At 50.4% G+C, this 115,343-nt stretch carries 112 protein-coding genes (2 of these 112 cut by a window edge); 82 read left to right on the forward strand and 30 right to left on the reverse strand.

The window, feature by feature from the left end; translation table 11 throughout:
* Positions 1 to 71: the final stretch of a FadR/GntR family transcriptional regulator gene (locus WH37_RS10990; protein ID WP_046230604.1), read on the forward strand. Its footprint begins 637 nt before the window's first position; the window shows 71 of its 708 coding nt (coding positions 638–708); the start codon falls outside the window, past its left edge; the stop codon is at positions 69 to 71.
* Positions 72 to 153: 82 nt separating this feature from the next.
* Here WH37_RS10990 and WH37_RS10995 read toward each other — a convergent pair whose 3' ends face one another.
* Positions 154 to 624 (reverse strand): GNAT family N-acetyltransferase, encoded by a 471-nt coding sequence (locus WH37_RS10995; RefSeq protein WP_046230605.1) that lies wholly within the window; start codon positions 622 to 624, stop codon positions 154 to 156.
* 385 nt (positions 625 to 1,009) lie between these two features.
* Between WH37_RS10995 and WH37_RS11000 the strand changes: the two genes are divergently transcribed.
* Positions 1,010 to 2,023: a peptidoglycan-binding domain-containing protein gene (locus tag WH37_RS11000; protein ID WP_231594191.1), complete on the forward strand. Its 1,014-nt coding sequence runs from the start codon at positions 1,010 to 1,012 to the stop codon at positions 2,021 to 2,023.
* 114 nt (positions 2,024 to 2,137) lie between these two features.
* Here the strand turns inward: WH37_RS11000 and WH37_RS11005 are convergent, their stop codons facing one another.
* Positions 2,138 to 3,043 carry a hypothetical protein gene (locus WH37_RS11005; RefSeq protein WP_046230607.1) on the reverse strand — a complete coding sequence of 302 codons (906 nt, stop codon included), beginning with the start codon at positions 3,041 to 3,043 and terminating at the stop codon, positions 2,138 to 2,140.
* Positions 3,044 to 3,382: 339 nt separating this feature from the next.
* Between WH37_RS11005 and coaBC the strand changes: the two genes are divergently transcribed.
* The 12 genes from coaBC to spoVM all read left to right on the forward strand — a co-directional run bounded on the left by coaBC (position 3,383) and on the right by spoVM (position 16,572).
* Positions 3,383 to 4,606, forward strand: a complete 1,224-nt coding sequence (gene coaBC, locus WH37_RS11010) for a bifunctional phosphopantothenoylcysteine decarboxylase/phosphopantothenate--cysteine ligase CoaBC (protein WP_046230608.1) — start codon at positions 3,383 to 3,385, stop codon at positions 4,604 to 4,606.
* Entirely contained in the window at positions 4,603 to 7,098 is a 2,496-nt protein-coding gene (priA, locus tag WH37_RS11015; RefSeq protein WP_046230609.1) for a primosomal protein N', read from the forward strand. The genes coaBC and priA overlap by 4 nt, the downstream gene beginning before the upstream one ends.
* 27 nt (positions 7,099 to 7,125) lie before the next feature.
* Complete coding sequence (gene def, locus WH37_RS11020; protein ID WP_046230610.1) at positions 7,126 to 7,611, forward strand: peptide deformylase; 486 nt, start codon at positions 7,126 to 7,128, stop codon at positions 7,609 to 7,611.
* 4 nt (positions 7,612 to 7,615) lie between these two features.
* Positions 7,616 to 8,593 (forward strand): methionyl-tRNA formyltransferase, encoded by a 978-nt coding sequence (fmt, locus tag WH37_RS11025; protein ID WP_046230611.1) that lies wholly within the window; start codon positions 7,616 to 7,618, stop codon positions 8,591 to 8,593.
* Positions 8,590 to 10,197, forward strand: coding sequence for a 16S rRNA (cytosine(967)-C(5))-methyltransferase RsmB (gene rsmB, locus WH37_RS11030; protein WP_082110750.1), 1,608 nt, complete (start codon positions 8,590 to 8,592; stop codon positions 10,195 to 10,197). Before fmt ends, rsmB begins: the two co-directional genes overlap by 4 nt.
* Positions 10,198 to 10,301: 104 nt before the next feature.
* Positions 10,302 to 11,348, forward strand: a complete 1,047-nt coding sequence (gene rlmN, locus WH37_RS11035) for a dual-specificity RNA methyltransferase RlmN (RefSeq protein WP_046230612.1) — start codon at positions 10,302 to 10,304, stop codon at positions 11,346 to 11,348.
* Between the two features lie 6 nt (positions 11,349 to 11,354).
* On the forward strand, positions 11,355 to 12,137 hold the full coding sequence (locus tag WH37_RS11040; protein WP_046230613.1) for a Stp1/IreP family PP2C-type Ser/Thr phosphatase: 783 nt from the start codon (positions 11,355 to 11,357) through the stop codon (positions 12,135 to 12,137).
* Positions 12,124 to 14,322, forward strand: a complete 2,199-nt coding sequence (gene pknB, locus WH37_RS11045; protein WP_046230614.1) for a Stk1 family PASTA domain-containing Ser/Thr kinase — start codon at positions 12,124 to 12,126, stop codon at positions 14,320 to 14,322. Before WH37_RS11040 ends, pknB begins: the two co-directional genes overlap by 14 nt.
* Positions 14,306 to 15,247 (forward strand): ribosome small subunit-dependent GTPase A, encoded by a 942-nt coding sequence (rsgA, locus tag WH37_RS11050; RefSeq protein ID WP_046230831.1) that lies wholly within the window; start codon positions 14,306 to 14,308, stop codon positions 15,245 to 15,247. The genes pknB and rsgA overlap by 17 nt, the downstream gene beginning before the upstream one ends.
* 7 nt (positions 15,248 to 15,254) lie before the next feature.
* Complete coding sequence (gene rpe, locus WH37_RS11055; protein WP_046230615.1) at positions 15,255 to 15,899, forward strand: ribulose-phosphate 3-epimerase; 645 nt, start codon at positions 15,255 to 15,257, stop codon at positions 15,897 to 15,899.
* Between the two features lie 127 nt (positions 15,900 to 16,026).
* Positions 16,027 to 16,308, forward strand: a complete 282-nt coding sequence (locus tag WH37_RS11060) for a hypothetical protein (protein WP_046230616.1) — start codon at positions 16,027 to 16,029, stop codon at positions 16,306 to 16,308.
* 183 nt (positions 16,309 to 16,491) lie between these two features.
* Entirely contained in the window at positions 16,492 to 16,572 is an 81-nt protein-coding gene (spoVM, locus tag WH37_RS11065; protein WP_040711006.1) for a stage V sporulation protein SpoVM, read from the forward strand.
* 107 nt (positions 16,573 to 16,679) lie between these two features.
* On the opposite strand, the gene rpmB is transcribed toward spoVM, so the two are convergent.
* On the reverse strand, positions 16,680 to 16,868 hold the full coding sequence (gene rpmB / locus WH37_RS11070) for a 50S ribosomal protein L28 (protein WP_046230617.1): 189 nt from the start codon (positions 16,866 to 16,868) through the stop codon (positions 16,680 to 16,682).
* Between the two features lie 457 nt (positions 16,869 to 17,325).
* Between rpmB and WH37_RS11075 the strand changes: the two genes are divergently transcribed.
* The 15 genes from WH37_RS11075 (at position 17,326) to WH37_RS11145 (ending at position 35,161) form a co-directional block, all read left to right on the forward strand.
* A complete protein-coding gene (locus WH37_RS11075) occupies positions 17,326 to 17,685 on the forward strand; it encodes an Asp23/Gls24 family envelope stress response protein (protein ID WP_046230618.1) in 360 nt (119 codons plus the stop codon).
* 18 nt (positions 17,686 to 17,703) lie between these two features.
* Positions 17,704 to 19,503 carry a DAK2 domain-containing protein gene (locus WH37_RS11080; RefSeq protein WP_046230619.1) on the forward strand — a complete coding sequence of 600 codons (1,800 nt, stop codon included), beginning with the start codon at positions 17,704 to 17,706 and terminating at the stop codon, positions 19,501 to 19,503.
* Between the two features lie 56 nt (positions 19,504 to 19,559).
* Positions 19,560 to 20,414: a DegV family protein gene (locus WH37_RS11085; RefSeq protein WP_046230620.1), complete on the forward strand. Its 855-nt coding sequence runs from the start codon at positions 19,560 to 19,562 to the stop codon at positions 20,412 to 20,414.
* Between the two features lie 12 nt (positions 20,415 to 20,426).
* Positions 20,427 to 22,478, forward strand: coding sequence for an ATP-dependent DNA helicase RecG (gene recG / locus WH37_RS11090; RefSeq protein WP_046230832.1), 2,052 nt, complete (start codon positions 20,427 to 20,429; stop codon positions 22,476 to 22,478).
* Between the two features lie 70 nt (positions 22,479 to 22,548).
* Positions 22,549 to 22,836, forward strand: a complete 288-nt coding sequence (locus WH37_RS11095; protein WP_046230621.1) for a stage VI sporulation protein F — start codon at positions 22,549 to 22,551, stop codon at positions 22,834 to 22,836.
* Positions 22,837 to 22,965: 129 nt separating this feature from the next.
* Positions 22,966 to 24,288, forward strand: a complete 1,323-nt coding sequence (locus WH37_RS11100) for a DUF2515 domain-containing protein (RefSeq protein ID WP_231594193.1) — start codon at positions 22,966 to 22,968, stop codon at positions 24,286 to 24,288.
* Between the two features lie 274 nt (positions 24,289 to 24,562).
* A complete protein-coding gene (locus WH37_RS11105) occupies positions 24,563 to 26,836 on the forward strand; it encodes a helix-turn-helix domain-containing protein (protein WP_046230623.1) in 2,274 nt (757 codons plus the stop codon).
* 350 nt (positions 26,837 to 27,186) lie between these two features.
* Positions 27,187 to 28,809 carry an extracellular solute-binding protein gene (locus tag WH37_RS11110; protein ID WP_046230624.1) on the forward strand — a complete coding sequence of 541 codons (1,623 nt, stop codon included), beginning with the start codon at positions 27,187 to 27,189 and terminating at the stop codon, positions 28,807 to 28,809.
* A gap of 31 nt (positions 28,810 to 28,840) precedes the next feature.
* The gene (locus WH37_RS11115; RefSeq protein WP_046230625.1) at positions 28,841 to 29,752 is read left to right on the forward strand and encodes an ABC transporter permease; all 912 of its coding nucleotides are present in this window, start codon (positions 28,841 to 28,843) and stop codon (positions 29,750 to 29,752) included.
* Positions 29,753 to 29,776: 24 nt separating this feature from the next.
* Positions 29,777 to 30,676, forward strand: a complete 900-nt coding sequence (locus tag WH37_RS11120) for a carbohydrate ABC transporter permease (protein ID WP_046230626.1) — start codon at positions 29,777 to 29,779, stop codon at positions 30,674 to 30,676.
* 246 nt (positions 30,677 to 30,922) lie between these two features.
* The gene (locus WH37_RS11125) at positions 30,923 to 31,636 is read left to right on the forward strand and encodes a response regulator transcription factor (RefSeq protein ID WP_046230627.1); all 714 of its coding nucleotides are present in this window, start codon (positions 30,923 to 30,925) and stop codon (positions 31,634 to 31,636) included.
* Entirely contained in the window at positions 31,626 to 32,651 is a 1,026-nt protein-coding gene (locus WH37_RS11130; protein ID WP_046230628.1) for a sensor histidine kinase, read from the forward strand. Before WH37_RS11125 ends, WH37_RS11130 begins: the two co-directional genes overlap by 11 nt.
* A 59-nt stretch (positions 32,652 to 32,710) precedes the next feature.
* Positions 32,711 to 33,631 carry an ABC transporter ATP-binding protein gene (locus WH37_RS11135; protein WP_046230629.1) on the forward strand — a complete coding sequence of 307 codons (921 nt, stop codon included), beginning with the start codon at positions 32,711 to 32,713 and terminating at the stop codon, positions 33,629 to 33,631.
* Positions 33,624 to 34,361 (forward strand): ABC transporter permease, encoded by a 738-nt coding sequence (locus WH37_RS11140; RefSeq protein ID WP_046230630.1) that lies wholly within the window; start codon positions 33,624 to 33,626, stop codon positions 34,359 to 34,361. Before WH37_RS11135 ends, WH37_RS11140 begins: the two co-directional genes overlap by 8 nt.
* Entirely contained in the window at positions 34,361 to 35,161 is an 801-nt protein-coding gene (locus WH37_RS11145) for an undecaprenyl-diphosphate phosphatase (protein WP_046230631.1), read from the forward strand. The genes WH37_RS11140 and WH37_RS11145 overlap by 1 nt, the downstream gene beginning before the upstream one ends.
* Positions 35,162 to 35,316: 155 nt before the next feature.
* Here the strand turns inward: WH37_RS11145 and WH37_RS11150 are convergent, their stop codons facing one another.
* Together WH37_RS11150 and WH37_RS11155 are read right to left on the reverse strand one after the other, a co-directional pair.
* On the reverse strand, positions 35,317 to 36,090 hold the full coding sequence (locus tag WH37_RS11150) for an alpha/beta fold hydrolase (protein WP_046230833.1): 774 nt from the start codon (positions 36,088 to 36,090) through the stop codon (positions 35,317 to 35,319).
* A 19-nt stretch (positions 36,091 to 36,109) separates the two neighbouring features.
* Positions 36,110 to 36,709 (reverse strand): class I SAM-dependent methyltransferase, encoded by a 600-nt coding sequence (locus tag WH37_RS11155; protein ID WP_331458047.1) that lies wholly within the window; start codon positions 36,707 to 36,709, stop codon positions 36,110 to 36,112.
* A gap of 238 nt (positions 36,710 to 36,947) precedes the next feature.
* Here WH37_RS11155 and WH37_RS11160 point away from each other — a divergent pair, with 238 nt between their 5' ends.
* On the forward strand, positions 36,948 to 38,537 hold the full coding sequence (locus tag WH37_RS11160) for an alkaline phosphatase family protein (RefSeq protein ID WP_046230633.1): 1,590 nt from the start codon (positions 36,948 to 36,950) through the stop codon (positions 38,535 to 38,537).
* 8 nt (positions 38,538 to 38,545) lie between these two features.
* On the opposite strand, the gene WH37_RS11165 is transcribed toward WH37_RS11160, so the two are convergent.
* Genes WH37_RS11165 through WH37_RS11175 form a run of 3 tightly spaced genes read right to left on the reverse strand, consistent with a single transcriptional unit; the run spans position 38,546 to position 40,514 of the window.
* The gene (locus tag WH37_RS11165) at positions 38,546 to 38,881 is read right to left on the reverse strand and encodes a YolD-like family protein (RefSeq protein WP_046230634.1); all 336 of its coding nucleotides are present in this window, start codon (positions 38,879 to 38,881) and stop codon (positions 38,546 to 38,548) included.
* Positions 38,878 to 40,146 (reverse strand): DNA polymerase IV, encoded by a 1,269-nt coding sequence (locus WH37_RS11170; protein WP_046230635.1) that lies wholly within the window; start codon positions 40,144 to 40,146, stop codon positions 38,878 to 38,880. The genes WH37_RS11165 and WH37_RS11170 overlap by 4 nt, the downstream gene beginning before the upstream one ends.
* Entirely contained in the window at positions 40,143 to 40,514 is a 372-nt protein-coding gene (locus WH37_RS11175; protein WP_046230636.1) for a YhjD family protein, read from the reverse strand. The genes WH37_RS11170 and WH37_RS11175 overlap by 4 nt, the downstream gene beginning before the upstream one ends.
* A 230-nt stretch (positions 40,515 to 40,744) precedes the next feature.
* Between WH37_RS11175 and WH37_RS11180 the strand changes: the two genes are divergently transcribed.
* Positions 40,745 to 41,959 carry an MFS transporter gene (locus tag WH37_RS11180; RefSeq protein ID WP_046230637.1) on the forward strand — a complete coding sequence of 405 codons (1,215 nt, stop codon included), beginning with the start codon at positions 40,745 to 40,747 and terminating at the stop codon, positions 41,957 to 41,959.
* A gap of 189 nt (positions 41,960 to 42,148) precedes the next feature.
* Here the strand turns inward: WH37_RS11180 and WH37_RS11185 are convergent, their stop codons facing one another.
* Both WH37_RS11185 and WH37_RS11190 read right to left on the reverse strand, forming a co-directional pair.
* On the reverse strand, positions 42,149 to 43,123 hold the full coding sequence (locus WH37_RS11185) for an aldo/keto reductase family protein (protein WP_046230638.1): 975 nt from the start codon (positions 43,121 to 43,123) through the stop codon (positions 42,149 to 42,151).
* Positions 43,124 to 43,179: 56 nt separating this feature from the next.
* Positions 43,180 to 43,734 (reverse strand): helix-turn-helix domain-containing protein, encoded by a 555-nt coding sequence (locus WH37_RS11190; RefSeq protein ID WP_046230639.1) that lies wholly within the window; start codon positions 43,732 to 43,734, stop codon positions 43,180 to 43,182.
* Between the two features lie 208 nt (positions 43,735 to 43,942).
* Here WH37_RS11190 and WH37_RS11195 point away from each other — a divergent pair, with 208 nt between their 5' ends.
* The 3 genes from WH37_RS11195 (at position 43,943) to WH37_RS11205 (ending at position 46,175) form a co-directional block, all read left to right on the forward strand.
* On the forward strand, positions 43,943 to 44,299 hold the full coding sequence (locus tag WH37_RS11195; protein ID WP_046230640.1) for a cupin domain-containing protein: 357 nt from the start codon (positions 43,943 to 43,945) through the stop codon (positions 44,297 to 44,299).
* Positions 44,300 to 44,391: 92 nt separating this feature from the next.
* Positions 44,392 to 45,162 (forward strand): sugar phosphate isomerase/epimerase family protein, encoded by a 771-nt coding sequence (locus WH37_RS11200; RefSeq protein WP_046230641.1) that lies wholly within the window; start codon positions 44,392 to 44,394, stop codon positions 45,160 to 45,162.
* Positions 45,159 to 46,175, forward strand: coding sequence for a Gfo/Idh/MocA family protein (locus WH37_RS11205; protein WP_046230642.1), 1,017 nt, complete (start codon positions 45,159 to 45,161; stop codon positions 46,173 to 46,175). Before WH37_RS11200 ends, WH37_RS11205 begins: the two co-directional genes overlap by 4 nt.
* A gap of 430 nt (positions 46,176 to 46,605) precedes the next feature.
* On the opposite strand, the gene WH37_RS11210 is transcribed toward WH37_RS11205, so the two are convergent.
* Positions 46,606 to 47,511, reverse strand: coding sequence for a helix-turn-helix domain-containing protein (locus tag WH37_RS11210; RefSeq protein ID WP_046230643.1), 906 nt, complete (start codon positions 47,509 to 47,511; stop codon positions 46,606 to 46,608).
* Positions 47,512 to 47,642: 131 nt separating this feature from the next.
* Between WH37_RS11210 and WH37_RS11215 the strand changes: the two genes are divergently transcribed.
* The 8 genes from WH37_RS11215 to gmd all read left to right on the forward strand — a co-directional run bounded on the left by WH37_RS11215 (position 47,643) and on the right by gmd (position 58,631).
* A complete protein-coding gene (locus tag WH37_RS11215) occupies positions 47,643 to 48,983 on the forward strand; it encodes a glycoside hydrolase family 30 protein (RefSeq protein WP_046230644.1) in 1,341 nt (446 codons plus the stop codon).
* Between the two features lie 195 nt (positions 48,984 to 49,178).
* Positions 49,179 to 50,999 (forward strand): sensor histidine kinase, encoded by a 1,821-nt coding sequence (locus tag WH37_RS11220; RefSeq protein WP_046230645.1) that lies wholly within the window; start codon positions 49,179 to 49,181, stop codon positions 50,997 to 50,999.
* On the forward strand, positions 50,992 to 52,053 hold the full coding sequence (locus WH37_RS11225; RefSeq protein WP_046230646.1) for a response regulator transcription factor: 1,062 nt from the start codon (positions 50,992 to 50,994) through the stop codon (positions 52,051 to 52,053). The genes WH37_RS11220 and WH37_RS11225 overlap by 8 nt, the downstream gene beginning before the upstream one ends.
* Positions 52,054 to 52,205: 152 nt before the next feature.
* Positions 52,206 to 53,504: an ABC transporter substrate-binding protein gene (locus WH37_RS11230; protein ID WP_046230647.1), complete on the forward strand. Its 1,299-nt coding sequence runs from the start codon at positions 52,206 to 52,208 to the stop codon at positions 53,502 to 53,504.
* A gap of 96 nt (positions 53,505 to 53,600) precedes the next feature.
* A complete protein-coding gene (locus WH37_RS11235; RefSeq protein ID WP_414811830.1) occupies positions 53,601 to 54,482 on the forward strand; it encodes a carbohydrate ABC transporter permease in 882 nt (293 codons plus the stop codon).
* A complete protein-coding gene (locus WH37_RS11240) occupies positions 54,479 to 55,306 on the forward strand; it encodes a carbohydrate ABC transporter permease (protein ID WP_046230649.1) in 828 nt (275 codons plus the stop codon). The genes WH37_RS11235 and WH37_RS11240 overlap by 4 nt, the downstream gene beginning before the upstream one ends.
* A complete protein-coding gene (locus WH37_RS11245; protein WP_046230650.1) occupies positions 55,306 to 57,306 on the forward strand; it encodes a beta-galactosidase in 2,001 nt (666 codons plus the stop codon). Before WH37_RS11240 ends, WH37_RS11245 begins: the two co-directional genes overlap by 1 nt.
* Before the next feature lie 209 nt (positions 57,307 to 57,515).
* The gene (gene gmd, locus WH37_RS11250) at positions 57,516 to 58,631 is read left to right on the forward strand and encodes a GDP-mannose 4,6-dehydratase (RefSeq protein ID WP_046230651.1); all 1,116 of its coding nucleotides are present in this window, start codon (positions 57,516 to 57,518) and stop codon (positions 58,629 to 58,631) included.
* Between the two features lie 160 nt (positions 58,632 to 58,791).
* Here the strand turns inward: gmd and WH37_RS11255 are convergent, their stop codons facing one another.
* The 4 genes from WH37_RS11255 to WH37_RS11270 all read right to left on the reverse strand — a co-directional run bounded on the left by WH37_RS11255 (position 58,792) and on the right by WH37_RS11270 (position 62,952).
* Positions 58,792 to 60,204 carry a hypothetical protein gene (locus WH37_RS11255; protein ID WP_046230652.1) on the reverse strand — a complete coding sequence of 471 codons (1,413 nt, stop codon included), beginning with the start codon at positions 60,202 to 60,204 and terminating at the stop codon, positions 58,792 to 58,794.
* Positions 60,205 to 60,317: 113 nt separating this feature from the next.
* Entirely contained in the window at positions 60,318 to 60,845 is a 528-nt protein-coding gene (locus WH37_RS11260) for a histidine phosphatase family protein (protein ID WP_046230653.1), read from the reverse strand.
* A gap of 313 nt (positions 60,846 to 61,158) precedes the next feature.
* Positions 61,159 to 62,274 carry a DegT/DnrJ/EryC1/StrS family aminotransferase gene (locus tag WH37_RS11265; protein ID WP_046230654.1) on the reverse strand — a complete coding sequence of 372 codons (1,116 nt, stop codon included), beginning with the start codon at positions 62,272 to 62,274 and terminating at the stop codon, positions 61,159 to 61,161.
* A 21-nt stretch (positions 62,275 to 62,295) separates the two neighbouring features.
* Positions 62,296 to 62,952 (reverse strand): acetyltransferase, encoded by a 657-nt coding sequence (locus WH37_RS11270; RefSeq protein ID WP_046230655.1) that lies wholly within the window; start codon positions 62,950 to 62,952, stop codon positions 62,296 to 62,298.
* A 209-nt stretch (positions 62,953 to 63,161) separates the two neighbouring features.
* Between WH37_RS11270 and WH37_RS11275 the strand changes: the two genes are divergently transcribed.
* Positions 63,162 to 65,096: a DUF4214 domain-containing protein gene (locus tag WH37_RS11275; RefSeq protein ID WP_052736924.1), complete on the forward strand. Its 1,935-nt coding sequence runs from the start codon at positions 63,162 to 63,164 to the stop codon at positions 65,094 to 65,096.
* Here the strand turns inward: WH37_RS11275 and WH37_RS11280 are convergent.
* The 3 genes from WH37_RS11280 to WH37_RS11290 form a co-directional block, all read right to left on the reverse strand.
* Positions 65,093 to 66,265 (reverse strand): glycosyltransferase family 4 protein, encoded by a 1,173-nt coding sequence (locus WH37_RS11280; RefSeq protein ID WP_046230656.1) that lies wholly within the window; start codon positions 66,263 to 66,265, stop codon positions 65,093 to 65,095. The two genes, WH37_RS11275 and WH37_RS11280, sit on opposite strands and share 4 nt — an antisense overlap.
* Before the next feature lie 220 nt (positions 66,266 to 66,485).
* Positions 66,486 to 67,541 carry a glycosyltransferase family 61 protein gene (locus WH37_RS11285; protein ID WP_331458045.1) on the reverse strand — a complete coding sequence of 352 codons (1,056 nt, stop codon included), beginning with the start codon at positions 67,539 to 67,541 and terminating at the stop codon, positions 66,486 to 66,488.
* 112 nt (positions 67,542 to 67,653) lie between these two features.
* Positions 67,654 to 68,337, reverse strand: a complete 684-nt coding sequence (locus tag WH37_RS11290; RefSeq protein WP_046230658.1) for a class I SAM-dependent methyltransferase — start codon at positions 68,335 to 68,337, stop codon at positions 67,654 to 67,656.
* Between the two features lie 201 nt (positions 68,338 to 68,538).
* Here WH37_RS11290 and WH37_RS11295 point away from each other — a divergent pair, with 201 nt between their 5' ends.
* From WH37_RS11295 to WH37_RS11305, 3 genes are read left to right on the forward strand one after another with little or no spacing between them, the layout of a single operon-like run.
* Entirely contained in the window at positions 68,539 to 69,675 is a 1,137-nt protein-coding gene (locus WH37_RS11295) for a glycosyltransferase family 2 protein (protein WP_052736925.1), read from the forward strand.
* The gene (locus WH37_RS11300) at positions 69,676 to 70,398 is read left to right on the forward strand and encodes a glycosyltransferase family 2 protein (RefSeq protein WP_046230659.1); all 723 of its coding nucleotides are present in this window, start codon (positions 69,676 to 69,678) and stop codon (positions 70,396 to 70,398) included.
* A 47-nt stretch (positions 70,399 to 70,445) separates the two neighbouring features.
* Complete coding sequence (locus tag WH37_RS11305; RefSeq protein WP_046230660.1) at positions 70,446 to 71,510, forward strand: GT-D fold domain-containing protein; 1,065 nt, start codon at positions 70,446 to 70,448, stop codon at positions 71,508 to 71,510.
* Positions 71,511 to 71,582: 72 nt separating this feature from the next.
* On the opposite strand, the gene WH37_RS35975 is transcribed toward WH37_RS11305, so the two are convergent.
* Complete coding sequence (locus WH37_RS35975) at positions 71,583 to 72,146, reverse strand: hypothetical protein (protein WP_046230661.1); 564 nt, start codon at positions 72,144 to 72,146, stop codon at positions 71,583 to 71,585.
* Positions 72,147 to 72,489: 343 nt separating this feature from the next.
* On the opposite strand from WH37_RS35975, the gene WH37_RS11315 reads away from it, so the two are divergent.
* Together WH37_RS11315 and WH37_RS11320 are read left to right on the forward strand one after the other, a co-directional pair.
* Complete coding sequence (locus tag WH37_RS11315; RefSeq protein WP_046230662.1) at positions 72,490 to 73,536, forward strand: mannose-1-phosphate guanylyltransferase; 1,047 nt, start codon at positions 72,490 to 72,492, stop codon at positions 73,534 to 73,536.
* Positions 73,533 to 74,486 carry a GDP-mannose 4,6-dehydratase gene (locus tag WH37_RS11320; protein ID WP_046230663.1) on the forward strand — a complete coding sequence of 318 codons (954 nt, stop codon included), beginning with the start codon at positions 73,533 to 73,535 and terminating at the stop codon, positions 74,484 to 74,486. Before WH37_RS11315 ends, WH37_RS11320 begins: the two co-directional genes overlap by 4 nt.
* Positions 74,487 to 74,646: 160 nt before the next feature.
* Here WH37_RS11320 and WH37_RS11325 read toward each other — a convergent pair whose 3' ends face one another.
* Positions 74,647 to 76,023, reverse strand: a complete 1,377-nt coding sequence (locus WH37_RS11325) for a glycosyltransferase family 4 protein (protein ID WP_231594195.1) — start codon at positions 76,021 to 76,023, stop codon at positions 74,647 to 74,649.
* Positions 76,024 to 76,333: 310 nt separating this feature from the next.
* On the opposite strand from WH37_RS11325, the gene WH37_RS33510 reads away from it, so the two are divergent.
* Positions 76,334 to 77,104, forward strand: coding sequence for a glucosaminidase domain-containing protein (locus WH37_RS33510; protein WP_052736926.1), 771 nt, complete (start codon positions 76,334 to 76,336; stop codon positions 77,102 to 77,104).
* A gap of 12 nt (positions 77,105 to 77,116) precedes the next feature.
* Here the strand turns inward: WH37_RS33510 and WH37_RS35980 are convergent, their stop codons facing one another.
* Complete coding sequence (locus WH37_RS35980; protein WP_177217875.1) at positions 77,117 to 77,275, reverse strand: hypothetical protein; 159 nt, start codon at positions 77,273 to 77,275, stop codon at positions 77,117 to 77,119.
* A 99-nt stretch (positions 77,276 to 77,374) separates the two neighbouring features.
* Positions 77,375 to 77,941, reverse strand: coding sequence for a nitroreductase family protein (locus WH37_RS11335; RefSeq protein ID WP_046230665.1), 567 nt, complete (start codon positions 77,939 to 77,941; stop codon positions 77,375 to 77,377).
* Between the two features lie 190 nt (positions 77,942 to 78,131).
* Between WH37_RS11335 and WH37_RS11340 the strand changes: the two genes are divergently transcribed.
* On the forward strand, positions 78,132 to 78,701 hold the full coding sequence (locus WH37_RS11340; RefSeq protein WP_046230666.1) for a pyridoxamine 5'-phosphate oxidase family protein: 570 nt from the start codon (positions 78,132 to 78,134) through the stop codon (positions 78,699 to 78,701).
* 42 nt (positions 78,702 to 78,743) lie between these two features.
* On the opposite strand, the gene WH37_RS11345 is transcribed toward WH37_RS11340, so the two are convergent.
* Complete coding sequence (locus tag WH37_RS11345; RefSeq protein WP_046230667.1) at positions 78,744 to 79,829, reverse strand: helix-turn-helix transcriptional regulator; 1,086 nt, start codon at positions 79,827 to 79,829, stop codon at positions 78,744 to 78,746.
* A gap of 147 nt (positions 79,830 to 79,976) precedes the next feature.
* On the opposite strand from WH37_RS11345, the gene WH37_RS11350 reads away from it, so the two are divergent.
* Positions 79,977 to 80,732 carry a class I SAM-dependent methyltransferase gene (locus WH37_RS11350; RefSeq protein ID WP_046230668.1) on the forward strand — a complete coding sequence of 252 codons (756 nt, stop codon included), beginning with the start codon at positions 79,977 to 79,979 and terminating at the stop codon, positions 80,730 to 80,732.
* On the forward strand, positions 80,729 to 81,841 hold the full coding sequence (locus WH37_RS11355) for a saccharopine dehydrogenase family protein (protein WP_046230669.1): 1,113 nt from the start codon (positions 80,729 to 80,731) through the stop codon (positions 81,839 to 81,841). The genes WH37_RS11350 and WH37_RS11355 overlap by 4 nt, the downstream gene beginning before the upstream one ends.
* A 34-nt stretch (positions 81,842 to 81,875) precedes the next feature.
* Here WH37_RS11355 and WH37_RS34180 read toward each other — a convergent pair whose 3' ends face one another.
* On the reverse strand, positions 81,876 to 83,120 hold the full coding sequence (locus WH37_RS34180) for a TerD family protein (protein ID WP_063838013.1): 1,245 nt from the start codon (positions 83,118 to 83,120) through the stop codon (positions 81,876 to 81,878).
* Between the two features lie 1,197 nt (positions 83,121 to 84,317).
* On the opposite strand from WH37_RS34180, the gene WH37_RS11365 reads away from it, so the two are divergent.
* The gene (locus tag WH37_RS11365) at positions 84,318 to 84,689 is read left to right on the forward strand and encodes an iron chaperone (protein ID WP_046230670.1); all 372 of its coding nucleotides are present in this window, start codon (positions 84,318 to 84,320) and stop codon (positions 84,687 to 84,689) included.
* Here the strand turns inward: WH37_RS11365 and WH37_RS35520 are convergent.
* From WH37_RS35520 to WH37_RS11375, 3 genes are read right to left on the reverse strand one after another with little or no spacing between them, the layout of a single operon-like run.
* Positions 84,643 to 84,816, reverse strand: coding sequence for a hypothetical protein (locus WH37_RS35520; protein ID WP_156182301.1), 174 nt, complete (start codon positions 84,814 to 84,816; stop codon positions 84,643 to 84,645). The two genes, WH37_RS11365 and WH37_RS35520, sit on opposite strands and share 47 nt — an antisense overlap.
* 36 nt (positions 84,817 to 84,852) lie before the next feature.
* Positions 84,853 to 85,326 (reverse strand): hypothetical protein, encoded by a 474-nt coding sequence (locus WH37_RS11370; RefSeq protein WP_046230671.1) that lies wholly within the window; start codon positions 85,324 to 85,326, stop codon positions 84,853 to 84,855.
* Positions 85,327 to 85,350: 24 nt separating this feature from the next.
* A complete protein-coding gene (locus WH37_RS11375) occupies positions 85,351 to 85,908 on the reverse strand; it encodes a hypothetical protein (RefSeq protein ID WP_046230672.1) in 558 nt (185 codons plus the stop codon).
* Between the two features lie 202 nt (positions 85,909 to 86,110).
* On the opposite strand from WH37_RS11375, the gene WH37_RS33515 reads away from it, so the two are divergent.
* The 3 genes from WH37_RS33515 (at position 86,111) to coaD (ending at position 88,351) form a co-directional block, all read left to right on the forward strand.
* Complete coding sequence (locus tag WH37_RS33515; protein WP_052736927.1) at positions 86,111 to 87,130, forward strand: fibronectin type III domain-containing protein; 1,020 nt, start codon at positions 86,111 to 86,113, stop codon at positions 87,128 to 87,130.
* A gap of 137 nt (positions 87,131 to 87,267) precedes the next feature.
* Positions 87,268 to 87,861 carry a 16S rRNA (guanine(966)-N(2))-methyltransferase RsmD gene (gene rsmD, locus WH37_RS11385; protein ID WP_046230673.1) on the forward strand — a complete coding sequence of 198 codons (594 nt, stop codon included), beginning with the start codon at positions 87,268 to 87,270 and terminating at the stop codon, positions 87,859 to 87,861.
* Positions 87,848 to 88,351 (forward strand): pantetheine-phosphate adenylyltransferase, encoded by a 504-nt coding sequence (gene coaD, locus WH37_RS11390; protein ID WP_046230674.1) that lies wholly within the window; start codon positions 87,848 to 87,850, stop codon positions 88,349 to 88,351. The genes rsmD and coaD overlap by 14 nt, the downstream gene beginning before the upstream one ends.
* Before the next feature lie 46 nt (positions 88,352 to 88,397).
* On the opposite strand, the gene WH37_RS11395 is transcribed toward coaD, so the two are convergent.
* On the reverse strand, positions 88,398 to 89,624 hold the full coding sequence (locus tag WH37_RS11395) for a nucleoside recognition domain-containing protein (RefSeq protein WP_052736928.1): 1,227 nt from the start codon (positions 89,622 to 89,624) through the stop codon (positions 88,398 to 88,400).
* Between the two features lie 297 nt (positions 89,625 to 89,921).
* On the opposite strand from WH37_RS11395, the gene WH37_RS11400 reads away from it, so the two are divergent.
* Complete coding sequence (locus WH37_RS11400; protein ID WP_046230675.1) at positions 89,922 to 91,040, forward strand: S16 family serine protease; 1,119 nt, start codon at positions 89,922 to 89,924, stop codon at positions 91,038 to 91,040.
* Positions 91,041 to 91,050: 10 nt separating this feature from the next.
* Here WH37_RS11400 and WH37_RS11405 read toward each other — a convergent pair whose 3' ends face one another.
* Positions 91,051 to 92,295, reverse strand: coding sequence for a nucleotidyltransferase (locus WH37_RS11405; RefSeq protein ID WP_046230676.1), 1,245 nt, complete (start codon positions 92,293 to 92,295; stop codon positions 91,051 to 91,053).
* Positions 92,296 to 92,677: 382 nt separating this feature from the next.
* Between WH37_RS11405 and WH37_RS11410 the strand changes: the two genes are divergently transcribed.
* The 25 genes from WH37_RS11410 to WH37_RS11530 all read left to right on the forward strand — a co-directional run bounded on the left by WH37_RS11410 (position 92,678) and on the right by WH37_RS11530 (position 115,168).
* A complete protein-coding gene (locus WH37_RS11410; protein WP_046230677.1) occupies positions 92,678 to 93,205 on the forward strand; it encodes a YceD family protein in 528 nt (175 codons plus the stop codon).
* Between the two features lie 38 nt (positions 93,206 to 93,243).
* A complete protein-coding gene (gene rpmF / locus WH37_RS11415) occupies positions 93,244 to 93,417 on the forward strand; it encodes a 50S ribosomal protein L32 (protein WP_042160385.1) in 174 nt (57 codons plus the stop codon).
* Between the two features lie 293 nt (positions 93,418 to 93,710).
* Positions 93,711 to 94,307 carry a transcription factor FapR gene (gene fapR / locus WH37_RS11420; RefSeq protein ID WP_046230840.1) on the forward strand — a complete coding sequence of 199 codons (597 nt, stop codon included), beginning with the start codon at positions 93,711 to 93,713 and terminating at the stop codon, positions 94,305 to 94,307.
* Complete coding sequence (plsX, locus tag WH37_RS11425) at positions 94,291 to 95,280, forward strand: phosphate acyltransferase PlsX (protein WP_046230678.1); 990 nt, start codon at positions 94,291 to 94,293, stop codon at positions 95,278 to 95,280. Before fapR ends, plsX begins: the two co-directional genes overlap by 17 nt.
* 10 nt (positions 95,281 to 95,290) lie before the next feature.
* Positions 95,291 to 96,277, forward strand: coding sequence for a beta-ketoacyl-ACP synthase III (locus WH37_RS11430; RefSeq protein ID WP_046230841.1), 987 nt, complete (start codon positions 95,291 to 95,293; stop codon positions 96,275 to 96,277).
* A gap of 15 nt (positions 96,278 to 96,292) precedes the next feature.
* Positions 96,293 to 97,225, forward strand: coding sequence for an ACP S-malonyltransferase (gene fabD / locus WH37_RS11435; protein ID WP_046230679.1), 933 nt, complete (start codon positions 96,293 to 96,295; stop codon positions 97,223 to 97,225).
* Between the two features lie 13 nt (positions 97,226 to 97,238).
* A complete protein-coding gene (gene fabG, locus WH37_RS11440) occupies positions 97,239 to 97,988 on the forward strand; it encodes a 3-oxoacyl-[acyl-carrier-protein] reductase (RefSeq protein WP_046230680.1) in 750 nt (249 codons plus the stop codon).
* A gap of 94 nt (positions 97,989 to 98,082) precedes the next feature.
* Positions 98,083 to 98,316 (forward strand): acyl carrier protein, encoded by a 234-nt coding sequence (gene acpP, locus WH37_RS11445; RefSeq protein ID WP_046230681.1) that lies wholly within the window; start codon positions 98,083 to 98,085, stop codon positions 98,314 to 98,316.
* A 153-nt stretch (positions 98,317 to 98,469) separates the two neighbouring features.
* The gene (gene fabF, locus WH37_RS11450; protein ID WP_046230682.1) at positions 98,470 to 99,711 is read left to right on the forward strand and encodes a beta-ketoacyl-ACP synthase II; all 1,242 of its coding nucleotides are present in this window, start codon (positions 98,470 to 98,472) and stop codon (positions 99,709 to 99,711) included.
* The gene (gene rnc, locus WH37_RS11455) at positions 99,701 to 100,402 is read left to right on the forward strand and encodes a ribonuclease III (RefSeq protein ID WP_046230683.1); all 702 of its coding nucleotides are present in this window, start codon (positions 99,701 to 99,703) and stop codon (positions 100,400 to 100,402) included. The genes fabF and rnc overlap by 11 nt, the downstream gene beginning before the upstream one ends.
* A gap of 265 nt (positions 100,403 to 100,667) precedes the next feature.
* Complete coding sequence (gene smc / locus WH37_RS11460) at positions 100,668 to 104,246, forward strand: chromosome segregation protein SMC (RefSeq protein WP_046230684.1); 3,579 nt, start codon at positions 100,668 to 100,670, stop codon at positions 104,244 to 104,246.
* 93 nt (positions 104,247 to 104,339) lie between these two features.
* Positions 104,340 to 105,353 carry a signal recognition particle-docking protein FtsY gene (gene ftsY, locus WH37_RS11465; RefSeq protein WP_046230685.1) on the forward strand — a complete coding sequence of 338 codons (1,014 nt, stop codon included), beginning with the start codon at positions 104,340 to 104,342 and terminating at the stop codon, positions 105,351 to 105,353.
* A gap of 138 nt (positions 105,354 to 105,491) precedes the next feature.
* Complete coding sequence (ylxM, locus tag WH37_RS11470; RefSeq protein WP_046230686.1) at positions 105,492 to 105,860, forward strand: YlxM family DNA-binding protein; 369 nt, start codon at positions 105,492 to 105,494, stop codon at positions 105,858 to 105,860.
* Between the two features lie 23 nt (positions 105,861 to 105,883).
* Positions 105,884 to 107,260, forward strand: coding sequence for a signal recognition particle protein (gene ffh / locus WH37_RS11475; RefSeq protein ID WP_046230687.1), 1,377 nt, complete (start codon positions 105,884 to 105,886; stop codon positions 107,258 to 107,260).
* A gap of 40 nt (positions 107,261 to 107,300) precedes the next feature.
* Positions 107,301 to 107,573 (forward strand): 30S ribosomal protein S16, encoded by a 273-nt coding sequence (rpsP, locus tag WH37_RS11480; RefSeq protein WP_046230688.1) that lies wholly within the window; start codon positions 107,301 to 107,303, stop codon positions 107,571 to 107,573.
* Between the two features lie 27 nt (positions 107,574 to 107,600).
* Complete coding sequence (locus WH37_RS11485; protein WP_046230689.1) at positions 107,601 to 107,831, forward strand: KH domain-containing protein; 231 nt, start codon at positions 107,601 to 107,603, stop codon at positions 107,829 to 107,831.
* A 278-nt stretch (positions 107,832 to 108,109) separates the two neighbouring features.
* Complete coding sequence (rimM, locus tag WH37_RS11490; protein ID WP_046230690.1) at positions 108,110 to 108,634, forward strand: ribosome maturation factor RimM; 525 nt, start codon at positions 108,110 to 108,112, stop codon at positions 108,632 to 108,634.
* A 1-nt stretch (position 108,635) separates the two neighbouring features.
* Complete coding sequence (gene trmD, locus WH37_RS11495; protein WP_046230691.1) at positions 108,636 to 109,379, forward strand: tRNA (guanosine(37)-N1)-methyltransferase TrmD; 744 nt, start codon at positions 108,636 to 108,638, stop codon at positions 109,377 to 109,379.
* A gap of 171 nt (positions 109,380 to 109,550) precedes the next feature.
* Positions 109,551 to 109,892: a 50S ribosomal protein L19 gene (gene rplS / locus WH37_RS11500; protein ID WP_046230692.1), complete on the forward strand. Its 342-nt coding sequence runs from the start codon at positions 109,551 to 109,553 to the stop codon at positions 109,890 to 109,892.
* Positions 109,893 to 109,992: 100 nt separating this feature from the next.
* The gene (gene lepB / locus WH37_RS11505; RefSeq protein WP_046230693.1) at positions 109,993 to 110,664 is read left to right on the forward strand and encodes a signal peptidase I; all 672 of its coding nucleotides are present in this window, start codon (positions 109,993 to 109,995) and stop codon (positions 110,662 to 110,664) included.
* A 24-nt stretch (positions 110,665 to 110,688) separates the two neighbouring features.
* Entirely contained in the window at positions 110,689 to 111,564 is an 876-nt protein-coding gene (gene ylqF / locus WH37_RS11510) for a ribosome biogenesis GTPase YlqF (RefSeq protein WP_046230694.1), read from the forward strand.
* A gap of 60 nt (positions 111,565 to 111,624) precedes the next feature.
* A complete protein-coding gene (locus tag WH37_RS11515) occupies positions 111,625 to 112,236 on the forward strand; it encodes a ribonuclease HII (RefSeq protein WP_046230695.1) in 612 nt (203 codons plus the stop codon).
* A 295-nt stretch (positions 112,237 to 112,531) separates the two neighbouring features.
* Complete coding sequence (locus tag WH37_RS11520; protein WP_046230696.1) at positions 112,532 to 114,463, forward strand: hypothetical protein; 1,932 nt, start codon at positions 112,532 to 112,534, stop codon at positions 114,461 to 114,463.
* Complete coding sequence (locus WH37_RS11525) at positions 114,460 to 114,765, forward strand: EscU/YscU/HrcU family type III secretion system export apparatus switch protein (protein WP_046230697.1); 306 nt, start codon at positions 114,460 to 114,462, stop codon at positions 114,763 to 114,765. The genes WH37_RS11520 and WH37_RS11525 overlap by 4 nt, the downstream gene beginning before the upstream one ends.
* Positions 114,758 to 115,168, forward strand: a complete 411-nt coding sequence (locus WH37_RS11530; RefSeq protein WP_046230698.1) for a YraN family protein — start codon at positions 114,758 to 114,760, stop codon at positions 115,166 to 115,168. The genes WH37_RS11525 and WH37_RS11530 overlap by 8 nt, the downstream gene beginning before the upstream one ends.
* Before the next feature lie 161 nt (positions 115,169 to 115,329).
* Here WH37_RS11530 and WH37_RS11535 read toward each other — a convergent pair whose 3' ends face one another.
* Positions 115,330 to 115,343: the final stretch of a YifB family Mg chelatase-like AAA ATPase gene (locus tag WH37_RS11535; RefSeq protein WP_046230699.1), read on the reverse strand. It continues 1,558 nt past the right edge of the window; 14 of the gene's 1,572 nt are visible here — the last part of the coding sequence; its start codon lies off the right edge, out of view; its stop codon occupies positions 115,330 to 115,332.

The following is a 115,343-nucleotide window of genomic DNA, read 5'->3' on the forward strand; positions in this document are numbered from 1 at the left end:
CCGAAGCGGCTTCGCTGTCGATGCGGCAGCATCTGCATCACGTCGAAAGCATTTTAATGAAATATGTTTGATCAGCAGCGGCAGTTCTGACGGGTATTAACGTCCAGAGCTGCCGTTTTTTGCTGCTTTGCTGTTAAATGACTGCTTTGCTATTTAAAGATGCTTTTCCATATGCACACACGCCACATGCTCCCCAGATGGCCTGAATCTTAATGAGATATCGAAAGGCTTATAGCCTAGCTTTTTGTAAAAAAGCAGTCCTCTCGTATTGGTGTTATGGCATAAAAGGTTCAGCTTCGTTACGTTTAATTTTTCCTTGGCGATCATTTCCATCGTTCCGATCAAAAAGCTCGCCGCTCCTTTGCCCCGATAATCAGGGGAGACAATGACATTGCCCAGCCAGCAGTCTTTGTTGTCATCCTTATAGAAGTTGGCGTAGCAGGCGACGGTCGCCCCATGCATAATGACCGTCGGCTCCAGCCGGTTAGGAAGATTTTTCAATATTTGCTCAGGCGTTAAAGGGTAGATTGCCGACGGAAACATATAAAATAATTCATCTTCGTTTTGTGGGAAAGTAGCGATCATCGGCAGATCGCTCGTTTGCAATGATTGGTATGTGTACATAGATAAATCCCCCCATTTCAAAAAAATCTATATAAGTTGAAAGATTGATTAGCGTGAGGGCGATGGTCGCCGCTGCGTGAAAAGGTGGACTTCCGGCCGCTGTTGTTTTCAGATTTCTAGATTTACTCCTCGTTAAGGTTGAAGCCGAAAACAACAGTCCATGCTTTCGAAACGGCTTTCCTACGGAAAGCTGTGGCTCTCTCCAGTTCCAACCTTTCTCTTTCGTTTCTCCCCCCCATCGCTTTCTTTCGTTCAACTTATATATTTGTTACATATGCCTCAATTATTATGTATTCCCTTTAAAAAGGCTAGATTAAATTACAATACAAAACCGATTTTTCGCAAATCACGGAATGAAATTAAAAAGTTGGGAATAGTAAGGCTTGTGGCAAAACAAAATCAAAATTTAAAGAAGGACGGTGTCTACTCCATGAAATGGGACTGGAGCATTTCCTCCCGCAGGAAATTGGGAAAAACGATTGGGGCATTACTTTTGGCCGTTGCTTTGATGATGAGCATGCCGAGCACAAGCATGGCTTTTGGAAAAGGGGATCATGGGCCGGATGTTTATGTCATTCAGGGGATGCTGAAATCAATGGGAAGCTATGCTGGCCCGATCAACGGAAAATTCGACAATATGACGGTAAAGGGAGTTAAGTATTTTCAGAAAATGCATGGGCTTCCGGTTACCGGTGCAGTCGACAGCCGGACTTTCCAGTCCATTACTTATGCTTACGGCCAAGTAAAGTTTCCTTCGGGAGCAAAGGCGAAAAGTGGAGCGAAAGGCAACTACCGCATCAAAGGTGAAGGCGGGGGCCAAGGGATCGGCGGCGGAGCCGGTCAAGGCGGAGGCCAAGGGATCGGTGGAGGAGCCGGTCAAGGTGGAGGCCAAGGAATCGGTGGAGGAGCCGGTCAAGGTGGAGGCCAAGGAATCGGCGGCGGAGCCGGTCAAGGCGGAGGCCAAGGAATCGGTGGAGGAGCCGGTCAAGGCGGAGGCCAAGGAATCGGCGGAGGAGCTGGTCAAGGCGGAGGCCAAGGAATCGGTGGAGGAGCCGGTCAAGGCGGAGGCCAAGGGATTGGCGGCGGAGCCGGTCAAGGCGGAGGCCAAGGGATTGGCGGCGGAACCGGTCAAGGCGGAGGCCAAGGAATCGGTGGAGGAGCCGGTCAAGGCGGAGGCCAAGGGATTGGTGGAGGAGCCGGTCAAGGCGGAGGCCAAGGGATTGGCGGCGGAGCCGGTCAAGGTGGAGGACAAGCACCTAGTACAAAGCCTGCTCCAATTGTAACGCCAGCGCCAACTACAATTCCAGCACCAAGTACAAGCCAAGCACCAACTGCATTGCCGGCGCCGACTTCAACACCAGCGCCAACTGTAGCACCAACACCAAAATCATATTACTAAATGAAGTGAAAAGAGCGAATCATTCCGTTAATATAAAAAAACGAGCCATAGATGGGATTCTATAGGCTCGTTTTTTATATGGTTACTTTTCAAAAGCTGAATAAGGAGTGGCAACTATTTCGCTTGCAAAAACTTGTCGATAAATTGAATCGCTTTATCTGTGTTCTCGCTATTCACACGGACGCCAACGATATAGTTTTTCGGCGTAAGCACGGAAAGGTTTTTCACCAGCGGGCTGCTGCTGATATCGATGCCGTATACATGCTCGTCTGGTTCATCCTTCGTCGTTTTTTTGACCAGCTCGCTCTCAGTAACCGAGGATTTCAGCTCGCCGCTCACGGCATCATCAAGGTTTCGAAGGATGCCCTGCGGGCTAATCCAGTCGAAGCTGGCCGTATCGAGAATATAGATATCCGGCTTTTCCGTTGCCAGGACGACCATCGCTTTTTGCTGGGAAGCCATATCGACCGCATCTTTAGCATCAAGCGGCACATAGGTCAAGTTAACTTTAAACCGTTTCCATTCTGGGAACTTGTCCAGCAGCGATTGCTCGAGTACAGCCATGTCCTGCTTATTGTCCTCTGTAAAAAACTCGCCAAAATACATGACCGACAAATCCACCGGCGGCAGGCTGGCAAGATAGCGCTGCTCCTCGCGATGATCCATATAAGCGATAACGCCATAGATGATAAGAGCAATCGCCACAATTCCGCCGAAAACATGGTATTTATAGTAGCGCCAGAAATGGTCGGTTTTCTCTGCGGCAGACGCCATATTTTTAAACTTTCCATACTCCTTCTCATTGAACGCTTGCTTGAACTTCTGGTCTTCCGCTTCAAGTATCCGTTTATAGGCGGCGGTCACTTGGCTGAATTCATCTGCCGTTGTCTCCCCATTGCCTGTGGTCTGCGTCCGGGAGCGGGATTGGCGAAGCAAGAGGGTATAGCGCTTCTCGACCTCTTCTTTTGAAGCGTTTTCGGGAAGGCCCAGCTTCGCGTAGGCTTGTTTTACATCTTCCATGGGGTCACCTCGACTATTATTTAAAAATATCAGTATAAATCCTACCCTCTAGTATACGGATTTAAGCAGACAAATGCCAATTTTCGCGGTTGTCAGCAGATGGGAGCGCGAATGCTGGGCGAGAAGGAGCCGGCATCGAACAGACTGCGGATTCAGTGATCATATGGTATGATAGGAAAAAGCTAGCTTCAAAACTAGCGACTTGGGTGCGGCAAAGCGCCGTCAAACTTGAAGAAAACGAGCTGCTGCCTTGCGTTGGAAGCTAATATACAAGGAATGGGCTTGCACAAATTAGTCAATACCATAGATTAAGAGCATTGTTGTAATGGGGGATGGGCCATGCTTACAAATAAAACAATTATATTAGGAATCACAGGCGGGATTGCAGCCTATAAAGCAGCTACGCTTTGCAGCCGGCTGGTGCAAGCAGGTGCTAAGGTGCACGTCATTATGACTGAATCCGCAGCTCGTTTCATTACGCCGCTGACGCTCCAGACGCTTTCGCGCAATCCGGTGCATATCGATACCTTTGACGAGAGGGATCCCGCGGTCGTGTCGCATATTCATTTGGCCGATCATGCCGATCTCATCGTTGTTGCTCCAGCCACTGCAAATGCCATTGGCAAAATGGCAAATGGGCTTGCCGATGATATGCTCAGCACAACGCTGCTTGCGGCAACGAGCCCGGTGCTTGTCGCTCCAGCCATGAATGTGCATATGTATGAGCATCCGGCAGTGGCGCAAAATTTACAGACACTGGTGGATCGGGGTGTCATGTTCGTGGACCCGGGCGAGGGACAGCTTGCCTGTGGTTATGTGGCGAAAGGAAGGCTTGCCGAGCCGGAGGAAATCGTACATGCGATTGAGGAGTGGTTCAGCCGGAGCCGCAAGCTTGCAGGCAAGCATGTGCTTGTTACTGCTGGAGGTACGATGGAGCGGCTTGATCCCGTGCGATATTTGACCAATGATTCCTCGGGCAAAATGGGCTTTGCCATCGCGGAGGCTGCGCTGCTGATGGGCGCAGAGGTCACAGTAGTCGCGGGGCGAACAACTGTAGAGCCGCCTGCAGGCGTGAAGCTGGTTCAGATTGAATCCGCCCAGCAAATGCTGGAGGCCGTCACCGCGCATTTTGAAACGGCCGATATCGTCGTCAAAGCGGCGGCCGTTGCCGATTACCGCCCAGCGCGGCAGCAGGAGCAGAAGCTGAAAAAGACGGGAGAGACGCTGACGCTTGAGCTAGAGCGGACTACGGATATTTTGCAGCTGCTTGGCGAGCGCAAGACGCATCAGCTGCTCGTTGGCTTCGCCGCGGAAACTCAGCAGATCGCGCATTATGCGATGGATAAGCTGACGCGCAAAAACTGCGATCTCATCGTAGCCAATGATGTGAGCGCGGAAGGGGCAGGCTTCAATGGCGATACGAACATTGTGCAGCTGTATGGGAAGGAAGGCTTGATCCAGGAGCTTCCGTTATTGTCCAAGCGCGAAACGGCAAGTCGCATTTTGGAAGTCGCGGTGCAGCGGCTGCCGCATCTCCCGCAGAGCAGGAGCTTTGGCGAATGATTGCAAGAGTGATAGTAGACGTGCCGAGCCGCCAGACGGATCGGCCATTCGATTATGAGGTGCCCTCCGCAATGTCCGGCTGGATTGAGGTGGGAAGCCGGGTTGGCGTGCCATTCGGCGGCCGCGTGCTGCAAGGCTTCGTTGTGGAGCTGGCGGCAGAGGCGGAAGTTGACAGTCGCCGCCTCAAGGCGGTTGCCGAGCTGCTTGATCCGCTGCCGCCGCTGCTTCCTGACTTGATCGGACTAGCCAAATGGATGAGCGACAAATATTGCTGCTCCTGGACAACCGCGCTGCAAGCGATGATACCCGCTGCGCTTAAAGGCAAGGCCGAGCGTTATGTGTCGTTGAACGACTCGCTGGATGAGGAGCTTGAGCAGCTGGCAAGCCGCTTGCCGCAGGAGCTGCTGGATATGCTCTCGCGGCAGCGGCAGACGAAGCTTGAATCGCTGAAGGAGCGGTTCCCGCAATACGCGCCGGATATTAAAGCGGCGCTGGAAGAAGGCGTACTGCTCGAGCAGACAGCGATTCGCGACCGTTTGGCGATTCGCAAGGTGCTTACGGTGTTTCCGCCTGCGGATAAGGCAGCGGCTGCGGAGGCGCTAGCAGCATGGCCGACAAAGGCGGGCAAGCAGCGGGAACTGCTTGCCTTCATGCTGGAGCGGGGCGAGCCAATTGCGCTGCAAGCGCTGCTCGCAGAAGCAGGCGGATCGCCAGCGAGCGTGCGCGCGGTTGCAGCCAAAGGCTTGCTGGAGCTGCGGGAAATCGAGCAGCAGCGCGACCCTTATGCGAGCCGCGAGTTCGAGCGTACGGTTCCGCTGCCGCTCACCGAGGGGCAGCAGAGCGTATACACCCGCATAGCAGATGCGGTCACGCGCGGTGAGCCGCAAGTATTGCTGCTGCATGGTGTGACAGGTAGCGGCAAAACCGAGGTCTATTTGCAAGCGATCCAGCATTGTCTAAAGCAAGGCAAGCAGGCGATTGTGCTTGTCCCGGAAATTGCGCTTACCCCGCAAATGGTCGAGCGGTTTAAAGGGCGTTTTGGCGATGCGGTAGCGGTGCTGCACAGCCGCTTGTCCAATGGAGAGCGCTATGATGAATGGCGCAAAATTAGAAGCCGCAAAGTACAGGTAGCCATTGGCGCCCGCTCGGCGATTTTTGCACCGTTTGAACGCATCGGCCTCGTCATTATTGACGAGGAGCATGAATCTTCCTACAAGCAGGAGGAGAGCCCGAAATATCATGCTAGAGATGTATCTGTCCAGCGTGCAAGGCAGCATGGCGCGGCTGTTGTACTGGGCTCGGCGACGCCATCGCTGGAATCATATGCGGCGGCGAGCAGGCGTCCGGCAGAAGGGCGCGAATCGTCGCTGCTGCCGATGCCAGACCGCGCCTTGGGCAGACCGCTGCCGCCTGTTACGGTCATTGACATGCGTGCGGAGCTTGCAGCAGGCAATCGCTCGATGTTCAGCCGAACGCTGCATGAAGGGCTTGTACAGCGGCTGGAGCGAGGCGAGCAGACTGTGCTGCTGCTCAACCGGCGTGGCTATTCAACCTTCGTCATGTGCCGTTCCTGCGGCTACACAGCGCTTTGTCCGCACTGCGATATTTCGCTGACGTATCATCAGAAGTCGCGGCTGCTGCGCTGCCATTATTGCGGTCATGCCGAGCAGGCGCCGCAAACCTGTCCATCCTGCGAGAGCGAGCATATCCGTTTTTTCGGTACGGGGACGCAGCGCGTAGAAGAAGAGCTGGCAAAGCTGTTTCCCGGCATTCGGGTTATTCGAATGGATGTGGACACGACGACGGAGAAAAACGCGCATGAGAAGCTGCTGAAGCGCTTCGGAGACCGTGAAGCGGATGTGCTGCTTGGCACGCAGATGGTAGCGAAGGGGCTTGATTTTCCATTCGTTACCCTCGTAGGTGTTATTGCGGCAGATACGTCGCTAAATTTGCCTGATTTTCGCTCAGCGGAACGGACGTTTCAGCTGCTGACGCAGGTGGCAGGCCGTGCTGGCCGCCATCAGCTGCCAGGGGAGGTCGTAGTCCAGACGTATTCACCCGAGCATTATGCGGTTACGACCGCGCAAAAGCATGATTACATCCGCTTTGTTGAAGAGGAGCTCAAGCATCGTGGCGTTATGGGCTATCCGCCTTATTGCCGGCTTGTTCTAGTGACGATGTCGCATGAGCAGCTTGCGCTGCTGTCCTCGGTGTCAGAGCAGTTTGCGGAGCGGCTGCGCGAGCTGGCGGCTGAAGAAGGCGTTTTAGGGCCGCTTGGAGCGGGTTTGCCGCGTGCGCTTGAGGTGCTTGGACCAGTCGCATCGCCTATATCGAGAATGAAAGATCGCTACCGTTTTCAATGTGTGATAAAATATCGGGGGAACATTGATGTGCCTGCGCTTCTGCGCGCTGCTCTTGCGCCATTCGTTGCAGGCTCGCCGCAGAAGCTCGTGCAGTTCAGCATTGATGTAGACCCGCAAGTCATTTTATAGATTTCGTCGTAAAGGAAGGGAACGGCAATGGCCATTCGTATTATTGTTAAAGATCCTGATCCCGTTTTGCGGGAGCCAGCTATGGAAGTTACTAAATTTAATTCCAACTTGAAAAAGCTGCTTAAAGATATGGCGGAAACGATGTATGACGCTGATGGCGTTGGTCTTGCGGCTCCGCAGGTCGGCATTTCCAAGCGTGTCATCGTGGTAGATATCGGCGATGAAAATGGACTGATCGAAATGGTCAATCCGGTCATCGTGGAAGAAGAAGGCGAGCAGCTCGGACCTGAGGGCTGCCTGAGTATTCCGAACTTAAACGGAGATGTGATGCGTTCAGACCGCATCGTCGTAAAAGGCCAAAATTCCGATGGCGAGACGTTTACGGTTGAAGCGCAAGGCTTCCTCTCGCGTGCGTTTCAGCATGAGGTTGACCATTTGAACGGCATTTTGTTCACGGATCTCGCTGAGAGCGTGTACGATATTTCCGAAAGACAGAAAAAAGGCGGCGAATAAAGCCATGCGTATTGTATTTATGGGGACGCCGGAGTTCGCCGTCCCTTCTTTGCAGTTGTTAATCAATAAAGGCTATGAGGTCGTGGCAGTTGTCACGCAGCCGGATCGTCCAAAGGGGCGTAAGCGGACGCTTACGCCTCCGCCTGTGAAAGAAGCGGCACTGGCTTTAGGCTTGCCCGTTTTGCAGCCTGAGCGCATGCGCAGCAGCGAAGCGGCCCAGGCGCTGGCACAGTATCGTCCTGATTTAATTGTGACCGCTGCTTATGGGCAGATTTTGCCTAAAGGTGTGCTGGAGCTGCCGCGTCTTGGCTGCATCAACGTTCATGGCTCGCTGCTGCCTCGCTATCGCGGCGGGGCGCCGATTCAGCGTGCCATTATTAATGGAGAGACGGTAACTGGCGTAACGATTATGTATATGGCTGAAGGACTGGACACTGGCGATATGATCAGCAAGGTCGAAGTCGCCATTACCGATGAGGATACATCGGGCTCGCTGTTTGAGAAGCTTAGCGCTGCTGGAGCGGAGCTGCTGGAGCAGACGCTGCCAGGCATTATTTCAGGCGTTGCGACGGCAACGGAGCAGCAGCACGAGCTCGCTACTTATGCGCCGAATTTGTCGCGTGAGGATGAACGGATTGATTGGGCGAAATCTGCCCGCCAAATTTATAATCAAGTGCGCGGCCTGTCACCGATGGCCGGTGCATTCACTTATTTGAACGGCGAGCTGTTCAAAGTATGGGCTTGCGCGAAGCCTGTGGAGCCCGCTGGTGCTGACAGTGCTGCTGCAGCGCGGCTAGGAACGGTGCGCGAAGCGGGTGGAGCCGGCATCACCGTACAAACGGGTGAAGGCGTACTCGTTCTTACGCAAATTCAGCCAGCAGGCAAAAAAGCGATGTCGGCAGCTGAATGGCTGAAAGGCTCACGGCTGGCTGAAGGCACTGTCTTCGGCGAAGCAAGCGAGACAAGCGGTGCAGAGCTATGAGTGAGCAAAAGCAAGTCAAGCCTGCGCAAGCAGCAGGAAAGGCTGGACGGCCGCAGCAGCAGAAAAATTCAGCGGCGCCTTCTTCTAAGGCTGCTGCGCAAGGACGTCGCCCGCAAGCTGGGGGCAAATCAGGTAACAAATCCCGCTCTGCTGGATCTGCTGGAGGACAAGCGTCCAGTGGTAGCAATCGTGCGGCAGGCCAGGCGGGAGCGCACAAAAGCGGCTCGCCACGTGCTCCTCGTACCCCAAGGGAGCTGGCGCTGGATATTTTGGTAAGTGTTGCAGGAGCCGGGGCTTACAGCAATCTCAAGCTCAATCAGGCGCTGCAGGATGCTCAGCTATCGCGCGCGGATGCGGGCCTGGCTACCGAGCTGGTATATGGAACGATTCAGTACCAGCGCACGCTCGATTATTGGCTGGGGCGCTTCGTGGCGAAAGGCTTCAATAAGCTGCAGCCGTGGGTGCATCAACTGCTGCGGATGAGTGCTTACCAGCTGCTGTATTTGGACCGGATTCCGGTTCATGCCGCAGTTAACGAAGCGGTTGCCATTGCCAAGAAGCGGGGTCATCAGGGTATTTCCGGCATGGTCAATGGCGTGCTGCGCAGTATGGACCGCAGCCGGGCAGAGCTTGAGCCGTCCGCAATTAAAGCTGGATCACCGGCAGAAAAGCTCGCGATCCTCCATTCCTACCCTGACTGGCTCGTTAAACGCTGGGTGCTTGCTTACGGCGAGCAAACGGCTGAAGCCATTTGTGCGGCGGGCAATGATTCTCCGCATGCAAGCGTGCGGGTGAACCCCGCTCGAGCAACTAGAGCTGAAGCGATTGACCAGCTTGCTGAGCTTGGACTTGACGCTGACGTATCGCCGCTTGCTTCCGCAGGCATTACGATTCGCCGCGGCGGCAACTTGGCGGATACGGCCGGCTTTCGCGAAGGGCTGTGGACGATGCAGGATGAAAGCTCGATGCTCGTGGCCGAGGTCGTTGCACCAGCAGCTGGCATGCAGGTGCTGGATTGCTGCGCTGCTCCGGGAGGCAAAACGACGCATTTGGCCGAGCTCATGGGCAATAAAGGCAAAGTGTGGGCGAACGATTTGCACCCGCATAAACGGCAGCTTATTATTGATCAGTCTTCGCGGCTCGGTTTGACGAACGTTGAGGCCATAACAAGCGACGCGGCGCAGTTGTCTGAGCGTTTTGCCAGTGGTTCGATGGATGCTGTGCTGCTGGATGCGCCTTGCTCGGGCTTTGGCGTCATCCGGCGCAAGCCGGAAATCAAGTGGACGAAGACGGCTGCTGATGTAGCCGCTATTGCGGACATTCAGCGCGAGCTGCTTGAAGCGGTGAGCGGTCTCGTTAAGCCGGGCGGTGTGCTCGTCTACAGCACATGCACCATTGAACGGTCCGAGAATGAGGAGCAGGTGGAGCATTTTCTGCAGGCGCATCCTGAATTTGAGCTGGACCGCAATTGGCCGGAATCTATCCTTCATGCCTTGCAGGAGGCGGGAGCGATTGACGAGGGGTTTAAAGGTTATGCGCAGCTGCTTCCGCAGCATTATGGCAGCGATGGTTTCTTCATTGCCCGCCTGCTAAGGCGCGCCTAACCGTTGCCTGTGGTTCGTGATGGACGTTTGTGGTAAAATAAATCATCAGCGGCGCAGGTAGAGAGCCTTTGTCGCGCTACTATACAGTCAGGTGTGATAATTTAATGAAACCTTTTATTTACGACTATACGCTCGAACAGCTGCAAGATTGGATGAAAGAGAACGGCGAGCCGGCGTTTCGCGCAGGCCAGCTGTACGATTGGCTGTACGTCAAGCGCGTAACTAGCTTTGAAGAGATGAGCAACTTGTCCAAATCGCTCAGAACGAAGCTGTTTGACCAATTTCAATTTGTGACGCTTACCGAAATAACGAAATTCGAGTCCAAGGATGGAACCATCAAGTTTCTGTTCGGGCTGCATGACAATCATGCAATCGAAACCGTTATTATGCGTCATAATTATGGCAATAGCATTTGCGTGACAACGCAGGTCGGCTGCCGGATCGGCTGTACCTTTTGTGCGTCGACGCTTGGCGGTTTGAAGCGAAATTTAACGGCTGGTGAAATTATTGCCCAAGTTGTTGTAGCGCAGCAAATGCTGGACGTTACGAATGAACGCGTATCAAGCATCGTCATCATGGGTTCTGGCGAGCCGTTTGAAAATTATGACGCAACGATGATGTTTTTGCGTACGATGATTCATGAGAAAGGCCTCAACATCGGGCAACGCCATATTACGGTTTCGACCAGCGGCATCGTGCCGAGCATGTACAAATTTGCCGACGAAAATACACAAATCAATCTGGCCCTTTCCATTCATGCGCCGAATGATACGCTGCGCTCCAAGCTGATGCCGGTTAACCGCCGCTTTCCGTTCGAGGAAGTGATGGAGGCTTGCCGTTATTATTTGGCGAAGACGGGCCGCCGCATTACGTTTGAGTATGCCTTGATCGGTGGAGTCAATGACCGTCCTGAGCACGCTCAAGAGCTGGCGGATGTGCTGCAAGGACTGCTGTGCCACGTCAATTTGATTCCGGTCAACCATGTGCCGGAGCGAAATTATGTGCGTACGCCACGGGAGGATATTTTTGAGTTTCAGCGTATACTGGAGAAAAATAAAATAAATGCAACGATTCGCAGGGAGCAAGGGCATGATATTGCCGCCGCTTGCGGACAGCTTCGTGCGAAGCACATGGAGTCTACTACGAGGTGATAACGGTTGATTACGGCAAACCTGAGCGATATCGGAAAAGTTCGTCAAGTCAATGAAGATCATTCATGGGTAGGGCAGCTGGAGAATGGCATCACGTTTGCTATAGTCGCTGACGGGATGGGTGGCCATCAGGCGGGCGATGTAGCGAGCCAGCTGGCAGTTAATACATTCCGTGAAATGCTGGAGCCGATTGCGGCTAGACCTGACTTTTCCATTGAGGAAGGCAAGGCATTTTTGCGCAAAGCCATTGTAGGTGCGAATGACGTCGTTTATGACATGGCATCGCGCAATGAGCAATATTATAATATGGGCACTACGATAGTCGCTGCCATGTTTCAAGGGCGGGAAGCCGTCATCGGACATATTGGCGACAGCCGCGCCTATGTCATTTCCAAAAGCTGCATTGTGCAGTTGACGGAGGATCATACGCTTGTCAATGAGCTGCTGAAATCGGGGCAGATTAGCGAGAAGGAGGCGGCTGTCCATCCACGGCGCAATGTGCTCACCCGGGCGGTAGGCACCGATGCGTCTGTTGAGGTTGATATACAGACGATTTCCTACTCGGCTGATGATTTTATACTGCTTTGCAGCGATGGGCTGACGAATATGGTCAGCGATGATCAAATTATGTATACGGTAACGAAGGGTGGAGCGAGCCTGAAAGATAAAGCGGAGCATCTCATCCATTTGGCGCTGCGCGCTGGCGGGGACGATAATGTAACCGTCGTGCTGCTGCAAGTAAATTCCAGCGCAGATCGAGAGGAGTGTACAGCTGATGATAGGGCATAATTTAGGCGGTCGCTATGAAATTCTGACTCGCATCGGCGGAGGCGGCATGGCGCTTGTCTATAAAGCCCATGACGTCCTGTTGAACCGCAATGTGGCGGTTAAAGTGCTGCGCCAGCAGTTTGTGCATGATGAAGAATTTATTCGTAGATTTCGCCGTGAGGCGCAGTCTGCAGCTGCGTTATCCCATCCAAATGTCGTCAGCATCTATGATGTAGGACAAGAGGAAGATACGCATTATATCGTTATGGAATATATCGAAGGCAGCAATCTTAATGAAATTATTCAGGAGCGTGCGCCGCTGCAGGCGGATGAATCGGTTCGTATTGCCATTCAAATCTGCGATGCGCTGGGCCATGCCCATCAGAATCATATTATTCATCGCGATATTAAACCACATAATATTTTGATCGGTAAAAATGGCAGGGTCAAGGTAACCGATTTCGGTATTGCCCGTGCGGTTACTTCTTCTACAATTACCCAGACAGGCTCGGTGCTTGGCTCGGTCCATTATTTTTCTCCTGAGCATGCAAAAGGAGTAAGTACAGGCGAGAAATCCGACTTGTATTCGCTTGGCATTGTGCTCTATCAGATGCTGACCGGCAATTTGCCTTTTCTGGGAGAAAGCCCAATCAGCGTCGCTTTGAAGCATTTGCAGGAAACATTTGAGGAGCCGCGCGTTGTAAACCCTCATATTCCGCAAAGTGTGGAAAACGTCATTTTACGGGCGATGCGCAAAAATCCGGGGGAACGTTACCATTCGGCTCAGGAAATGCTGAACGATCTGGAAACCTGCCTCGCCCCTAATCGAAGGAATGAGGAGAAGGTTTCATTTGCCCATGTGAATGATCTGGATGAGACCCGTGTCATGCCAGCCATTCGCGGCAGTGATATCCGTCCCATTCGCCAGAGCGAGTCAAGCTTTGAGAAGGCGGAGGTTTCTTCGGGACAGACGGGCCGGCAGGGAGATAAAGAAGTTCTGAATAAGAAAGCAAAAGGCTGGAAGCGACCGACGATAATCGTGGCAAGCACGCTGGTTGTCCTGGCATTCATAATATGGGGATTCGTGACATTGCTTGACCGGCTGGATGTAGCGGAAGTGAATGTGCCGTACGTTGTCGGCCTCGATTTGGAGCAGGCGACGGCAAAGCTTGATGAATTTGGGCTGAAGGTGCAGGAACCGACGATACGGGAGTTCCGCGACGATATACCGATTAATCAGGTATTCGAGCAGACGAAGAAAAATATGCGCGTCAAGCAGGGCTCGTTCATACAGCTATCTGTGAGTGATGGGCCGATGCTGAAGAAGCTTGGCGATTACCGGGGCAAGACGCTGCAGGCGGTTAAGGATGAGCTTTCGGCGCTTGGCATCAATCCGGATACGCAAATCGATGTTGAAGAAGTATTCAGCGAGCAGGAAGTGGATACGGTTGTGACACAACAGCCGGAGCCGGGAACGGATTTTGATCCGAATACAGTGAAATTCCAGTTTATGGTCAGCAAAGGCATGGAAACGATTAAAATGCCGAATTTGATTGGCAAAACAGTAGCTGAGGCTAAAGATATGGTGAAGGCAAATGGGCTGACGCTTTCAGACGATGATATTTTGTATGAGCCGAGCTATGTGCAAGCCAAGGGCCTCGTGCTCAATCAATATCCATACAAGCCAAATGACCTTGTTCCGAAAGACGCAAAAATCTCCATTCGAGTCAGCTCAGGTCCTTCTGCGGAAGCGAAAGAGCATCAGTTCAATGTTGTCATTTCGCCAGCGAAGGCTGGAAAAACGAGCGAAATCCGCATCGTCTACACCGACTCTAGAGGACAGAATATTGAATGGGGCAGAAACCAAATTCAAGATACCCAGACGTTCCCCGTAACCGTTGTCCTGGCACCGAACACTGAGGCCATGATTACGATTTATCGGGACAGTCAGTTTGTCGATACGAAATCCGTCACTTACGATCAACTGGCGCAAAGCAGCAGTTCATCTACCGTCACGGTGCCGGGCGAAGATGAACAGGTGACAACGCCTGTTACAGAAGAGCCTACCGTATCGGAATCGCCAGCTCCTGAACCGACAGTGGAGCCGGATCAATCGGAGGTTAACGACAGCGATGACCAAGGAAGCGAACAGGGAGAAGCGGAAGGAAAAGGCAAAGGAAAAGGAAAAGATGAGCAGCAGCCATAATCACGCATCTCTTGAGCTTCGCGGACGCATTGTGAAGGCGCTCAGCGGATATTATTACGTATTGCCTGATGATGCTGAATCTCAGGATGCAACGGTACAATGCCGCGGGCGCGGTGTTTTGAAAAACAAAGGCATTACGCCATTAGTCGGTGACGAAGTTGTGTATAGCCTTACGGAGAACGGCGAGGGAACGGTAGAGCGGGTATTACCTCGCTCTTCCGAGCTTATACGCCCCCCGGTAGCCAATATTGACGTGGCGATGCTGGTTTTTTCCGTAACGGAACCAGCGCTCAATTTAACGCTGCTGGATAAGTTTCTTGTGCATATTGAGCATGCGGAAATTGAAGCGGTGCTTTGCCTCAGCAAGCAGGATTTGGAGCATGATGGCGAGGAGACAGAAGCGGCGGCTGAAGCTGCCGCTTCTGTCAACCGCATTTATTCGGCTATTGGCTACGAGATATATGGGACAAGCGCAAGAATAGGCAAGGGCATTGAGGAGCTTCAGCAGCGGCTGCAAGGGCATCTGGCGGTTTTTGCCGGGCAATCAGGCGTAGGTAAATCTTCGCTGCTTAATGCAATTGTTCCTGGACTGCAGCTTGAGACGAATGCGATCAGCAACCGCCTTGGACGCGGCAAGCATACGACGAGGCATGTGGAGCTGATTGAAATTGGCGGGGGTTATGTAGCCGATACGCCTGGCTTTAGCCAGCTCGATTTCACCGAGCTTGGCATTGAAGATTTAGGCTACTGTTTTCGGGAAATTCGCGCGTTGTCTCCGGACTGCAAATTCCGTGGCTGCACGCATGTGCAGGAGCCGGGCTGCGCCGTCCTTGCTGCTTTGGCAGAAGGGAAAATAGAACCAAGCCGCCATGAAAATTACTTGCAGTTCTTAAATGAAATGAAAGATAAAAAACGGAGGTACTGATAAACCCATGACTATAATAGCACCCTCTATTTTATCGGCTGATTTCAGCCGGCTCGGAGAAGAAATTTCAGGTATTGAGCAGGCAGGAGCGGACTGGATTCATGTAGACGTCATGGATGGGCAGTTCGTGCCGAACTTAACCTTTGGCCCTCCGGTCATTGCGGCTGTAAGACCAGCAACGAAGCTTCCTTTTGATGTGCATCTGATGATCGAGCGTCCGGAATTGTCAATCGCGCATTACGCAGCTGCTGGTGCTGATCGGATTACGGTACATGCAGAAGCATGTGTGCACTTGCACCGTACGATTTATCAAATTAAGGAGCTGGGACTTCCGGCAGGTGTAGCCATCAATCCAGGAACTCCGGTATCTGTGCTGGAATCTGTGCTGGGCGATGTGGATCTCATACTGGTTATGACGGTAAATCCGGGCTTTGGCGGACAGAAGTTTATCCCTTATTCGCTGAACAAGCTGCGTCAAATTCGCAGCATGCTTGTGGAGCGCGAGCTGCAGCATGTTCATGTGCAGGTGGATGGCGGCATCAATGAAGAAACGGCTAAGCTTGTGACAGAGGCGGGCGCGAATGTACTCGTTGCAGGCAATGCGGTATTTGCCCAAGCAGATCGCGCGGCTGCTATATCCCTTTTACGCTAGGCTGCATATCTTATATTAAGTTACATAATTGCTGCAAGGGTTGCGCGGTGAACAGGCTTGTATTTCGATGTGGGACGCTGGTGTCTGCTGCTCTAGCGGCACAGCGGTTTGCACTTGGGAGGCTGTAATGGAAGAATACGAGACATCTCGAGGGAAGACATGGCTGTGGGTGCTCCTATTTGCACTCGGCATAGGCTTGCTGCTTGCGGCTTTCTCCATTCTGACTGGGATGATCAAATACGTGTTTTCTTTGCTTGCTTTGTATTTGATTTTTCAGTTTTTCAAAAGAGTTGAGAAGCTATGGGCACGAATAACGGTTATCTTGCTTGGGCTATTGTTTTATTTCTTGGCCGTATTGGTTTATACGGCGATCCAGTTCATCAGCGAGAATCCGCCACCAATGGCGTGAGCATTGCGAAGATGGGCTTTCCACACTCGTTCATATGGAATAGGACAAAGGTAAAGCGCATAGGATGGTTACATGAACGCAGGTTCGTGTAGCCATTTTTTTGCGTGAAACATAGCATGTGTATGCGGGAAGAAAAAGCATGTAAGTCACCATTTCGATGAGCGTGTCTGAGGAGGGATGGGCATGAAATTTTACACGATCAAGCTGCCGAAATTTTTGGGCGGGTTCGTAAAGGCGATTTTGAATACCTTCCAAAAAAGTTAGTTCCTTTGCAGCCGCCTTCGAATGATCGTGGTTTATGTGAACAATAAAAAGCACCTGAGCCCAGGTGCTTTTTGTCTACCATACAGCATAAAGCTGCAGGAGATGAATTATACGCGAGTTACTTTACCGGATTTCAGAGCGCGCGCGCTAACATAAACACGTTTCGGTTTACCGTCAACTAGAATGCGAACTTTCTGAACGTTTACTCCCCAAGAACGACGGTTTTTGTTGTTAGCGTGGGAAACGTTATTGCCTGTACCAGGGCTTTTGCCTGTTAGAAAACATTTGCGGGACATGAGTACACCTCCTTCAAGTAGTGCTGAGCTAAAAGCGCATTGTTAGCATAAGCTGTCAGTTATTGCATAAGCAAAACCGCATCGTAGCCATAAGCTCCCGGTTCTGCGTGAGCAAAACCGCTTCATTGGCTTGAAAAAGCGTCGAAGAAGCCTGCACATAAACATACTTTGATATCGTATCATAGTTGTGGGGTCTGAGCAACTAAAACTGTTGTTTTTTATGGCGATTTGCCCGTGGTTGACACGAGCTGCCCTTCTATAACGGCACAGTTTATAGTACAATAATAAATAGTCAAAGATTTAGGTTGCATCTTCAGTAGCAATTGACTTTAAACGGGGTAATTCATCCTAGACGGCAAATAGCTGTGAATGATGGGATGAATGGGCTGCTTTCCGTTACGCCAGTTTTCTAACTTGCCTTAAAGACGCGATCTACACGATAAAGGAGTGAATTTCCATGCCACTTGCGCTCAGCACTGAACTTGGCCAAATTTTCATAACAGAGGAATGCATTGCCGTCATGGCAGGTTCCGCTGCGCTGGATTGTTATGGCCTTGTCGGGATGGCTTCACGCAAACAATTAAAGGACGGCATTGCCGAGCTTCTGGGCAGGGACAATCTAGCCCGCGGCGTTGAAGTTCGCAGAGAACAGGATAAACTTTATATTGATTTGTATATTATTGTGAGCTACGGCACGAAAATTTCAGAAGTAGCGCATAATATTCAGACGAAGGTGAAATATGTGATGAGTGATGTTATTGGTCTTAACGTGGACCAGGTCCATATATTTGTGCAGGATGTAAGGGTATCTACATAGCAGGAAGGGGAATTTTCATTGAGTAAGGGCTTCATTAACGGTTCCGATTTTACCGCCATGGCCGTACTGGGCGCTGAGTTGTTAAATCAAAATGTCGACAAGGTAAATGCGTTGAATGTTTTCCCTGTGCCTGATGGCGATACGGGAACGAATATGAATTTGACGATTGCCTCGGGCATTCGTGAGCTGCGCAGCAAGCCGTCCGACCATTTAGGCAAGACGACGGAAGTGTTGTCTAAAGGGCTTCTGATGGGGGCTAGAGGCAATTCCGGCGTTATTTTGTCACAGCTGTTCCGTGGTTTTTCGAAGGGACTTGTAAACGCCGAGCAAGCAGGCCCCCAGCAGATCGCAGCGGCTTTGCAGCACGGTGTTGATCTTGCTTATAAGGCTGTTGTGAAGCCGGTGGAAGGAACGATTTTGACGGTAGCGAAGGAAGCAGCGAAGCATGCGGTTGCTTATGCACGCCGTACGAATGATGTCACTGAGCTGATGAAAGAGGTTTACGAAAAAGCAAATGAAACGCTCCAGCGTACGCCGGATATGCTCCCTGTGCTTAAGCAGGTTGGCGTTGTAGATTCTGGTGGGCAAGGGCTAGTGCTTATTTATGAAGGGTTCGTGCGTTATTTAGTTGAAGGTGAAGGGGCCTATGAAAGCTATTCGCTGTTATCTGAAGCGGCACCCCCTGAAGAAGTAAGTGTCCCTACGGCACAACCTGCTTCAGCTCCACGTAAGGCGACGAATTTTGCTGCACAATCCCGTCTGGAGACGGCAGATATTGAATTTTTCTATGATATGGAGTTTTTTATTAATCGCAAGCCAGGGGGCAAAGCTGCGCCTTTTTTTGATGAATACGCTTTCAAGAAAGCGCTTGGCAAAGAGGGAGATTCCATTCTCGTCATAGCCGAGGATGATATCATTAAAGTTCATGTGCATTCCCGCAGGCCGGGTGATGTGCTGAATTTGGCGCTGCCATACGGCGAGCTGACGAACCTGCACATTCTGAATATGCGTGATCAGCATCGTGAGCTTCTAGAGGAAGAAGCAGCGATTCCGTCCTATGCGGTACTGCCTGATTATGCGCTGTCGGGAAGCATTTCCTCGCCAGAGCTGCTGGCGGGAACGTCGGGGGCGGCTGTGCCGCCTGGACAAGTTCATGAGCTGGCACCCTTCGGCATCATTGCCGTAGCGCTGGGCGAAGGCATTTCGAACATTTTTCTGGATAATGAAGTGGATATTGTGCTGTCCGGCGGGCAAACGATGAACCCAAGCACGGAAGATTTCGTCAAGGCCATTGAATCGCTAGTAGCGGATCATATTTACTTGCTGCCGAATAACGGCAATATCATTCTTGCTGCTGAACAGGCGGCGGAGCTTAGTGAACGCAACGTTACGGTTATTCCGACAAAAACGATTCCGCAAGGGCTTGCAGCGGTGCTTGCTTTCAAAGAGGATGAGACCGTTCAGCGCAATACGGATTGGATGAAAAATGCGGCGGAGCAAGTCGTATCCGGTCAAGTGACGCATGCGGTTCGCGACACGACAATCGATGGCGTGAGTATTCGCGAGGGTGATTTTATCGGCATTAAGGAGAAGGCCATTGTTGCGGCACATGCGGATCTGGCAGAGACTTGCCGTCTCCTCATTGCTGAGCTTATGGCCGGCGGCGGCGAGCTGATTACGGTGCTAACTGGAGCAGAGGCGAAGGCTGAAGATACGGAAGCGCTGGAAGCATGGGTGGCAGAGGCTTATCCGGATGCGGAGCTGGAAGTTCAAGAGGGCGGACAGCCGCTTTATCCCTATTTGTTCGCTGTGGAATAATGATGGGGCACTAATGAAATAGCAGCTGTTTATTCGGTACGAAAGGGGTGGCGAAGATGGGGAACATTCATATTATTACCGACAGCACTTCGGATATTCCGGATGAACGATGTGCAGAGCTTGGCATTCAGGTTATACCGCTAAAGGTGCTGTTTGGTGAAGAAACCTATTTGGATGGCGTGACGATTGGGAAGGAGCAGTTTTATGAAAAGCTGATTGCTTCGCCTGTTCTTCCGACAACCTCACAGCCGTCTCCGGCGGAGTTTCTTGATGTATATGAACGGATTTTGCAGGATGATCCGCAAGCAATTATTATTTCGATTCATCTGGCTTCTGTACTCAGCGGTACTTATCAGTCGGGTGTCATAGCCAAGTCGATGCTGGATGAGCAGGCGGACGTAACGGTTATTGACTCCAAGTCGGCTTCGTACGGCTTCGGAATCCAGGTGGTGACGGCGGCCCGAATGGCGCGGGAAGGTGCCTCCAAGGAAGCGATTTTGGCAGAAGTGACTCGCCTTCAAGAGCAGCTGGGCCTTTATTTTCTCGTTGGTTCGCTGGAGTTTCTCCAGAAGGGCGGCCGAATCGGCAAGGCTGCAGCATTGTTTGGATCGATTTTAAACATTAAACCGATTCTTTCGCTGGATCAGGAAGGGACGGTTCAGTCCGTGGACAAGGTGCGCGGTACGAAAAAAGCGATGCAGCGCATCATAGAAATGCTCGACAAGGATTTTGGCAATGATCGCGTCGGGGTAACGATTGGCTGGACGCATGGCGAGCAGACGGCGCAAGAGCTTGCGGCGCTGCTGAAAGATAAGCCGGGTGTGGCATTCATTGATTTTATAACGATTGGTGCGACGGTGGGCACTCATGTGGGGCCTGATACTTCGGCTGTATTTATGTATAAAGTGTGAGGAATGATTATGATGACGCTGGAGCAATATTCCGTCCGGCAAATTAAAGGCGTGAGCGCTCCGAAGGAGCAAGAGCTTCACGCCTTTGGCGTTCATACCGTTGCTGATTTGCTGGACTATTTTCCATTTCGTTATGAGGATTATCGCGTTCGCGCGCTATCGGATGTCAAGGACGGAGACAAAGCTACCGTGCAAGGAGTTGTACGGGGCATGCCTGTGCTGCAGCGCTACGGGAAAAATAAATCGCGGCTCACTTGTAAAATTGAGATCGACTTTTTGCTCGTTACGGCGGTATGGTTTAACCGCCATTTTCTAAGGGATCAGCTGACGCCTGGCCGTACCATTATTTTGACAGGCAAGTGGGAGCAGCATCGCCAGCAGATGACCGTCTCGGAGTCCGAGTTTCCGGAAGGGGCGGGTTCTGCCAAATCAGGGACGCTGCAGCCGGTGTATTCCGTCGGGGGGGCAATTACGCAGCCATGGATGCGCAAGACGATCAAGCAGGCTTTGCAGCAATATGGCGCGATGATCGAGGAGGTGCTGCCGTTTGAGCTTATGGAGCGGCATCGGCTCATTCCCCGCCGTGATGCGGTGCTGCACATTCACGAGCCGGGAGATATACGCGAGGGTCTCGAAGCGCGGCGGCGGATGGTGTATGAGGAGCTGTTTCTATTTCAGCTGAAATTGCAGGCCTACCGAATGCTCAGCCGCAAGCGGGGCGATGGCATCGCTCATTTAATTGAAGCGGAGACGATTAGGCAGTTTGCGGCTACGCTGCCGTTCGAGCTGACGGATGGGCAGAAGAAGGTCGTAAATGAACTATTGGTCGATATGCGCCAGCCTGCCAGCATGAATCGGCTGCTGCAAGGCGACGTCGGCTCGGGAAAAACGGTCGTTGCGGCCATTGCACTGTATGGCGCAGTGAAATCCGGCCATCAAGGCGCGCTGATGGTACCGACGGAAATATTGGCAGAGCAGCATATGCGTTCCTTGACGAAGCTGTTCGAGGGCATGGATGTGGAGGTGGGACTGCTGACGGGAAGCATGACGGAGCGTCGCCGCCGCGATGTATTTGCTGGCCTTCAGATGGGACTGATTGATATTGTCGTGGGTACGCATGCGCTCATTCAGGAGACGGTCTTTTTCCGCAGTCTCGGACTGGTTGTAGTGGACGAGCAGCATCGCTTTGGCGTTAATCAGCGCAGCGTGCTGCGGCGCAAAGGAATGAATCCCGATGTGCTGACGATGACGGCGACGCCGATTCCGCGAACGCTGGCGATTACCGCTTTCGGGGATATGGATGTATCGACGATTCGCGAGCGCCCGCATGGGCGCAAGCCGATTAAAACGTATTGGGTCAAGCATAGCATGATGGACCGCGTGCTTGGGTTTATTCGCCGTGAGGTAGGAGAGGGCAGACAAGCCTACATGATATGCCCGCTTATTGAGGAATCGGAGAAGCTGGATGTGCAAAATGCCATTGACCAGTATATGCAGGTTCAGCAAGCTTTTCCCGATCTGAAAATCGGCCTGCTGCATGGGCGCCTAAGCGCGGCGGAAAAAGAGCAGGTTATGAGCTCCTTCGGTGCGAACGAGCTGCATGTACTCGTGGCTACGACGGTTGTTGAGGTAGGCGTCGATGTTCCGAATGCGACGCTGATGATCGTCATGGATGCCGAGCGGTTCGGCTTGTCGCAGCTGCATCAGCTGCGGGGCCGGGTTGGCAGGGGCGCGCATCAATCGTATTGCGTGCTGGTTGCTGATCCGAAGTCGGAGACAGGGCGCGAGCGCATGAAGGTCATGACGGAAACGGATGACGGCTTTGAGGTGGCGCGCCGTGACCTCGAAATCCGGGGGCCAGGCGATTTTTTCGGAACGAAGCAAAGCGGCTTGCCAGAATTTCGTGTCGCGGACATGGCGGCGGACTTCGAAGTGCTGGAGATGGCGCGTGATGATGCGGCTGAGCTGTGCGCCCGCGACGATTTTTGGGATAATCCGGCTTATGCAAGAATGCAGGCGAAGCTGAATCGTGACCAACTTTTTCAAGGAGAACAGCTCGATTAGGCAATTTCCGGGAACCTTCGGCATATAGTTAAACGTGAAAACGGTATGCCGGATGGAGGTGTCTGGAACATTGAGCTACCAAAAGTACGGTATTCGCCCGCAATTGGTCGAACGTATTAAAGGCAAGCTGAAAAATCCGCTTTTGAAGGATCGCGTGCGCTTGCTGCTCGCTAACGTAACTAAATTCGACCTGCAGGATCGCGTCAAAGTCAGAAAGCTGGTGAAATCGACCGCCAGCATTTTGCAGGAGCCGCTTACGGATACGCAGGAGGAGCAGATCGTCGCTTTCGTTCTCGCCCAGAAGATCGACCCAAACAATACGTTTCACTTGCTCAAGCTTTGGGGCATGTTTCGCTGACCGTCTGCGGTCAGCTTTTTTTTAATATAAGAAGATATACGTTTTTTCTTATAACTGCGCTGCTATTGCCGTTCTTTTCCGGTCATACTATATCTCTAGGATAATCGTGACTTTTGGGATATGGCGTTCATGAAAAAGGATGGAGGAGAGCTCATGGGAGGCGCAAGCGGGAAGCTTGGGAGTAGTTTTCGAGCGTGGATTCGGCGTTGCATCCAACTGCCAGCGGACGCATGGCTGTATGCGGTTGGCAAGTGGCATAGCTTTGGCGAGTCGCAAAAAATGATTGCAGAAGCGCAGCCGCTTGTGATGCAGCCCGCATTAGTCGCTAAGCTCGCAGTCTCATGGACGCAGCTTGAGCAGGAGCAGGAAGCAGGCGGCTCCATAGCTAGCCCTGCTGTAAGCAGCGGTGCCGTTGCTGGGTCAGCCGATCATGCGCTGCTTGCGTCGATTCGAGCAGACGCCGTTCATTTGAATCGCAACAATGTGACGAGAACGGAAGCTTATTTGGCGTTATATGAACGCAGGCCCGAGCTGCACTGGGCGCTGCTGGCGCATTTGGTCTCGCGCAACGGCGGCTGGAATATGACAGATCTACAAGGGGAGTGGCTGCCATACCTGCTGGGCCGTTCCGCCCGCGAGGCCGTATTCCGCTTTTTAGAGCGCGCGAATGCGTTGATTTTTCAGGATGCTTATCCGCAACTGCTGCTGTATGAGGCAAGCTGCAGAGCTGGGCGTCCGTTGTTTCATTTGCTGCCGCAGCTTGGTGTTTCCCGCTTTATGGTACCGGTCTGGCAAACGTTTTGGAAGAGCGGTGATTCTGCCATTTTGACGGTTGCACTTATCGTGAATGAGCAAAATTACATTGAACAGCGAATTGTGCAGCAGCCCTTTTTCCGCAAGGAGGTGCTGAATACGCTGTTTTTTGGCTTGCAGTCATTATTGCAGCTTAATGCGGTTGTGTTTTGCTATCGCTCCAGGGGTGAAGAAATGAAGCTGGCGGGGCTCGTTTTGGAGAACTTCGACAATCTGAAAGAACGAATTGAGTTCGGCAAACGACTGTATGCCCTGCTTTTCGGTGTGCCGGAGGTGCATGGCGGCGCCTGTGCTTTCGCGCGGGCTTTCCGTCACACGGGTTCACGTGCGGATTATGCCCCTCATCTGTTTGCGGCGGTCAGGCGTGATCCGCCAAAGAAGCCTTACAGGGAGCGGCTATCGGGGAGACGTCTTGCGCCTGGTGCTGCTCCATTATTCAGCCCGGAGCTAAGCAGCGTCTGGCCGGATCGGGAGGTTGAGGCGCCTGAGCCTGGCGATTGGTTCCGACAGGCAGTACAGGTGCTTCCCTATTTTCAAAAGCTGCCGCTGCCGCATTCTTTTGAAATGACCAATGAATACAGCCTGCTGCTGAACAAAATTGAACTGGCTGTGCTGGCTTCGCAGCAGTGGAAGCCATAACCTGGCTTTTGGCATAGCTAGAGCGAGCTGAATACCAGCAACCTGGACGAAACGTTTGGACGTATGAGCGAATGGTTGAAAGGGAGGGGCTGATCCTATAAAATGGGGAAGAGGCGGCCGCGAATTCCACATCGGGAACACATAGGCAAGCTAAAGTATGGAGAGGCTGGTCTGCTTTTTTAATATGTAAGCGTTTTCTTTATTTGTTCATATGGACAAAAGCCTTGGAGCAAGCCATTTAGTTCATAGGGAAGGTACGGAAGGGCGGGTCAGCTTGAAAAAAATAAAAGTGAACTTATTGGCCAAATTTCTAATTTCATATGTGCTGGTGCTGCTGCTGCCGATTGTCAGCATTCTGCTCTACTACTATCCTTACTCGACCAAAGCGGCCACGGAGAAGGAAATGGAATGGAATGCCCATGTAACGGAGCAGTTCATGACCTCTCTTGATATTTTTACCCGTTATGTCTATGATTTGCCCTCGGAATTAATGCTCAACGGAGACATGAGGATGTACATGGCAATGGAAGACGATTATCGGCGTATCGTCATTGCCAATGAAATGCGCAAATATAATGCAACCGATGCATTCATTTATAATACGCTATTATACGTCAAAAATATCGGCTACCTGTTCGCCAAAACAGGCAGCGTCTACAGCGTTGAGGATTTTGAGAATCGTGGCGTCGGCTATTATTATGAATCGTGGCCTCATGACGAGATGTTTCAGGAGCTGGACAAGCTCACCATGCCTTCGGTCAGGCCGGCCGAAAATGTCATTGTTCCTGGCAACAATGACATCAGGATGCTGACCTTTATGCTGCCGATGCCGCTGGGCGGGGAGCATTCGCCGGCTTCGGTGCTCATTCTTGTGAAAGAGGAAACGATTATTCGCATGATGAATTCGGTATCCGAATCGTATAATGGCGAGTTTTATATTTTTGACCAGAAAGGAAATAAGCTGGTTGCATCCAAAGAAGCGGCATACAGCAGGGCGGACGATTTCCGCCAAATGGTTAAGCAGCTTGTCGCAGGCGAAGCAGGGTCAACCGTTCAGACGATTGACGGGAAATCATATATCGTCTCACACAATGTATCGGACAAAAATGGCTGGCAATATGTCAGCATGCTGCCTGTAACCGAATCTTTGCAGGATATTCGCTCCATCCAGTGGAATACGATACTTATTCTTCTGCTGATCCTAATGGTAGAAGGGATCGTTATTTATATTTCGATTCGCAAAAACTACCATCCGATCAAGCGGCTTGTAGGCTTTGCCACAGAGGTGTTCAAGCATAAGGGTAGAGGACCAGGCGGAATGAACGAAATCGATACGATTCGCTACGCCTTGGACGAGCTTTCCTTAACGAATACGAAGCTGGATGAACGGGTTCAGAGATCGCTGCCGATTTTGCGTGATAATGTGTTGTTTGAGCTCGTCAGTGGACACTATGCCACTTGGGACGCTTTTCATTCACAAGGGGCGGATTACGGGGTATTTAAAAACCGCGCTGCGGTAACGGTTGCTGTCCTCTCTTTTGATGCCAGCAAGGAGGATATGGAGGAAGTATCCGAATTTTTGCGGCAGGAGGAACAGCGACTTCCTGAAACATTTGCGGGTCATTTCTTCGCAAGCATTTACAACCAGGAATGGATATTTGTCTGCTCGCATCATGAGGGAGTCGCCGTCAAGACGTACTTGTCCAGCGTGCAGAGCAAACTGAAGGAGCAGTTGGGGCGAGAGGTGCTAATTGGCATCGGCTTGGCTGAGAGCGGGTTGTCGCCTGAAGGTGTGCATTTGTCCTATTTGCAAGCGGTACGTGCCGCTGAATATTTGCGTATTCGGCAGCAGGATGAGCTGCTGGCGTTTGGCGACATCGAGATTTCGCAAAATGGGATGGTTTCTTATTTTGCCGAGCTGCTGCAATCACTGGAGATGGCAATTCTCAAAAACGAGCCTAACGTCGTACAATCCGTGCTTGAGAAAATCATTGACTATCTCGTTAGCAGCGGCATGCCGCCGCATATGATTAGAACGGTTTATTCGAATACGATCAGCGTTATTTTGGGCGGGTTGCAAAGGTTTCGTCACGATGATGGCAATTTGCTCAGGCTTACGGATGCGGCCTTTCAGCACCGCTATACAATTGAGCAGATGGTGGGCATTATGCGAGAAAGCTGCAGCAAGCTGTGCGATATTATTCGCGAGACGCTGCCTGCTGCCCGTACCGCAACCCAGGAGGAAATTTTGGCCGTCATTGCGGAAAAGGGTTTTGACGCTAATTTTTCGCTGCAAATGTTCGCCGATCATTTCAGCATGTCGCAGTCGGGCTTCAGCTATCATTTCAAAAAAACAATCGGTCATAATTTTAAGGAATATATCGATAGGCTGCGCATTCAGAAGTCGATCCAATTGCTTCGCAGCACAGGAGGGACGCTGGATTCTATCGCCCAGCAGACAGGATATTCGAACACCTCAAGCTTTATTCGATCCTTCAAGAAAATGGTTGGAACTACCCCCGGCCAATACCGGGACTCCTACAAGTAAGCGTGACAAAGCTGCTGCTGTGCCGTTTGGGCATGGCGGCAGCTTTTTTTGAAATGCATTTCCAAATGGAGTTGTCTGGCGTAGACGCTTGTTTTAGGTAGAACGTACACTTTTTGAGCATATGCAATATTTCAAAAAGTGGATATGCTCATAATGAAATCGCTTACAAAATTATTTATAAAGCGTTTTCAAAAAGTGTTGATTGGTCAAAAACTGTTAGTATACAGGTTTGCAGCAGAACGGTTAGAGTAAGGGAGCCGAGAAGATGCAGGCAGCAGGCTTGCTCCTTGAGTAGCGAGTAAGCAGTATAAACGGGTCGGCAGATTAAATGAATATCGGGGGTAATGCGCATGAAGAAGCAGATCATTACGATGTTATCGGTGTTAGTGGTCGGGACGACACTCTTGACGGCATGTTCCGGCTCTAATGAAGGAAACGCAAGCGACCCGAACGGAAGTTCCGGGGAAAGCGGATCGAAGGTTAAGCTGACTGGCGTTGTCGTCAAGCATCCGCTAACGAAGCCGCTTGCCGAGATGGAATGGCTTCAGCAAATTGAGGAAGCGGCTGGCGTAGACATTCAGTGGCAAGAAATAACCGCAGATTGGGGGCAAAAGAAAGGAACGATGCTCGCCAGCGGCGATGTGCCGGATTTGTTCGTTGGCCCGAATGTTATTACAGATGCCGATTTTGCCCAATTCAATGGCTTATTTCAGGACATGAGCGAGCTGATTGAAGGAGCACCTAATGTTCAGAAAATGTTCGAAGAGAAGCCGGAGACCAAACAAATATCCACACAGCGCGATGGTCAAATTTATGGACTGGCAAAGTATCAGCGATTTTGGCCGGATACGGTTAACAGACAATACATTAATCAGACTTGGCTGGACAATCTTGGCCTAGATATGCCTACTACATGGGATGAGCTGTATGATGTGCTGGTAGCCTTCAAGGAGAAGGATGCAAACGGCAACGGAGATCCAAATGATGAAATTCCGATGGACTGGTCGGGCGGGATTGGCGGCTTCTTTAATCCTGCTGTGCTTCTAGGCGGTATGGGCATTACGCTGTCTTCCGATGTGAGCGGACAAGGCTACTTCGTTGAGGACGGCAAGGTGAAAAATTTCCTGACTGACGATCGCTACAAGGAACTAGTTATATTCCTGAACAAGCTGTACAAGGCTGGGCTTATTAACTCGGAGGTGTTCACTCACGATTATACGAAGCTGCAGGCTGTCGCTCGAGGGGAAGGCGATACGGCCAAGGTTGGCTTTACGTGGGGCTGGGTGGCCTCGGATCGGTTCGGGGAGCAGCTTGCTCCGCAGTATGCGTCGATGTCGCCGCTTAAATCCTCTTCCAGCTATTCGGGTCCGGTATCCTGGAGCTATGACAGCTATACGCTGAATTATGGCGCAAATAATATTGTGATGTCCGCCAAAACGAAAAACAAGGAAGCGGCCATGCGCTTCATTAATGAACTGTATAAGCCAGAGATTGGCATTCAAGTGCTGTTCGGCTCGATTGGCCCTAACATTGAGGACAAGGGCAATGGCTCTTATGCGGTGCTTCCACCAAAGGATACAAAGATGGACCCAGGCACCTGGAAATGGACGTCCACTTGGGCAGATAATGGCGCTTTCTATATTTCGGATACGATCGACTTGACGCTCGGCAAGGATATGCAGGAGGTGCTGACCCAGTCTGAGCCGCTTAAAGACGCACTTGCACAAGTAGATTCCCAGGTGGATATTTATCCGGGCACCTTTGTTAAATATACGAATGAAGACAACAATGCGATGAGCTTAAACAATACGAACGTAATGAACCTGGCTAATACGACGTTCGCCAAATGGGTTACGAAAGGCGGAATTGAGGCGGAATGGGATGCTTATGTGAAGGAAAGCCAGAAGGCTGGCCTTGATAAAAATGTTGAAATTATGCAGAAGTACTACGATGAATTCGTAAGCAAGCTGTAACGCAGGCTTACTCATGAAAGGAGGCACGGCGATGCGTTCCGTAATGAAGCTCGGCGCCGTCAAGCGTGACTATCAGCTGTGGCTGATGATTTTGCCGGCGCTTGCGACTATCTTTATTTTCAATTATATTCCGATGTATGGCGTACAGCTGGCCTTTCGCGATTACGATTTCAGCAAAGGATTGACCGGCGGAGAATGGAAGGGTCTATTCTACTTTCAGCAGTTTATCGAAAGCTATCTGTTCAGCGATCTGATGCGAAATACGTTTTTTATCAGTCTGGCTACGATTATAATCGGCTTTCCTGCTCCGATTATTCTCGCGCTGGTGCTGAATCAGATCCGCCGGAAATCGTTCAAAAATGTGATGCAGACGACCGTATATTTGCCTCATTTTATTTCGGTTATTGTGCTTGTTGGCATGTTGAACGTGCTGCTTTCCCCTGAGACGGGCATCGTCGGCCATTTAATGAAAGCGATTGGGCTGGGGCATATCAATTTGCTGGCCTCAAGCAATACCTTTATACCTACCTACGTTATTTCGGATATTTGGCAGCATTGCGGCTGGAACAGCATTATTTATTTGGCAGCACTTTCCAGCGTCGATCCCCAGCTCTATGATTCATCCAAAATAGACGGAGCAAGCCGCTGGCAGACGATTCGGTATATCGATTTTCCGGCGCTGATGCCAACGATCGTCATTTTGTTCATTTTAAGCATGGGAGGTATTTTGAGTACAGGCTTCGAAAAAATATTTCTGATGCAAAATGCCTTGAACTTGCCCGTATCCGAGGTTATTGCGACCTATGTCTACAAAATGGGAATCGTGTCCAACCAATTCAGCTATGCTTCAGCTATCGGCTTGTTTAATACGATCATTAATTTTATATTCCTGTATACGATGAACACCATCTCCAGACGCGTGTCCGACACAAGTCTGTTCTAGCCTACGGCGGAAGGAGGGAATACAATGGAGAAAATAAGCCCGCGTCTTGGCGGCGGTGAAATTCTGTTTAGAATGGTGCTGTTTACTATTTGTGCTCTTATTTTCCTGATGGTCGCTTACCCGCTCTACTTTATTATTATTGCGTCCGTAAGCGACTCGACACTCGTATCAACTGGTAAAGTGCTGTTGTTCCCAAAGGGAACGAGCCTCTTCGGCTACGGGGAGATTTTCAAGGATGAACGCATATGGACTGGCTATCGCAATACGCTTTTTTACACATCCGTTGGCACGTTAGTCAATTTGCTGTTCACGCTGCCTGCTGCCTACGTGCTGTCACGCAAGGAGTTTAAGGCGAGAAAATATATTATGTTTGCGTTTGTGTTTACGATGTTTTTCAATGGCGGCCTGATTCCGACTTATTTGCTGATGAAGGATCTGCATCTCACGAATACGCCTTGGGTATTTATCGTACCGTTTAGTGTTAATGTGTTTTATTTAATTATCGCTCGTACTTTTTTTGAATCGACGCTTCCTCCGGAGCTCTACGAGGCGGCTGCGATTGATGGCTGCTCGCATTTCGTCTATTTCGTCAAGGTGGCGCTGCCGTTGTCCAAAGCATTGATCTCCGTCATCGGATTGTATTATTTGGTCGGGCACTGGAATGATTTTTTCACTGCGCTTATTTACATTCGGGACAATGAGCTGAAGCCGCTGCAAATTATTCTCCGTGACATTTTATTGTCAAACCAAGTGTTTGCGAGCGGGGCTGGGACAGGCGGCGACTCAGGCGGCTACGCGCAAAAATACGCAGATCAGATTAAGTATGGCGTCATTATCGTGTCTACATTGCCGATTCTAGTACTGTATCCGTTTTTGCAGAAGTATTTTGAGAAGGGCGTTATGATTGGTTCGATCAAAGGATAAAAGCGGGGACCACCGTGGCAGACTACTGCTCGGTGGTCCTTTCTGATTGAACGATTCTATAGGCGTTCTGCTGAATATAATCGAGCTGGCATTGCTGGCTTCGCAGTCGTTTGCAAAATAATTTGAATTTTAAAAAGGGATTTATGCACTTTTGACCAATTAGTAAGGTAAGATGCTGTCCCTCGAACAATTCGGATAGCTCTTTGAGGATCGTTGCTAAAGATCTGGACTAAAGGAAGGTGAAGTATGGAAGACGTTCGAGTGCTCATCGCTGAGGATGAACGGGAAATTAGTGATTTATTAAAAAAATATTTAGAACGAGAATCATACAAGGTGGATGTTGCGGAAAATGGAGAAGAGGCTCTCTGCATGTTTGATAAAAACAGCTATAACCTTGTCATACTGGATCTCATGATGCCCAAGGTGGACGGTATAGAAGTATGCAGAAGACTCCGTAACAAAACCAATGTCCCCATTCTGATGCTCACGGCCAAGGACAATGAGGTTGAAAAGATTTTGGGCCTTAGTATAGGTGCGGATGATTATATCACTAAGCCGTTCAGTATTAACGAGGTTGTCGCTAGAGTGAAGGCGCTCATAAGGAGATTTTTAATTCTGGGCAGTGATGGACACAGCTATGAGAAAACAATGATCCGATTTAAGGGCATCTCGATCGACCTAAAAAAATATACGGTCAATATTGCCGGTGAAGAGATATCTCTAACTGCGAAAGAGTTTGAATTGTTAAAGTTTTTCATTTCCCATCCTGAACAGGTTTTTACGAAGACGCAGCTTTTTCGCAATGTGTGGGACAGCAACTACATAGAAGACGATAATACGGTGATGGTACATATCAGAAAGCTTCGTAAAAAAATAGAAGCGGATCCTTCTAATCCGCAGTTTATTCAAACGGTTTGGGGAATTGGATACAAATTTACAGGTGAAAAAGATGAATCATAATCGGTCTTTCTTTGTTCTTATCATTCAATCGATCGTCATCGCCGGGCTTTTGATTCTGGAATTCAATGACGATGCGTCCGGGGGACTCAGATGGACTTTATTCGCAGCGCTTTGCTTTACAAGCGCATTTCTTTTCTTCACTAGATTCCGTACTCGCACCAGACTAAAGCAAATGACGGCGGAGCTAAGACGAGCAACGAACGGGAATTTGAAGACGAGATTATTTGCCAAAGATGATGACGTGTGGAATGAAGTGATTTTTTCGATTAATGAATTATTGGAGCAGTTGGAAAACATTCAAATCGAGACGATCAAATCCCAAGCAGCAAGAAGAAGCCTGCTGTCCAATATTTCGCACGATATCAGGACCCCTCTTACGTCTATTATTGGCTATGTGAATGCCCTTAAAGATGATATCGCAATTTCGGAAGAGGAAAAACAGGAATACATTGAGATCATATCCAAAAAATCTAACGGGCTGAAGGAATTAATCGATGAAATATTTATGATAGCGAAGCTGGATGCGGACGAAATGCCTCATAAGCCGGTTTCTCTTGATTTGGCAGAAATGATTAGAGAGTCGCTAATCGCATTTTTACCTGAATTGAACAAAAATGAAATTGATCTGCATGTCAGTATTCCGGATGAAAAGTGCCTTATCCATGCAGATCATCTAAGCGTTATGCGAATCATAGGCAATATCATCAAGAATGCCATTTACTATGGGGGAGAAGGGAAAGTGATAGGGGTTGAGCTCACTCAAACCGCTCAAGAACACCAGCTGCTCATTTGGGATCGGGGACCTGGTATCTCAAAAGTGGATATTGCTAATGTGTTCGAGAGAATGTACCGGGCCGATCAAGCCAGAACGCTGATTAAAGGAGGCAGCGGCTTGGGTCTTGCCATTGCAAAAGCTCTTATAGAGAAAAACGGCGGTGCAATATGGGTGGAGAGTGAGCCGTGGCAAAAGACGGTTTTCGGGACATCATTTAAGAAACTGTTAAAGAATAGGTAAGAAGCAGTTAAATCTTTCTTTTTATAATGGTTTATAGCTTATAGAAGGAGGGCCGCATTTTGAGTGTTGTTATTAAAACCACTGATTTGACGAAGATTTATGGTAATCAGAAATCGGTGGATCTTATGAATATGACAGTGAAGCAAGGCGAAATTTATGGTTTTCTTGGTCGTAATGGCGCAGGCAAGACAACCACAATCCGCATGCTGGTCGGGTTAATTAAACCTACCCATGGACAAATCGAAATTTTTGGCGAAAATTTGTTGAACAATCAAAAGGAAATTTTACGTCGGATCGGATCTATCGTTGAGGTTCCGGGTTTTTACGAAAACCTTACGGGCAAGGAAAATCTGCTGATTAACGCCAAAATCATGGGTATTCATAAGAAAAATGTTATTGAGGAAACCCTTGAAATGGTAGGGCTGCAGGATGAAACAAGGAAGCTGGTGGGGAAATATTCCTTGGGTATGAAGCAGCGTCTTGGTATTGCCAGAGCGCTTCTCCATTATCCTGAGCTGCTGATTCTGGATGAGCCTATGAATGGGCTGGACCCGATTGGCATTAAAGAAATGCGAAAGCTTATTAAAGCGCTGGCCGAAGAGAGAAAGATTACCATTCTGGTTTCTAGCCACATTTTATCAGAGATTGAGCAGGTGGCGGATCATATCGGAATTATTCACGAGGGGAAGCTTCTGGAAGAGATTTCGTTTGATCAGCTGCGGAAAATCAATCGAAAATACATGGAATTACAGGTGTCGAATGACAAAAAAGCAGCTATGCTGCTGGAGAAGCACTTCCATATTTATGATTATGAAGTACATGATGAAGGCCTCATCCGCGTATATTCTCATTTGGGGCAGCAGGGGCAGATCAATAAAGTATTTGTGCAGCATGAAATTGAAGTATCCAAGATCATGCTTAGCGAGGATAGACTGGAAGATTATTTTACGAATTTGGTAGGAGGCGGCACAATTGGTTGATTTGCTATATACGGAAATTTTGAAGCTTAAACGCTCCAAAATGTTTCTATTAAGCATGATTGGCGCTGCGGTAGCACCTTTTTTGGTAGTGGTCTCCACTTACATCCATATCAAGACGAAGGACCCAACGTTGTTTGTTCCTTTTGAGGAGCTATTTTTCGATTCCAATTTGTATACGGTTTTATTAGTTGGAGTTCCTTTGTATGGTGTAGTTACGGCATATCTTTTTAACAGGGAATATGCGGAAGATACTCTCAAAAACCTGTTAACGATCCCAGTATCCCGAACTAGCCTTATGTTGAGCAAGATGCTCCTCTTGTTCTTGTGGATTATGCTGCTGACCATACTTGCATGGGGGCTAACGCTGCTGCTCGGCATACTTGGCCAGTTCGAAGGGCTGAGCACTTTGCTGCTCGTGGAATCCTTGCGGAAATTTATAATCGCCGGAGCGTTTCTATTTATTTTATCAACCCCCATCATCCTGATCACCATCGTGCTGAAAAACTTTGTACCGACCATCGTTTTGACGATCGTCATCACACTGATCAATGTCATGAGCTCCAATTCTGAATATAAAGGGCTGGTGCCTTGGACAGCCGCATTTGACATTGCCAACGACACGCTTTTGCCAGTTTATCCACCGGAATATTCTTATATTGCCATTGGGGCTACTTCGATTGTTGGATTCATCGCTACTCTAGTTTACTTTAGGAAGGCGGATATTCACTAATGTACGAAATCATTTGCGCCATAATACTCGGCATCCTTGAAGGATTGACGGAATTTCTGCCTGTCTCGTCTACAGGTCACTTGATCTTGGCCGGTAATTTATTAGGCTTTGAAGGGGATAAGGCGACAACGTTCAAGATCGTGATTCAGTTGGGAGCCGTGATGGCTGTATTTATGCTTTATTGGAAAAGGTATATGGATATTCTAAAGGATTTGCTAACTTTTAATTTTTCGGCTAAAAACAAATTGAATGCGATTCACATGGTGATTGCCATGATTCCCGCTTTAATTGTTTATCTGATTTTTAAAGATGATATCAAATCGCATTTGTTCGGACCAGCTCCCGTCCTGATCGGTTTGATCGTCGGCGGCATCCTGATGATTATAGCCGCAAGGGCCAAACGAAAGGTAACCGCCGAGAATACGGACGACATTACTTACAAGCAAGCATTTGGTATTGGATTATTCCAATGTCTAGCGCTATGGCCCGGGTTCTCGAGATCAGGATCGACAATATCCGGCGGGCTGCTGCTTGGTACTAGCCAGAAAGCCGCTGCAGACTTTACTTTCATCATCGCAGTCCCAGTTATGCTTGGTGCAACGATATTGGACATGTACGATAGTCGTGAGTTATTAAACGGGGATACTCTTCTATTATTCCTGATTGGTTTCATTACTGCCTTTGTAGTAGCGATGATTGCCGTGGTCACATTCCTGAACCTGATCAAACGTCTGAGATTGGAGTGGTTTGCGTTTTATCGTTTTGCGCTTGCTGCGGTCTTTTTCATCTTTGTGATGTGAGGCATTTATATAGAGTTAAAGAAGAATCCATTTTGAATTTGGATTCTTCTTTTTGTTTCACTTCGTGTATTAACGTGTACATAATTCAATTCGTCCTTCCCGCACCTGTCACGGTTGTTACAAGGCCATCAACATAGCATCATAATGGACTTCCCTTAGTGGCCAAAGCGGTGAACGAACTGCTTGATCAGTTCGTTCAATGGTTCGGAGGCTTTCGTCGGAATCCGGTGATCGACGTTTTTAATGAAAACCAGTTCACTTTTCGGCAATCGTTGATGCAACATTTTGGCATAAGGATGAAAGTGTTTGTCTTTTACTCCGTAAACGAGCAGGACGGGAAGATAGATTTCCTGAAGCTGCGATGTACAGTTGTATTTCAAGCTGTTCTGGTAATACTGTTCCGCATTTTTGGCATTCCCTTTTTTCGCATCGTTGAATAATTTACGGAACAAAGAAAAATCTTTAGCTTGCGCCCAGGCATTGGAAAACGCGATCGTGCCGACTGCTCCGATTTTGGAGAAAGCAACGCCCAAAGATATTTTGTTTCTTAGCCGCCATTCATTCACTTCCGACATTCCGCCGATGACGATGCCTCCCCATGCCCGATCGGGATGAGTCAAGAGAAACTCAAGCACGATCGAACCCCCAGTAGAATATCCGCACAAGAAGACTTTATCGATGCTCAACCGGTCCATCAACTGTTTAATATCCTCAACGATTAAAGGATAAGTAACCGTTTGTTTGGAAGGCTGACTCTTACCATGTCCTCTGATGTCAAAAGCAATGGTTCGAAAATGTGGCGATAGCCCCTGGATTTGGTATGTGAAATTTAAGCTTGTTAGTACCGGAGGATGAATGAAGAGGATGGCCGTTCCTTTTCCGTGATCGATATAATGCATCGAGTATCCGTTTATGTTTGCGGTAGTCATCGTCACACACCTACTTCCTTTACAGTGATTTTGGTTTTACTGAAAAAAATAACTCATGATATAAAAAACATTTTCGGAATCGATTTATGACATTACAATCATAATTATGATCTATAAACAATCGAATATATTCTTCTTCATTACGAATATACTCCCCGTTGTCGTACCATTTCATAAACCTATTACATATCGGTTTTTTCTTGCATAAACATGGTTCCATAACGATAATCGTTCCGTTAGGCTTTAGAATTCTTTGAAATTCCTTCATGTAACTTGATATTTCGTCCGAAGAAACATGATGCAACACAGCGATAATAAGTATGTAATCGAACGAATCATTATCAAATGGGAATCTCTTACTTTCCAAAACCTGAAATGCATGGTGAGTATATAATCGCTTTGCATAATCAATTCGTTTGGCATCAGGGTCAATCCCAACATAATATAAAGGATGAAACATGGAGCAGTTCGCCCCAGTGCCGGAGCCGAAATCTAGTACAGTATGTCCATCAAATGTAAAATGGGATTGTACATGATCGTGAATATACTTTTTAGTAAACCATTTTGGACGGACAAACCAATGATAAAGTCTAGGCGAGAACGAAATATTAATGGGAATTCACCATCTTTCGGATTAAGTCACGAAAGATAATTTAACCTATAAGATTGAAAAACATACATGCAAGTAAAACCTGATTTTTTCATAAAATTACCTTGAAACCAGCCATAACGAACCAGATGGCTGGTTTTCATTTGTATACGACTCAATTTTTTCCAATGCTCTATCTGGAATAATTTTTTATATGTAAGAAAAAGATAATGAGGGAAATTGTGTTTTTAAAGAAGGGAGTAAACCTATGAAAATAAATAATAAAATTGCCATTTTGCTAATGCTAAGTTTAAGTTTGCTGATCATCGGTTGCAGGGCGGACTCCAGCCGACAGATAGATCAACAAAGTGTCAAGTCCCCTATCACGGCAAATCAAAATGCCAAGCCTGTCATATTTATCTTGGTTGATTCTTTAATGGACAAGCCTTTGCAAGATGCGATTCAAGAAGGACGTGCACCCGCAATGCAATATCTCCTTAAAAACGGGCAATACTTCCCGCAGGTTGTGAGTTCATTTCCCACGATGTCGGTGACGGTCGACAGCACATTATTAACGGGAACGTATGCAGACCAACATCATGTGCCCGGACTTGTTTGGTACAGCGGCAAAGAGAAACGCATGATTTTCTACGGTAATGGTGCCAAAGAAGCGTTGAAGATAGATCAACTGCAAGTATTTAAGGACGCTATTTATCAGTTAAACCAAGTTCAATTGAACAAAAAAACGAAAACGATTCATGAAGAGTTGGCCGACAAAGGAAAAGAATCCGCTTCCATCAATGCTATTGTTTATAGAGGGAAAACGGAACATGCCTTAAAAGTGCCTCGCTTCATAACGTCCAGCAACCGTGTGCCAGAACAATTGATAATAACAGGACCTAAATGGTTTTCCTATGCAGCTCTTGCACAACTGGATCCGAAGAATAGCTGGAATACTCTTTTGTGGAAAAAATACGGGATGAATAACGAGTTTTCCGCTCAAGACACTGCTTTTCTGATTAATCAAAAAAAACTTCCAAACGTAACCATCGCCTACTTTCCGGAGAATGATCATTCGGTGCATAAAAAGGGCCCAACTCAGTTGGATGGAATTGAAAAAGCGGATCAAGCGCTGCAAGTCGTGCTTAACGCATACGGTTCGTGGGAGCAGGCTGTAAAAAATGCTATATGGATCGTTATGGGTGACAGTGCGCAAAGCGCTGTTTATGAGGATCGGCAGGCAGCAACTGTTGAAATGAAGCCGCTTTTGAACGATTACCACATAGCAAAATTAAATCAACCTGTAAGAACCGAGGATCAAATTGTGATTTCTACTAATGAACGGATGGCTTATGTCTATGCGATTGATGCAAAAGTGGAGTTATCCGACGTCGTGAAGCTTTTGCAAAATGAGGACAAACTCGATATCATTGCAATGAAAGACGATAAAAATATCCGTGTTACATCGGGGAAAAATGGTAACACTTTTTCTTATCGTCCCGGTGGGAACCTCAGCGATGAATATGGGCAGTCGTGGACATTATCGGGCGAACCGGGAGGCCTTGTGGATATTACGATAAATAACAACCGGATCAAGTATGGAATATATCCTGACGTTTTGGCGAGGTTATACGGGGCAATGCATTCTCATGAAGGAAGATACGTTGTCGTCACGGTCCAACCCGGATATGAACTCGTCAGTGAAAGTTCCCCTACCCACATCGGAGGGGGAGCTCATGGTTCGCTGCATGAAAAAGATTCCCTTGTCCCATTAATTATTTCTGGAACGAATACACGGCCAAAAACACTGCGTATCGTTGATATCAAAGACTGGATTCTGCAATTGGTGAACGGGTAAGTTTTAAACTAATAAAACATAGCACCAATAATATTTTCCGTGTTTATCCAAACAAAATCATTGCCTCGAGCGAGTCTGACGTTTTTTTGCTGCTGATCAATTTTGGTTACTACTCCTGTTAATTCCGAATTGTCAAATTCTCCGAATAAAACCAAAGTAACCTCCTTCCTGAACAGCATTGATTCAGCGATGATGCTGGATAGCCGTTCCGTTTCTTGATCATCTAATTGTGGACGTGAGTTCTTTCGCAAATTCTGCTGGTACAGGATGTAAGCTTCCTTGTGTTCCGGAAGCATCATTCGGCTAGATTCCCAGAGCCCGTTCTTTTCCAATTTTTTGCTCATTTGTAGTGCCCCCCGATTTTTATGGACCTATCCGCTGCTTGCCCTGCGGCAGTAAGGGATGAAGCTCTTACAATGGCGGTGCTTCCGTATCGATTTTTGATGCTGTCGGTCACTTTCTCCAGCGTTCTAAGCTTGATCTGATCCTCAAAGAGGGTGAGCTGATAGTTTTGATCGTCCATGAGCTGGCTGATGGTCACACCGACCCGGCGTACAGGCATGCCATCCCAAAATTTATAAAACAGCTGCTTCACCGCTTCAAAAACCGTTTTGGTATGGTTAGTGGGATCCAGCAACTTCATTTGGCGCGAAAATCCGGTGGGCGCTTCATAGGGGCTGCACATGCAGTTGACCGTGACGACATGGCCCATATAATTTTTGCGGCGGCAATCACGGCAAACTTCCTCGGTCAGCTCAAGCAAAACGGTATCTACCTCCCATGGCTCCATATAATCTCTTGGCAAAGTCATCATATGGCCAACCGATTTTGGCGGGGTGTTGAAGGTTTCAGGTGTAACCGGGCTGTCATCGATGCCGTTGGCCGTTCGCCACAGCACCTCGGCATGAATATCGGATTGCTTGCCAAAGCGAAAGCGAAGCTGATCCTTGAGACGCGGAAGCGGCGTTCTGGCAATATCGCCTATTGTATGCATGCCAAGACGAGTGAAATGGGTGGTCATGCGTGAGCCGACCCCAAACATTTTATGGACCGGCTGCGGCCACAGCAAAGCTTCGACTTCTGTTTTAGGGAGGGTAAAGATGCCATCCTTATTCTTTTTTGCCCAGATGTCTGTGGCCATTTTAGCAAGCATTTTATTGGAGCTTATGCCCACCCTTATCCATACGCCTGTTTGCAGGAGAACCTTCTGTTGAAGGGCTTTGGCTATCGTAACAGGGTCTCCGAAAAGAGGGATGCTTGCCGTAATGTCCAGAAACTGCTCATCAATGCTAAAGATTTCAACAAGGTTTGTAAATTCCTCATAAATGCCCGTGATCATCATAGAGGCATTAATATAATGCTGCATGCGGGGACGCAGGACGACGAGCTCCGGACATTTATTTAAAGCGATGCCGAGCCGTTCGGCTGTCGTTATGCCATATTGCTTGGCAATGGGGCAAGCCGCTAAAATAATGCCTGATCGGCGCTCAACGGAGCCAGCCACAACAACGGGTTTATTTTTACACTCCGGATGGCTGGCTTTTTCAATACTTGCGTAAAAACTTTGACAATCTGCGAGCAATATAACCCTTTCAGCTGTTTCCCTCATTCCAACCGCCTCCGCATATTCATCAGCATGGTCATTAGCTCGGCTTTAACTAAACTTCTAAGCATGGTGAAATGGTGGATATAACCGCGAACTTTATATTCAACATGGACCCCTCGCGCATTCATCTCGGTGTTTAACGCTTTAATATTCCGTTCTTTCATTTTTTTCTTAATGCTTTGCCATTCAAGATAGATGCTTCGTTCTATTTCATTTAGGTAAAAAAGGATATGGTTATAAATGATTTTATTTCGATGCATTTTCAATTCGTTGATGTCTCTGGCTAACATATCGAGAAGGATCGGCAGCAAGGTATGCTTTTTAATGATTTGCAGATCCTCTTCCGTTTCGATTATTGAATGGACACTCATAGCTACACCACCATGACGCGAACGTTTATTCGTATTCTGTATTATATACCGAATGTATGTTCTCTATGCAAGGTTTCGCAGGCAGGTAATTTCGACCAGCTTGGGTTCTGCTTCAGGAAGTGACAGGGGCTAGCGTTTTATGGGGGCGGTTATAATAATGAGGCTTGTCCAATAAAGCAGAAGATGCGATGATAAATAAATCACATGCTTACATAAGGAGTTAAAACAAAATGAAACAGGCATCACTGCTGCAAGACAAAAAACAACGCAAATTGCTGTTCAGCGCCGGGCTCAGCTGGATGTTCGATGCGATGGACGTCGGTATGCTGTCCTTTATCGTGGCTGCGTTAAGCGTAGAATGGGGGCTTGGCACCGAGCAGATCGGACAGCTGACCGCGATTAATTCCATCGGCATGGCGGTTGGGGCGGCAGCGGCGGGTGCGCTTGCGGACCGTTACGGACGCCGGACGATATTGCTGTGGACGCTGCTCATTTTCTCGGCGGCGAGCGGCTTGTCGGCGCTGGCGGGCACCTTTACCGTGCTGTGCCTCTTGCGTTTCGCTGGCGGCTTTGGACTTGGCGGCGAGCTGCCCGTCGCTTCGACGCTCGTGTCCGAGTCGGTTCCCGTGAAGGATAGAGGGAGAGCGATCGTGCTTCTGGAAAGCTTCTGGGCAGGCGGCTGGATTGTCGCTGCGCTTGTCTCGTATTTTGTTATTCCGGCCTATGGCTGGCGAGCGGCGTTTATTATTGGAGCGGTTCCAGCGCTGTATGCGCTGTATCTGCGCAGAGCAATCGAAGATTCACCGCGTTATGTGGCGCAAAAGGGGAACGTTTTGCCGCTGCGCCAGCGGCTGGCGGCGATTTGGTCGCCGAAGCATCGCCGCTCAACGATCATGCTGTGGCTGCTGTGGCTAACGGTCGTCTTCTCGTATTACGGCATGTTTCTCTGGCTGCCGACCGTCATGGTGCTGAAAGGCTTCGGACTGGTCAAAAGCTTTCAATATGTGCTGCTCATTACACTTGCGCAGCTTCCGGGCTATTTTACAGCGGCGTATTTCATCGAGAAGCTGGGACGCAAATTTGTGCTGGTCACCTATTTGCTGCTGACGGCGCTAAGTGCCATCTGGTTCGGCAGCGCAACAACAGAAGGCATGCTGCTTGCTGCCGGCGCTTGCCTGTCCTTTTTTAATCTGGGCGCTTGGGGAGCGATGTACGCTTACACGCCGGAGCAATATCCGACGGCGGTTCGCGCGACTGGAGCAGGCTTTGCCGCTTCCTTCGGCCGGATCGGCGGCATTATCGGCCCTTACATGGTTGGGATGCTCGTGGCAGGAGGCACATCGATTCAAACGGTGTTCATCATTTTCTTTGTGGCGATCGTATGCGGTGCACTCGCGGTTGCTTTTCTGGGTAAAGAAACAAAAGGGATCGATCCCGACCGTTAAGCGGGCAAGCTTGTCATAATAGAGGGAGCGGGGCGAGAAAGAGCAGGAAACGCGCCGTTCTCTAAACGAAAAAAAAGCCCCTCTCCTGAGCAAAAGCAGTTTCGGCAAGCCGAACGCTGCTCAATCAAGGAGAGGGGTTCTTCTTTTGGAAAATATACAGCAAGATGCAGGATTTAGCGCACGCAGCTGTTATCTGAGCGGCGCGAAATGCTTTACTTGCTCCAAAATGCCTTCGATTTCTTGAACCACATCTGCCGAAAGCTCCAGCTCGACAGCTTTGACGTTTTCGACGATTTGCTGCGGACGGCTCGCGCCAATTAGCGCGGAGCTGATGCCCGGCAAGCGCAGCACCCATGCCAGCGCGAGCTGGGAAATGGAGACGCCAAGCTGGCTAGCCAGCCCGTCAAGCTGTTCTACGCAGTCAAGGACATCGTCCCGCAAATAGCTTTTCAGCACATGGTTGATCGAATCATTGGCAGCGCGGCTATCTGTAGGCAATTGCTGGCCTTTTCTGTATTTTCCGGTCAGGATGCCTTGTGCCAGCGGTGAAAAGACGATCTGGCCAATGCCTTCCCGCTCGCTGACAGGGATGACCTCCTGCTCAATATATCGCTCAAACATATTGTAGATCGGCTGGTTGGAAATAAGCGGCCGCAAATTCAGCCGCTTCGCAATGCTGGTCGCATCAGCAATTTGAGCGGCGCTCCATTCGCTGACAGCGGAATACAAAATTTTGCCCTGTGCGGTCAAATCGTCCAGCGCCCGCAGCGTCTCTTCCAGCGGAGCATTCTGATCATAGCGATGGCAAAAATAAATATCAATATAGTCCGTGCCGAGACGTTTCAAGCTGGCATCGCACTGCTCCATAATATGCTTGCGCGATAAACCGCCGTCATTGGGGCCATCGCCCATATTGAAAAAGACCTTGGTCGAAAGCACGTAGCTGGAGCGCTCAAAGGGCCGCAGGGCAGCACCGAGCGCCCGCTCGCCTTCGCCGCGGTTATAGGCATTGGAAGTGTCGAAAAAATTGATGCCGCTTTCAAAGGCTTGCTGAATGCAAGCGTCAGCCGCTTGCTGCTCGGTAGCTGTGCCGTAGGTGAGCCAGCTTCCAAGACCGATTTCGCTTACTTTAATGCCGCTTGAACCAACGCGTCTGTATTTCATACCCTGATTCCTCCGCTTTCATTGAAAAAGTAAATGCTCGTCCCTAGCCGCAGCCGTTATTGCTCCAGTGATTTTTGCGTAAAGATAGCCATGTACGTTACTTCGTCCGATACGGGGCAGAGGAGATGCTCCTCCAGCGAATTGAAATAAAGCGTATCCCCCGGATGCAGCGAATATTCAGTCGCACCAACCTTATACGTCATCTCGCCGCTGATCATATAAATAAATTCCTCGCCCTCATGGGAGAAGCCGTGCGGCTTGACCTCGCCTTTGCGAGCCGTAATCAAATAAGGCTGGACCAGCTTGTCTCTGCGCTCGCTGGCAAACGCGTAGAAGGAGTACCCTCTGTCCGTTCGGAGCCAGCTGTCTTTATCGCTGTACTGCCGACTGGAATTGAACACGGTCGCATTCGAACTCTGCTCTTCAATCAGGTCGGACACTCGGACGCCTAAAGCTCCGGCAATCTTCATGAGTGTCGCCACCGGAGGAGCGGAAAGGTCGTTTTCAATTTTGGACAGGAGACTCTTCGTAAAGCCGCACTGTTTTGCGATTTCTTCCTGCGTCCGCTTCTGCTCCATGCGGATCAGCCGGATTCTTTTGCCGAGGCTCATCAGTCACACACCTTTATTTGTCATACTTGTCCTCTATCGTATCATAAAAGGACCGAGTTGAAAATGATTCAATAAAGTTGTTGATAATTCAACTTAGTTGAATTAAAATAAACCTGCAATCACCTTGAGCTAAGTGCTTGAAGTGTTGAGGTGCCGAAGCATTGAAGCGCTGAAGCATGGAAGGCAACACGAAACAAGGAGGGACAGGATGGTCAAAGCGGCGGATTTGAATGAGGAGCAGCATGTGCTGAATATGGGCTGGGGCAAAATATCGTGGTTGTACGGCCAAGAAATCGATCCTGCGGGCCAAATGACATTTGGGCAGGTATACATTCATGCAGGCCAGGAAAATGGACGCCATCGGCACCCGAACTGCGAGGAAATTATTTTTGTATTGTCGGGCGAATGCGATCATTCGCTGGGGGATGAAATGTATCATCTGAAGCCAGGCATGGCACTGCGCATTCCGCAGAATGTGCTTCATCATGCCAAGGTAACCAGTTGGGAGCCATGCCGGATGATCATTGCATATTCCGCAGTCGATCGGCAGACGGTGGGTGAATAGAGCGGCCATTCGAGCTTTGAATGACCTAGTACGAGCAGGCTAGTTCAAGCAGCAGGCAGAACGTAGAACGTAGGACGCAGGGAGGACGACAAGTGGGAATCCGGTATGCTTTTTCCCGGCCAACAGCGGGGGCAGCGGAAGAGGAAGCATTAATTCATGGCTATCAGACGGCAGGCTACGAAGGCTTGCAGCTCAAATGGAATCAATATATGCCTCACGTGCAGGAGCCGGAGCGGTTTATGGAACGTTGGGGACAGCCGCCGGGCCTCGCATCAGCGCTTATTACGGGAGGCACGCTGCTTAGCGACGATAGCAAGGAAGAGCTGCGCCGCATTTTCCGCTTTGGGAAGCAGGTGGGCACGGAGCTGATCGTCTACTGTCACAGCGTCCCAAGGACGGGGCTGGACAAGGAAGCTATCGCCGGCTTTGCACGGCTGTTCGCGGAGCTGGGCAAGGAGGCGCAAGCCAGCGGACTAAAGCTGTCGCTGCATCATCATTATGATCAGCCGGTCATGCACCGGGCGGATTTTGATATCTTTTTCAGCGAGCTGCGGCCGGAGGACGGGGTTGGACTGACGATCGATACGGCGCATCTGGTGAAGTCGGGCATTTCCGATGTGGCGGAGGTCATTCGCAGCTTTGCGCCATTTATCAATAATTTTCATATGAAGGATTTTGCGGCTGGCGAATATCGGATTTTAGGAGAGGGCTCGATTGATTTTCAGCCGATTATGGCGGAAGTGAAGCGCATAGGGTATGCGGGCTGGATGTCGGCGGATGAGGAAAGCGGCGGTGAGATAGTGACGGGCATGCAGCAATGCTTGCAGTTCATGAAATCGGGTGTTGGGGGAGTGTCGGAATGAAAAAATATAAAATTGGTTTTGTCGGCGCGGGGGCTGTCACGCGGCTGCATTTGAGGGGCTATGCCAATCATCAGGATCGCGTGGAGGTCGTTGCGCTTTGCGATCCAAGCGAAGCGGCCGTTCAAGAGCGGGCGGATGAGTTCGGCATTTCGGGAAGATACACCGACCTTGCGGAAATGCTGGCGCATAGCGGGCTTGATGCCGCAGTGGTCTGCACGCCTTCGACGATACGTGAGAGCATCATGCGGCCGCTGCTGGAAGCGGCAATTCCGGTATTTCTGGAAAAGCCTTTCGCCGACACGTTTGCCGAGGCGCAGCAAATAGCGGAGCTTGCCAAGCGGCTGAACGTCCCGGTATGCATCAATCAAAATTTTCGCAAGCATCATAAATTTGATTTCATTCGCGATTTGGTCAAGGCAGGCGCAATTGGCAAGCTGGAATCGATTCAATTTGATTCCTTGTTCTATCGGCAGGATGCGGGCTGGCGTATTCATACAGAGCGTCACGCCTTGTCCGTCATGGCGATTCATTGGTTTGACGGTATGCGCCGAATTGCGGATGCCCAGGCGGCTTCTATTTATTGCAGTGCCTACTCTTCGAAGGCGGTCGATTGTTTAGGGGAGACGGATGCGACCGTGCTGATGACGTTTGAGAACGGCGTGCGCGCCCATTTTACCCAAAGCTTCTCCAGTCCGTTTCATAAAAATGATCTCGTCGTGCTTGGCAGCGAAGGCGTGATCAGCACAACGTCCAATACGATCGGGCTGTATCGCCGCGACCCGAGCGGGGAGCCGAACTGGAACCCGCAGCCGGTACAGACATGGGAGCACGCGCTGCCGATTGAGGAGGCGATATTTGACGGCCTCAATCAGCTGCTCGTCTGGCTGGAGACGGGCGTAGAAGCCGAAAATAGCGCATTTGACAATTTGCATACGGTTTCACTGCTGGCTGGCGCGTACGAGTCGGCAAAGGGTAATCAGGTCGTTGCATTTCAGGAAGGGCTGCTAGGGTAGAGCTTGCAGCTGCAAAAATACATCTAGAGGAACTTTGTTGCAATTGTGGTCAGTAAAGATTGTGGCCAGTTAAGAAAAAATAAATAAGTCGCGGGGTTTTCGCAGCAGCGAAAACCCCGTGCCTTATTTTGCACGATAAGCTCTTTGAGCGTTGATTTGAAGAACCACCCATTTTGGCGGACACCAAATCCGCTATTTCCTCTAGCAAACGGTTGAGGAGATGCCTCGCGGACACAGAAGCCCCTAATGGACCCAAATCGCTATTTTGCCGAGATAATGAGACCGATAAGGGATTTCCTGTCCGCTTACACGCTTAAATCATAAAAAAAGCTAAAATAGTGGAACCTCAGTCCTCCAAAAAGGAGAGGTCCTATTAGAGATCCTATTCGCGCTGACTAAATACGGAGGCTAATCGCATTAAGACGAACATTTACAGCTCAAAATGCTGCTGGCGGTAATGGAGCGGGCTCATGCCGGTCCAGCGTTTGAATTGCCTGCTGAAATGCGACAGCTGGGAATAGCCCAGCCGCGCGCCGATTTCCTTCAGCGACAGCTCCGGCTGGCGAATGAGCACTTTAGCCTCCTGCAGCTTGAGCTCAGATAAAAACTGCCGTGGCGACATGCCATACACTTTGCGAAACACCTCTAGCCCATAGCCCGGGCTGATGCCCAGCGAGCGCATAATCTCTTCAATGGAAAAAGCGCTCTCCGCCACTGGCTCGCCTGGAAGCTTATGCGGGTCAAAGTTCCCCTTGATCGCCTCGGCAATCGCTTTGGCATATTGCACCGATGCTGGCGGCATAGCTGCCAGCTCCTCCTCCGGCAAACAGATCGTGCCGACTAACAGCCCAAACAGCTCAAACAAATCTGCTTGCAGCCGAAAACGATCCGCCGTCGTATAGCCGCCTCCCCGCCTAAGCATCGCAATCCATTGATTTAAAATAGGCAGCAGGCGCTCATGGTCGGCGCTTCCCGCGGGAAACAGCAAGCGGCCACTCCGAATCATTTCTTGGCGAAAAGCCGGATCGTCCACATTAAAGTGGGCGCAAAAATAAGCCATGCCCTCCTCCGAAACGCAGCGGCTCTTATGCTTAAAGCCGGGAGGAATAAGCAGAAAGTCGCCGGCCCTCAGCTGATATTTGCTTTCACCAATGACCGTTTCCTGCGCACCCTCCTGAATAAAAATCATTTCAAAGCCGATATGGGATTCCAGCGGCATCTGCCAATGCTTGTCTACACGCTGTTCATGCGCGCCGAAAAACTTAATGTTCCAGTCGATGGCAGGCAGAAAGCGCACATTTTGAATCCACGGCGAGAGTGTCACTTCATCATCCATAAGGCAGACCACCTTTGATTTGGGTAAATTTCACGTTGTTTGGACAATCGGAGATTTGTTCTATTTAATTTATACTAAGAGGGCAAGCTAAAGCAATAAGCAAAAGTGATGAAACGATAGGGGTTGTCGGTATGGGACAAACGGCAAAATGGTTTTCAAGCACACAAACAGCGAGCTGGACGGAGAAAAGCACGGAATCACGCACATTTTCACCGGCTCTATCTAATTTGGCGATAACTGAAAGCGCATACCAAACGGTGGAGGGCTTTGGCGGCTGCTTTAATGAGCTGGGCTTTGCGGCGCTCAGCCATTTGTCTGAGGAAGCACGCGCTGCGGTCATGCACGAGCTGTTCCATCCAGAAGGCGAGCAGCGCTTCAGCATTTGCCGCCTGCCTATCGGCGCAAGCGACTATGCGCTGGAATGGTACAGCTTGAACGAAACGGACGGCGACGTAGCGATGGAGCATTTTTCCATTGAACGCGACCGCAAGTATTTGATTCCTTATATAAAAGAAGCGCTGGCGCTCAATCCGCAGCTGAAGCTGTTCGCCTCGCCATGGAGCCCGCCTACCTGGATGAAGACGCCGAAGGCTTATAATTACGGAACGCTGCGCTGGGAGAAGGATATTCTGGAAGGCTATGCGCTGTATTTCGTCAAATTCGTTCAGGCTTACCAAGAGGAAGGCATTACGATCCATCAGGTCCATGTGCAAAATGAAGTGGTTGCCGATCAGAAGTTTCCTTCCTGCGTATGGACGGGTGAGCAGCTTAGAGAGTTCATTCGCGATTATTTAGGACCTGCCTTTGAACAGCATGGGCTGGATACCGAAATTTGGCTCGGAACGATTAATGCGCCTGACCCATGGTTAGAACTGATGAAAGGGACAACGAACGATTATGACGCTTATGCAGGCCTCGTGCTGAGCGACCCTGAAGCTTATAAATACATTAAAGGCGTTGGCTATCAGTGGGCAGGCAAATATGCGATTGCCCGGACGTCGCAGAGTTATCCGGAGCTGCGTTATATGCAGACGGAGAATGAATGCGGAGATGGCAAAAACACATGGGCTTATGCCAAATATGTGTTCCATCTGTACCAGCATTATTTCAGCAACGGCGTAAACAGCTACATTTACTGGAATATGGCGCTGGAGCCGAAAGGGCGCAGCACATGGGGCTGGGAGCAAAATGCAATGATCACAGTAGAACCGGATACGAAGCGGGCCATAAACAATCCGGAATATTACGTAATGAAGCATTTCAGCCATTTTGTTGCCCCAGGCTCGAAGCGCATTGGGCTGCAAGGTCCATGGAGTGGCCATGCCATAGCTTTCAAACGTGAAGACGGCTCGAGGGTCATTGTGATCATCAACCCTTACACGGATACAAGAGAGTTAAGGCTGTCCGATGGCGAAGCGGGGCATGTTTTCGAGCTGGAGCCGGAATCTTTTCACACGATTGTGCTTCCTTAAAATATAAGCATGTATAAGTTACACCCTTATAATGGGCTTATATTTCACCCTCGAAACGGTAGCTTTGCCGCCAGAGGACGGCGACAGCCGTTTACGCTTGATATAAAATATAATTTCGATGAACAAACGCCTTTGCGCCTAAGCATGGCGTTTGTTTTGTCGTTATTAAACATAGACAGCAGGGAGGGAAGACGAATGAAGCGATTGTCCAAAATATATCGCGCCGTGCTGCATCCGTTTCGCCGCAGCATTCGCAACAAGCTGATTTTGATTATGGTGCTCGTATCGGTACTGCCAATTGTAGCGGTGACTGCGCTTGCTGTGGACAATAATCGAAAGTCGATGGAGGCCGAGCTTATTGAGACGAATGTGTCCAATATGAAATGGACGAGCATTTATCTCGGGGAGCAGTTTTCACAAATGAACAGCCTCTTGTATTCTGTTCTCATAAATCCGAGCCTAAACGAGTATATTGCGAGCGAGGAGGAATCGGGCTCATCCAGCCAATTTGCCGCCCAGCGAAATATTGAAGACGCGCTGGCCTCGCTTTTATATTCAGGCAATTATTATCTTTCGGGCATTGACCTGTATTTGAACAGAAGCGGCAAGTTGTTCAAGATGAATGCGTCTCAAACCCAAATAAAAACGCTGGACCGCACACCTGCTCCTTATGAGGAGCTGTTCAGCCAGCATAAGGATTTTATGATCCGCAACAGCCCGGAAGGAGACCGCTTCCAGCTTATCCGCAGCATTAACCGATTTGAAAATCGTGAAATTCTCGGCGGCATTACGCTGGAGGTGCGCTGGGCGATTCTCGATCAGACGCTGTCGCTGCTCAATCCGGCTAAAGACCAGACGGTGCTTATTGCAGGACCGGACGGAGAAATTTTGTACCGGATGGGTAGTGAGGCGATTCCGCCCGAGGAGCTTGCAGCCATTGTGAAGGGTGGTGCAGCGCCTGGGTATGAGCGGCGCCAAAATGACTACGTTTTTTACAATACGATTGATCCGATGCAGATGAGGCTGATTAAAATTATTCCGCTGAGCGCCATTAACAAAAGCGCGCAAGCGACGATGCATTATGGGATATTGGTTGGAACGATAACGGTCGCTGCCGCCATTTTGATTGCGGTGCTGCTCGCTTGGCGGACGGCACGGCCGATTGTTATGCTTGCTCGCTCCATGCAAGGGCTGAGCCTTATCAGACAGGGAGATAAGCCGCTGAGTGGACGCATGGATGAAATTGGCTTGCTGGAGACAAAGCTTTATAATATGTCGCATCGCATCAGGGAGCATATTAAGAGCGAATACAGCATGAATTTAGAAAAAAAGACAGCGGAGCTCAAGGCGCTGCAAGCGCAGATCAATCCGCATTTTTTACAAAATACGCTGCAAATGATCGGCAGCATGCTCTTTTCCAAAAAGCCCGCCGAAAGCTACGAAACGATCCGCTCGCTCAGCGAAATGTTCCGTTATGTCATTCGCGAGCCGGATGCCCTTGCTTCACTGAGACAAGAGCTGGAGCATATGAACAATTACATGGTCATTCAGCAGCAGCGTTTTCAATCCCGATTGCAATATAGCCTAGAGGTGGACGAGCGGCTGCTGCAAAGCCGTATTCCGAAGCTGACGCTCCAGCCAGTCGTGGAAAATGCGTTTATGCATGGGCTTGATTCGCAGGCTGGAGGCTGGAAGCTGAGCGTAAAGGTCGCTCCATCCATCATCGCAGGAGCTGAAGACGGAGTTGGGGCAGGAGCCGGAGTAACCATTACAATCAGTGATAACGGGGTAGGGATAAGCGCGGAGCGGCTGAGGGAGGTTCGCCAAAGGCTCAGCTATGCGGATGGAGAGGTTTGGACACACGGAGAGCGGATTGGGCTGGGCAATGTAGCCTCCCGCTTACAAATGCATTTTGGCAAAGCATATGGACTGACGATTGACAGTGAAGCAGGAGTTGGCACGCGTATAGCCATTCATATACCGGGGGACATGCAAGGGGGAGAACTTCATGATTAAAGTGATGCTGGTAGACGATGAAAGCTGGGGAAGGGATATTGTCCGAACGTTCGGCCGTTGGGAGGAACATGGCATGGAGATCGTTGCCGAAGCGGAGGATGGAGAAGAGGCACTGCGGCTTGCAGAGGAGCAAAAGCCGCAGGTCATTATTACCGATATGCGGATGCCTGGCATGGATGGTGTCAAGCTGTTAAATGAGCTGCATGAACGCCTGCCTCATATCCAAATTGTCGTCATCAGCGGCTATGATGACTTCAAATATATGCAGCATGCGATTCGCTGCCAAGCTATAGATTATTTGTTGAAGCCGATTGATCCGAAGGAGCTGAACGCGGTACTGGCAAGATGTGCGGCGGGGCTCGCTGCGGCGGAAGAGAGCCGGCGCTTGCTAACGCTGGATCTCGAATGGCTGCTGTCGCTGACATCGATGAAGCAGCGGCTGCGTGCCCGGTTCAATGAGCTGGACCGCGAAGGTCTGCTTGAGCTTTTCGGAGAGCTGGCGAGCGATATGGAGAGCAGTGGCGCTGGCAAGCCGCAGCTGCTGGAGCGCGTCATCCAAGAGCTGCTGCTCATGCTTAAGGAGCTGCTGCTGGCTAATTCATTGGAGGCAAATGCGATGGATGGCGCAAGAGACGGGGCGGAGCTCGCCTCGTGCGCGAATGCAGCCGCTTATCTGGCTGCCCGTTATGAGGAGGCGCTGGAGCAGCTGATTCAGCAGCGAAAATTCAAGAAACGGCTTAATTTGGACGAGGTTAGGCAGTATATGGAGGCCCGGTTTGCCGAACCGATTTCACTGGAGCAGGTAGCTCGCGCTTTTTTCGTTAGCAAGGAGTACTTGAGTAAAACATTTAAACAGGAATACGGCTGCAATATGACCGATTATATTTTGCAGCTTCGCATGGAGAAGGCGCGGGAGTGGCTGCTCGATGAAAAATTACCGATTAAAACAGTCGCAGAAATGGCAGGCTATGAAGATGTAACGTATTTTTATCGCGTATTTAAAAAGCATTTCGGCATTGCTCCAGGGGAAATGCGGCGCGGCAGCGAGAATTGATGCGGTGGATTGGACAGGTTGGACAAATCGGACCACTTTTAAATTGGTTTAAAAATGTCCAAGCGAACAGTCTAATTCTGTCCAATTAAACGCTTTCATAAATCAGATACAATGAAAGCGTAAACAAACAAGCTTACGGGAGGTCATTACAGATGAAAAAGAAGCTTTGGAAATCAGCGCTAAGCGCGGCATTAATTACAACACTGCTGGCGGGCTGCGGATCAAACAGCGGTACGGCAACCGATAATGGCGGAGAGACGACAGGCGAAGGCGGCGCGAAAACGGTCAAGCTCAAAATGTTCATCGCTCAGCCAAGGCTCAAAGAAAGCTACGATAAATACATTGCGCAATTTGTAGCGAAGGAAAAAGCAGAGAAAAACATTGATGTTCAGGTTCAACTGGAAATGCCGACAGCGGACACGGCTCCGCAAATTTTGAAAACGAGACTAGCATCGAATGATGCTCCGGACGTTTTCGCCGTTCATGCGATCAATGAAATTCCTTCCTTTTACAAAGCTGGCTATTTGGAAGACTTGTCCGGACAACCTTTTGTCGACAAGCTGCTTGACAGCGTGAAGCCTTCCGTTACGACAACAGACGGTAAAATCGTTGCCGTACCTATGGAAACGCTGTCATGGGGATATATTTATAATAAAAAGATTTTTAAAGACCTCAGCTTGACGCCGCCGACCACTTTGACTGAAATGAAAGCGGTTATCGCGAAGCTGAAGGAAAATAACATAGCGCCATTCCTGCTGTCCTACAAGGAAGCATGGATTCCACAGCTGTTCCTGCCGCTGGCAGTAGGTGCTCTCTCGAATACGACAAATAAAGATTTTGTGGAAAAAATGAACAAGGATGAAGGCTCCTTCAGCGACATGAAATCAATGTTCGAGGTTATCGATCTGGTTAACCAGAACGGTACGGATAAAGCGATGGAGCTGGGCGGCGACGATGGTTCCGCGGCTTTTGCATCAGGCAAAGCGGCCATGTGGGTTCAAGGTCCATGGTTCGCAGAGTCGATTCTAAAAGCAAATGCCGATATGGATTTTGGCGTAGCTCCGCTGCCGATTAATGATGATCCTAATGCAACGATGATCAACCTGAGTACATCTACTTCACTCGTTGTTTCGAAAAACAGTGCGAACAAGGAAGTGGCACTGGACTTCGTCAACTACGTGCTGGATGACAAAGACTCCAATGCTTTTTACGAAGAGCTCAAATTTAATCCGGTTGCCAAAAATCATTCGTTCACCACATATCCTTGGGTAGAAGATGCAATGACTTACGTTAAAGAGGGCAAATCGTATTTGGATCCTTCCATTCCACAAGCGGTTAAGGACGAGTCAGGCAAAGCGCTGCAATCGTATTACGCTGGACAACTGTCGCAGGATGGTGTTATAGCGGCACTCGACAAGGCATGGAAATCGTTTAACAAAGTTAATAAATAAAGAAGGAATGGCGGCAGGGCGGATAAGGCGCGAGGCGTCTCCCACCCTGCTGGGGCCTTCCCATCATCATCTTAGGAGAGGTGAGCAACCGTGCCAATGAAGGGTGTTTTAAAAAGATATGTATCGCTGCTGGCCTTCGTCGCGCCTGCATTTATTTTGTACGCCATTTTTCTGCTGATCCCGACTATTGGCGGTATGTATTACAGCTTTACAGACTGGAATGGACTGAATACCAACTATCAATTTATCGGTCTCGACAATTTTGTGGAGGCGCTGAAGGACGACCCGGATTTTGTCCACTCGCTGCTATTCACATTAAAATATGTGCTGTACATGCTTGTGCTGCAAAATGTAATTGCGCTGCTGCTTGCTGTTCTCATTGAATCGCGGAGCAAAAGCAAAGGATTTTTCCGCACGATATTTTTCATGCCGAACATGATCAGTATTATTATTAGCGCCTTTATGTGGACGTTCGTGTTCACTCAAGTGCTGCCGCAGCTGGCGGAAAAAACAATGTTTACCTTCCTGGACCAATCCTGGGTAGGCGATCCTAAGTTTTCCTTCTATGCGATTCTGATCATCTCGCTCTGGAATGGCGTAGGCTACATGATGATTATTTATTTGGCTGGCTTGCAAGGAGTGCCGCAGAGCTTGATGGAAGCGGCCATTATTGATGGAGCGAATCCACTGCAGCGCTTTATGAAGGTTACGCTGCCGATGATTACACATGCGATTACGATTTGCTTCTTCTTGACGCTGAACGGCGCTTTTAAAGTGTTCGAGGTCGTATATGGCTTTACGGGCGGAGGTCCGGGCAGGTCGACGCAGGTTATTACGATGAATATTTATGAAGAGGCCTTTTCGAATAATTTCCGCTATGGCTATGCCAGTGCGAAATCGGTCATTTTATTCATTATCGTCTTGATTTTCACACTCATCCAAATTGCAGTCATGAAAAGAAAAGAGGTGGAGGCATGAGAAACAGAAGCGCGAGCTCGTTATTTATTACGCTGTTTCTTACGATCGGAGCCGCCATTTCCTTCTTCCCGATTTATATGGCCATTGCCAATTCATTTAAAACGCAGGGAGAAATGTTTCAATCCTTCGTAGCTTTGCCGTCTGCGCCGACCTTTGACAACTACGTGCAGGCTTTTCACAAAATCAATATGCTTAGCAGTACGCTGAATTCGGTCATTGTATCGGTGCTGGGCATCGGCGGCATCGTGTTCTGCGCGGCGCTAGCGGGCTATAAGCTGTCAAGGACACCAGGCAAGGCGAGCGCAGCGATCTTTTTCCTATTCGTCGCTTCGATGCTCGTGCCGTTTCACTCGATTATGATTCCGCTTACCCGCATGGCGAACAGCTTGTCTGTGCAGGGCACTACTTATGGCTTGGCACTCATTTACATTGGACTAGGCGTCAATATGGCCGTTTTTCTATACCACGGCTTCGTAAAATCGATTCCGCGCGAGCTGGAGGAAGCGGCTCATATGGACGGCTGCGGCGAGTTCCAGACGTTTTTCCGGATTATTTTTCCGCTGCTGCTGCCGATTACGGTGACGATTGCCATTCTCGATTTCCTCTGGATTTGGAATGACTTCCTGCTGCCGATGCTGATGCTGACGGATTCGGATCATTATACGCTCATCTTGTCCACAAACACATTGTTTGGCGAATACAACAAGGAATGGACACTCATCCTCGCATCGCTTGTACTGACGGCGATTCCTGTTATTATTATATATGCATTCTTCCAGCGCTTTATTATGGAGGGCATTACAGAAGGAGCAGTGAAGGGCTAATGGATAAATTATTATACGGGGTTGCTTATTACGATGAATATATGCCTTACGACAGACTGAATGAAGATATTCGCATGATGAAGGAAGCGGGCATTAACGTAGTCCGCATTGCCGAATCGACTTGGAGCACGCATGAGCCGCAAAATGGCGTATTCGATTTTAGCTCGGTAGACCGCGTGCTGGATGCCATGCATGAGGCGGGTATCCATGTTATCGTGGGAACGCCGACGTATGCGATTCCGACGTGGATGGTCAAGGAGCATCCAGATGTGCTTGCGGTAACAGCAGCGGGGCCAGGCAAATACGGCGCGCGTCAAATTATGGACATTACGCATCCGGTGTATTTGTTCCATGCTGAGCGGATCATTCGCAAGCTGATTGAGCGTGTCAGCAAGCATCCGGCGGTTATCGGCTATCAGACGGACAATGAGACAAAGCACTACGGCACGGCTGGGCCGAATGTGCAGCTGCGCTTCGTCAAATATATGCGTGATACTTACGAGACGCTGGATCGCGTCAACGAGCTGTTTGGCCTCGATTATTGGAGCAACCGCATTAACAGCTGGGAGGACTTCCCGTCCGTTGTCGGGACAATTAATGGCAGCTTAGGCGCAGAATTTGCCAAATTCCAACGTGGGCTGGTTAATGGGTTTCTTGCATGGCAGGTAGGCCTTGTCAATGAATACAAGCAGCCAGGGCAGTTCGTTACGCAAAACTTTGATTTTGAATGGCGCGGATATTCCTTTGGCGTGCAGCCTTCGGTCAACCATTTCGAAGCGGCGGTGCCATTCGATATTGCTGGCGTAGACATCTATCATCCGTCACAGGATGAGCTGACGGGTATTGAAATTTCCTTCGGCGGCGACATGACGCGTTCGCTGAAGGGCAGCAACTATTTGGTGCTGGAAACCCAGGCACAGGCATTCCCGCACTGGACGCCATATCCGGGGCAGCTGCGGCTGCAGGCATTCAGCCATGTGGCATCCGGAGCCGATATGGTCGCTTATTGGCACTGGCATTCCATTCACAATTCGTTCGAGACGTATTGGAAAGGGCTGCTCAGCCACGATTTTCTGCCGAATCCGGTTTATAACGAAGCAGGGACGATCGGACGGGATTTTGCCCGCCTGAGCGATGAACTGGTGCATTTGCGCAAGCAAAATGACGTTGCCGTTATGGTGAGCAACGAAGCGCTGACGGCGTTGGAGTGGTTCAAGCTGCCGGACGGCAAATTATACAACGATGTCGTGCGCTGGCTGTATGACGAGCTGTACAAAATGAACATCGGCTGCGATTTTATTACGCCAGCTTGCGAGAAGCTGGATGATTACAAGGTCGTTATTGTTCCGGCTTTGTATGCCGTGCCGGATGCGACGCTTGAGCGGCTAAATGCTTTTGTAGAGCAGGGCGGACATGCCGTTTATTCGTTCAAAAGCGGCTTTGCCGACGAGCGGATTAAAGTGCGGACCTCGCAGCAGCCGGGCATTATTGGCCAGGCGTGCGGCGTCGGCTACAGCCTGTTTATTGATCCGAAAAATGTCGGGCTGAAAGGTGCGGGGCTTACGGCAGCACCAGGAACCGTTACGAGCTGGATGGAGCTGCTGACGCCGCTTACCGATGAAGTTGAGGTGCTGGCGCATTACGACCATCCGCAGTGGGGCGAATATGCGGCCATTACCCGCAACCGCTACGGCAAAGGTACGGCAACGTACATCGGCTGCCTGACGGATGGAGCTTCGGCCCATGAGGTGCTGAAGGGCACCGTTCAAGAGGCGGGACTATGGGGAGAAGATCAGCAAGTCAGCTTCCCGATCATCGTGAAGCATGGGGTTAATCAGCAGGGGGCGCAGCTGCGCTACTATTTCAACTACTCGGCTGAGCCGGTCTCCTTCGTTTATCCGCATGCAGCGGGACAGGAATTGCTGGACGGATGTTCGATTAATCAAGGCGAGCAGCTTACGCTTGCACCATGGGGCGTGCAAATAATTAAAGCAGGCTAATTGGCAATAAATAAAGGAAAAGAAGGCGTGACGTTTACTTTCGCATTTGCGAAGGCGTCACGCCTTTGTATGGTTTAAACAGCAGTTCGAAAAATGCCATACTTTTTGTGAAAAATGGTGTTTTGCCCGATGCCGACATTCCTCTCGTATTCATAAGATAGTGGAATAGGATAGCCATTATCCAAATATGAGAGAATGCGGAGGGAGCCATGAATAAGGTCGCCTTCATTACAGGTGTCACAGGACAAGATGGCATGTATTTAACCGAGCTGTTATTGGCTAAAGGATACACTGTTCACGGTTTGAGACGGCGCAGCTCGCTGGCGAATACCGGGCGAATCGACCGGATTGTGGAGGAAGTGAATCGCGTAGAGCAGCGGCTGCATTTGCATTATGGCGATTTGACGGATTCGACGAACTTGGTGAGGCTGGTGCAGGCCATTCAGCCGGATGAAATTTATAATTTGGCGGCAATGAGCCATGTGCATGTCAGCTTTGATATGCCGGAATATACGGCGAATGCCGATGGCATCGGTACTTTGCGCCTGCTCGAAGCAATAAGGCTGCTTGGTCTGACCGATAAAACGAAAATTTATCAAGCATCCACCTCAGAGCTGTACGGACTGGTGCAGGCGGTTCCGCAAAGCGAGACGACACCGTTTTATCCGCGCAGCCCATACGCTGTCGCCAAGCTGTACGGCTATTGGATTACGGTCAACTACCGGGAGGCGTACGGCATGTATGCCTGCAACGGTATTTTGTTCAATCATGAAAGCCCGGTGCGTGGAGAAACGTTCGTAACGCGAAAAATAACCCGTGCCGTCGCCCGCATTGCCTCTGGCCTTCAGCAGACGCTGGAGCTGGGCAACTTGTCGGCCCAGCGTGACTGGGGGCATGCAAGAGATTATGTAGAAGCGATGTGGCGCATTCTCCAGCAAAACGAGCCGGAGGATTATGTCATTGCCACTGGGCAGACAACAGAAGTGCGTGAGTTTGTGCGGCTCGCTTTTGCCGAGGCAGGCATCGAGGTCGCTTTTACGGGCGAGGGAGCGGATGAGTTGGGCCATGTGGTCAGCTGCAGGCGTCCGGAATACCAGCTTCCGGTCGGTCAATTGGTCGTCCAGGTTAACCCGCGATATTACCGTCCGACCGAGGTGGAGCTCTTGCTTGGCGACCCGGGAAAAGCGCAGGCGAAGCTCGGCTGGACACCAGCCAGCAGCCTTGCTGATCTCGTCAAGGATATGGTCGTCGCCGATTTGGAGGAGACGCAGCGCGTAGCGGATTTGCGCAAGCTGGGCTATGATGTGAGTCTGGATTTGGAATAAAAGGCATTTGGTGAAATGAAGCCCATCTCCATATCATGCAGAGCACAGGCCTTTTGAGCTTGAAAATATCCCGCCGGAACACTGCATCAATCCAGCAGCTTCCGGCGGGATATTGATTTGTTACGGGTGTGTCATTCCTTTTCGAAACACAAGGAGTCGATTAGAGGATAATCTGACTTTTTTCGGTCGGATGATAAACCAGATGGCGTGTAATATCACCGGGATGCTGTACCAGGAGCGGCCCCCAAGCAGGATTCGTATCGTGCATCAACTTGAGCAGTGAAAGCATGCGGTCAAATACCAACTGGACATCCGCTTCACTGGACAAGCCTTCAGCTAGGGCTGCCGCTACGATATGTGCAGCATAATAACCAGAGCGGTATTCGTCCGCAAGCGAGCCTGTAGTCCGCATCAAGATGCGCAATGAAGAGGTAATGCGTTCATCTTTGTTTCTCCAATTTTGAATTTCATCCAGCGAGTGATTTTCAAGGCTTCTAAGTTTGGTTTTCATAATCGTCCATGCGACGATTCGTGCAGAGCGCTTAGCTGTATCGGCATCAATCCGGCTGCCGCCTAAATGAATAGCGGATAGATCCTTGTCAGATTCCGCTTCAATGATTTTCTCCCAGTCAGCGGCTTGATCGAACTCAAGCAGACCAACAGCATAAGCACCCAAATATCCACGTAAAATGTCAGCCGCATGAGGATCACCGGAAGGCCCTTCATTTCGCAGCTGAGCTTGTCCTGTAAAAGCTGCGTTCATGCCGCGGAAATAACCGACAAGACCAATGGCCGCCGTAGGCCCCAAATTCAGGATGCCTAGAACATCCGAAGCGGTTTCATCCATGCGGGAAGCCCAATAATCCGGAAGACCTTGTCCAATATTTTCTTGAGTCAGACTGGTACGGACGGCGTTTGCCAGTTCCTCCAGCAGCCCAACATCTGCATGCAGAATATCGTGGCCGCACACCTCATGAGGGATACTGGACCATGCCAGCAAGCCAGTAGTTGAATGGGCAGGAGGAAGACTGACAATCGCAGCTTCCAGACCAAAAACGGATGTGGCGTCGATAGGCCAAGTATAAGGGCCGGATTCGGGTTCTCCCCACTTGACCAAGGCCGGAATAACACTGAGATCCGGGAGCTTGATGCCTATCCGGTCACCTGCACTTAGGTAACCGTCGTAAAGATCGCTGACCACCTCCTGAAAGGCATCAGTTGCCAGCGTATGAAAGCCTTCGCCATTCTGGAGAATGCTATGGGCGATATCCAGCATGAGTCTGGCTGTATTATTTCTGCTCGGGTCCCGCAGTAAAATTTCCATGAAGCCCTGCTGGCCAAGATTATCCAGCGTACGGATAAACGGAACGGCAACCGTTTGTTGATATAGCATCGGGAGCTTGCCTTTTGCTGCCTCAAGCCTCCCTCGCAATTGATGATAATCCGTAGGGTCAGGCGGCCCCTGGATGTTAGAAAGTACAGCTTTCTTCACATCCTGAATGCATGCAGGCAAATTGGAGATATCCGGCATTACGATAGTAGTGATGCGGCTTCTTTCAAGTGTTGTTTGCATAGTTAGGTTACCTCCTGAAAGTTTTGAGAGCCAACACTTCCTGATCCGGCCTTGAACAAAACGGGCATCGAAAGCAGGGGATTAAGTGCTGTGAACAGAAGCCTTCCATTGGCTTAAGTTTCGATCAAATGGTGAGCCTCAGGGCTCCATAGCCGTCTTTGACGGGCTGTTCCATTTTTGAAGCGGAGCTCATAAAGATCAGGGTTCGTCATTTGTTCTCCCTGCTGATCGGTGAAATCGGGCACGTAATGCTGAAGCAGCAGTGTTAAGGTCAACCGATGGCTGACCAGCAGAAACGTTTGACCGCCGCTGTTCAAAAGCTCGTTCGTGAATGCAACAACACGTGTGGACACTTCTTGTGCGCTTTCCTCTTTGTCGATACCGGGTACTCCTTGCTCTCGAAGACGGATTTCCGCCGGCTCTAGCTTGAGGTTCAGCCGTTTTTCAATGATTTGTGCTGTTTGCCAGGCCCGCAGATAAGGGCTGGAGATTAACTGGTCCACATGCAAGCTGCCCATGCTTGCAAGGTCATCTGCCAGTTGTTCAGACTGTGTTACTCCGACTGTACTAAGAGGAGCATCCGTCTGGTTTCCGGTAGCGCGTCCATGTCGGACCAAATACAAGGTTACCTCATCATGCATCAGCTAACGTCACCTTTTAAGTAAGATTTTAAGCTTATGTTTCAGGCAGGAGATTTTCTGCCTCGACTATAATGTGTAATGTTTCATAACTTAATCCATTCCATAATTTGCGAGATGAATCTAGTCAGCACTGTATTCCCGGTACTTCAGTCTCGGGGAGAGCAAAATTTTTGTGAATAATAGGTAAGAAAAGGATAGTGTCATGCCCACCAGACGAAATAAGCCTCCGTCCCCACCAGTAGTGTGGAGCCGGAAGCTTATTTTCTTGGAGCAAAATAGATGAGGGTTGAAGAGGGGCCAGCAATCAGCCGCTTTATAACAGGCTTTCCCGCAGACAATTGCAAATGTAGGCGATATCTTGTTCATTTAAGCCGCCGTATGTCGGCACATTCAGTCCTTGCGCCGCAATGCGGCTCGCGACTGGGAATTCCTCAATTCGCTGCATGCCTTGATAGGGCGGAAGAATATGCATCGGATAGAAGAAGGGCCGTGTTTCAATGCCGCGCTCTTTCAGGCGCTCCATGAAAGCGTCGCGCTGCTCTTCGTTATAGCCGTTCAGCAGGATGCTGAACATCCAGTAAACGTTTTTTGCCCATGGCTGCTCGGTAGGCAGCGTGAAGGCGCTGCTTCCTTCGAGCTGCTTGCGGTAAAGCGAGGCGACGCGTATTCGCTCGCCGACATGCCAGTCGATGTTTTCCATCTGCGCGCAGCCAACCGCCGCTTGCAAGTTCGTCAGGCGATAGTTGTAGCCAATGACGGGAAACCAATATTTGCGGGCCGGATCGATGCCCTGTCCGCGCAAAAGCTGCATTTTGCGGGCAAGCTGCTCGTCATTGGTCGTAATCATGCCGCCTTCGCCGGTCGTAATGATTTTGTTGCCGAATAGGCTGAACGTTCCCGTATGGCCTAGCGAGCCGGTACGCTTGCCCTTGTATTCTGCGCCGGGTGCTTCCGCAGCGTCCTCCAGCACAAACAACCCATGCCGCTCCGCAACTTCCGATATAGCGTCCATATTGGCAGGATGCCCGTACAGATGGACGGGAATGATGCCCTTCGTACGCGGAGTAATAAGCCCTTCCAACAGCTCAGGGTCCATGTTCCACGTATCCGGCTCGCTGTCGACGAAGACGGGTGTGGCTCCGCAATACGTGACGGCATTTGCCGTAGCGATAAAAGTCAGCGTCGGGACGATGACCTCATCTCCTGGGCCTACTCCATGAGCCAGCAGCGCTAAATGCAGAGCGGTTGTACCATTGCTGCAGGAGACAGCGAATTTCACCTTGCAATAGTCCGCGAAAGCTTCCTCGAACGTATGAATATATTTGCCTTTTGAAGAAATCCAAGTGGAATCCAAGCAATCCATGACGTATTTCTTCTCATTTCCATTAAAAATCGGAACGGCAACCGGATAAAATTTGTCGCCCAACATTATGCCTCCTCCGTGTTACGTTCACTCTTGGTTCATAAGGCGCTTCACCGTGGCGGGAACGCCAACGGCAAGCGTTTGGTCTGGAACATTCCGAATGACGGCGGCTCCAGCACCGATCATGCAGCCTGCCCCGATCCGAACGCCGTCGATGACGACGGTGCCCGTTCCGAGAAAAGAGCCGTCGCCGACTGTGACATTGCCGGACAGCGTGGAGCCAGGCGCCAGATGGCAAGCCTCGCCAATGATGCAATCATGGTCAACCGTTGCTGCCGTATTAATGATGGTCAGGGAGCCAATTCGAGTGTCCGGCTGGATGATGCATCCCGGCATAACCGCAATGCCACAGCCGAGAATAGCGCTAGGGGCAATGTAAGCCAGCGGGCTTATCGCATTAATCAGCTCAAAGCCGAGACTTTGGACATGCTGGGCAAGCCGCAGCCGCGTCGCATTATCGCCAATAGCGATAAAAGCATGGCGTACGCCATGCTCCAGCAGCAAAGGGAGCATTGCATCGTCGCCAAGCACGGGGACATACAGAACCTGCCCGCCTGGCTCGCGGCCGATGCAGCCAATGACCTCGTACGTGCGGCTGGTACGAAGAATATCAACGACGACTTTGGCATGTCCGCCGGCTCCAACAACAACGGTACGATAAGGTTTCGCTGAAACAGCATTCATGCCGTATAGGCTCCTTCAACAATAAAATGAGGGGGTGATGCAGCTACTCCCATCATATTCAAATGGCAGAAAATTGCTTCACTTGCAGCCGGGCAGTCGTCCATTTTTTCAAATATAGTTGAAATCCCTAGCAGGCGGGGGCATATGCCGTTGCTTTTTACGAGCGGGACAATACGCTATGGAGAAGGAAGAGCGATTGGAGGCGTGATATGAAACGCAAAAGAGCTCGTAAACAAGGAACAGCGAAGCGCGGCTCGCATAGCCGTGCTTCGCGAAGAAAAGGCGGCAAGCAAGCGAAGAAGCACAGAAAGCTGACTGGAAGAGCGGGCAAGGGAAAGCGGAGAAGCGGGAAGAGGGCCGGCAGCAAACGTCGGCAGAAGAGCGCTAAAGCCAAGGTAGAGCCTGTTGTGGCTATAGTGGAGCCCGCGCCGGCACCTGTTGATGTGGCGCAATTAAAGGCGAATAACGCCGCATTTCAAAGAGAGCTGCCGGCAGGAGCTCCAATTATAGAGCTGTTCCGCCGTGTATTTCGGCTAGGAAATGAAGATTTTGTCTGGGAGATGTATCGTCAGGTGCTGCAGCGGGAGCCGGATGGCGAGGGCTTTATCGGAAATCGCAGTCATTTGGAGGCCGGGACGCCTAAAGCAGTTATTGCGGCTGCGCTTATCCAAAGCGCGGAGGCGGAGGCAGTATTCACCCGCGTTCCAACAGGCGACAACACGACAGTTGCCCAAATGATTCAAGGCTTGTATCCTGCTGCAGATCTGGATTTTATCCATGGTGTCCATGTGCAATTGTTATACAGGGAGCCAGATAGCGACAAGGTGGAAATGTACAATACAGGGCTGCAGACGGGATTGCTGCGGAGGTCATGGATAGCTAGTCTGATACTGTCGGAGGAGTTCGGCCAGCTTATTGGAGCGGCTTATCTGCCAGCTCTGGCTGAACGCGGGGCACGAGCAGGGATCAAGAGTATTGGCATGTTTCTCTGCTTTAGCACACAAATAGCTATGGACGGTGAAGGCATCGGGCGTTTTCTTGTTCGGTTGTCAGAAGGCCTGTTGGCACTGGAGGAGCAGTCATATACTTTGCATGTGGCGACGACTGGCGCCAACTTCGCGGAAACGACAACGGTTTTTAGTCCTTTGCGCGAAACGTACGGCGACCGTTTGAAGGTGCACCGCACCGACAGCGTGGATACGGTTAATCGCGATGTGCCTGCTGATGTGTGGATCGTGCCTTATGTAGGAATGGCTCTTGCCCAATATTTGCATAAGCCCTTTATCGTCTGCCTGCATGATCTTGTTTATATGCATTTGCCCGAGCTATACAATGTGTATTTCCAGCATTACCAATATATTCATTCCATTGCACAGAAGGTGACAGAGAATGCGGCGGCGGTCGTATTCGCCTCCGAATTCACGCGCAATCACGAGGGGCTGGAGTTTCTCAAGCTGCCTGTTTACAAAACGGCCGTTGTCCGCTTCGCCGCGCCGCATGAGGAATACGCGGCATTCAGCTCGCGCAGCGAAGAGGAATTCCGGACCGTGTATAAGCTGTTCGCGCCGTATATTACGTTCCCGTCAGTGATTCGGCTGCATAAAAATCATGAGCGCTTGATTAAAGCGTTCGCGATCTTCAAACAGACAGAGCTTGGGAAGACATCGGGACTTAAGCTCGTATTTACTGACGAATTGAGCAATCGACCACGACAGCAGGAAATTTTAGCGGCGCTGAATGAGATTGCCGATCCGGCCATTCGAGACTCAATCATCTTTCTGGGGCGAATGGCTTCTACGGATTTGTCATCCTTGTATAAATATGCGACAGGCACTATCGTGCCGACGCTCTTCGAAGGCAGCTGTCCGTTTCCAATATTGGAGTCGCTGTTGATGAATACGCCCGTTTCATTCGGACGGCTGGAAATTGTGCACGAGGTCATTTCCGACATGAGCAGCTTCGCGACCTTCGATCCCCGCAATATACAGCAGATGGCGGATGCGATCGCACGGGTGTGGCTGGAGGGCAAGGAGGTTGTCCCTGATCAGAAGGCCGCTCTTAGCGGCACGATGACCAGAAGATGGCTGGATGTTGCAAAGGATTATGCGAAGGTGATCGAAGGGGTGCAAGCAGCTGCCCGTTAAGGCAGCTGCTTGCCGTAATACCGCCAATAGGTGATGCGAAAAACATCAATATAGCGTTTTGCCACATCATCCCAGCTTTCAGACGGATCACTCATGCCTTGTATGGCTGAGCTTTTGTATGTGCTGTAATTGCTCGACAGCTCTTTCAGCGCCTGAAGAATGGAATCAGGGTTATGCGGATTAAACCAGATGATTTGTGCGGTATGACGTGAGAGATGCTCGCGCATGACCGGAATATCTGAGCACAGGACAGGAGTGCCGAGGCGCAAGGCTTCCTCCACCGGATAGCTGCCACCGCCTTCCGACAAGCTTGGCATAATAAGCGCCTTGGCGTTTTTAATAAGAGCAGGGATATCTTCGTCGCCAACAAAGCCAAGCGGATAGACGTCCCTGTTCACCATGAGACCCGTTCTGACCATCGTTGAAATAAGAGTAGGAAGCCAGCTGTACTGCGGTGTGCAATCACTAAACGGCTGCCGAAGCGTATCGGTCAAATATCCGGTTAACACTAACGGATATTTGGGGCTCTCCTTCCATTCGGACAAGGCCAGCAGCAGGTTGTTATGATTTTTATGGGGCGAGGTATTGGACGGATAAATGATATACTCGGGCGGAATTTGTGCAGCAACTGCGGGCGATACTTGGTCGGCGTATTGAGCAGCAATCGGAGTAATCGCGTGCGGAATGACAGCAGCAGCATGATGGCGGCTGCCGAAATGAGCAATTAGCCGACTTTTCACGTATTCGGAGGATACAGCTACGGAGGTGACATGGTCGAGCCATTTTTTGGATAAAGTCCAATGCTGCTTGAGCTGTTCGCCGGTCAAAAAGGGTGGTACATAATCGAACAGAGTCGTATCGTGAAAAGTGCATAGCGTTGGACGATCAAGGGCGTGGTAAGGATGAGTGTGGGGCCAATAATAGTAGACGACGTCAACATTAACGAGCAAATAGGAATTTTCTGCAGCATCAATGGCATTTTGGGTGGTGACGATCTCGACATTTCTGAGCGCTTGAATTTCCAGAACGTTGCGCATAAGGGAATCGGGTGAGATGACCAGCCTAATATGCTCGATTTCTGGCTGCCTGGCTATAGCGACGATCAGATTATGCAGCAGCCGCATGCCCCCGCCGATGGAGAATTGGGCGGACCATATAAGAATCCTCATTTTAGTGACCTCCTGCGAAACCATCCTTCATTGCAGACAGCTTCAGCCAATTAGGGTTGAAATACAGGCAAGTAAAAATTTGTTCCTCATACCATGCTTATATTTCACAGTACAACGAGCTTATTTCGCCACCGGGCGGCAGCAGCCTTTTACGCTTGTGAACTCAATATATGTCGCCCGGCAGACCGTTATGCGTCGGCCTTTTAGAGCCTGCGTAGCCTCAAATACCAGCGAGCTGCAACACATGCGCAAGCTTAGGGAGATCGACCACAATATTGTCTGTACCGACAAAAGCTTTAGGTGGCTGCTCTACCCCGCACACAACCTCATAATAATTGACGCCGGCATGGGCGCATAATTTCCAAAAATAAGGGTCAACAACGGTGATCGGAGAGAGTTCTACAAGCGCAGCTCCAGGCTCGCAAAAGGCGATGTTGATACTCCCGCTTCCAAATGGGGCGACAATAAATTGCGCCGAGGAGAAAATTGCGACCTTCTCCGCCGTGGACAGCGGAGTAAGCACTACCTCCCGAAAGCCTTTGGTGGCCAGAAAGCGCAGTACCTCTTCCTCATTTACCACGAAGCGGGCGGGGGCATCCTTGCGGGTAATGTAAATGCGCTCATAACCTGATTTTTTCTCCACCTGCTGGTCGTGCTTGAGCCGTTTCGCGATGAAATGAGAGGCCCATTGTGGGCATTTTCCTACCATTACCGGCACTGCAGGGACGATCAAACGGTCGGCAAGAATATGAAAGTCAGAGTCCTCCACCTGAATGCATTTATGAAGCGGGATGCCCAGCATAGCAAGTGATTCGTAATGAAAAGGATGAGACAGCTTACCAATGACATATTTGTCAATGGAGATTCCGCTTTGCTCGAGCAGATGGAGACGAGGCAGCAGGTCGAAGAACCAATGCCCGAAGACGTTATGGGTGCAGGCACCATGGCTTGGCATATTCCAGCCCCAGACAAGGGTTGCGACAGTTCCGGCAATGTGCTTCGGCTCAGGCAGAGCCGTAAAATCTATTAACGGACAGTTAAGCTCGACGTCGAGCAGTCGTTTGTTGTCGGGCGTGACGACGTAGCAGTTGCTAGTTGCGAGCCGACCGTTAGGAATCGTGGCAACAAACGCCTCATCGAAGGGGCATTCCGTTGCCCAACGCGGCGGGTCAATGCCCCTTACGGGGGGCAGATGAAGCGTTTCGGCAGGATAGATCGTTTGGTAATAGTAGGATAAGAAAGCAGGAGAGACTGCTGCCTGCTTCGCCCAATCCAACGTTTTCGCGTAGAACTCCTGAGGGATGGTAAAGATAGGGATCGCCTCCTAAAATCGATCTGATTGGTTCCGGCATAGCGTATGCGGGTAACGCGCAAGTGCTCTGCCTTGGTTATTCTTGGCTGCGATAATGAGCAGCCAGCTTCTCCTGCTGCTGCAGCACTGCCTGGAAAGGCTCGGGACAGCCTTTGGGGAAGAGCACGCCAAGACCGTTCGAGTGCTCAAAATGCAAATGCGGCATACTTTGGAGCTGTCCCCATAGCAAATAAACACCGAAATCAGGCAGCCGCACAACCGTATCATGAAATAAAACAATGCCATTATCAGCGAGCTTGGGCAGCCAGGTCAGATAGTCATGCAGCACGGCCTGATACGCATGATAACCGTCGATGTGCAAAATATTGATGGAGCCATTGGGGAATGCGGCAAGCGCCTCATCGAAGGTGCTGCGCAGCAGCGTGCCGATATCGGCAAATTCCCTTGCGTTGACGGAGTTAACCGCCTGGTACATCGTATCGTCTGCCAAGCCATATTGCCCGGTGTGGGCATCGCCCTGCCAAGTATCGACAGCAAAGCATGAGGTATCCAGCTTCGCATCCTTAACCGCCTGGCAAAAGCTGAAATATGAGGTTCCGTAAAGCGTCCCAAGCTCAACGATGGTGCGGGGCCGAGTGAATCGAACAAGATCATAAGCAAAGCGGCGGTGACCGGACCACGCCCCGCCTGCGATAAAGCTGGCTGGCAGCTCAGGGGAATCATCCGCGGCAAATCGCGGTGTATGAAACTTCCAATTCATATAGAGCCTCCTATGGTGAGAAATAGAAACATAACTACACTATCTTATGTGAAGCTTGCCTGATAGGATAGGGCAGTTGCGCCGAGTAAAAACGCACATTTCTCCCTTTTATAGACGTACAGCCGCCGTTGCGCGCGCTTTTCCCCTACATACAATGACAACATAAACGAATATTTCCGAATGGATGCGAGGTGGAAAAGGTTGAGGAGCCGCAGTAGAAAAAGCGGGCGTGCAGGGAGAAGAAGCTCGCGCAGCTCACAAGGTGGCATTCGTCGCCGCACAGCGGGCCGCTCGGCTGTCCGCAGGCGCAGGCATCCGTTGCGGCGCAAGGGCGCGCCGCCACCTGCCAATATCCGCAGTCTGTGTGCGAAAGCAAGAATTGGCGGGCTTACGGCAGGCTTGACTGCGAGGCAGGAGTCTGTACATGGCTATGAGGATGAACTGCAGCAGTTGCAGCAGCAATGGCGCAGCTACTGTCTGACCGTTGCACCGCTTGCCAAATCTGCATATCTGGCCTGCATGCAGGCCTTTATAGAGGGTTATTTTTCCGCTACAGGAACGCCTGCTCCGAGCTGGGTGCTGCTGCCGACTGACCGAACGGTCGCGGCGGTCGTCATGGCGATGAATGAAGAAGAGTCCATTCCCCGTCTGCTTGGGCAGCTAGAGAGGCTGCCGCTGCAAGAAATCGTTATCGTGGTGAACGGCTCAACAGATACGACTGCTGTGAAAGTTCGGGAAAGCGGCAGAGCTGTACTTATCCATTATGCGGAAGCGCTCGGTCATGATGTGGGACGGGCGGTAGGCGCAAGAACGACGGTGTCCGATATTGTCCTGTTCGTCGATGCGGATATTCTGGTTGCCGCCGAGCAGCTGCTGCCTTTTATTGAAGCAGTCGCCGGAGGGATGGATATCGCGCTCAATAATTTGTCTTCTTATATGGGGAGTTTTTCAGGTAGAGATGAAGTGATGATGCTGAAGGAGTTCGTAAATCGCTCGGTGAATCGACCTGATCTAACCGTCAATTCGTTGACCGCCGTTCCGCATGCGCTCTCGCGAAAAGCGATTCAGACGATTGGTGCAGCTGAGCTGGCGGTCCCGCCGAAGGCACAGGTGATTGCGCTCCAGCATGGCCTCAAGGTAGGCACGGCAAGCATGGTAGATGTCATCACTCATAATCGGCTGCGACCGGGCAATGTAGGGATGGGCAACCAGATGGCACGGCTTATCGTGGGCGACCATCTGGAGGCGCTGGGATGGATGATGAAAGCCAGAAATGCCCGTATGCACTACACGGACGCAGTAAGAAACCGTCGATGCGCTTCCGTAGGAGGGGAATAGATGCTTACCAGTATTATTATTCCGACCTATAACCGCTTGCCGCTGCTGCAGGAAGCGATCTATTCCATTCGCAGCAGCACGCCGGAAGCTTATGAGCTGATCGTCGTGGATAATGGCTCAACGGATGGCACAATCGAATATTTGCGTGAGCAGAACATTACATTTGTTGGCTTGCCGTGCAACCAAGGCTTCCCTGCAGCCTGCAATTGGGGGCTGCGTCTGGCGCGCGGAGATTATTTTCTGCTGCTGAACAATGATGTTCTGGTGACGGCTGGCTGGCTGGGCAAGCTGCATCGTGCTTTGGACAGCGGCAGGCAAGTTGGCATGACGGGACCGATGTCCAACTATGTCAGCGGCGGGCAGCAAATTGACATGCGCGGCAGCTATACGGAAATGGCTGAGCAGCTTGGCGTTGATGAGGCAGGTCATTATGAGGAGGTCAGCCGATTGGTTGGCTTCTGCCTGTTGTTTTCGCGGGAGCTGATGAATCGCATCGGGTTGCTTGATGAGCGTTTTTCGCCGGGACATTACGAGGATGATGATTATTGCTACCGAGCACGGCAAGCGGGCTATCAACTGCTGATGGCGAAGGATACCTTCGTCTATCATCATGGCAGCGCGAGCTTCAAGCAGGAAGGACAGGACGCTGTAGAGCGTCTGCTTGCTCGCAACCGGAAGCTGTTCACGGACAAATGGGGCGTGGACCCGCAGCAGTTTATTTAACCAGATCAAGCACCAATACATTTCCACCAGTGCAGGAGGCGTTCAGCATGAAAATGGTGAGAAGGCGCAGAACAGCCGTCGCTGCGGTAAAGCGGCGGAAGAAGCGTACCGTTTCCAGAAGGAAGGTACGCTCTGGAAAGCAATCCCGGGCGCAAGTCGCGAAGGGTCCTTATGATGATGGCTATGAAAGCGGGCATAATGCAGGCTACAGCAAAGGCTATGAGGACGGAAATAAGCAGGCAGCAGAGAAAGAGGGAGAAGCTCGCGGCTGGGAGTCGGCTGAGAGGGCTGGCTACGATAAAGGGCTGAAAATCGGGCGCTACGAAGGCGGCGACGCCATCATCGACGAGCAACTGCCAGAAAGTCATGTCCTGCCGGACACGTCGGTGGCGCAAGTTATTGCAGCAGGAATAGCCGCTCTTGGGGAACGTATCGTTCACCTCCTGTCTGCCGAGCAGGTTGCGGAGAGGTTGATGGAGGCTCTGGAACAGCATATACCGCTATCTATTGTGCGACTTGGTGACGGGGAGCTGCTGACGCTGGCGCAGGAAGTAGTGCTGCCGACCGAGCAGGTTCGTCAGGAAGGCGGGTTTTTGGAATATGCCGGAGTGAGGGTGCCGGATCTCGCTGCGCGCGACCGTCTGCTTGCAGCGGTAAAACGCGCTGACATCGTAGGTATTCCAAAATTACGGCAGCCTAACTATCAGCGGCTGGCAACGGCTGTTTTTCAAGCGTATGGCATCGATTTCCGCAGTAAGACGCTAACGGATTCATTGGTCAATTACCGCTTGTATCATGAGGGTCACTTGGCGCGCTTGACGAGGGGGCGGCGAGTGCTTGTCGTCGGAAACTTGGCGCAGCCGCTGGCAGATGTGCTGGCGGCAAGTGGTGTGACGGTTGCGGGAGCTGTCGGCCAGGTTCAAGGTGTTCATGATGTGGAGCGTGTCATGGGGATCATTAGACAGCATGAATTTGATTTGGCATTAGTGTCAGCAGGCATTGCCGCCGTCCTCATTGCTGACGCCATTGCGGCAGAACTGGGCAAGGTTGCGCTGGACTTCGGCCATATGGCTAATTCCATCGTGAAGGGCGAAGCGCCGTTTCAGACTTGAAGCTTTTGTAAGTGAATGATTATGTAGCCGTCCCCTGAGGGACGGTTTTTTGGCTGGAATTACCGCAGTTGGTTAGACAGGGAGTGTTCCAATTGTAGCAGCAAGCGACGAGTAAGTGATAGCAGCTGTAGTACCGGCAGCAAGGACAACGCCCGCAACTGTGACTTGCAGGGAGTAAGTGTGGTTGCCAGCAGCAAGACCGCCGTTGAAGTAAGTGATCGGAATCGTTCTTTCCAGATCAAACAATCCAAGCAGGGTAATGGCAAGCAAATCAGCGCTTGTTACGGTAGCTACGATCACGGCATCTTGAAGGAGGTCAACGGTAATCGTTGGGTTCAGAGCGGCAACCAAAACTGCAGTAAAGGAAAGAGAAACTGATACGACACCGTCAATAATCACCTGATTGGATGCAGCAGTGACCGGAACGATTAGAGTAGCAGCAGTGACAGCAGTTCCAGCAGTTGTGATAGCAGTTGGAACAGTACCTTGGATACCTACAGCAGCAGAACCAGGGCCAGTTAATCCTGTTAGACCAGTAGGTCCAGTAGGGCCAGTCGGACCGGTAGGTCCAGTTGCACCAGTAAGTCCTGTGAGGCCAGTTAAGCCTGTTAATCCAGTTAATCCTGTTTCACTCATAATGGATTCATCTCCTTTCAATCATATACCACATGATATGTTGATAGAGCGTAATAGAGACGGTATTTGTCCAAGGATAATCGTATATTTTACAAAATGATAGATTCTAAAGCCTGAACCAAACGATCGGATGAGCTTTCTCCCAGCAAATGCAATACAGGCGGCGATAAATGCCCGATTTGCAGCAGGGGCAGGCAATTCGTCCACTATGAAAGCTCTAGCAAAGCATACGATGTTGAAGAGACGATACTATACTTTCGGCGCCGGCTATGGTAGGAAGGAGCTGCATATTGGCTACACGCACATATATAATAGAAAGCAATTTATTTTGGGGTGAGCGAGCATGAAGGCGGTCATTATGGCAGGGGGAAAAGGAACACGTTTTTGGCCGAGAAGCACGACGGCGAAGCCGAAGCAGTTTCTTTCTTTAACATCCAGCGAGGCTACCATGCTGCAGGAAACGTATAGCCGTTTTCGCAGCTGCTTGTCGGAGGATGATGTGTATGTAGCAGTGAGCCGCAACTATTTGCCGCTTGTTCGGGAGCAACTGCCGCAGCTTAGTGAGAAACAGCTTATTATTGAGCCGGAGCAGCGGGATACGGCGCCTTGCATTGCGCTGACGGCGAGTTTTTTTCAGAAACGGGGATTAAATGAAGTCATTGTAACGGCTCCCTCGGATCAATATATTCCAGATGCTGCGGAGCTGATGGAGGCGCTGCGGGCAGCGGAACAGGCGGCGCAGGATGAGGGCGTTGTTGTAACGATGGGTATTGTGCCAACAAGGGCAGAGACGGGATACGGCTATATTGAAGCGGGTGAGCATGAAGATGGCAAATATGGGCCAGGCATTAAGACGGTAAAAGCTTTTATCGAGAAGCCAACGCTCTCACGGGCGGAGGAACTGATCGCGATACCTAATATGTACTGGAACAGCGGTATTTTTATATGGAAGCCGTCGACTATTGCAGGTTACATGCAGCTGTACCAGCCGGATATGTGGCGTGTTTTTGAACTTGAAGGGGAGCAGCTGGCTAAGGCTTATGTGCAACTGCCGAAGCTGTCAATTGATTATGCGCTGATTGAAAAGCTTGAATGCCTGTACACGCTGCCCATTGCTTTTACATGGGACGATGTTGGCGTGTGGACGTCGCTTGAACGCATATTCGGGACGGATGGCGATGGGAATATTTTACTCGGAAAAATCTATCCAACGAGCACGAGCAATAGCATTGTTTACGCGGAGCAGCAGCGGGTGCTGGTCATTGGCGTTGATAATCTGATCGTCGTATCGACAGACGAGGGACTGCTGATTTGTCATAAAACACAGGAGCAGGCGGTTAAGCAGGCGATAGCCGCGATGGATGCTGATCGGGAGGGAGGCATGCCGTGAAAGCATTGATTACAGGCATAACCGGCTTTGCCGGAAGCCATTTGGCAGAGCATTTGCTGGCGCATCAAATGGAAGTGTCAGGCACCGTAAGAAAGACCAGCAGTATTAAGCATATCGCTCATCTGCTGCCGGCTGTCCGTCTGTATGAATGCGAGCTGACTAATGAAGCCAATGTGGAAAAAATGATAGCTGACGTTAAGCCGGACATGATTTTTCATCTGGCAGCGCAAAGCTTCGTGCCAAAGTCTTGGGAATCGCCGCTCGAAACGATATACAACAATATTGCTGGGCAAATTCATTTGCTGGAAGCGGTACGAAAAGCAGGAATCAACTGCAAGCTGCTGCTCGCCTGCTCCAGCGAGGAATATGGCCAGGTGGAAACGCAGGATATTCCCATTAAGGAAACGACGCCGCTGCGGCCGCTCAACCCCTATGCCGTCAGCAAAATTACGCAAAATTATTTAGGCTACCAATATTTTCGCAGCTATGGCATGCATATTGTATGTATGCGTACTTTCAACCATACGGGACCGCGGCGCGGCGAGCAGTTCGTTACCTCCAACTTTGCGAGACAAATCGTCGAAATCGAGCGGGGGCTGAAGCCGCCCATTCTATATGTAGGCAATTTGGAGGCGAAGCGTGATTTTACCGATGTGCGTGATGTCGTGCGTGCGTACCGTTTGGCCATTGAAAAATGCGAGCCTGGAGAAGTGTACAATATTGCATCGGGAAGCTCGCGGGCGATTGGTGAGATGCTGCAGACGCTGGTCAGCCTTAGCAGCAGCACCATTTCGATTCAGGAGGATCCGGCACGGCTGCGGCCTGCGGATGTGCCCGAGCTGATTGGCGATTATTCTAAATTTCATCATCGTACAGGCTGGCGTCCGGAAATCCCCTTTGAGCAGACGATGCAGGATTTGCTGAGCTATTGGCGGGCGGAATTCAGCTAGTGCTCGGAGAGCTTTAGGATAATACCCTCTAAACGGAAAATTGGACGACAGCTTGATCGTTGTCTTATAAAGGTTTAGAGGGTATTTTCACGCTGCTGGAAAAAGTAAACTGCCCCAGCATTCAAGCCAGAGGCAGTCCATATTTCGTTTGATTTTCCAATTATAGAAGGGAAAGCTCGGTCAGGCGCGAGCGGATCATGCTGCCAACTACCTGCGGAGAAAAGGAGGTGTGAATCGTATGCTGCCCCTGCGCTGCAATGGCTTCGCGCCATTCCGGCTCTTTCAGCAGCTTTTGCATATATAAGGCGGCATGATGCACATTGGGTTCGGCCCAAGTCTGATAGCCCTGATACGGTCCCCAATCGGTGCCGACCTGCACAAGCTCGTAATTGACGGGACAGGAGTTGGTCTCATTCATAAAGTCGGTATTGCCCGACCAGTTCGTACCAATGACTGGTTTCCCCAAATACATCGCTTCCGCGAGGCCTAATCCAAAGCCCTCAGCACGATGCAGCGAGACGAAACAATCCGTGACATTCAGCAGCGTATTGACTTCCAGGCGGGAGAAAATACGATCAATAATATAAATATTGTTGTACTCGGCAGCGAGCTGAAGCAGCGACTCCATATCCTCTGGGCGGAAATTCATATTGTTGACCTTGAGTACGAGCCCGACCGATGGATCATTTTTTGGAAAAGCGAGCCGGAATGCTTCTACGACGGCTTGCGGATTTTTGCGATGTGTATAGCTTTGTACATCGTACATCATAGTGAACAGAAAGCGGTCTGTAGGCAGCCCAAGCGATTCTCTCGTAACCTCTGGAGAAACCTCAACCTCTACGCCATGAGGAATGACGACGACAGGGACAGGGGATTTCTGCACGACGGAATCTAGCACGAAGCGGCTGGCTACCCATACCTCCTGCACCAGCTTGAACGCTGGAACAAACTCTTCTGGAAAATCTGGCAGCTCCCAGTGCCAGTAGCCAATATTGTAGCGGTTGTGGAACAGGCTGCGACCAAAATGGTCCATAGCCGGAATCATATAATCCGCATTCATATGAAGCAGGTTGATGTTAAAGGGGCGCTCCTCCGTTTTCTTATGGGCCCAGCTCATATCCGACATCCGGGTGGCGACCTGGAGCGGGAAGTTTAAAATACCGAAAGGAATATCGGCCCTCTCAATAGCTCTCGCTGCAAGTCTGGCCGATTCGCCAATGCCCATTTCCGCATGAATAAAACCGATAAGATTTATGCCCTGTGCGGTCCAAGGCTGCGGATCATGTATCTCTTTGGCAGCGGGATGCGCTTCTGCTTGCCCGGCCTCGTTGGCGTATTTAGATAGGTTAGAGGAGGCGCGTTTTTTTGTTTTTCGAAGGCTGCCATTGCTTTTTCTTCTGCGTTCGGCCCGCCGATTGCTGCGCGGTTTGATGGCTTTGCGTTTACGGCGTTTGGCCAGCAGCGTTTTTTTGGAAGAGCTGTGCAGCTTGCGTTTGCTGGACGTTTGATATCGCTTGCGCTTAAGTGATTTGGCCACTTGTTTCCTTCCCTTCTCGTCATTTGCATGTGGAGAAATCATTAGCGGATACGCGCTTGGCTATATTGTATTCATGATGAACCTCAGATTCATGGACAATGACCTAATGTATAGTAAAAAGCGGCGTATGACTAGAAGCATAAGCAGCAATAGACGAGCGATACCGAGCGAGGACGCTATGCTCTCCACAAAGAGCGTGGGCGGGTGTGCGGAGGCCGTGCCGTAAAAGGGGTTTGCTGCATAAGCCATAATAGATGGACAACTTGACTTGACGATTAAACAACTTGCAGAAAAAAAGGGGGAAGAAGCGATGGCAGCTATGACAAGACAGCAATTTATTGCCGCATTGGTGCCTGCCGTCATACAAGTTCGGCGCGAGGGCTCACCAATGCTGCCATCTGTACGGCTGGCGCAATATATTTTGGAAACCGGAGGTGTCATTCATTCCTGGTACAATTTAGGAGGCATTAAAGCCTTGGGAGCTTCGCCGAATGCCTATTGGCAGGGCCAGGCCGTCGTCAAAGGGACATGGGAGCATATCGATGGCCGAAATGTAAATACGAGCGCAGCCTTTCGCGCATACAGCAGCGTGTATCATTTTATGAAGGATCAGGACCTGCTGTTTATGAAAGCGCGATACGATCGGGTGAGGCTTGCGAAGACGCCAGAGGAACAGGCGCAAATGCTGCTGGCCTGCGGCTATGCAACCGATCCGGCTTATGCAACGAAGCTGATCGCCATCATAACCAGCAATGGGCTTCGGCAGTATGATGACCAGGCCGCGGCTGCTGTAAAGACAACGGTATTTCAGGGCGCGAAGACGGTGCCGATTTTGCAAGGAGGGATGGTGGAGGTGATCGGTTACGAGCGAGGCGGCACCGTATGGGTGCCAGCGAGAGCGCTTGGCAGCCGCCTCGGCGGAAAAATTGGCTGGACGGGTTCAAAAGTAACGGTGAATGGTCAGGAGCTGGAGTCGCTGCTGGATGGAGGAACGGGGTATGTAACGATGCGAGCGCTGGCTGCTTCCTTGAACAAAAAAATCGAATGGGAGCAGAGCACACGCACCGTGACGATTATATAAGAGGCGGGGCAGCTATTTTTTTCGCTGGGAGGCTGCCCAGAAAGCAAGCACAATCAGCGGTATCGTTATAAACCACGGAATGTGAATGGCTCTGCCAGCAACAAAAGCGAAAACAAACAACAGCACGAAGCCGATAATAATATACAGACAGCCTCTTCCGAAAGTATTCATAAAATCTGCGCACCTCCTACCATAAGGAACTCATCCCTTATCATACGAAGCAACTTTTAGCAGGTTGCATGAAAAAGAGGAGCTGCGCAAAATTAAGCGCTACAGCCAGGTTGTTTTCTCCGAATAAGGCTTGCGTGCAGTCGAAGGCGCCTCACCTTGCGGGTATCCAATGAAGATGGTGCCGATGATTTTTTTGCCCTCCGGCGATCCAATAAACGCAAACATCCGCTCGTCATGAACGAGACCGATGCCGCGTGTACGCCATACAAGCCCAAGGCCCAGCGTTTCGGCGGTCAGCCACATCGAGTGAATGGCGCAGGCTGCGGCATATTCATTGTCCTTCGAGGAAGCTTCGTCTCCTTCAATGACATCTGCAGTTACGACAATGGCAAGCGGCGTCGTTTCCAGCACTTTAATCGATTCCTTTACTAAATGCGGCTTGGTTGGAAAACGCTCCTCCAGATAGGTGCGCGCCAATTGCTCATAACGCTGCTTCGCTTCACCGCGAACGACATAAAAATGCCAAGGCTCCCGCAGGCGGTCGTTAGGGGCAAGCGTCGCGGCTTCCAGCAAGGCGTGAATTTTCTCTTCCTCTACCTCCTGAGGCAAATAATTGCGCACTGCGCGTCTTTGTTTCAAGGCATCAAGCAATGTAAGGGTAGTCATTGTTATCTCTCTCCTTCTATATGGTGCTGCAGCATCTTCGTATAACAGGCTGATCAGTTCTCTATAACTATACAGTGGAACAGGCGATGTGGAAAGGGTGAAGCGGTGCTCGCTGCAAGATCCGGCTTTGGCATTCATTTCTCCGTCTGCTATAGTGGGGATGTAGTTACATAAGGAGGCGTTGAACATAATGGGTAAAGCATTTGAAAAATTAATGCCGGAGCATGAGGATTTTATCGGGCGACAGCATATGTTTTTTGTAGGATCAGCTCCGCTGACGGCAGAAGGCCATGTTAATATATCGCCAAAAGGTTACGATACTTTTCGCATATTGTCAGACCAGGAGGTCGCTTATCTCGATTTGACGGGGAGCGGCAATGAAACGAGTGCGCATGTGCTGGAGAATGGCAGGATGACGATTATGTTTGTAGCAATGGAGGGGAAGCCCGTTATTATGCGGCTATTCGGCACAGGGAACGTTGTATTGCCAGGAACCGAGCGCTGGGAAGAGCTGATTGGGAGGTTTGATCTGCTGCCAGGTGCTAGGCAAATTATTGTGCTCCATATTCATAAGGTGACGACAGCGTGCGGTTTCAGCATCCCGTTTTATGACTATCAGGGTGAGCGAGATCAACTGAAGGATTGGGCCGAGAACGTAGGCGATCAGAAGCTTGAGGCATATCAAAATGAAAAAAACAGCTATAGCCTCGATCGGCTGCCTACCCCTCTTGGCATTCAGAGGCAGACAGTCGAATCGTAAGCGGCAAGCTGCCAGCTGTTCAAACATTACTCATTCATTCATTCATTCGTTCGTATAAAGATTGTAACGGGAAAAAAGCTTCCAGATCAGCTCCCTGCGGCTGGACACTTCCGTTTTGGCAAAAATAGATTTGAGATGATCCTGCACCGTATACGAGGATATATGCAGGGAACTGGCCAGTTCCTTCGTGGAAAGGCCTCGCCATAACCGTTCGACCAGCTGCTTCTCGCGCGAAGTCAGCGCATAAGCTTCAGCAATGATTGGCAAAATATCGCCGGGCTTCGCAAGCTCGAACCAAACCGCAAGCTGAACCGAGTGATCAGTGGCCCGGAGCTTGCTTGCCCGCAGCGATAAGTAGGGACCATCAGGAATGCGGATACATACTTTTGCAGCGGTCTGTGGTTCCTTGTCCGTGGCATTTGCAGCTAAAGCACGTGAGCATACAGCGCGGACAGGCCTAGGCAGTGTCTGCTCATCCATAAACTCCCACTCGCGGAGCTGCGACAGCCAGCTGTTTGCAGCGTCATTGCTTGATAGAGGCAGCAACTGCTCGGACAATATCAGAATGCCAGGATCGTCATGAAAGGCGGCGCCCTCGCTATCTGGCAGCAGCAAGCTGGCTTTTTTCAAGGTGCGGGCCATGCTTGGCACTAAGGAAGCGATATATAAGCGTTCCTCTTCTTGAAAAAACGGCTCATTGAGCAGCCGAAATAATGTCAAATACCCCCAGCAAGCCCCATCCACCGTAAGTGCTGCTCGCAGCTCATCTCCAAAGCCGGCAGGCTGCAGCACCTTCATATATTTGGAGCTTCGGCTTAAATCGCCTTCGGTTGCACCGCTTAATGTAGCAACAGGCTCCGTTAGCTTGGCAAGTTCCTCATACGAGTTGAAATCTTCCCTTAAATATTCATATTCAAATAATAAATGATGAATGGCCTCTACGCCTTCCTCCGTAACTGCGCCAGTAGACAGCATCGTATGCGGATCAACGAGCGTACAGCATGCGGCTGCAAAAGGCATCGTCGTACGCAATTCTGCAAGCAGCCTTTCCCTGTACTCGCTGGAGCGGAGGTTAGCCTCCTCTAATTTGGCGAGCTGTTTTCGTACGCTTTCTCTTTGCTTGTTCATTTCAGCTCTCCTGATTACCCACATTTATGGGATAGTGATTTTGAGGCGACCCGATATAATTGAGAATAATTACTGATTACATTTTACAGAATACCCGCGGAATTGAAAAGGGTGGAGAATATACAGGGTGAAGGGAGAGCTGTACCAATGAATGAGAAGCAGCAACAACAAAAGGCAATGAGTTGGAATGATCCCCAAGTGGAGGGATATGGACGAACGATTTCTTTGAAAATACCAGGCTATTTCATGCTGTATGATATGACAGACCGCTTAATGAACGCGATGCTTGGTCCTGAAAGGGAAAAGGACATATTAGTTGTTGGCGCAGGCGGCGGGCAGGAGATTGTTACGCTCGGCGGTGCGCATCCAGCGTGGAGCTTTACCGGGGTTGACCCGTCTGCACGCATGCTGGCGATAGCAGATCAGCGCATCCGAATGGAGCGCTTGCAGGCCGGAGTCACGCTGCATGAAGGAACGGCAGATCAGCTGCCGAAGGACAAGCTGTACGATGCAGCGACTTCCCTGCTGGTGCTGCATTTTATAAAGGGGCTGGATCAGAAAAGGGAGCTGCTGCGAAGTATAGCGGATCGTCTGAAACCTGGAGCACCATTATTTCTTGCCGCTATAAGCTGTGATCGCCAGGAGGAAGCATTCGCAGTCCAGATGAGCGCTTGGCAAAGCCATATGCTGGATAATGGCATTCCGCTTGAGGATTGGGAGCGGTTTGCCGCCTCTCTTGGCGCTGAATCAGACCCCGTGCCGCCAGAGCAGGTGGAAGAGCTGCTTCGGGAAGCAGGCTTTAGCCACATTTCAAAATTTTTCGGTTCCTACCTTATTACAGGATGGTTTGCTGTCAAAGCAAGCGGGGAGCACAACATAGAAGAAAAGAGGCAGGACAAATGAAACAAGACATCGTTGTTATAGGCGGCTACGGCCATGTGGGCGGAGATATAAGCAAGCAGCTCGGAGCAAAGTTTCCAGGCAAAGTGTATGCGGCAGGTAGAAGTTTGGAGCGTGCGAAGCAATTTGCAGACCAGACGGGCGGCCAGGTTAAACCGATGGCATTTAATTTAACGAACTGGAAGCAGGAAATGGCATTCGAACGAGTCAAGCTCGTCGTCATGTGTATGGATCAGACAGATGATGCATTTGCACAGGCTTGCTTGCGGAGTGGAACGCATTACGTGGATATTTCAGCATATGGCCCTTTCCTGACCAGCTTGGAGCGGCATACAGAAGAGGCTGCACAAGCACAGGCGACGGCGGTGCTGAGTGTAGGACTAGCGCCAGGTGTAACGAATTTGCTGGCACGCAAGGCACAGCAGGAGCTGGACCAGCTGGATAGCGTAGATATCGCGATTATGCTTGGACTTGGCGATCAGCATGGCAAGGCGGCGATAGAGTGGACGGTAGACAGCATTGGCAGTGCATTTTCAATTGTTGAAAATGGCGGGGTCACGCAGACGGTCAGCTTTAGCGGAGGCAAACGCACCGACTTTGGCAAGGAGCTGGGCAGCCGCATGGCTTACCGCTTTCCGTTCTCCGATCAGCAGTCGCTGCCAAGAACGCTGAAAGTGCCGACCGTATCAACAAGGCTTTGTTTCGATTCAGGTGCGGTGACCCGCTTGGTTGCGTGGATACGCGCAACGGGATTATTCCGGCTGCTGAAAGTCAAATGGATTCGCTCTGCCGCTGTGAGCAGCTTTGGGATGATGCGTTTTGGCTCAGACGGCTATGCAGTTAAAGTAGATGGCTGGGGGACGAAAAATGGTGCGCGGAAGCATGTCCAATATTTGGTGGATGGTTCCCATGAGGCGGCAGCGACCGCTAAAGTGGCGACCGCCGTTGCCACCGCTGTTTATGAAGGGGGCTTGCCAGGCGGCGTATTCCATACGGAGCAGCTATTTGAGCTGGTGAAGAGCGGCAAAGGCAAAATTGCCCTGCAAGCCGCTGCGGGCATTACGAAACGACCGCAGATCATTGAAGGCTTGAGATATGACAGCTGGGAGTAAAGCCGGCCCGTTATCAAAGTCATTATTAAGGTAGTTATAATAACTGTGCCTCATTGGAAGGATGGCTAACTTCCAGACCGAAATTTTCGCATAAAGCTGGCAAGCCGCTAAAAAAACCTTTGCCGATGGCGTCAAATTTCCAATGGCCGTTGTGCAAATATAAATCGCCAATGACGATGGCCGTTTCTTTAAGCAGATCTTCGCCAAAATCGAATTGAGCTATCAATTGTTCCGTTTGCGGATGCAGCAGACAGATGCTGATTTCGGCCACCTGGCTGAAATCATGCTGCTGCGCCTCGCCTTCGTAGATCGAAAGCGTGAAGGCCATTCGCTGGATCTGCAACGGCAGCTTGCTGAAATCGATTTTAAACTGTGCCTCATGAGGTCCTATCTTCGAGTAGGAAACAGAGTTAAAGGGTGAATCGGGATTGCCGTAAAAAATACAATCCTCATCTCGCTCACACCGCCTTGCAGCAGATAGCAGAAAGGCCGTGGCGTCGATTTCAATCGCCGGATTTAACAACTTCCATGAAACGCGAGCAAGCAGCTGATTCAAGCCCAAATGGCGGGTAATTTCAGCCTTTTGCCCGCTGACGAGCTGCAGCCCGGATTTTTCAGCTGTTGTTTCTGTGGCGCTAGCTGCAGCACGTTTAGCGCTGGCAGAGGCGGCTGGCTTTGCTTGTTTCTTGCTTTTAGCAGCAGTTGCCGAGAAGGGCGAGTAACCGCGAGCATGCATCTTGCCTATTTTATAGCCTTTAGCGAGCGCAAGCTCGGTAGGGCTTAGCTGCTGCTCACGTTCCAGCAATTTTACTAAAATTAACGCTGCCGCTCTCGCATCATCGAGCGCATCGTGGTGATTTAACGGGATTTGATAATAGCCAGCTAACACGTTCAAACGGTAGGAAGGCATGTCCGGCAGCAGTTTTTTGCTAAGTTGATAGGTGCAGTAATAATGAAATGCCGGATAAGGCAGAGCCGCTTCGTCTAGGCAATAGCGAAGGACGCTCATATCGAAGGAAGCATTATGCGCGACTACCTGCTTATTTTTTAATAATGGCTCCAGTGTCAACCATAGCTCGGAAAAAGTAGGGCTATCCGCCACCATAGCCGGAGTGATGCCGTGAATTTCGATGTTCATCCGGTCAAAATGCTGCTGCGGATTAATGAGCCAAACCTGCTCGAAAACGATTTTGCCGCCCTGCACCTCGACGATGCCGACCGCGCATGCGCTGGAGCGATTGGAGTTGGCTGTTTCAAAGTCAATTGCCACAAAATCCATGGTGCATCCCCTTTAAATTGGTGTAAGTTTTTTAATTCTTACCATGAATTATACAGGATGTCCGAAACTTTTTGGTCGTCTTTCCACCTTTTTCTTGTTTTGAAGGTATAAACGTCTGCAAAACGGACAAAATAAAATTATCGGCGTCGCAAGATGTCGTAGACAACCGCGGAGAAGACTTACGTTCCCCATAAGCTCTTCGTCCGGTTTCTCCTCTCCCATGAATAGAGCGTCCCGAAAGGGGCGCTCGATTTTTTTGTGTAAACCTTTATGTTTCAAGGGGTTTGGGGCTTCCTCGTTTTTGTAAAACTGTGCATGGACTACCGATTGTCCACCAAATCATATTTCTGTACCACAAACCACAACAAAACGTAGCTCTTAATGTCGTCGAAAACAGCGGCGGCGCTTAAGTATGTTTTAGAAGCTCGATAATAGGAATGTTGTACAACGAACGGGATTCAACGCTGTGCAGCATTCTTTTTTGTTAAGTAATGGTCAGGGATTGCCCATGTGATTTGAGGCTGAATTCAGCTTGCCCACAAGGCGATTTTGGAGACTGTGTTCATTAGGAGGGGGAGAAATAAGAATTGTCGAAAGAACGCTTGGCCGAGGTGTTGTTGATGGTCGTTCCAACATGGGCCAAACTCAATCACAAATGGCCAAAAAATTCCTTGCGAAACAATGTTGACCCTATCTCAAATCAACTTAACTTGATCAATATACCAAAGAAGTTAAGGATGCAGGTTTGAGGGAGTCTGCTGAAATTAATTATTTGCGCCATGCAAATAAAACTTAAAGACTACAACTTATATTCATAGCCGAAAAGGACAAGAACATGTATCCTTAGCCGAAGTGAACAGCTTTCTGGACCACCGCTTTGGGCTTCAACAGAAGAAGGTCTGGATGGTTGCTCGCATACGTCCGCAAGTCTTCCAACTTTTATAGTATGTAGCTATAGATGACATGTAATTAGATACTTTTAGACAGACCAATTATCGCTGGCGATACAAGTCAGATACTTTTTAAAGCCTCTAAGTTAGCGTTTCAAGCCATTTTGACTATCTAGGTTGAAAATATATAGTTGGAAATAGGTGTTGTTTAAGAACGTGTCTGAGCGATTCTGTGAGGAGTTTTAACGACGAATGGGTTTGAGGAACTTCTCTGAACGACATAATTTTTATTTTAGGAGGGAACAACATGGAAGTTTTTGCAGAATATTTAGCGCATATTGATAACCCGCAACATCGGGCCCGAACGGAAGAAGTTTTGGCTTGGGTAACTACCAAATTTCCAAATTTAATGCCAAAAATGGCGTGGAATCAGCCTATGTTTACCGATCACGACACATTTATTATTGGCTTTAGCGTAGCCAAACATCATTTGGCTGTTGCCCCCGAAAAGGCAGGAATTAATCATTTTTCTGATGAAATTGTGCAGGCTGGCTATGATCACACCAAACAGTTGGTACGTATCCAGTGGGATAGTCCGGTTGATTTCTCATTACTTGAGAAATTGATCGAGTTTAATATTTTGGAAAAGGCAGACTGTTCCACTTTTTGGCGGCAATAAAAATAGGATAGCCCTTGGCGTCGCCTACGGCATCCTCATCGCGCAGCTGGCCATTTACAAGACCAGCAATCAGGATGACGGCGATTACCCAAAACAACCATTTTTTATAAAACGGCTGGCTCTTCATTGTTCATGCTCCTATCGCGTATGCAAACGAATATATTTAACTGTTTAACTGAAAGGTTACTTCCAGCTTTTTCGATCCGGTTTGGGCTTCGCCGATACTTGTTAATGCCATTTTACCAGTAGCGATTTTTGAAGAAGGTTTATCGTTCTGGACGACATTTACAAACACAGAATTGACGATCTGTGATTTGGCGAGTGCGAGCGAGCAGGCATGCTGAACAAGCTTTTTAAGCTCTTGTTCATTCACAGTTAGCGTGCTGAGCGTGACACGCCAAATACCAGAGTCATCTAAACGTTCTTCTGTTATTTCGTATTCAGGCAGCTGCACTTCTGGTGAAGGGGAAAAGGATGTCAGCTGCTCCGCACTCGTTGTTATTGAAAGGGAAGCTGGCACTTCATCAGCTATTTGCTGAGCTGTGTTCCCCTCATAAATGATCCCAATCATGCTGCCCGCCAAGGCAACGACGATGATAAATCGGGTCTGATTGAACAATAGCTTTCTTCGTTTCACCTGCACCGACTCCTATACTAAAATTTACTTAAATTGCGCGCGAACCCCTTCAAAAGCGGCTTTCATGTCATCGCTAGTAGCGGTTGAAATGAATCCAAAGCTGAATTTATCTTCTATAATAAGGCCGATAAACTCCTTATCCCCGTCTCCTTTGACCAAGGTCAAGGAACCTTTCGCTCCATCTTTTTCATAGTCGACGGTTTCCACAACTTTCGGATTTAAAAAATGATCCTTCTCATCAATGACCGCAGAAGCGGCAAATATAAATACGCTTTGAACATCAGGATGCATATGCTCCTGGGCAAATTTCTTTCTGGCTTCTACATCGGCTTCGTTGTAGTAGGAGTTAATATAGCCAAGCGTAAGCTGCTCGCTGGCGTTCAAGTCTTTTTCAGGCTCGGCGGTTGGGGAAGCAGTTGCGGTATCGCTAGGTGAGGCTGCTGCTGAAGCTTCAATCGTTGCTGATGGGCTTGGAGCAGCTGTTGTCGCTTCTTTCGAAGAACAGCCGCTCAGAACGCCAATAGCAACCGCTATTAATAGGCCATAACTAATCTTCTTGTAAAATGTTTTTCTCTTTTTCAATGTGTCCGCTCCCTTTATCGTTGTTTCGACACCAATATACTACAAAAGTGATGTTTTGGCGATATGTGGAAGGGGGATAAATGGAATAGCGGAAAATACCATATAACCCCTCAGTCTAATATGAAATTTTTTATTTAAACAGTCTGTTTTTTTATGGAATTAAGCAATAAAATGACCTTATAAAACAGCGGGAGATGGTCATGTGAAGGGTTTATTCATTAATTTTACAAAAAGTTTGCTTGTATTAAGCTTTGTGGTATCGTTTTTTGTTTTCGAAAAGAGTGCATTTGCGGCGGTGCCAACGGATAATGGCCTGCTCAACTGTGGGATTTTAAACCGGGGCGCCAATAATACTGACAATAGTGTGCCTATTAGCAAGCTGGATATGAATGATAATGTCGAAACGGGCAGCTCTTATAATGAAATTGGTCATGATGATAAAAATAGAGATTTCGATACGGTCTGGTATCAATTCACGGAGCCGAAGCAAATTGATTCCTATTATTTGAAAACTCAAAATACGCTCGGTACTTTGGTCATGAAATTAACCGATGTTAACGGTGTTGTGTACGATGTTACTAGTTTGAACCGAAACGGTGTGCTTACTACATTTTCAACTCCCTATCAAAACATAAAAAAGGTAGAACTTATTAACACAAATACTTCAACGTCAAGTATAGCCCATGTTTTTGAATGGGATCTATTCGGAACCCCTGTAGCAAGCCAAAGCATCCAGGCAGTTGCTGGAGCAGATGGCATTCAGCTAACATGGGAGAATGTGACTGACGGAGTTACTTATAAAGTAAACAGAACGACTGCCAGCGGCGGAACCTATACAACGATTGCATCGGGCGTTTCTGGCACTTCCTATTTGGATACGAGCGTTGTGAAAAATACAACTTATTTCTATCAAATAGTGGCGGTAAGAAATAACGTGGACTGCTCCTGCTCCTTTGAGGCTTCCGCACAAACGTTGCAGAACAACCGTGCCATTCTTGTGATTACAATGACTAACGGCCTTGAGAAAGAATATGATCTAACCATGGCAGAAGTAAATGCCTTCATGGATTGGTACGATGCGAAGGATGCTGGAGTAGGCAAAGAAAAATACTCCTTCAATAAAACATGGAATAAAGGGCCATTCCTCAGCCGGACGGATTACGTTATTTTTGATAAAATATTGTTTTTCGAAGTAAATGAATATGAAGATACGACGAATTAAGAGGGGGCAACTCCTCTTTTTTTATTTTTTATTGGCTATCATATAGAAGCCTCTTCTGTGACAGTAACTCCTCTTTAACATCGCGCGGCAATTATGGTACGATAGGCGAAGATAGCGAATAAAGGGGGCATTTGTCAGTGAGAGTCATTGCGGGCGCAGCCAAGGGACGACTGCTGAAGGCGGTGCCTGGCAAGAATACAAGACCTACGACCGATAAGGTGAAGGAAGCGATTTTCAGCATGATTGGGCCTTTTTTTGACGGGGGCATTGCGCTGGATTTGTTTGCTGGAACCGGGGGGCTTGGCATAGAGGCTTGGAGCAGAGGGGCCGAGCGGGCGATTTTTATCGATCAGGAGAAAAATAGCATCGACATCATTCGCCACAATACGCAGGCTGCCGGAATGGGGCAGGAAGCGGAAATTTACCGCAACGATGCGGAGCGAGCGCTGAAGCTGCTGGAGAAGCGTGGCATCGCTTTCCGGCTTGTTTTTCTGGACCCGCCTTATCGAATAATCACGGCGGACAAGCTCATGACGTATATGGCTGACCATGACATGCTTGAGGATGGTGCCATTATTGTCGTCGAGCACGATGCAGCACATAGCTATGAGGAGCAGTGGAACGGTTTTTTTCAAACGAAAAAAAACAAATACGGCGACACGGCGGTAACCATTTATCGCTACGAGCCGAATGAAGCCCAAAATGGAGGACTTATCGATGCAGACGAATGACCAGATTCGAGTAGCCGTATACCCTGGAAGCTTTGACCCTGTTACTTTTGGGCATTTGGATATTATCCGCCGCTCGGCGAAGCAGTTCGACCATTTAATCGTAGCTGTACTTAATAATACGAGCAAAAACCCGCTGTTCAGCTTGGAGGAGCGCAAGGAAATGATTACTGAGCTGACAGCGGATTTGAACAATGTTTCGGTTGAAAGCTTCCGGGATCTGCTCGTGCGTTTCATGAAGACCCGCAATGCCAACGTTATTGTACGGGGCATTCGCTCCGTGACGGATTTCGAATATGAGCTTACGCTGGCATCGACTAACCGGCTGCTCGACGAGGAAATTGATACGATTTTTATGATGACAGATCCGAAATACTCCTATCTCAGCTCCAGCATCGTGAAAGAGATCGCGCAGTTTCAAGGTGAGGTGTCTGAGCTTGTTCCGCCTGCGGTGGAGAAGCGCCTGACTGAGAAGTACAAGGCGAAGCAATAGAAGATACTCGGCTCAGCTAAGCTATACCCGCAGCTGAAACTGAGCATTATTTGGGTATGTCAGTCTCTCTTCGTGCCAGCATATACAGCGCTGCGAGCAGCAGTACGAGCAGCGCTGACGCAGCCAAAGTGTAGAGCCACAGATTAGGGAAATGCTGCACGTGAAAATAACCCGGAACCGGGCTGTTCATCCACGCTCCATTTGATGAAACAGCTGGCAGCGCACTAGCGGCTTGCCGCAAGGAATCAAAAGGGGCGCTTGCGAGCAGCATCTGCGCCGGCTTCCACAAGAGCACAACAAACCAAGCGGCATGGCCGGCATGAAGCAGCTTGGCGCCAGCGAGCGGGAGCAGCTTAAGATCTGTGCCGCTCGTAGAATAGCCTGCTTGCAGCAGGCCGCTGATGCCGCTCCATGCGAGTATTGCAGCGGTGATAGCGGCGCTCAGCACAGGTGTCAGGCTCGGTGCTTCCAGCACGGCAGCTGTATAGGTGCCGATATGGCTTTCAAGCAGCGCGGGCAGGAAGAGCGCTTCCCACCAGCTTCCTGAGCTGATAAAAAGCCAAAGCGGCTGCATAAGCTGGGCGATGACAGCGGTGAAAATGATCAGGCCGCCAATCAGCATCAGCTTTTGCACGCCGCCGGATACGGCTTCGCCGAGCGCCCGCCCGAAGCCGCGGCCGTCGCTTTCCCGCGCTGCGGTGATGGCCTTGGCCGCGCGCTCAACCAATCGGCCTTCCTGCACCTGGGCGGCGCGGGCCGGGAAAGCCTCGGACCTGCTGGTGAACAGCAGCAGCCAGGCTGTCCATAGCGCAGACAGCCAGACGGCTGCTGCGATCAAGAGGCCCAGCTCCGGCTGATGCATGAAGCCTGCGCCGAGGACCACAAGCATGAAGATAGGATTCGGCATATGTGAAAAGGCTAGCAGACGCTGGCCTTCTTGGAGCGTAACATGCCCATGCCTGCGAAGCACGGCCGTCGTTTCAGCACCGGCGGGAAAGCCGGCTAGCCAGCCGAATAGCAGGGGCAGCGCGGCCTCTCCGGGAAGGCGGAACAATCGGCGCATCAGCGGCTGGAGCAGCACGCCGATTCCGTGAACGAGGCCAAAGGCGGTAATTAGCTCGAATAGGACGAGAAAAGGCAGCAGCCCGGGAAAAACAATATTCCACCATAAGGTCAGTCCTTGAAGGGAAGCTTGAAAGGCTGCTTCGGACTGGTAGATAACAGCTCCGACCAGCAGAATGGACGCTAGTGCTGCGAGCAAGGTTTTAGCCACTGGACGATCAACTCCATTTCAGGACATCGTAGGGAATTGAATGATTGTGATAAGTGCAAAAATACACATTTTACAGCTGCGCGTGTGGAAATACGGGCTATTTGCAGCGCCTGCAAGGCCGCCAATCAGCACAGTGCAATAATGGTTGCGAACGCTGGGAAATTGCAAAAGGCAGTCAGTATAGCGGCTTGTACGATATGTATGCAGCCGCTTGACTCGTTAGACCGTTGATGTACGTTGTTATAGGCAGCAGCATGCAAAGGCCAGAAATGAAGTGGTAAAGATGGCCATAAAGGGATGAAGAAGCTTTATGAGGAACGAAAGGGGCGCGAATTGTCCTTGAAATCGTCAGGAGTAAGGCAGCTAGGCTTTATTATGATGGCGACGGCTTTATTCATGTATATGCTGTTGTACGCACCAACACCCTATGTCATGTATGAGCCTGGACTAGCTGCCCCGACGAAGCCGATGGTGCGTTTTGGGGAGGAGGGAGCGATGAAGCCTTCACCTAGTCCATCGCCTGCTTCGACGCCAGAAGAGGGTGCTTTTCTTATGACAGCCGTCAGGCTCTCCGATGCGAATTGGTGGGAAACCCTCTCTTCTGCATGGGATACGGATATAGCGACTTACAGCCGCTCATCGATTTTACGCGGCTATACGGAGCAGGAATATGCTGAGCGAATGACAGTCGTCATGCAAGGCTCACAAAATCAAGCCATTGAAGCTGCGTACCGCTACGCCCATCTTTCCTATCAATCAGTGGTTGACAGCATCGCGGTGTCGGATGTGAAGCAGGACAGTGATGGCAGCGGCTGGCAGCTTGGAGACGTACTCGTTTCGTTAAAAGGAGGCGAGCCTTTTACGGATGCCAAGCAAATTGTTCTCGAGCTTGAAGCCTACAAGGCGGGCGATGAGGCCGTATTTATCGTCAAGCGGGAAGGAGAGGAGCAAGACGTTGCGATTAAGCTGGGCGCCTATGAGGCTCCTCTAACGATGGATAAGCTTCCTATCGCGCTTGGAGGTGTTCAGCTTGCTGAGCTTCGCAGCCTGCAGCCGGATGATAGCCGCTTTAAGCTGCAAATAGATTCAGGAGCCATTGGCGGCCCCTCCGCTGGGTTGATGTTTGCTCTGCAGTCGCTTGATTTGCTGCTGGACAAGCAGGATTTGACGGGCGGAGCGATTATCGCTGGAACAGGCACAATCGCAGCAAATGGGACGGTTGGGGAAATTGGCGGAATTGCGTTCAAGGTCATTGCGGCAAGCCGCGAGGGGGCGGAGCTGTTTCTCGCCCCGTCCGCCAACTACAAGGAAGCTGCGGACAAGGCGAAGGACATGGGGACGAGCATGAAAGTCGTCAGCGTGAATACTCTCGGTGAGGCTAAGCAGGTGATTGAGCAGTATGTACGCGAAAAATAGGCGGTTTGAATTAGAGCATGATCGGTTTGGCATAATAGTCGCGAAATAAAGCGTCTGGCTGCTTGCCCCCTGCATGAGCGAGCATATAGGCAGCGGTAGCTTGCGTATCAAGCTCTAAATAACGGTAGGGCTGCTCGGCAGCCGAAGCGCTTAACAGAACGGGCAAGGTCGCGGTCGTGCGCATTTTTCGCAGCAGCCCTTTGCCTTTTTCGCTAAAGCCAAGCACGCGAATATATTGCAGTCCGCTGCGCAGCTTGTCCGGTGTGAAATCCGACTTGGTATGTCCGAGCAAAATCGAAAGCAGAGAACGCTGCAGCTTCGTGCGGGTATACCGTTTCGTTTTGAGCTCTGTAAGCAAGTGTTCAATCTGAAGCTCCTTTAGCCGGGGCAGCGTTTTGCGAATACGGTGTTCAAGCCCTTCGGTTATTTCATGCAGCTCGGCCAGCTGCTGCGCTGAACGGGTGACGATGGCGTGCAGCAGCGGCGAGGCGAAGCTGTCCCAGCTTACAGGACTTCGCCTTGCATCCCATTCGCGCGCCAATACTTCATAGGTTGTGTCCGGCACAAAAGGCTTAATGCCTGCAAGCTGCCGTTCAAGCAAAAGCTGTTTGCGAATGGCGGTAGCGCTGGCAATGGCGCTGTCCGTTACGTCCTCCTGGTTGTATGCGGCTTTCTCGCGGCGAATGGTGAAAGGCTCCATGCGCCCGCCGAGACGCGCAAGGGCAATCAAATAATGCAGCCCCAGCGTATGGTTGGGCATGTCAAAAGGAAACGCAGCAGCTTCCGGCTTGCCTATGCTGCCCAAATAAGTGGCTACCGCGCTGCTGTAAGCGCTCGGGTAGCTCATTCCTGTAGCCAGCAGCTCTTTTAGCTGCAAGGCGAAAGCGGGCGGCTCCTGCGCGATGACGGAGGCGGCATCCATAAGCGGAGCCAAATCGCCGCTTTCCGTGCCGAAGCAGAAGCCATCGACAACGCCCGTTGCCTCCAGCAGTGCAACGGCGCCGTAGGAGAACCATTCCGCCGCCTGTGTAGCGTAGGCTACAGGCAGCTCAATGACGAGATCGCAGCCCCCGCGCAGCGCGGCTTCCGTACGGCTCCATTTGTCCATCACGGCAGGCTCGCCGCGCTGGAGGAAATGCCCGCTCATGACAGCGACAACGGCGTCAGACCCGCTTGCCAGCAGCGACTGCTGCAAATGATAGCGATGGCCGTTATGAAACGGATTATATTCAACAATTAATCCTACCGTACGCATATAACCGTGCTCCTCAATTGTAAAATGGTTGCATTACTAGGTGAAACGGCTGTCGCCGTCCTTTGGCGGCGCGGCGCGTTTCAGTCCGAGAAATATAAGCCTATTTATAGGTGTGAAACTTATAAATTCTTATATTTCAAGCGTAAACGGCTTAAGCTATCCTTGGAGGCAAAGCTGCCGTTTCGCGGGTGGAATGTAAGCCAATTATAAGTGTAAAACTTATAATTGCTTATATTTCAAGAATAGCATAGCTAGGATTAAGATAAAATCGGAGCCATCATTTTCAACCGTTGAAAGCGAAATAAAGCCAATCCTCTGTGAAAATGTTGACAAAACCCTTATAAAATAGCTATAATAAATTTTGTTTGTTTGAGGTGATAATATGCAGTTTCATGTAGAAGAAACGATGTCCAAGAGGTTAAAGCATACAATCAATGAATCCATTGATGTTGCCCCTCTATTTGAAGGACGGGCTGATGTGATTAACACAGGTCCGCTCCATGTAGCGCTTGAGGTAGAAGGAAATGCAGGGTCTATCTTGGTTGATGGTCAAATGACGATCGATTGGGAGCTTGCGTGCTCCAGATGTCTGGAAGCCGTTCAGGAGCATACAGTCATTCCTTTCTCCGAGCAGTTCGAGCCTGCGCCGAAACGTGGTAAAGACGAGGATGAGCAGGAAGAGGACGACGACAGCGACTTCATTGCGGTATCCGGTGAAAGATTGAATTTGCAGCCTTATGTGGAAGAGGCGCTTCAACTGTTTATGCCGTTTGCCCCGCTTTGCAAGAGCGACTGTAAAGGACTTTGTCACACATGCGGACAGAACTTAAATGAACAGACATGCAGTTGCAATAACGAGAAGCTTGACCATCGTTTTGCAGCATTGAAGGATTTGTTCAAGGATCAATAGTGTATCGCTTCGCGAATATTGTGAAGGAGGTGTTAAACATGGCAGTACCTCAAAGAAGAACGTCCAAAACTCGCCGCGACAAACGTCGCACTCACTTTAAGTTGGCTGTACCAGGTATGGTAAAATGCGAGCAATGCGGAGAGCTGAAATTGGCTCATCACGTATGCAAAGTGTGCGGATACTACAAAACGAAAGAAATTATTGCTCAATAATTTCCGGGATCTCACAATGGCACTTCATCGCTTGGTGAGGTGCTGTTTTTTTGCACACGTTTAGCTCCTTATAGCAGCGTTTTTCGTTTCTTCACGGGACGAGGCCGCCTTTAACTAGGCGGAAGTAACCGTCTAGGTTCGCGTCGCTGCTTACAGAGGCTTTTTTTATAGAGAATTTTAGTACCAGGTGATAATAGTAGATGTTGGCCTGTTGGACCGACGTCTTTATAAAATATATGATTGGCGAATGCGCCTGCTTACGCCAGTCCAAGGTGGTGCCGACGATCGAACGAATGCCCAAACGGCAGCGGCATCAGCTGCTTGCCAAACTTATGGAGGAAAATCCGTTCATGACAGACCGGGAGCTTACAAGGCATTTAAAGGTAAGCATCCAAACGATCCGCTTGGATCGGATGGAACTTGGTATTCCCGAACTGCGCGAGCGGCTGAAGCTGATGGCGGAGCGTTCGTACGATACGGTACGGTCATTGCCGCTTCATGAGGTTATAGGTGAAATTGTTGATCTTCAGCTGGATAAAAGCGGAATTTCGATCTTTGAAATACGTGAGGAGCATGTTTTCTCGCGAACGGGCATTGCCCGGGGCCATCATGTTTTCGCCCAAGCGAATTCGCTGGCCGTCGCCATTATCGACAATCCCATCGCTTTAACGGTAACGGCGGACATTCGGTTCATTCGCCCAGTAAAATTAGATGAAAAATGCATTGCGAAAGCCTATGTGAGGTCGATTTCCGGCGAACGCTCCAAAGCAAAGGTCGAAATTTTCACCTATGTCGGCGAAGAAATGGTTTTTCAAGGGGATTTTGTAATTTTCCGATCCGCAGGGGAGGCGGAGAAAGAAGGAGGGGACGAACATGCGGATCGCCATTGATGCTATGGGCGGAGATAATGCGCCTGGCCTCATTGTGAAGGGCGTGCTTGAAGCTGCGCACGAATGGCCGGATACGGAGCTTGTACTGGTTGGAGATACTGCCGTCATCGAGCAGCTGATGGGCGGCAATAAGCCCGCCAATATTAGCCTTTGTCATGCCGATGAGGTCATCGGACCGGATGAAGAGCCGGTAAAGGCTGTTAGGCGTAAAAAAGGGGCCTCCATGGTCGTTGCGGGCCAGCTCGTCCGTGAAAAACGGGCAGATGCAATGCTGTCTGCCGGAAATACCGGAGCATTAATGACGACAGGGCTGCTCGTTGTCGGCCGTCTGGATGGTATTGAGCGCCCGGCGCTCGCGCCTATGCTCCCGACGATGGACGATGTCGGCATGCTGGCGCTTGATTTAGGCGCCAATATGGATGCGAAGCCAGAGCATTTATTGCAATACGCTATTATGGGGAGCATTTATCGCTCCAAAGTGCATGGAATGGATAAGCCTCGTATCGGGTTGCTAAACGTTGGAACCGAAGCGCGCAAAGGCAATGAGCTGACTAAGGCGGCTTACGATCTGCTTGAGCAGGCTCCGATTCATTTTATTGGAAATGTTGAAGCGAGAGATGTACTTAGTCGCAGCTGTGATGTCCTTATTTGCGACGGCTTTGCCGGAAATATTATGTTGAAAGCGATGGAAGGCACGGCAGGCACCCTGTTTGGCTTCATCAAAGACGCTTTTGGCGAATCGTTGCTTACCAAGCTGGCCGCAGCGATTATGCTGCCGAAGCTGCGCAAGCTCAAAAACAAAATGGACTATAAAGAATATGGTAGCGCACCGCTGCTCGGTTTGAACGGACTCGTCATGAAATGCCATGGTTCCTCCGACGAGGTAGCTGTCAAAAGCGCGATTCGCCAGGCGCGAATTGCCATTCAAGGCAAGCTGACCGAATCGATCGCAGCGGAAATAAGCGGGAAGTGAGTGTGTTGTGGTGAATTTGCATCCTGTAGGCATTATTGGTACAGGCAAATATGTGCCTGAACGTATTATAACGAATCAGCAGCTTGAACAAATGGTCGAAACGAATGATGAGTGGATCGTTACCCGAACTGGGATTAGCGAGCGCCGGATGGCTGCACCCGAAGAAGCAACTTCAGACCTTGCTTATGAGGCCTCCAAAGCTGCGATTGCAGCTGCAGGACTTACGGTAGAGGATATCGACCTCATTATCGTGGCGACGATAACGCCAGACATGGCCTTTCCATCGACCTCCTGTCTGCTTCAAGAGAAGCTGGGAGCCAAGCAGGCGGCAGCATTCGATCTTTCCGCAGCTTGCTCGGGCTTTATTTATGGCCTTGCGACAGCAACGAGCATGATTTCTTCCGGCTTGTATAAGCATGTGCTTGTTGTTGGCGCGGAGACGCTTTCGCGTATTACGGACTACACAGACCGCAATACATGCATTTTGTTTGGCGACGGTGCGGGAGCGGTTGTGCTTGGCGAAGTAGCAGAAGGCAGAGGCTTCCGCTCCTTCCAGCTCGGAGCGGATGGAGGCGGCGGCGAGCTGCTGAAAGTAAGCGGCGGCGGTTCACGCATGCCAGCTACGGAGGAAAGCGTCGCATCGCGGCAGCATTTTATCCATATGGCTGGCAATGATGTTTTCAAGTTTGCGGTGCGCATTATGGGCAGTGCAGCAGAGGAAGCGCTTCGCAAAGCGGATATGACGAAGGATCAAATCGATCTGCTTATCCCGCATCAGGCGAATATTCGAATCATTCAATCGGCGCTTAACCGTCTGAATTTGTCTGAGGAGAAATGCATGATTAATTTGAACAACTACGGCAATATGTCGGCAGCATCGATTCCGGTTGCGCTGGCGGAAGCGGTTGAGCAAAATCGTGTGAAAGAAGGAGACGCTCTCGTATTCGTCGGCTTTGGCGGCGGACTGACTTGGGGAGCTTCTGTATTGATTTGGTAACGGAGGGATTGCAGGATGGGTAAAACCGCTTTTGTATTTCCAGGACAAGGCGCTCAGGCTGTAGGGATGGGCAAGGATGTTTATGAAGCGTTCGAGGATTCGCGCCAGATTTTTGAACAGGCGGATGAAGCGCTTGGCTTTAAGCTGAGCGATATTATTTTTGAAGGGCCGGAGGAGACGCTGAAGCAGACGGCCAATACACAGCCTGCGCTGCTTACGGTGAGCGTCGCGCTGCTGCAAGCTTTAGAAGGCCGCGGTTTGAAAGCGGACTATGTAGCGGGCCACAGCCTTGGGGAATACAGTGCGCTAGTAGCTTCTGGTGTATTATCCTTTGAGGACGCTGTTCGTACGGTGCGTTCCCGCGGTCTCTTTATGGAGCAGGCGGTTCCGGGTGGACATGGCGCAATGGCAGCCGTGCTTGGCGCAGAGCGCGAGGCGCTTGCCGAGCTATGCCGTACGGTGACGGCAGAAGGCCATGTTGTCGAGCTTGCGAACGTGAACTGTCCAGGGCAGATCGTCGTTTCCGGTTCCGCGGCAGGCGTTCAGGCCATTGTTGAGCGCGGCAAGGAAGCCGGATTCAAGCGGGTCATTCCGCTTGAGGTTAGCGGCCCTTTCCATTCATCACTAATGAAGCCTGCTGCTCAGCAGCTTGCTGGCGTATTGGCAAGCGTAAGCATGAGCGATGCTTTTGTGCCTGTTGTAGCTAACGTTACAGCGAGCGCAGTAACGGATGCGGCGGCACTTCGCGGACTGTTGGTCGAGCAAGTCTACTCGCCAGTACTGTGGGAAGACAGCATTCGTTATTTAATCGCGGAAGGCGTAGATACTTTCGTGGAAATCGGTTCAGGCACGGTGCTTGCCGGCTTGATCAAAAAAATCGATAAATCCGTTAAGGTGATTTCACTTAACAGCATTGCAGCACTGGATGCTTTGCAAGCAGCCGAATAGGGGAGGTTTTATCATGTTCGCGAATTTGGAAGGCAAGAAGGCGCTTGTAACGGGCGCTTCCCGAGGGATTGGCAGAGCGATTGCGATCGCATTGGCAGAAGCCGGGGCAGATGTTGCCATTAACTATTCGGGCAGCGAGGCGGCAGCCGCTGAGACCGCTCAGGCTGTAGAGGCGCTAGGCCGCCGTGCAATTGTACTGCAGGCTAATGTAGGCAAGGCAGCTGAATTCGATGCTATGGTCAAGGATGTGCTGGAGCAGTTCGGTGCTATCGATATTTTGGTGAATAATGCCGGAATTACAAGAGACAACCTAATCATGCGTATGAAGGAAGAGGAATTTGACCAAGTTATTGAGACGAACTTGAAGGGCGTATTCAATGGCATCAAGGCGGTTACTCGTCCAATGATGAAGCAGCGTTCAGGCCGCATTATTAATATTTCATCCGTCGTTGGGGTGCTTGGCAATCCTGGACAAGCTAACTATGTTGCCGCTAAGGCTGGCGTAATTGGCCTTACGAAAGCTAGCGCGAAGGAACTGGCTTCGCGTGGCATTACGGTCAATTGCGTCGCGCCAGGCTTCATTCAGACTGAAATGACAGACAAGCTTCCGGAAGAAATGAAGGAATCGCTTGCCGGTCAAATCCCGCTTGCGCGTCTTGGCAGCTCGGAAGATATTGCAGCAGCTGTACGTTTTCTGGCGTCTGATGCAGCAGGCTATATGACGGGTCAAACCGTTCATGTGGATGGCGGCATGTACATGTAATATAGTGCCGCAAGGGCTTTGCCGGGAATTAAAACGGTTACGTATGGCATTTTAGTTTTAATTCTCGTATAATACCAAAGAGGAGGTGAACCGGATGTCCGAAGTAATAGATCGCGTAAAACGTATCGTTGTAGACCGCCTAGGTGTAGACGAAGCGGAAGTAACGCTTGAAGCTTCATTTAAAGATGACCTCGGCGCTGACTCGCTCGATGTCGTGGAATTGGTCATGGAGCTTGAAGACGAGTTCGATATGGAGATCTCTGATGAAGATGCAGAGAAAATCACAACAGTAGGAGAAGTTGTTAAATACATACAATCTCTTAACTAAGGAAGCCTGGGTCCCGTTGTCACAAACGGGACTTCTCTCCATCTAGGGCATGTGATTATGAAGATGAATAAATGAGCGTAAGAGCTATTTATATATAAAAGATACAGCGCAGCAGCGTGTTATCTATATTGCAGTTCATAGAGGTGAATCGAAATGAAGCAAAGAGTTGTCGTTACAGGCATGGGAGTTATGACTTCCCTCGGACATGAGCTGGAGGAGTTTTGGGGCAATTTGCTCGCAGGCAAGTCTGGTGTATCCGTTGTGGAAGCGTTCGATTTTTCGGAATACCCGACATATATTGCCGCAGAAATCAAAAACTTCAATCCGGAGGATTTCGGATTGGACAAGAAGGAAGCGCGCCGTATGGACCGCTTCGTACAGTTCGCTGCTGTAGCCAGCCAATTGGCGGTTAAGGATGCGGATTTGAAAATTGGTGAAAATGCTGATGAAGAACGCGTTGGCGTTATGATTGGCTCCGGTATTGGCGGTCTTGGCACTTGGGAAGACCAGCATAACATTTTGCTGGAAAAGGGCCCAAAGCGCGTTAGCCCGTTTTTTATTCCAATGATGATCGCGAATATGGCATCAGGCCAAGTGTCAATGCTGACAGGAGCGAAAGGCCCGAATAGCACAGCGGTAACCGCTTGTGCAACAGGCACGCATTCCATTGGCGATTCTTATAAAATGATTATGCGCGGCGACGCTGACGTCATGCTGTGCGGCGGTGCAGAGGCGACGATTCGTCCGACTGGCATGGCGGGCTTTTGCTCGATGCGTGCCATGTCCGTCCGCAACGAAGAACCGAGTAAAGCAAGCCGTCCTTTCGATATAGACCGTGATGGTTTCGTAATGGGCGAGGGCGCAGGCGTGCTCGTATTGGAATCTCTCGAGCATGCTCAAAAACGTGGAGCTCGGATCTACGCTGAGATTATTGGCTATGGCATGAGCGGCGACGCGCATCATATGACAGAGCCAGATCCAGACGGCGCAGCACGCTGTATGGTGAAAGCGCTCAAAGATGCTGGACTTGCTCCTGAAGCAATTGATTATATTAATGCTCACGGCACTTCAACGCCGGTAGGCGACCGTTCGGAGACGAAAGCGATTAAGAAAGCGTTTGGCGACCATGCTTATAAACTGGCGGTCAGCTCGACGAAGTCGATGACGGGACATTTGCTTGGCGCAGCCGGCGGAGTGGAAGCGGTTATTTTAGGCTTGACGCTGCAAAACGGCATCATTGCACCAACGATTAACTTAGACAATCAGGATCCGGAATGTGATTTGGATTATGTGCCGAATGAGCCGCGCAAAGCGGATGTTCGTATCGCAATGTCCAACTCCTTCGGTTTTGGCGGTCATAATGCGACGATCGTGATGAAAGTTTATGAAGCATGATTCCTTAAGCGAGCTGCAGTCGCGTCTGGGGCTACGCTTCAAACAACATAGGCTGCTGAAGCAAGCTTTCACGCATACGTCGTATGTAAATGAGCATAAACATGGCACAATCGAGCATAATGAGCGTTTGGAGTTTTTAGGCGATGCGGTATTGCAATTGCTCGTCTCGGAATTTCTGTTTCGCTCATATCCACGTCGGCCGGAGGGCGAGCTTACGCGTATGCGCGCCTCGGTCGTATGTGAACCGTCACTTGCCCTTTTTGCAGAGCGGCTTGCTCTTGGCGCCTACGTCCTGCTGGGACGGGGCGAAGAGCAGCTGGGCGGCAGACAAAGGCCGGCGCTTCTGGCGGATTTGTTTGAAGCGTTTGTCGGTGCGATTTTTCTCGATGCAGGTATGGAGCGAGCGCGTGCTTTTCTTGAAGAGCATGTGTTTCCATTCATTGAATCGAACGATTACGGTCTGCTCGTGAAGGATTTCAAATCCAAGCTGCAGGAGCGCGCCCAGCATCATGGGCTCGGTACGGTAGAATACCGGATTACCGAGGAGCGTGGACCGGCGCATGATCGTGAGTTTGTCGTGGAAGTGATTTTGGGCGATGCCAGATGCGGCAGCGGCAGCGGTCGGACGAAGAAGGAAGCGGAGCAGCGCGCAGCGGAAGAAGCGTGGCACTCCCTTTCCGCTCAGCCGTAAAGAGGAAGCTATAAGGAGAGGCCACTGGGATTGAAACAAATCCCGGTGGTCTCTTTTTTATATATATAAGGAAGGAAAAATTTTCCCTATCCGGTGCTTCTATTTCTCGGAATGAAACGCGCCGCGCCGCCAAAGGACGGCGACAGCCGTTTCACTCACCTTGGCTGGAAGGAGTGAATTCGCGCATGGCAGCACAGGGCATAAAGTGAGGTTATCCGGCGTCTGTATTTTGTGGTACAATAGCGGGTGAGGTGAAAGACAATTTATGTTCCTTAAGCGTATTGAACTAGCAGGTTTTAAATCGTTTGCCGATAAGACGGAGATGGAGTTCGTTACGGGGATTACGGCAGTTGTCGGCCCCAACGGCAGCGGTAAAAGCAATATTTCCGACGGCATCCGCTGGGTGCTGGGCGAGCAAAGCGCCAAGAGTCTTCGCGGCGGCAAAATGGAAGATATTATTTTCGCCGGAAGCGACGCGCGCAAAGCAGTCAATTATGGTGAAGTGTCGCTGACGCTCGATAATACGGATGGAGCCCTGCCACTGGAGTACAATGAGGTGACAGTGACTCGTCGCGTCCATCGCAGCGGTGACAGTGAATATATGATTAACAAGCAATCATGCCGGCTCAAGGATATTACCGAGCTGTTTATGGATACGGGAATCGGCAAGGAAGCTTATTCGATTATCGGACAAGGCCGGATCGAGGAAATACTAAGTACGCGATCTGAGGATCGCCGCGGTATTTTTGAAGAAGCTTCCGGTATCGTTAAATATAAATCGCGCAAGCGGGAAGCGCAGAAGAAGCTCGATGAGACAGAGCAGAACCTGCTGCGCATTCACGATTTGGTTACTGAGCTTGAAGACCAGGTTGCGCCGCTCAAGGAGCAATCGGAGAAAGCGATCCATTATAAAGCGCTGCGTGAGCAGCTGCGGACGAAAGAAATTTCCATGTACGTTCATAACATTGATTCTGTCCATAAATCTTGGTCGGAGGCAAATGCCAAGCTGGAGGTGCTCAAGCAAAGCGAGCTGGAGCTGTCAACGGTTGTGAGCAAGCATGATGCGCATTTGGAGAAGGATCGCCTTGCGCTGCGCGAAATCGAGGAGAAGCTTGACCGCCTTCATGAAGCGATGCTGCAATATAGCGAGGAATATGAAAAATGCGAAGGCTACGGCGAGGTTTTGAAGGAACGCAAACGCAATCTGGAGCATAACAAGGCGCAGCTAGAGGAATCCGCTGCGTCTCAGGATGCCCGCATCGGCACGCTGATGCAGGAAGAGGCGGAATTCCGCAGCCGTGCGGCTGCTCTGGAGCTGCAGCTTGCCGATTTGAAAGCGAAGCTGGCCGAGGAGGAAGACCGTCTTATTGGCGTTGTTGGCGGAGCTGCGCCGGATGCCGAGGAGACGCTAAAGGGCGAGCTGCTTGATGTGCTTAGCGCGATGGCGGAGCTGCGAAATGAAATTCGTTATGCCCAGCAGCAGAAGGAAGCTGTTGGACGGCGGATGGAGCGTCTTGGCGAGGATGAGCTGAAGTGGAAAGAGCAGAAGCGGAAAAGTGGGGCTAGACGTGCGCAGCTGGAAGCACAGCTGGAAGCGATTTTGAAGGATATTAATGGTGCCCGCAACAAATACATAGATGAGGCTGAAAAAGCGAAGCTAACCGGGCAGTATGTAGATGAAGCGGCTGCTGCTATTCGCAAATGGGAGCAGAAAATCGACGCCAGCATTTCCCGCCGCGATACGATGAAGGAAATGCAGGATGCACTCGACGGCTTCATGCACGGCGTTCGGGAAGTGCTCAAAGCGTCGCGCCGCACATCGGGTGGCATTAGCGGCGTTCATGGCGCGGTTGCCGAGCTGGTACGCGTGCCAGAGCGGATCGAGGTTGCGGTTGAAACGGCTCTTGGCGGGGCACTTCAGCATGTGGTCATGGAGGATGAGAAGACAGCTCGCGCGGCGATTGCTTTTCTTAAGCAGCGTCAGCTGGGCCGAGCTACGTTCCTGCCACTCGATGTTATTCGCGGAAGGCAAGTGCCTGAGCATGATAGACACCTGGCTGAAAACGCAGAAGGTTTTGTAGGCGTTGCTGCCGATCTTGTCTCTTGCGACCCGCAATATAAGTCTATTATTCAAAATTTGCTCGGCAATGTATTGCTTGCTGAAAATTTGGAGCAGGCGAACCGCATTGCCTCAAAATGCCAATATCGCTACAGAGTGGTTACGCTAGAGGGCGATGTTGTGAATGCCGGGGGTTCGATGACAGGCGGCAGCTTGCAAAAGAAAGGCGCAAGCTTGCTTGGACGGCAGCGGCAAATTGAAGGGCTGGATCAGGAAATTACGGCAGCCGAGGCAACGATGAAGCAGCTTCGCGAAAAGCTCAGCGATCTTCGCAAGGAGCAATCAATCCGATCGCAAAATATGGAGGAGCTGCGCTCGCGTTCAGAGCAATCGCGTATTGACGAGCAGCAGGTGCGGGCAGAGCTTCAGCAGCTGGTCTCTGAAGAAAAGCAGCTTAATGAGCAGGAACAGCTGTATTCCGCTGATCGCAGCAGCCATTTGGCGGAGCAGCAAACGATGCAGGCTACTACCGTGGAGGCGCAGGCGAAGCTTGAGAAGCTGGTAGCAGATGAAGCTAGGCTGCAGGAGGCGATCAAGCTTGCCGAGGAGCGCCGCAAAGCGAGCGAAACGGCGAAGGAAGCGCTGCAAGGCCAGCTGACGGATTTGAAAATCAGCTCGGCCAAGACGGATCAAGAGAAGCAATCGTTTGAGGACCAAGCTGCACGTGTCAGAGCTGATATTGTAAGGGCGAAGCAGGAGCTTGGAAATGTCCGCTCGCTGCTTGCACAGCAGGAAGAGGAGATTACTCGCCATGCGGAGGAGAGCGTACAGCAGGTAGAGCAGCTTAATCACTTGAAGCTTAAGAAGCAGGAATGCTCGGAGCAGACGGATTTGCAGCGCTCGGCGAGAGCGGACCGGATTCGCGAGCTGGAACATGGCGAGAGCGAGACGAAGGAGCAGCGCACGCAGCTTCGGCAAATCGAAGAGCAGCTGCGCCAAAATGAAATCGCCGCAAATCGCCTTGATGTGGAGCTGGACAATCTGCTGCGCAAGCTGAGCGAGGAATACGAGCTGAGCATTGAGCTGGCGAGAGAACAGTACCCTGTGCCGGAGGATGTCATTGGCACGCAAAATCTGGTTCGTGATTTGAAACGCCAAATTGCGATGCTTGGCGATGTGAACCTTGGAGCTATTGACGAGTATGAGCGCGTCAAGGAGCGTTATGAGTTTTTATCGGAGCAGAAGGATGATCTGGTGGAAGCCAAGACGACGCTTTATCAAGTTATTCGCGAGATGGACGATGAAATGTCGAAACGGTTTAAAACGACATTTGAAGCGATTAGAGGCCACTTCAGCATCGTGTTTGCCAAGCTGTTCGGCGGCGGTCGAGCGGATCTTGTGCTGGTCGAGCCGGATCGCGTGCTTGATACGGGCATCGATATTGTAGCGCAGCCGCCAGGCAAGAAGCTGCAGAACCTGCAGCTTCTATCTGGCGGTGAGCGGGCGCTTACTGCAATTGCGCTGCTGTTTGCTATTTTGCAGGTGAAGCCGGTGCCTTTCTGCGTACTGGATGAAGTAGAGGCTGCGCTTGATGAGGCGAATGTATCCAGGTTTGCCCAATATTTGCGTGAATTTTCCGAGCTGACGCAGTTTATCGTCGTTACTCACCGCAAAGGCACGATGGAGGAAGCCGATGTGCTGTATGGCGTCACGATGGAGGAAGGCGGCGTATCGAAGCTCGTATCGGTGCGTCTGGAGGAAGAAGAGGAGCAGGCTACCGCGTAGCTTGCGGCACTCTTATCCATTTAGTCTGCTGGAGCACAAGCGAACAATGAGGAAAGAATACAGGATAGTTACGAAGACGGAGGAGCAATCGCGATGAGTTTTTTCAAAAGATTGAAGGAAAGCATCGCTTCCAAGACGGAAGCGGTCACGACGATATTTAAGGAAGGGTTATCCAAAACCCGTACAGCGTTTGTCGAAAAGGTAGAAGAGCTCATTACGCGTCGGAAAAAGATTGACGAGGAGTTTTATGAGGAGCTTGAAGAAATTTTGATCGGTGCCGATGTAGGCGTTAATACCGTGATGAAGCTGATTGACGAGCTGCGCGCGGAAGTGAAAAAACGCAAAATCGAAGATGCGGCTGATTTGCAGCCGGTATTGTCGGAGAAGCTGGTTGAGCTGCTCAAGGGCGATGACAGCGAGAAAACAGCGCTTCGCATGTCGGGCAGCGGCATTACCGTTATTTTGTTCGTTGGCGTCAACGGCGTTGGTAAAACAACGACGATTGGCAAGCTGGCTTACAAGTATAAAAATGAGGGCAAAAGCGTCCTGCTGGCAGCGGGCGATACGTTCCGCGCCGGCGCGATTGAGCAGCTTGAGGTGTGGGGTCAGCGCGTAGGCGTTGACGTCATTAAGCAGCAGTCCGGCTCCGATCCGGCAGCCGTCATGTTTGATGCGGTGCAGGCGGCGAAGCAGCGCGGCGTAGATATTTTGCTCTGCGACACGGCGGGAAGGCTGCAAAACAAGTCCAATCTGATGGAAGAGCTGAACAAAATTTTCCGCGTCATTCAGCGTGAAATTCCGGATGCGCCTCATGAGGTGCTTCTGGTGCTCGATGCGACTACTGGTCAAAATGCGCTCAGCCAAGCGAAGCTGTTCGGCGAGAAAAGCGGCGTAACCGGCCTCGTATTGACGAAGCTCGATGGTACAGCTAAAGGCGGTATCGTTATTGCTATCCGCAATGAGCTGAATTTGCCTGTGAAGCTGGTTGGCTTGGGCGAGAAGATGCAGGATTTGCAGGAGTTTGATTCGGAGCAGTTTGTACACGCCTTATTTGCGGGCCTTATTAAAGATCAAGAGGAGCCGGAAGAGGATGAAACGCAGCAATAAACAAGCTTTTTGACCTTATATTTCATTCATCTAGGGATGACAAGGTTTAAAGCTTGACAGTGCCTGCTGCAATCGTGTAAGATAAGAGACGTTGCTGAGGTGTAAAGGATTTACCCTTGACGGGAAGGAGCAAAGGTCATGAATGTTAGTGAACCAGACGCCCTTGCGAAGACGACCCGAATTAATTTATTGTTTGACTTTTATGAGCCCTTGCTCACTGAGAAGCAGAGGACTTCACTTAAATATTATTTTCACGATGATTTCTCGCTTGGGGAAATTGCAGCGGAATCCGGCATTAGCAGGCAGGCGGTTTATGAGCATGTGAAGCGCGCGGTGCAGGTGCTTGAAAGCTACGAGGGCAAGCTTCGCTTGCTGGAGAAGCATGAAGCGCTGCAGCAGCTTGCTGAACAGCTTGGAAATAGCGTAACAGAGCTTTCCCTTGGTACAGATGCCAAGCAGGGAATTCTAGATATAATTGAGCAATTAATAACGACGAACAACAGGTAAGGAAATAACGGAGGTGATGGATCATGGCGGCATTTGAAAGCTTGTCAAGCCGATTGCAAAACGTTTTTAGCAAGCTGAAGGGCAAAGGCAAAGTGTCCGATGCTGATGTAAACGAGGCGATGCGTGAAGTGCGTCTTGCGCTGCTGGAGGCAGACGTTAACTTTAAAGTCGTCAAAGATTTTATCGCCAAAGTAAAGGAACAGGCTATCGGTCAGGAAGTGGAGAAAAGCTTTACTCCAGGCATGGTCATTATTAACATCGTTAATAAAGAGCTGACCGAGCTGATGGGCGGTACGCAAAGCAAGCTGGCGAAAGCAAATAAACCGCCAACGGTTATTATGATGGTCGGTTTGCAGGGCGCAGGTAAAACAACGACGTCCGGCAAGCTTGCCAAGCTTCTTCAGAAAAGCAATCATAAGCCATTGCTTGTAGCCTGCGATATTTATCGTCCAGCTGCGATCAAGCAGCTGCAAGTGCTCGGCGAGCAAATCAATGCACCGGTGTTTTCGCTTGGCGATCAAGCTTCTCCGGTAGAAATTGCGAAGCAAGGCCTGCAGCATGCAAAAGAAAATCATAATGACTATGTCATCATTGATACAGCGGGCCGACTTCATATTGATGAAGCGCTGATGGACGAGCTGAAGCAAATTCATCAGCTGGTTAAGCCCGATGAAGTGCTGCTCGTTGTAGACTCCATGACAGGTCAAGATGCAGTCAACGTAGCCCAAAGCTTCCATGAGCAGCTTGAGCTTACCGGTGTCGTATTGACCAAGCTTGATGGCGACACCCGCGGTGGTGCGGCATTGTCCGTTAAAGCAGTAACGGGGCAGCCGATCAAGTTTGCAGCTATGGGCGAGAAGATCGATTCGCTCGAGCCGTTCTATCCAGACCGGATGGCATCGCGGATTCTCGGCATGGGCGATATGCTTTCTCTTATCGAGAAGGCACAGATGAACATTGATGCAGACAAAGCTGCCGAGATGGAGCGCAAGATGCGCACAGCTGAGTTTACATTTGATGATTTTTTGGAGCAAATGGCGCAGGTTCGGAATTTGGGGCCGATTGATCAGCTGATGGATATGCTCCCAGGGATGGGCAAGGTCAAAGGCCTTAAAGATATGAAAATCGATGAGAAGCAAATCGGCCGTGTTGAGGCGATTGTGCGCTCGATGACGAAGGAAGAAAAGACGAAACCGGAAATTCTCAACCACAGCCGCCGCAAACGGGTTGCTGCCGGAAGCGGAACATCGGTTGCCGAAGTCAATCGACTGATCAAGCAGTTTGATGACATGCGCAAAATGATGAAGCAGTTTTCGTCCATGATGGGGCCTAAAGGCCTTAAGGGCGGCAAGAAGGGCCTGAAAGGCATGTTGGGCAAAGGTATGAAGTTTCCATTTTAATTTCTAAATAGGTTTATTAGTTGAAGGAGGTGAATTTCACATGGCAGTACGTATTCGTTTGAAACGTATGGGTGCTCACAAAGCCCCTTTTTATCGCGTAGTTGTTTCTAACTCCCGTTCGCCGCGCGACGGTCGCTTTATCGAGGAGATCGGTACTTATAACCCGGTTGCACAACCGGCTCAAGTATCCATCAACGAAGAAAAAGCTTTGAAATGGCTGCAAAACGGAGCGCAAGCTTCGGATACAGCTCGCGACTTGCTTTCCAAAGCAGGCGTTATGAAAAAGTTCCATGAGCTTAAGCAACAGAAATAACTGTTGAACGGCGGAGGGCCTTTATAAATGAAAGAATTGATTCTTGTCATAGCAAAGGCGTTAGTGGATCATCCGGAAGACGTAAGCGTGAAGGAAAGAGACGATGACCGCGGCATCGTATATGAGCTGTCGGTTCATGCGGAGGATGTCGGTAAAATTATCGGCAAGCAAGGTCGCATCGCGAAAGCAATGCGTACAGTTGTGACCTCCGCAGCTGTCAAATCAGAGAAGCGGGTTATCGTGGACATCATATCGTAAAACGTATTCGGAGAGGGTTAGGGTTGTTTATCCTAACCCTTTTTCAAAATATAAAAACAGTATTATATATTCACATTGGATATGTATCTGTTTTTACGCAAAACGGCTGCTGCCGCCTTTTTTCGGGCCGGCGTCAGCCGTTTATGCGTGTATCATGAGGATTTTGCATAAATGGCCTTGAATGGCGGAATAACAGCCTAGCAGTGTTCTGCGTTTCATTGATTTATGCAAAATCCTGATCATAAAAAAGAAAACACGAAAGAAAGGATACATGAATAATGAGCGGCAAATGGTTTACAGTTGGCAAAATCGTCAATACGCATGGTCTGCGCGGCGAGTTGAAGGTGCTGTCCCAGACCGATTTTGGAGATATACGTTTTGCAGTGGGCAATAAGCTCGTTATGATACATGAGGAGCATGGCACCAAGCTGGAAATAGAGATTGCGGGCTCCCGTGAGCATAAGGGCAATTATATTCTTAAGCTTAAGGGATATAATGATATTAATGAAGTGGAGAAGTACAAAGGCTGGCTGCTGAAGGTAGCAGAGGAGCAGCTTGGTAAGCTGGATGAAGGGGAATATTATTTCCACGAAATTATCGGCTGCCGCGTTGTGACAGACGAGGGCGAGGAGCTTGGCACTATTTCTGAAATTTTGCGGCCAGGCGCCAATGATGTATGGGTCGTCGACCGTCCTAAAGGAAAAGGTAGCCAAGTGCTTATTCCCGTTATTGATGAAGTATTGCTTAAAGTAGACATTGCTGCGAAGACAGTAACAGTTCATCTTATGGAAGGGTTGATTTAGCGTGAGAGTAGATGTGCTTACGCTCTTCCCTGAAATGTTCGATGGCGTGTTTGGAGCCAGCATTCTTGGCAAGGCACAGGAAAAAGGCATTGTATCGCTGAATGCCATTAATTTTCGCGCTTACTCCGGCAATAAGCATAATACGGTAGACGACTATCCGTATGGCGGAGGCGGAGGCATGGTGCTTAAAGCAGAGCCTGTATTTTCGGCTGTTGAGCACCTGATGGAGCAGGTCGGGACTGGGGCCCGTCCGCGTGTTATTTTAATGTGCCCACAAGGGGAAACCTTCACCCAGCAGAAGGCAGAGGAGCTGGCGAAGGAAGAGCATCTAATCATGATTTGCGGCCATTACGAAGGCTATGACGAGCGTATACGCGAGCATTTAGTAACGGATGAGCTTTCGATTGGCGACTATGTGCTGACTGGCGGGGAACTTCCGGCGATGGTTGTCATCGACAGCGTAGCACGCCTGCTTCCCGGCGTCCTTGGCAATGAAACCTCGGCAGTAACGGATTCATACAGTACAGGCTTGCTGGAGCATCCGCATTATACAAGACCTGCTGTTTTTCGTGATATGGAGGTGCCGGAGGTGCTCATTTCAGGTCACCACAGCCGCATTGAAGCGTGGCGCCGTGAGCAATCGCTGCTTCGTACACGGAGCAGGCGTCCCGACCTGTTGGAGAAGGCTGAATTGACCGCCAAGGAGCGTAAATGGCTTTCTTCTCTGGATAAGCAGCAGTCTTAAATCATGATGTCGGCAGGCGCAGAAAAAGATGTTGAAATTTGGGTTTGAATATGGTATGATTTCAAATGTTGTTCGTATTAATCGGGCGGTCCGCTAATAGTAATGACCCAATTTCAAAAGGGAAGTTGGAGAGCTATTAAGAACGTCTATGGTGGAAGGAGTGAATCCAAGATGAATCTCGTACAAGCGATCACGCAAGAGCAGCTTCGCAAAGACATTCCTAACTTTCGTCCCGGTGACACGTTGAAAGTATACGTTAAAGTTATCGAGGGATCCCGCGAGCGGATCCAGCTATTTGAAGGCGTTGTAATTAAACGTCGTGGCGGCGGTATTAGCGAAACGTTTACAGTACGTAAAATTTCTTACGGTGTTGGCGTGGAAAGAACTTACCCGCTGAACTCGCCTAAAATCGATCGTATCGATGTGGCACGCCGTGGTAAAGTACGTCGCGCTAAACTGTACTACCTACGTAACCTTCGTGGTAAAGCAGCTAGAATTAAAGAAATTCGTTAAGTCGAATAGACAAGAGGGGGCTTGGTTAAACAAGCTCCCTTTCGTTATTCTTACAGCTTGTCAGCAAGTATGAATTCGAAGATGGAAAGAAGGCGTTTTTATGGACCAGCAATCACGTAATGATGAAAATGTAGTTGAAATCACATCAGATAGCGCCGAAACGGCTACTCCATCTGCTGAGTCTGACAAAGCAGCGCCTAGCCAAAAAGCAAAAGCGATGAAAGAAACGGTAGAGTGGATCAAAGCGCTTGCTATAGCGGTCGTGCTGGTCGTCATTATTCGCAGTTTTCTGTTTGCGCCGTTCATGGTAGAAGGTGAATCGATGCATCCAAACTTTGAAACAGGCGAGCGTCTCATTGTGAACAAAATATTGTATAAATTCCGTGAGCCTGACAGAGGCGAGGTTGTCGTGTTCCATGTTCCCGAACAGGGCAGAGATTTTATTAAACGCGTCATTGGACTGCCGGGAGATACGGTCAAGGTTCAAGGCGATGACGTCTACATTAATGATGTGAAATTGGAAGAGCCATACATTGCGGATGCCATTAAGCAGGCTCAAGCAAATGGTCAGCTTTATAATACAGAATCAGATTTTCCTAATGAGCGAATAACGGAAGCGACTGTGCCGGAGGATACGATTTTCGCAATGGGCGACAATCGCAGCAACAGCCAGGACAGCCGTGCCCTTGGTTATATTTCGGATAAAGAGCTTGTAGGACGGGCGGAAGTTATTTTCTGGCCGCTGAACAAGCTGAGCTTTATTAAGCATTAGTTGGTATTTGAATGAGGTGAGAAATTGACGATTCAATGGTTCCCCGGTCATATGACGCGGGCGAAACGACAAATACAGGACAAGCTCAAGCTGATTGATGTAACGATCGAGCTGCTTGACGCACGTATTCCAATGTCCAGCCGGAATCCGATTGTCGATGAAATTTTGGGCGGTAAGCCGCGGCTGATCGTGCTTAACAAATCTGATCTGGCGGATGCTAAGGTGACGGAGCAGTGGATTACGTATTTTAAGGGAGAAGGCCATGAATGTATTGCGGTCGATTCTTCGACAGGAACGCGGGTAAACGAGGTTCCGGTGAAAGCGAAAGAGCTGCTGCAGGAAAAAATTGATCGCCAAATCGCGAAAGGAATTAATCCAAGAGCGGTTCGAGGTCTCATTGTCGGCATTCCGAATGTAGGCAAATCGACGCTGATCAACCGTCTGGCGGGTCGCAATATTGCGCTTACTGGCGATCGTCCAGGCGTAACAAAAGGGCAGCAGTGGATAAAAGCAGGCAAGGATATGGAGCTGCTTGATACGCCGGGCATTTTGTGGCCGAAGTTCGAAGACGAGCTTGTCGGCTATCGCCTTGCAATGACAGGTGCGATCCGCGAGCAGGTTTTGAATATTGAGGATATTGCGTTTTTTGCTTTGAAGGAATTGGTCGACCGTTACTGGAACAGTGTGAAAGAGCGTTTCGAGTTAACGATCGAGCAGCCGGATACGAATGAGTCTGATGAAATCGTCAAGGTGATGGAGGAAATCGGACGCAAGCGGGGTTGTCTGCAAAGCGGAGCGCGTGTTGACCTTGAGAAGGTTTCGGGCATTATTTTGCGGGAGCTTCGTGCGGGTAAGTTCGGCCATATTTCGCTGGAAGCGCCATGGAAGCAAAATAGCTAGATTTTTAATGAAATGAGTGTCCTCGTATACCTGAGGATTTGAAGCGGGGGATAGGCGGATATGTTGGAGTATGAACGTAAGCTGTGGAGCGAAGGCTGTCAGGCGATTGCCGGAGTGGATGAGGTTGGCCGAGGCTGCCTGTTCGGCGATGTCGTCGCTGCTGCTGTCATTTTGCCGCCTGATCTGGTCATTGAAGGGGTAAATGATTCCAAGAAGCTCTCGGAGAAAAAGCGGGACCAGCTTTATGATATCATTATCGAAAAGTGTATCGCATGGTCGGTTACTCGTGTAGACGCTGCTGAAATTGACCGCATCAATATTAAGCAGGCTGCCAGGCTTGCGATGAAGCTTTCCATCGAATCATTGGCGATAGAGCCTGATTATTTGCTCATTGACGCGGAGAAAGTGGATGTGCCAAAGCCGCAGCTTGCGATCATCAAAGGCGATGCTAACAGTCAGACGATTGCTGCTGCATCAATTTTGGCGAAAGTGACGCGTGACCGTTTATGTGTGGATGAATGGGAGCAGCTGTATCCAGAATACGGCATAGCTGTACATAAGGGGTATCCGACGAAGCTGCATCGCGAGCGTTTGCTAGAGTACGGGGCGAGCCCGCTGCATCGCAAAACCTTTCTCGGGAAAATATTTGCGGAGCAGCAGCAATTATTATAAACGAGAAGCGGATTATAAGTTTTTTAACTCTTATTTTGATAATAGGATCAAGCGGTCTGGTAATCGCTGATCTTGCTTAAATAAAGAAAGACGGCGTGCTGTGGATACAGCGCATGTGCCGTCTTTTTTTGTATAATTGGGGTTATACAGGGTGGATTGAGCCAGCAGTGGAAGGGCTGATTCATCATACGAAGGCGACTAGCCGATAAAGGTAATAAAGCATGTTTTGTTAGCAAAGCCGGATGAAGCCTGACGGGCGTAAGCTGAATTTCATCGTAAAACGGGAGCGATGGCAATGAATATTGGACAAATGATGAGAAGCATGCTGGGTGAAGCGTCGGGAACGGATATACGTTCAGCTGAGCTGAAGCCGGGTCAAACGGTACGCGCCCTGGTGCTGCAGGTATCGGACAACAATGAGGCGATTGTGCAAATTAATGGCGTGCAGGTAAGAGCAAAGCTTGAGGTGCCGTTGGCGGCAGGGCAAGCAGCGATGCTTCAGGTCGGAGCGCAGGCAGAGGGCGGCCTTATTATGCTGAAGCAAATAGACGCCGCGCTTGCCGAGCTGCCAGAACAGTCCATCAAGGATCTGCTTAAGCAGTTTGCTTTGCCTGACCAGAAATGGGCGGCGCAAATCATAAAGAACTTAAATCAGGAAGGCATCCCGCTGAATAAGGATGCGGCTCAGGTGTTTCAGCAAGCGGCGGCAGCTATGCCGGCTGGCGCGGATACGGAGCAATGGATGCAGGCGGCAGCATCGGCATTCAAGCGCGGTTTGCCTGTGACGGCTGCCACGATTAGTGCGCTGCAGCAGGTGATGTTTGGTCCAGCGGCGCATGAGCTGCTGGACCAGCTTAGCCAGCTGGCGTCGTCTGCGGCAGCAGCCGGCGGCAAGGAAGCCGCCAGCGGGCAGGCGCAGGCGGGCGGGAAGGAGGCCCAGCTGGCGCAGCAGCTGGGCAAGCTGCAAGCGCTGCTCGGCGAAGGCGCAGAGCTGCTGCGAGGGCTTGGCGGCGGCGAGAAGCCGGGAGCCGCCGCTGGCGAAGCCGGGCGCGCGAATGCGCTGCAGCCGCGCGGAGCAGAAGCGGGAGCCGCTGCGGTGAGAGCAGCGGAGACGGCGGGCAGTGGGCAGCCCGCGAAGGCGAGTGGGGCCGAAGCGGCTGTGGCAGCGAGCAAAGGCGATGCTGCTGGAACGGGTGCCGCTGCTTCGACAGGAGCAGGAGCAGGAGCGGCGGGCAAGGCGGAGGGTAGCCCGGCCAACTGGCTTGGGCAGATGATGAAGTGGCTCGGTGTCGATCACGAGCAGCAGCTCGGAAAGCAGCTGCTTGGCATTCAGACGCAGCCAGCGGCAGGTTCGTCGGAGCAAGGAGCCGCAGAACCAGAGACGGGTGCTGCCAATCAGGCCCGTAGCGGCGCAGAACAGGCGCTGCGCGGTGATAACTCAACTGGGCGCAATGCAAGCTCCGGACAGCTGCAAGAGCGTTCTGGGGCAGCTGAGCGGCCTCAAGGAGCTGCTCAAGCGCAGCAGCAGGCATCAGCGGCGAACGACAAGCTGCCAGAAGGAAGTAAGCTTACCACTGATTTGCTGAAGGCCGATTCTTTAGCGAATACGCTGCAAGGGCACAAAGCGGAGCCATTGCCTGCGCTTGCTCAGGATAATAAGCAGAACATTCAAGAATCGCTGAAAAGCGTGCTGCTCGCGCTGTCAACTTCCGATGACGTGCCCGCCGCGCTAAAAGAGACGGCGCAGCAGCTGGTGCAGCATATTACAGGTCAGCAGCTGCTAATGTCGCCTGAGCGAAATGGCGCTCTTTTTAGCCATCTCACCGTCTTCGTTCCTTTTAAGGGGGATGACGGCAATCAGACAGCATCGGTTCATATTCAAACGAGGCGAGGTCGCAAGGGCGAGCTGGATGCGGATAATTGCCGGCTGCTATTTGATTTATCAATGAAAACGCTTGGAGATACGGTGGTAGACGTTCATGTCGTGGACAAAATAGTAAGCTTGACGTTGTGGAACAATCATCCGGCAATGGACGGTCTTGCCCAGTCTTCCCGAGCGGAAGTAGCAGAGAGCTTGAATCAGGCGGGCTACCAGCTGTTATCGCTGCGAACCTCTCCGATTGTTGAGAATGAAGAAAATGCTGCTGAGGGAGCAGCAGAAGGACATATTACTGCCCCAAGGACGTTTCTTTCTGGCCGTTATAAAGGGGTTGACCTGAAAGCATGAGCGCAGAAGAAAACAAGAACAACAAATCCGAACCGATACGGCGGGCGGTTGCGCTCAAATACGAGCCGGGCGTCGGAACAGCCCCCGTCGTCGTTGCGAAAGGCAAAGGCTATTTAGCAGAGCAGCTAATAGAAAAGGCGAAGGAAAACGGCATACCGATGCAGGAGGATGCTTCACTTGTGGAAGTGTTGTCTAAGCTGGATATCGATCAGACGATTCCGCCTGAGCTCTATACGCTGGTAGCGGAAATACTCAGCTTTGTTTATCGCTCGGATCGTAAGGCGAGGGATTTGAATGACTAACAGAAAGCAAGACCAGCCTGATCTACCTAGCAGCAAACGTGCTGACAAGCGGAAATGGACCGGAAAGCTTGGGGAAGCTGCCGCAGAAGCCTATTTGCTGGATGCCGGCTATTCCATTGTGGAACGCAACTGGCGCTGCCGGTCGGGAGAGCTGGATCTCATTGTATGCGGGGAAGACAAGCTGGTGTTTGTTGAGGTGCGTACACGCCGATCAGGCGGGCGTTTCGGGACAGCTGCTGAGTCGGTTGACTGGCGCAAGCAAAAACAAGTGGCGGAGACAGCACAAGTCTATTTGAAGCTGACCCGGCAGTTGGAGAGGAGCATACGCTTTGATGTCATTGCTATTACGCTGGAGCACGATGATGCAATAAGAGAGCTGAAGCATATAATAGCGGCATTTTAGCGATGCTTAGCCAGATTAAGGCCAATTAGGAATGAAGTTTATCCATCCTGCACCAAAATGACAAGGAGCATCACTGCGCAATAAGCGGTGATGCTCCTTTTGTAATTTTGATTGCTTAAATCGGCTCTAACCCTATAAAGCTTAACTATTTCCTGAAAAGCTCATAGGCTTAGCC

Source organism: Paenibacillus algorifonticola, from assembly GCF_000971975.1.
In the GTDB taxonomy this organism is placed as follows: Bacteria; Bacillota; Bacilli; order Paenibacillales; family Paenibacillaceae; genus Pristimantibacillus; species Pristimantibacillus algorifonticola.

Coding starts and splice junctions, on each gene's coding strand:
- WH37_RS11405 (WP_046230676.1), bottom strand. CDS start 92,295: ATGCGTACGGTAGGATTAATTGTTGAATATAATCCGTTTCATAACGGC.
- ftsY (WP_046230685.1), top strand. CDS start 104,340: ATGAGTTTTTTCAAAAGATTGAAGGAAAGCATCGCTTCCAAGACGGAA.
- rpe (WP_046230615.1), top strand. CDS start 15,255: ATGACTATAATAGCACCCTCTATTTTATCGGCTGATTTCAGCCGGCTC.
- WH37_RS11100 (WP_231594193.1), top strand. CDS start 22,966: ATGAAAAAGGATGGAGGAGAGCTCATGGGAGGCGCAAGCGGGAAGCTT.
- WH37_RS11185 (WP_046230638.1), bottom strand. CDS start 43,123: ATGAAATACAGACGCGTTGGTTCAAGCGGCATTAAAGTAAGCGAAATC.
- lepB (WP_046230693.1), top strand. CDS start 109,993: ATGGACCAGCAATCACGTAATGATGAAAATGTAGTTGAAATCACATCA.
- WH37_RS11180 (WP_046230637.1), top strand. CDS start 40,745: ATGAAACAGGCATCACTGCTGCAAGACAAAAAACAACGCAAATTGCTG.
- WH37_RS11365 (WP_046230670.1), top strand. CDS start 84,318: ATGGAAGTTTTTGCAGAATATTTAGCGCATATTGATAACCCGCAACAT.
- rsmB (WP_082110750.1), top strand. CDS start 8,590: ATGAGTGAGCAAAAGCAAGTCAAGCCTGCGCAAGCAGCAGGAAAGGCT.
- WH37_RS11125 (WP_046230627.1), top strand. CDS start 30,923: ATGGAAGACGTTCGAGTGCTCATCGCTGAGGATGAACGGGAAATTAGT.
- WH37_RS11220 (WP_046230645.1), top strand. CDS start 49,179: ATGAAGCGATTGTCCAAAATATATCGCGCCGTGCTGCATCCGTTTCGC.
- WH37_RS11110 (WP_046230624.1), top strand. CDS start 27,187: ATGAAGAAGCAGATCATTACGATGTTATCGGTGTTAGTGGTCGGGACG.
- smc (WP_046230684.1), top strand. CDS start 100,668: ATGTTCCTTAAGCGTATTGAACTAGCAGGTTTTAAATCGTTTGCCGAT.
- fmt (WP_046230611.1), top strand. CDS start 7,616: ATGCGTATTGTATTTATGGGGACGCCGGAGTTCGCCGTCCCTTCTTTG.
- WH37_RS11195 (WP_046230640.1), top strand. CDS start 43,943: ATGGTCAAAGCGGCGGATTTGAATGAGGAGCAGCATGTGCTGAATATG.
- WH37_RS11305 (WP_046230660.1), top strand. CDS start 70,446: ATGAAAATGGTGAGAAGGCGCAGAACAGCCGTCGCTGCGGTAAAGCGG.
- WH37_RS11275 (WP_052736924.1), top strand. CDS start 63,162: ATGAAACGCAAAAGAGCTCGTAAACAAGGAACAGCGAAGCGCGGCTCG.
- fabG (WP_046230680.1), top strand. CDS start 97,239: ATGTTCGCGAATTTGGAAGGCAAGAAGGCGCTTGTAACGGGCGCTTCC.
- rpmF (WP_042160385.1), top strand. CDS start 93,244: ATGGCAGTACCTCAAAGAAGAACGTCCAAAACTCGCCGCGACAAACGT.
- WH37_RS11085 (WP_046230620.1), top strand. CDS start 19,560: ATGGGGAACATTCATATTATTACCGACAGCACTTCGGATATTCCGGAT.
- fapR (WP_046230840.1), top strand. CDS start 93,711: ATGCCCAAACGGCAGCGGCATCAGCTGCTTGCCAAACTTATGGAGGAA.
- WH37_RS11230 (WP_046230647.1), top strand. CDS start 52,206: ATGAAAAAGAAGCTTTGGAAATCAGCGCTAAGCGCGGCATTAATTACA.
- WH37_RS11190 (WP_046230639.1), bottom strand. CDS start 43,734: ATGAGCCTCGGCAAAAGAATCCGGCTGATCCGCATGGAGCAGAAGCGG.
- spoVM (WP_040711006.1), top strand. CDS start 16,492: ATGAAATTTTACACGATCAAGCTGCCGAAATTTTTGGGCGGGTTCGTA.
- coaBC (WP_046230608.1), top strand. CDS start 3,383: ATGCTTACAAATAAAACAATTATATTAGGAATCACAGGCGGGATTGCA.
- WH37_RS11170 (WP_046230635.1), bottom strand. CDS start 40,146: ATGAGGGAAACAGCTGAAAGGGTTATATTGCTCGCAGATTGTCAAAGT.
- WH37_RS34180 (WP_063838013.1), bottom strand. CDS start 83,120: ATGGATTTTGTGGCAATTGACTTTGAAACAGCCAACTCCAATCGCTCC.
- WH37_RS11215 (WP_046230644.1), top strand. CDS start 47,643: ATGGGACAAACGGCAAAATGGTTTTCAAGCACACAAACAGCGAGCTGG.
- WH37_RS11120 (WP_046230626.1), top strand. CDS start 29,777: ATGGAGAAAATAAGCCCGCGTCTTGGCGGCGGTGAAATTCTGTTTAGA.
- WH37_RS11335 (WP_046230665.1), bottom strand. CDS start 77,941: ATGACTACCCTTACATTGCTTGATGCCTTGAAACAAAGACGCGCAGTG.
- WH37_RS11165 (WP_046230634.1), bottom strand. CDS start 38,881: ATGAGCAAAAAATTGGAAAAGAACGGGCTCTGGGAATCTAGCCGAATG.
- WH37_RS11175 (WP_046230636.1), bottom strand. CDS start 40,514: ATGAGTGTCCATTCAATAATCGAAACGGAAGAGGATCTGCAAATCATT.
- WH37_RS11355 (WP_046230669.1), top strand. CDS start 80,729: ATGAAACAAGACATCGTTGTTATAGGCGGCTACGGCCATGTGGGCGGA.
- WH37_RS11075 (WP_046230618.1), top strand. CDS start 17,326: ATGCCACTTGCGCTCAGCACTGAACTTGGCCAAATTTTCATAACAGAG.
- WH37_RS11345 (WP_046230667.1), bottom strand. CDS start 79,829: ATGAACAAGCAAAGAGAAAGCGTACGAAAACAGCTCGCCAAATTAGAG.
- WH37_RS11150 (WP_046230833.1), bottom strand. CDS start 36,090: ATGACTACCGCAAACATAAACGGATACTCGATGCATTATATCGATCAC.
- WH37_RS11300 (WP_046230659.1), top strand. CDS start 69,676: ATGCTTACCAGTATTATTATTCCGACCTATAACCGCTTGCCGCTGCTG.
- WH37_RS35520 (WP_156182301.1), bottom strand. CDS start 84,816: ATGAAGAGCCAGCCGTTTTATAAAAAATGGTTGTTTTGGGTAATCGCC.
- WH37_RS11260 (WP_046230653.1), bottom strand. CDS start 60,845: ATGCATGATGAGGTAACCTTGTATTTGGTCCGACATGGACGCGCTACC.
- WH37_RS11530 (WP_046230698.1), top strand. CDS start 114,758: ATGACTAACAGAAAGCAAGACCAGCCTGATCTACCTAGCAGCAAACGT.
- pknB (WP_046230614.1), top strand. CDS start 12,124: ATGATAGGGCATAATTTAGGCGGTCGCTATGAAATTCTGACTCGCATC.
- fabF (WP_046230682.1), top strand. CDS start 98,470: ATGAAGCAAAGAGTTGTCGTTACAGGCATGGGAGTTATGACTTCCCTC.
- coaD (WP_046230674.1), top strand. CDS start 87,848: ATGCAGACGAATGACCAGATTCGAGTAGCCGTATACCCTGGAAGCTTT.
- WH37_RS11270 (WP_046230655.1), bottom strand. CDS start 62,952: ATGAATGCTGTTTCAGCGAAACCTTATCGTACCGTTGTTGTTGGAGCC.
- WH37_RS11340 (WP_046230666.1), top strand. CDS start 78,132: ATGGGTAAAGCATTTGAAAAATTAATGCCGGAGCATGAGGATTTTATC.
- WH37_RS11350 (WP_046230668.1), top strand. CDS start 79,977: ATGAATGAGAAGCAGCAACAACAAAAGGCAATGAGTTGGAATGATCCC.
- def (WP_046230610.1), top strand. CDS start 7,126: ATGGCCATTCGTATTATTGTTAAAGATCCTGATCCCGTTTTGCGGGAG.
- WH37_RS10995 (WP_046230605.1), bottom strand. CDS start 624: ATGTACACATACCAATCATTGCAAACGAGCGATCTGCCGATGATCGCT.
- WH37_RS11400 (WP_046230675.1), top strand. CDS start 89,922: ATGAAGAAGCTTTATGAGGAACGAAAGGGGCGCGAATTGTCCTTGAAA.
- recG (WP_046230832.1), top strand. CDS start 20,427: ATGACGCTGGAGCAATATTCCGTCCGGCAAATTAAAGGCGTGAGCGCT.
- WH37_RS11265 (WP_046230654.1), bottom strand. CDS start 62,274: ATGTTGGGCGACAAATTTTATCCGGTTGCCGTTCCGATTTTTAATGGA.
- rpsP (WP_046230688.1), top strand. CDS start 107,301: ATGGCAGTACGTATTCGTTTGAAACGTATGGGTGCTCACAAAGCCCCT.
- plsX (WP_046230678.1), top strand. CDS start 94,291: ATGCGGATCGCCATTGATGCTATGGGCGGAGATAATGCGCCTGGCCTC.
- priA (WP_046230609.1), top strand. CDS start 4,603: ATGATTGCAAGAGTGATAGTAGACGTGCCGAGCCGCCAGACGGATCGG.
- WH37_RS11235 (WP_414811830.1), top strand. CDS start 53,601: ATGAAGGGTGTTTTAAAAAGATATGTATCGCTGCTGGCCTTCGTCGCG.
- WH37_RS11240 (WP_046230649.1), top strand. CDS start 54,479: ATGAGAAACAGAAGCGCGAGCTCGTTATTTATTACGCTGTTTCTTACG.
- rpmB (WP_046230617.1), bottom strand. CDS start 16,868: ATGTCCCGCAAATGTTTTCTAACAGGCAAAAGCCCTGGTACAGGCAAT.
- WH37_RS11485 (WP_046230689.1), top strand. CDS start 107,601: ATGAAAGAATTGATTCTTGTCATAGCAAAGGCGTTAGTGGATCATCCG.
- WH37_RS11205 (WP_046230642.1), top strand. CDS start 45,159: ATGAAAAAATATAAAATTGGTTTTGTCGGCGCGGGGGCTGTCACGCGG.
- ffh (WP_046230687.1), top strand. CDS start 105,884: ATGGCGGCATTTGAAAGCTTGTCAAGCCGATTGCAAAACGTTTTTAGC.
- rsgA (WP_046230831.1), top strand. CDS start 14,306: ATGAGCAGCAGCCATAATCACGCATCTCTTGAGCTTCGCGGACGCATT.
- WH37_RS11290 (WP_046230658.1), bottom strand. CDS start 68,337: ATGAATTGGAAGTTTCATACACCGCGATTTGCCGCGGATGATTCCCCT.
- WH37_RS33510 (WP_052736926.1), top strand. CDS start 76,334: ATGGCAGCTATGACAAGACAGCAATTTATTGCCGCATTGGTGCCTGCC.
- WH37_RS11225 (WP_046230646.1), top strand. CDS start 50,992: ATGATTAAAGTGATGCTGGTAGACGATGAAAGCTGGGGAAGGGATATT.
- gmd (WP_046230651.1), top strand. CDS start 57,516: ATGAATAAGGTCGCCTTCATTACAGGTGTCACAGGACAAGATGGCATG.
- WH37_RS11005 (WP_046230607.1), bottom strand. CDS start 3,043: ATGGAAGATGTAAAACAAGCCTACGCGAAGCTGGGCCTTCCCGAAAAC.
- WH37_RS11520 (WP_046230696.1), top strand. CDS start 112,532: ATGAATATTGGACAAATGATGAGAAGCATGCTGGGTGAAGCGTCGGGA.
- WH37_RS35980 (WP_177217875.1), bottom strand. CDS start 77,275: ATGAATACTTTCGGAAGAGGCTGTCTGTATATTATTATCGGCTTCGTG.
- WH37_RS11245 (WP_046230650.1), top strand. CDS start 55,306: ATGGATAAATTATTATACGGGGTTGCTTATTACGATGAATATATGCCT.
- WH37_RS11525 (WP_046230697.1), top strand. CDS start 114,460: ATGAGCGCAGAAGAAAACAAGAACAACAAATCCGAACCGATACGGCGG.
- WH37_RS35975 (WP_046230661.1), bottom strand. CDS start 72,146: ATGAGTGAAACAGGATTAACTGGATTAACAGGCTTAACTGGCCTCACA.
- rimM (WP_046230690.1), top strand. CDS start 108,110: ATGAGCGGCAAATGGTTTACAGTTGGCAAAATCGTCAATACGCATGGT.
- WH37_RS11210 (WP_046230643.1), bottom strand. CDS start 47,511: ATGGATGATGAAGTGACACTCTCGCCGTGGATTCAAAATGTGCGCTTT.
- WH37_RS11060 (WP_046230616.1), top strand. CDS start 16,027: ATGGAAGAATACGAGACATCTCGAGGGAAGACATGGCTGTGGGTGCTC.
- rplS (WP_046230692.1), top strand. CDS start 109,551: ATGAATCTCGTACAAGCGATCACGCAAGAGCAGCTTCGCAAAGACATT.
- WH37_RS11145 (WP_046230631.1), top strand. CDS start 34,361: ATGTACGAAATCATTTGCGCCATAATACTCGGCATCCTTGAAGGATTG.
- WH37_RS11160 (WP_046230633.1), top strand. CDS start 36,948: ATGAAAATAAATAATAAAATTGCCATTTTGCTAATGCTAAGTTTAAGT.
- WH37_RS11115 (WP_046230625.1), top strand. CDS start 28,841: ATGCGTTCCGTAATGAAGCTCGGCGCCGTCAAGCGTGACTATCAGCTG.
- ylxM (WP_046230686.1), top strand. CDS start 105,492: ATGAATGTTAGTGAACCAGACGCCCTTGCGAAGACGACCCGAATTAAT.
- WH37_RS11255 (WP_046230652.1), bottom strand. CDS start 60,204: ATGCAAACAACACTTGAAAGAAGCCGCATCACTACTATCGTAATGCCG.
- WH37_RS11130 (WP_046230628.1), top strand. CDS start 31,626: ATGAATCATAATCGGTCTTTCTTTGTTCTTATCATTCAATCGATCGTC.
- WH37_RS11515 (WP_046230695.1), top strand. CDS start 111,625: ATGTTGGAGTATGAACGTAAGCTGTGGAGCGAAGGCTGTCAGGCGATT.
- WH37_RS11280 (WP_046230656.1), bottom strand. CDS start 66,265: ATGAGGATTCTTATATGGTCCGCCCAATTCTCCATCGGCGGGGGCATG.
- rlmN (WP_046230612.1), top strand. CDS start 10,302: ATGAAACCTTTTATTTACGACTATACGCTCGAACAGCTGCAAGATTGG.
- acpP (WP_046230681.1), top strand. CDS start 98,083: ATGTCCGAAGTAATAGATCGCGTAAAACGTATCGTTGTAGACCGCCTA.
- WH37_RS11410 (WP_046230677.1), top strand. CDS start 92,678: ATGCAGTTTCATGTAGAAGAAACGATGTCCAAGAGGTTAAAGCATACA.
- WH37_RS11315 (WP_046230662.1), top strand. CDS start 72,490: ATGAAGGCGGTCATTATGGCAGGGGGAAAAGGAACACGTTTTTGGCCG.
- rnc (WP_046230683.1), top strand. CDS start 99,701: ATGAAGCATGATTCCTTAAGCGAGCTGCAGTCGCGTCTGGGGCTACGC.
- fabD (WP_046230679.1), top strand. CDS start 96,293: ATGGGTAAAACCGCTTTTGTATTTCCAGGACAAGGCGCTCAGGCTGTA.